This is a genomic window from Paenibacillus sp. UNC499MF (assembly GCF_900107975.1).
Classification (GTDB): Bacteria; Bacillota; Bacilli; order Paenibacillales; family NBRC-103111; genus Paenibacillus_F.
The window spans coordinates 115,344-230,686 of sequence record NZ_FNVF01000006.1 but is presented as its reverse complement, the minus strand read 5'-3'; the positions used below and the strand labels follow the sequence as shown (position 1 = coordinate 230,686).

Here is a 115,343-nt window from a genome sequence, read left to right as displayed (position 1 = left end):
CACTTTGTCATCGAGCGATTCGATCTTTGGCAGCAGGGATGAAAGCCATTCCGCCGCGACGTATCCGATCAATCCCCCCGCCGTATTCATCATCAGATCGTCGACATCGAAGAGCCGGTACGGATAGTCGTAGATGCCGTAGAGCCCGGTTACCTGCGTGATCTCGAAGAACAGAGACAGCCCCAGCGAGAATAATAGGCATTTGACCCAGCTTGTACGAAAATAATACCGCAAAAAAATACCGAACGGCACGGTCAGCAGCACGTTAAAAACCACTTGAAGGAACGCCCGTTCCTTCAACAGATGCAGATAGGTGCGAGGCTGATCCGCCACCACGGCCGTTTCCTTCACGATGTCTTCCAGAAAGTGAAACGGAATCCACTGGGCATACGACTCCACCGCCGGAGGCGTATTATGGATGCTCGGAGGCAGCGGCAGAATGATCAGAAACAAGGCGTTCATCATGTACAGAAGAAACAAATAAAGCAGCAGCGCCCTGTAAAAATGAACATACCCGTACTTGCGGTACTGAACGATCAGAAACGGGAGCGTAAACAGCACCGCCGCGACGGGAAACGACAGAAACGCGTACGAAATCGGAAACAAATAGAAACTGAGCATTGTAAACACCTGCTGTAAGAGATTGGGTGAAACATTGATTTTAGCACAAGTAATGCCGCTATGCACATCATGCCAAGAGCAGCGGTTTCGTATACGCATATGTGCTCTTGCATACCGAAACCTCAGAAGCATCACTAAAAGGCCGGGCATCGCCGAAGCCGGAATAAAAAAAGGACTATACTTTTAACGAACGGGCCTTTAAAAAGGTTCTGCGTTCCAAACGCGAGTCATGTCGAACGGAGTCAAAATTATTCGGAAACCCTTCGCCGGACAGAAGGGATATCCCTTTTCAAAACGATCCAAAAATGACGAAAAAACCTGATTTAACGCCATTTTGTGTGATTTTTGTGACGCTTGGAGGAACTTGAAAATAACTGTTAACTTTACGAGTACCTTTGTCGATATAGGTCATACAACCTACAACGAAGAGGTGCGCGAATCTTGGAGAAATCTTCTATCATTGGTATCATTCTGGCTATCATCGCCGTAGGCGTCGGCATGGTTTTGAAAGGGGCAAGTTTGACCGCTCTGTTCAACCCGGCCGCTCTGCTTATTATTTTCGTCGGAACGGCAGCCACGCTTTTTATCGGATTTTCGGGCGAAGAACTTAAAAATTTCCCTAAACTGCTGAAAATCGTTTTCACCGAGCAAAAACTTATGCCAAAAAAAGACCTCATTAACATGGTCGCGGACTGGACGGCTCTTACCCGCCGCGAAGGTCTGCTTTCTCTCGAAGAAAAAGTGAACGAAATCGACGATCCTTTCCTTAAAAGCGGAATGCGGATGATTATCGACGCCAACGATCAGGACTTCGTGCGCGAAGTGTTAATGGAAGATATTGCGGCTATGGAAGAGCGTCACCGGAACGGCGCTCAAATTTTTACACAAGCGGGAACGTATGCCCCTACTCTGGGGGTATTGGGAGCGGTTGTCGGCCTCATCGCGGCGCTGAGCAACCTGAACGAAATCGAGAAGCTCGGCCACTTGATTTCCGCGGCGTTCGTCGCGACTCTTCTCGGTATTTTTTCCGGTTACGTTCTGTGGCACCCCATCGCCAATAAATTGAAGCAGAAATCCAAAAAAGAAGTCACCCTGAAACTGATGATGGTGGAAGGCCTTCTGTCGATTCAAGCCGGCATTTCCTCTTCCGCCGTCAAACAAAAGCTGCTTGTTTTCGTACCGAGCTCCCAGCGCGAAGACGAGGGCGCTTCGAAACAAGCGGGTACGGACAATGAGTAAAAAGCACAGGAAGGAACATCATGAGGAGCATGTGGACGAGTCTTGGCTCATCCCCTATGCCGACCTTCTGACGCTGCTGCTGGCCTTGTTCATCATTTTGTTCGCTTCCAGTCAGGTGGACTCGAAAAAATACGACAGCATCATGAGAGCTTTGAACTCGGCTTTTACCGGGGGAACCGGAACTTTTGAAACCTCGGCCAAAATCCCCCTGAACCGGGATACCAGTACGGCACTCAAGCAGCATGACAACCCGAATCCGTCGGAAAGCGAAGCGCTGCAAAAGCAGTACGAGGCCGAGCAGGCCGACCTGGAGCAGCTTAAGCAAAAGCTGGATCAGTACATCACGGACAACAAGCTGGGCTCCGAGCTGACAACGACCTTGACCGACGACCAGCTAATGATCACGATCCAGGATAAGGCCTTGTTCGCCTCCGGGTCAGCCGTCATTAAACCGGAATCGCGCCGTCTGGCCCAAGCCATGACCGATATGCTGAGCCAATATCCGAAATACCGGATCGAAGTGGCCGGGCACGCGGACAATGTGCCGATCAACAACAAGGAATTTGATTCGAACTGGGATTTAAGCTCCAGACGGGCCCTGAATTTCATGAAGATCTTGCTTGAAAATAACGGAATCGACCCGAGCCGATTCCGCTCGATCGGATATGGCGAGTACCGGCCGGTGGATTCAAACGATACGGCCGATGGCCGGGCCAAAAACCGCCGCGTCGAGGTAAGCATTATGCGCGGCGTCAAAGCGTCGGATGTGAAGAAAAGTGCCGACGCGGGTGAATAACTTTATTAAAAAACAGGTTCCCGTAGAATACGGGAACCTGTTTTTTTCTGCTGCCGGGGCAATGCGCGGGATACGGCTGACCATGCAGGGACGGATCGTCCCCCGGGATTTACCCTGTCGGAACAATTTCGGATTTGCGCGGTTTCCTTGGGCATGCGTGGGAACCTTATCGGACTGCCGCCGTCGTTTTTCAAGCCCCGGGTTTCGCGTCCACTCCATTACAGACGAAAAGTTTTTTCCTATCAAGGTGACTCAGCCAAAGCCACTCCGTAGGATTGCATGGCCGCCGGCACACCTTTGAACCTCAACCGCCCGCCGCTAATTAACGTCCACAACCGGTATTCGATAAATTCAACCATAACGGCGTTCTCCCAGCACTCCAATGCCTCCATTATCACCCGGCTGGCGGGGATGAATTTCTGTTCGCCGCCCGTTTCGCCGAGCTGCATTTTTGCTATGAGCGTCATAAGAGCTTCGTCATAGCTGTCTTCGTCAGCCTGCACTATTTTGCCGTCCGAATAAATATGAAGCTTCGCTTTCGTTGCCGACAGCTCCTCCCATTCCCGGATGTAAGCTTGCCGCGCCTGCATGGACAAAGGCTGTTTCCGCTCTTCATGCAGACGAACGATTTCCTCAATCGCTTCCAAGGTAAGAAAACCGAATGCGTAGGAATGCGGTACCGGATCGAAACGGCCGGCTATCCCCTCATACAGCTCGGAAATATGGCCGATATAGACATGATTCGGTGCATCCTGGAGAACAGCCAGGGCAAGACGCATCCCGATCTGCTCATGGGCATGCCAGCCCGTCCAGATCGTAATCTCCTTCTCGGCAGATATGGCGCGTATAGTCTCCAGCACGGTATCCAAACCATGCCGGATTCCCGTATATTGGGCGTGCATATAGCCCCTAAAACGTTCGGACATCCATTCCAACCGGTACTTTCGCCCTTCGTCCGTCTCCAGCTTCGAGACAGGTCCTCCGGAAAAGCAGTCGCTGAATGCAAATATCTCGCTCTCTTTCCTACGGCCTAGAGTGTTTAGCGCGCATTTTAAAGCTCCCGCATCGGACAATCCCATCACAATGTGAACATGGCCTCGCTTTTCTTCGGTTTCCGCCCGTTTTCTGGCCAAGTGTCCGTTCCATATCTCTAAAATTTGTTTTTGGAGCGTATGCTCTTTCTCCAGCAATTCGTCGTAACGCTCCGCTTGCTCCAGCATTTGCAGAAGCAGACCTTTAGCCTCATTGGGATGAAGGGCGTAAAGTTCATCGAGCAAATCCGTTCTTTTCAAGTGATGCACCTCATTTATAAGGATTGCGTTATGTTAAATAATGGTATCCGCTAGTTTCAGCATAGCATTCTTCCGCAAATCCGGCTATAACACAGGTTTCGCCTGCCTGTATACTGCCGGCTTTTGGCTAAAAGGGAGGCCCTCCTCCTAAGCAGACACAAAAAAAGACTGCCTTAGCGGCAGTCTTTTTAACACGTTGGAATTAAACGGTCGAGGCGTCGAGCTTTTCGTTGGCAGCGGAACCCGATGCGTCTTTACTTTCCGGAGTGCGGCCCATAAACCACAGCGTGGACCAGATCAGAAGGAAGCCGACCAGCTGCCCGATTGTCAGAGCCTGATCGAATACGAGCCAGTTGATCAGGACACCTACGGCCGGGAACGACAGCTCCGCGATTGTGGCGAGAAACGCCTTTGTCGAGGACAAACCTTTATAGTACAGCAGCATACTGATCAGTCCCGGGAAAAACGCCTGGAACAGCATGTTCACAATAATAAGCGCCCATTCGCCCGTTCCTTTATGAAGCTGCCAGGCATCTCCGCTCGCCATCAGAACGATGAAGAGGAGCGGTATCGCCAGTAAAAACCGGAGCGAAGTTACGATCGGGAAATCGAGATTTTTTTGCAGCAAATATTTGCCCATGACCGTTGATCCGCCCCAGAGGATCGCTGCCAGAATCGACAGCAGACAGCTCATGGTGCCCAGATCTTTCAGGCCCAGCGACGGGGATTGAAACCCGAATGTCAGCAAATAGGTGCCTGCGAGAGCGAAAACGATATATTTAAAAAAGCGGGCCGGCAGCGCTTCTTTCAGCAGCACGCGTGCCAAGGTAATCGCGAATAAGGGCTGAAGCTTTTGTAAAAGCAGCACGGCATTCGCACTTCCATGGGCAAACGCCGACGTGAACAAAATCGTGGCGATTGCCGAACCGCCCCAGGAAATGAACAGCAGCGCGCCGATGACAGCGAGCGTCAGCTTCCCGGTCAGCTGTTCGCGGTACCGGATCAGGACCGGAAGCGCGTAGCAGGCGAGCAGCAGATGTTCGATGAACACGATCTGCGCCGAGGTTAAGCTTTTCAGCAGCAGGATGCGGAAAAGCGGATCGAGCCCCCACAGCGTGGCGCCAAGCGCGACATACCAGATGCCGTTGATCCCTTTTCCCTTCGTTAAAACGGACTTTCCGTTAAGACCTAAAGCATTCTCCAATTCAAAAACCCCCTGTGGAATGTTTTGAATTGAACCTTCTGAAAAGAGACGATGCCCCCGCTGGAATTTCAACGGGGGCATCGACAAACAGACTTCATTAAAATGTAAATTTTAATGAAGCTGCTTTTCACCTTCTCCCATCCGGACTTTACCGTCGGCCTTGGAGTTGCACCAAGTCAGTCCCGGCCATAACAGCCGGGAGTCGCGGGCTTAAGGTACTTGCGTACCCATCACCGCCGGTTGGGACTTTCACCCTACCCCGAAGGTTCAATATTCAATTTCGTATGTCCTTTTGGTAACCTTTGGCAGTCGTTTCGTTGCTGAACCCTGCCAAATTTTTACGGTTAGGACACTTAACTGTAATTGAAATATTAACACTCTAAAATAAAAAAAGCAAGGGGTTTATACCCTGCTTTCTTTGCTTTTTAAGCAATTGGAAAGCGCATTTCCCGATATTTTTCCTACATTCATTCGAACTTATATAGTGCCACATCGTAATCAATGAAAACTTCCTCAATAATTTGTTCTACAATATCCCAATCCCCACCGGCTAATCCGCATCCAATATTATATGGCAGAGCAATCGACTGTTCTGACTTCATCGCCAAAGACTTTAATTCATTTAATGCACCACGCAATGCAATATAGTCTGTATGTCTTTTTTGAACTCCGTATCCGTATTGTCCAAACAAATTAGCAATGCATTTTCTATTCTTTGTTGAAACGATCTGACAGCGACCTAATAACTCTCCTTTGTTACTGCATGCTAGTTTATATTGCTTAAAAGCCTCTGGATAGTCACGCTTAATTAATTTAGCCAGTCCCGCTCCCATAACCCCCGTACAATTTACCTGATGGCCAATAATATCTTCAGTAGCCTCCATTAAATTTCCCTGTACAATCTTTACACTCATATCCTTACTCCTCTCATAGTTACCTCGGCAAAATCAAAAAATCATAGCCCAGTTTCAATCCTGATTTTGTTTTGGATTTCTAACTCCATTTCTTCAGCAGAGTTGGTAAGAGTTGTAACGTGTATGTGTGCGATCAATAAACATTTCATCGATACTAACCAAATCGCTGTATTGCTGAAGTAGGTTTGATGCTTGATATTTGCATTGAAACTCTTATGTATGTCTACATGTGAGGCTGAATAACGATTATTCAGGGACACTTTCTTACCGCATCGAAAAGTATAATAGTGGGTTTCTTCTTAGAAGATATATTGCTCTTCTTTTATATACGAACATCCGTTTGTATTATTCATTATACACCAAACACACGTTCTTTAATCAAGTGGTAATTCGTTCCTTAAAAATATTTTTTTATCAACTTTTTTATTATGAAAGTGAGGCTACAAATGGCTCACATTAAATGCTGCTTGATTAATTAGTTTTCATATTTGTTTCTTTTTATCAAGTAAAATACAGGTTTTTATATAGCTATTATTAATTAATGTAAAATATAGTTCTATTATTGGAATCTCTTCAACAATCTACCTTAGTTTCACCAAGTGTACTGAACAAGGGAACTTATGTATTGAATTTGTATACCGGGACAAGTTCACTTATCGATGCTTATGGTGATTATTACACGTCTTTGATTAATGTATATAATTAAAATTTGTTTGAAGTTTAAACACAGTGCATATTAATATCATTCCGACCGTCGTTAACTAACAATCTTTTAAAGCTACTACTCAGGTGATACACTTACTCCAGTGCGTCAACATAATCAGTTTTGGTTCCAGAGTAACTCCGAACTCATTCTGAATGGCAACCCAAACTGCATAGTCTTCAAGATTATTGTTTTTTTAAAACCATATGCTTTCATCTCTGGTTTCCCCATCAAATCAGTTATTTTGAATCAATAAAGGCTGGACCCCCTAGCCGTTAACCGTCGGTTCTTCTCCAGCTCCAACCCCTCGAGACCTTTACTACTGCTCAGAAGGACAATCCCGTCTTCTAAGTCCTATAGCAATCCGTCTTCCAGTTGCTCAAGCACGCGGCTCCACCAATGGTCTTCGTCTGCCAGACTGGCCGCATCCTTCTCTTCAAACATAGCGCGCATCCGTGTCAACTCCGCCTTACGGTCGAAGATCGGCCGGTTCGGACGCTGCGAGACGATCTCGCCGCGTTGGAAGGCAGCCAGCCGTTCGCGCATTTCCTCCGCGGTCCATATCGTCGGTTGATCATCTTCGGAGTGACTTGCTATAAAAGATCGGACGCAGGATAAGAACAACAGAAACAGATGGATATCTGAGTTAACGAATCCTGTTTGCCCGGAGGCTGAATGGAACGAACGTAGATGTCCCGAACCTTGAGCCAGCACCAATATTGAGGCTCCATTCGTATCCAATGGGCAATAGCTTGCCTTCGCCATCGTACACAAGCCCCATATCCGCGAACGATTGGAACCTAATGCCCAAGACGGCATCCGTGGGCTCGATAAGAGGCAGCCCTTCCTTAATCAAGAATGCCTCTAACTTCTCGGGCAAATTGGCGGATCTAACGAGATCCGGATCGTAGAAGACAGCATTATTCAAAGCTCCATTACCTCTCCTTTACTATGAAATCCGTGTTTTATTTTACTTCTTTATTGAGCCACTTTTGAAACGTACTAATTGGTGCATCTCTCAAAAAATCGTCATATTGCGTCAAATAGTGGACTCTTGAATTTTTAACTGAAATAACTCGTAACTCCGTATCGAATGCGTCTTTAAAGATTCCGCCTTCGCTAACAATCCAATCTATAAGAGTCATCTCCTCTTTACTGCTGTGTAATATACTTAACATCTTTTGCAAACATTCTTAGTAATCTTTTTAAATCATCGTTATCTTTGGGCGGCATGTCAATCATTAGTAAATTCATCAACTTTCTCCTCGATCTGCCGATTCTTTATCGTTTCTTTCTCTCTAAGCAATTCATCTATGTGATATTCAATCTGTGACATTGTTTTCATTTAGTCATACCTTTCTATTTGAATGAAGTCCGCGTTTTAACCATCATTAGCCAATACCTAAAATATCCATGAACTTTTTAGCATGTTCAGCTAAACTCGTTCCATCACCGGCAATAGTATTTATGTAAGAAAGCTTTTCAGAAGTAGCTTTTAAAATACCTCTTTTGGGTTTTTGGGATTCAATCTGATCGGTAGCTGTTTCTACTAGATCAATCGCTTCTTCTTTTTCTTCTTCTGGTAAGTTCGATTCTTTTAGTAGCCTCACGAGTTCTTGAGACAACCGCATAAGATCCATTTCGCTATTATTGTCTTGCACTGCATTTACTACTCCGCCTGTCTGTGCAAAATTAAGCTGCCCAACATTTCCCTCAATTTTAATTCCTGAATTACTGTTTTGGTCATATTCCATATCTATAGCAATCCCTCCAAGGTAATCGGCAATACTCGTGTAAAGTCTCTTTGTTACCATACTATTGAACTTTAATACCGAACTACTATATGTGTCAGAATAACCATCGCACAGGCCTCTATAATCTCTATTATTCTGCGCGACGTATTTCAACAACTGATATATATAAGATATCTCTTCGCTTTTATCTAAAGGTAGTTGAAATATTTCCATGTAAGGACGCTGATTAATAACTGTTTTCATATCGTATGTAACAACCTCATTTTTCAAAATGAAATCTTTGATCAGGGGTTGATTATCTATATAGTTTAGGAAAATTTTTAATAAACGAAGCGCTTCATCTATATCTTGAGAATTAAGTAGATCGGAGGAGACTCTTCTAAAATCAGCATTGATTTTTTTGAATTCTTTTTTGCCTATTAATATTTTCAACTATAACACCCCGCAAAATGGACAATATACTAAGGAGCTATTAACAGCTACAATATCAAGTTTCACAGACTTATCACAGCAAAGCATTTTATATTGCTGCAATTCTTCATTATTTTCAGCTAAAATTCTCGGCTCTTTGTTTGTTAAAGATTTGCCTTTTGTAAACTTGATGTTTTTATTACCCTTGAACATTTTTTCCATATCCTTTACGAGATCTTTCATTATATTGTTCATTTCATTTTCGGCAATCGTTTTTGCATGCTCTACAATATCTTGTGGAACAAATGCTTCTTTAGGACTCACAAGACCACAATAAGGGCAATAGATTTCAACTATATCCTCTTCAATATCTTCAAGCATTAACTTAAATTGTTCTCCACAATGACCGCACTCCAATGTGCTAAATCCATTGTCATCATTTGGTTTTGATATGATCACATGCTTAATGCTCAAGCCTATCAACTCCTTTACATATGAAATCAGACTTTTATTTGCTCAGCCAACTCTTTAAATTTCAACAATAATTCTCTTGAATGCTTTAATTGTTCTTCTAAAGCACCATTGTAGTTATCGTTTTTAAAATGTACACCATTAATAATCCAATCTACCGACACTCCATAAATAGAAGCAAGCTTAGATATCGTCAATAAATCGGGTTCACTGACATTGTTTTCATAACCGCTTATAGTTTTGTTGTTTATACCTGAGAGCTTGGAAACCTCTCTTTGAGACAACCCTTTAAGTTCTCTAGATTTTTTAAGTCTAAAGTGATATTTCCTCTTTTTTAGGTGCCACTATTTGTTCTTCTTTTAATTGACGGCCGAACAAAAAATCTAGCGTAACATTGTAGAAGTCAGCTATTTTAATTATAAAGTGAAAATCAGGTTCTCTAATATCGTTTTCGTATCCTGAATATGTAGTACGAGCAATATTCAAAGTTTTTGCAAGATCGCCCTGTGATAAACCTATTGATTCTCTTAAGTATCGAAGTCTTTCGCCAATTGACATGTCTTCACCTAATCTTAAGATTGTTTTTTGCTTTTTATATGTTCAATTTAAGGAATAAAACTGCTATGCTCGATTCTGCTTTTACTCCCATAAAAGTAACATTTTATTGTATGAGTGCATTCAAAACAACACTATAAAACAGGACACATCATAGGTCGGAAATATATGGTATTATTATCTTGAATCTATTTAATCAAAGGAGTGAGTAAAATAGCTACTACAACATTTAAGGCATCAGCACACTTGCAAGAAGGTGTTGTTGTAAAAGTAAGTTCAAGAAGTTTTGAGTTTACCATTGACGAACCCAAAAGTCTGGGAGGAACGGATACTGGAATGAATCCAGTTGAAGCGCTTCTAGGTTCGTTAGGTGCATGTCAGTCAATAGTAGCCCGAGTGTATGCGAAAAAGTTTGATATCAATCTTGATGACTTTCGAGTTGAGGTCGAAGGGGATCTGGATTTGGATGGATTCTTTAAAAAATCCGATGTGCGTCCAGGTTATTCTGACATTCGTTATACTTTTTATATCAAAACAGACGCACCCAGAGAACGAGTTGAAGAATTTATTCAATTTTTAGAAGAAACTTGCCCTGTTGGTGATTCAATTGCTAATTTGGTCAATCTCAAATTAAACGGTATTGTAATCGAAAATTAATCTGAAGATAGATTTACTTAGCACCCTGTTTGGGTGTTTTTGTTTCTAGTCAATTCTATAAAATTAAAATTGTATAGGCTATTACGGAATATAACGTCTGAGTACTACTTCACAATTGATTGATGATACTTTCCTTTTATCATTCACTGTTTCATAACCATAATTCCACCTTTTCCCCTTCCGCTCGGAGCGCCATCAATAGCCTTCTTCTTTCCAAAATTCATTCAACATCTTCATTTTTCCATTTGTTTTTATAAACAACTCCCATGAAATCAAACTTTTATCGTCCATTCTCATTTTATTATTCATATCCACATGTATATACAAAGCACTCTGGACAGTTTCACCATCACACAATTGAGATCTGACTTTATCCACGCTTCAGCTTCTGACATCTCGTTACATTTAGACAACGTGAATGACTTTTCATTCTAAGCACCAGCTTCAGCTTTGCAATAACGAAGGCTTAAGACATTTTACAACATCAAAATATTATTTTCTTTTATATTATAAGAATTTCGACAATGGTTAACTTAACTTTTGTTGCTTTTTGTTAGCTGCCATTTACTCGTAAAAATTTTAAGCACTAACCATTCGAATAATTAAGTTGAACTCATTATTCTGCATTGAAGGCGGCAGTTTTTCACGTATTATCACGTTATAATGAAATAAATAAGCAATCCTTCTTGTGGATGGAGTAGTGAAAAGATCAGTTTCTCTAAACACGAAGAAGTCTTTGATACAAACAATAATGTTTTCGAGTTTTTAGCGAACATAAAAGTGGACAGTGATAATGTTATCATGCTTCAACAATTACTGGAGGGCACATGAACACTAAATTTGTAATTATCCTTATTTCACTTTTATTTTTTTCAGCATGCGGCAGTAAAACGTTTTTAGCCACGGATTTAATCAAAGATGAGATATATCGTATTGACATTCGAGATGGTGGCAACGGTGTACTTTACTCAACATCTGATAAAAAAAATAATTAATGAATTATGGTCACAATTAAGCAGTGTTTCCTATGTTTCTGGCAGTTCTGCAGATACTTCAGGCGGATCAACGCTTCGCATCTTTGATAAAAACAATCAAGAGATCGGCAACCTGATACACTATGAAACGGTTTATATAAGGGTAAATGAGAAGGAATATAAAGCCATAAAATCTGTAGACCTAAAAAATGTTTATGAAGCTATTATTACTGAACAGAATAAAGTAAATGAGTGATTTGAATAAATTATTCTGAGGGATTTCCCTCCTTTTTTATTGATTATTTATTATAATTTCTCGAAATCAATTCAGTACCCTGTCGGCTTTTTATCATAAAAGATCCGTTTAGAGTATCTTTACAATGTATATATAAGCCGCTTCTTTCCGGGCATTCAGCATCTTATTTTCTATTGTGAATACCTATCCTCCGATCATATAAAAGACGTTATTTCACCCTATTTCAACAATAAATTTACGGCTAAATGAGACTATCCCCGCTCTATTGGAGTGGGGATTCTCTATTTATGTTACTTGAAAGAGTTCTACTTATGTTACTAATTATGATAGATGAAAAAACATCAGATCTGCCCCTCATTCCTAGGGCATTCTCCAATTCATGGCGTACTCCCCACACCCACCTTCACCACATACTGAACGCCTCCATCCTTCCAATCGGCATCAACGCTGTAAACATAGACCCCTTCCTTATCGGGAAGTACTACTTCATAGGGCGATTTCATTTCCACACTCTTATTCTCCCCGTCACTGATTACCTGACGAATTTGAGGAATACTTTTGGGTTCTTTTTCAAATGAAAAAGTAAGTATGGAGTGTTTAGGCACGATGACCGCTTCTTTATCTTGGACTGTAACCCAAGGCGATCCGTACCCTTCTTTTCCTAATCCCCAATAATAAGATACCGTCCTTACAGGCACTTCGATACCTGTATCTTTTATAAATGCTTTCGGAGGTGAAGGCATGGGTTCTCTATCGAAAAATTTGAAAAAAGCTGCGGCATAGACGGCTGCCCCAAGCAACAAAATCACGACAACTGGTTTCTTCCTCAAGGGGTTCACCTCCCCTATTTTTTTCCATTATATCCCACGCTAGACTCATAAAGAAACACCGCCTACTATTTTTCCGATGATCTCTATTCAATGTCGTTTCTGCTGATACCTTTTAACTGAAGGCATGGGCAGTTTTTCGTTTTAAGGTGAATTGTAAATAAAGTACATTTTTAAACTCACCTATTAAAAGAAGTACACCGAAGTCATGCAACTTTTCCCAGTTCTATATAGTCTAATTATGTATGCACATACAAATAAGGGGTGTTTAGCTTTGAAAAAGTTCTTGTTAGGTTTGGCATGCGGAGCCGCTTTAACCGCTACCACGGCGGTTTATGCGTCGGAAAGTATCCAGGCGTATCTTTTTCCGGTGAAGTTTGTTATTAACGGTGAAAATAAAACACCAAACGGCCCTGTAGAAACGCTGAATTACAACGGAAGCGCTTATGTTCCGATTCGTTATCTCGCGGAAAGCATGGATTCTGCCGTTATTTACGACCATCCGTCCAAAACCATTACCATCGATAGCCGCTTTACGATTGTGGACGTCAACAACCCTTATTCGAAGGCCGGTTTTTTATCGGTATCTAAAGAAGGTGACCATGCCAAGATAAAAGGCAAGCTTTATATCGGTCACGGCTCTTGGAATCACAAATTCATTGACGCTATGAAATCCATGAATCCGACTGTCGATTACTCTAAAACTCAAGGAAGCGGAAATCTTGTTTTCTGGAATGCCAAAGGGGAAGTTCTGGAGAAAGTGCCTTACCAGATCTCTGATATTTTGAACCAGTCCGAACAGATCGTTAATTTTGAAACGACCAGCCAAAAAGACATCACCGGCTATGCCGCGGTTACCTTGGAGCAAACGAACCCGAGTCCCCGTCCTAATTTTAATTACAAAGAAGAAACGACGTTCCGGGATCATGAAGGCAAGGTCACTTTAGGGATTTTAAATATGGTTAAATCCGGAGAGTATACGGTCGTAAGAGCGGGACTTCAATCAAAAAATGCCGACGTTACCCCACAGTCCGTTATTACCGTTACTTTTTTCGATGAGAATGGCAGCAGCCTGGGGTCCGCGAAGACGACGCTTGGCGAAAAACCGGATGTGATGTATGCGATTTTGCTGGGAAAAGGTGATTTCACGGCCTATAAAACCGCCAAAGTCGAAGTCAGCGGTTAATTCCGTGCCACTAAAACGATCAAAGCTAACCCCTTTATAAAAAGGGATTAGCTTTTTTGAATTCATCCGGCCCGATATTTAAAATCAGAGGTGTCTTTCTATGAAAAAGATGGTGACTATTGCGGGTTTATTGATCGTTTTAATAGCCGGTTATTTATACGCTAACCGAACTTACTCTTTTAAAATGTCGGAAGAAGGATTCCCCCTGCCGGCAAGCGCCGTTTTTAAAAACAAAATAATCCGCTCCGAAGGAAACATCTACCTGTACACATGGCCGGGACTTCATCAAACGGACGGACTGCCCGGCAGCTATAGAAGACATCTCGAAAAACAGGGCTGGAACTACTTGCGCGATCAGAGCGAAGGAGCCTCTTTCATATTCGCAAAATCCGATGGTACCGTCTTAAACGTTTCGGTATACGAGGAAGAATTGTCGATTTTTCAAAGCCGCTTATAAGGCGCCCATCGAAATAAAAGAAATCTTCGCGCTCCCGCCTCACTCGATCTCCCCCGACCTCCTTTCCTCAACCCCGCCGCCGCTTGCAGTGTGTTCCTGGTGCATAAATCCCCAGCCGCACATATCCGAAAGTACGGTGCCCAGCGTACGCCCGTGTTCTGTCATCGAGTACTCCACTTTCGGCGGAATCTCCTGATAGATCTTGCGGATGATCAGCCCGTCGCGTTCGAGCTCGCGCAGATGATTGGTCAGCATCCCCTGGGTAACGGACGGGAGAAGCTTGCGAAGTTCTCCGAAGCGTTTGGTGCCCTGATGAAGCAGAATAAACAAAATCAGGGGCTTCCACTTACCGCCGATCACCTCCAGCGTCGTCATAATTCCGTCGGTCGTCCCCGGCAGCCGGTCATTTAGCGGCATCCTATTCCCCTCCGATGTCTCTTTTGTACTCTTTTCCTTTTTCTGCTACTTTACCAAATCACTCCGATGAATAAAAGTACTTCTCTTTTTCGTACTAAGTCTTATTTTTCGTACCAAGCGCCACTGCAGGAAAGTATGATTTGACAAACTAAGTCCCGTTAAAAATCCTACTTCCCAAAAATAAGATTCTAAACAATAATGGGAGAGCAATCATTTTCTCCTGAATTTACCAATTTATTTTGAAAGGATGCTCAATCATGAAAATAATGGTGATTACGGCTCATCCCGACTTGACGGCTTCCAGAGTTAACCGCGCTTTTGCCCGCAAAGCTTCTGAAGTTCCCGGCGTCTATGTGCGCGACCTTTACCGGGAATATCCCGAGTGGTCGATTGATGTGGAGAAAGAGCAGCATCTTCTCACTCAGCATGACCGGATTGTTTATCAGTTCCCTCTATACTGGTACAGCTCGCCTCCCCTGCTGAAAAAATGGTTTGACGACGTGTTTACTTACGGCTGGGCATTCGGAACGAACGGCGTCCACTTGGCGGAAAAAGAATTTATGGTCGCCACAACAGTGGGCGGAACCGAGAATCAATACCGCTCGGGTGGTTCCAACTGGCACACGTTAAGCGAATTTATGAAGCCTATTCAGAGCACGGTTCTGAAATGCAGCGGTGTTTTTCTCCCGATTTTTGGAGCTTTCCATTTGTCGGATGCGTCCGAGGAAGAACTTCAGGCGGAAGCAGATCGTTATGTGAAGCACATCGTCAGCCCCAGAGATGTCCTGGCCGATTAACCGGGCCAAAGAAAAGAGAACCAGTTCATACGAACTGGTTCTCTTTTCTTTGGGTTGAACAGCCACAGCTGCATTCGCGGCTGGTTCCGGCGGAACGGTTGTCTCGCAACCTCGCGCCCGGTTATGCACTGCAATGCGCTGCACGGTATTCGATCACCGGAATCAGGAACCGGACGGTTTTTACGGTACAGTACCGGCGAGTATTCGGCACGTTAAGCCAGATCTTGCACTCTCAAGCCGCGCTGCAAATCCCTTCGTAAGAAAAGCCGTCCCCTTGCCTTTCGAGCATCCCGTCAACCTGCCGAACTTGTTGCCCCTTTACTGGTATAAAGTGACAAGTTCGGGGAAATCTACAGACAAGTTTGCGAGAAAGGAGTGAGGCATGTCCGTGAAGCTGTTCAACTATTTGTTCCGCAAAAACAAAACAGCCGCTCCTGCGCCCGTTCAAACCGAATCCGAGCCGGTCACCATCAAGTCCTCCCTTGCCGAAAACGCAAGGTATCTTGACCAGACGCTTTTTCATACCGATGATCTCGTAAAGCTCTCGCTTACGTACCAAAACCAGGCGCTGCTGCTTTGTTATCTCGATCCGATGTGCGATGAGGTAAAAATCAGCCGCTTCATTCTCACCCCTCTTGCGGAGTCCGAGGAACAAAATCTGGCGGATGTGCTGACCGCTCCCAGGGTATACGCGCAAACTTCGCTGGATGAAGCCGCCGATACGCTGCTGCGGGGGCAGGCCGTTCTTTTCAAGGAAGGCAGCACGGAGTGCTATTCGATTACGGTCAATGCGGAAGTCAAGCGGACCACGGAAGAGCCCCAGAACGAAAAAACGGTCCGCGGCCCCCATGAAGGCTTTGTCGAAAATATGACGGTTAATCTGCATCTGATCCGCAAACTGATCAAAAACCGCCATCTCGTTATCCGCCGTTATACGCTTGGAAAAGAAAGCCGTACCGAAGTCGCCGTCGCCTATCTGAGTCACGTCGCCAAGCCCGAGCTGATACAGGAAATCGACCGGCGTCTTCGGACAATTGCAGGGGCCAATATCTTATCGACCGATCTCATGGAAGAATATATCGAGGACAAGACGATCTCTCCATTCCCCCAGCTTCTGACGACCGAACGCCCGGACAGGGCCGCGGCCAATCTGCTTGAAGGAAGAGCGGTCCTGCTGTCAAGCGGTTCTCCCAGCGCGTTCGTTATGCCGGTGACCTTCTTTACTTTCTACCAGTCTCCGGACGATTACTACAGCCGTACCCTTAGCGGTTCGTTCATCCGGTTCATCCGGCTGCTGAGCTTCGTCATTGCGATTACGCTGCCCGCTTTTTACATCGCGGTCATTACGTATCATTATGAGGTTATTCCCGCCGAGCTGCTGTTTCAAATTAAAGGCAGCGTGGAAATGGTGCCTTATCCTCCGCTTCTGGAAGCCATGTTCATGGAGCTGACGCTGGAGCTGCTGCGGGAGGCGGGAATTCGCCTGCCGGGTCCGATCGGACAGACGATCGGCATCGTCGGAGGTCTTGTGATCGGGGACGCGGTCGTACGGGTGGGGCTCGTGTCCTACCCGATGATTATCGTCGTCGCTCTCACCGCTATTTCCTCCTTCGTAGTCCCTTCGCATGAAATGAGTGCTTCCGTACGTCTGCTCCGGTTCGCCGTCATGATTCCGGCGGCTCTGCTCGGCTTTATCGGAATCATGTTCAGCCTGATTTTCATACTGATTCATCTGTGCAAGCTGGAATCGTTCGGCACGCCTTACCTGACACCGGCGGCCCCTTTTCGGCTGAAAGGCTGGAAAGATACTTTATTCCGGTTCCCTATGTGGAAAATAGACAAACTCGTCTACACGGCTAAGCCTAACGCGAAAAAGAATACCGGAGACTCGAGGGAGCTGCAGGAGAATGACACCCAATTCGAATAAAATCAGTCCGAAGCAGATGCTCTTCCTCATTCTCCAGACTCAGATCGGCGTCCAGGTGCTGTACCTGCCCTCCCGGGTACAAGCGATCGCCAAGGGCGACGCGTGGATGTCGATCCTGCTCGCCGGACTAATCAGCCAGCTGCTCATTCTGATCATGTGGGGCTTGAACAAACGTTTTCCGTCGGCCACTTTGTATGATTTTATGCCTCATCTGACGGGCAAAGCCGTGGCCGTGTTCATCCAGGTGCTGTATATCGTTTATTTTACGGCCCAGAGCAGTCTCATTCTGATGTTCTTCTACGAGGTAATCCGCGATTGGGTTTTTCCCGAAACGCCGAAATGGCTTATCACCGGGCTCATGGTGTTCGTCTGTGTTTATTTGACGCAGGAAAATCTGAAAATCATGGCCCGTTTTTTTCTGCTGGTCAGCAGCGTGTTTCTCATCATGATCTTTATATCCGCGTATGCCTATACGCATTCCAATCTGCTTTACATTTTCCCGATCGGGCAGGCCGGGCTTCTTCCGGTCGTGCGGGCGGCGCATGAAGCGATGAATACGCTGAGCGGCTATGAATGGATTCTTTTTTGCTATCCGTTCGTGGAAGGAACACCCCGGCAAAAACTGGCTGCGGTATCCGCCGCTAACGCTTTTTCCACCCTGCTGTATACGTTTCTCGTCTTTACGAGTCTCGTCGTATTCAGTCCTGCCGAGCTTCCCCTGCTGCCCCACCCGGTTCTGTATATGGTAAAGGCGCTGACGTTCGCTATCATTGAACGCCCCGATCTTTATTTTCTCTCGGCCTGGATCGTCGTTGTCGCCACTTCCATTATGGCTTATTTGTACTTGGCTTCGACGGGCATCGCCCAATTGTTCGGCAGAAGCAGCCACCGCAAGCCCGTATTGTATACGGCCATGTCGCTTATGGCGGCCGCGCTGCTGATCCGGGACCAGAACGTGATGAGGATATTAGGGAAAATCGTCTCGCTGTCGAGCTACGCTTTCCTTGCGGCCATCCCTCTGTTGTTGCTGCTGATCTCACTTGTTTTCCACATTCGCGAAGGCGGAAGGCGGCTGACTAAATGAAGCGCATATACCTAACAGCGGCAAGCCTGCTGATCCTTCTTCTGCTCTGCGGATGCTGGGATCAGCAGCTTCTCAAAAACTCACGTATCATCCATATCGGGGGATTCGACAAGGGAGAAGACGGCAAGCTCAAATCCACCGTCGCGTTTCCCGACGTATCCAGCGTGGAAGGGGGCCGCAACGAAACCAACGAAGTCCACACGGTCACAAGCAATACGACCCAGCACGCCCGTGCCATGCTTGATCGCGAAATATCGGGGGATTACTCCCCGTCCAAGCTGCTTGTTCTGCTGCTCGGCGAAGAATGGGCCCGCGCCCAGGATATCATGCCATACATGGATGTTTATTACCGTGATCCGAAAAGCCCCCTGAACGCACGGCTTGCGGTCGTCAAAGGGAGGGCGGAAGACTTAATCAACCTGAAAATGGTCGGGACCAAGCTGATCGGACGCTTTCTGGACCATCTGCTCGAAAATATGGAAGACAGCACCAATGCCCCGAGGGTGAATTTCCAGTCGATCGGGCCTGTCAAACCCGGACAGGATTTTGCCCTTCCCTACGTTTCCCTTCATAACAAAATACCCGTCGTTCAAGGCACGGCGCTGTTTCATCATAACAGGATGACGGCTTCCCTTTCTCCGGAGGAATCTCTTCTCTATCTGCTGCTCGGGGGACATAAAGGGGAAACGGCACGCCTCACCCTTCCCGTCGACATAGACCAGGAGCGGGAACGTCAAGTGAGAGCGGAACGTTTTATAACAGTCGATCTCCATAAGGCTTCGCGAAAAATGGACGTACAGCCGACGGAGAGCGGCCCGGTTAAGGTTAAGATCCGGCTGAAGATCAACGCGGCTGTCATTGAATACCCTATGGACCGGCTGAACAAAAGAGAGACGGTTCAGAAACTGAACACGGCTCTTTCCAAACTGCTGACTGAGCGGGCCAAAGCCGTTACGCGTAAAATACAGGAAGCGAATCACGACGGATTTGGTATCGCGCTTAGATTGATGGCTTTTCATCCGCAAGCATGGAAGAAGATGGACTGGGAAGAAGACTACAAGGAAGTCCAGTTCGAGCCGTATGTCCGGGTGAAAATCGAACGGAAGGGGATTAGTTTCTAGGGACTGGTTCTTCACGATTGAATCTCATAAAAAACCAGGAAACTCATGAAAGAGTCCCTGGTTTTTATCTTTTATGCCGTTTCTAACGCTCCTGCATCAAGCCCCGCCGCTATACGATCCCGGCCATGGATGCCCGTTGAAAATCGGCCAGGCTCACGCTTTTGCCGCCGTGCAGCCGCGATTCTTCCGCGCCGAACGCCATCAGATGGCTCTGCAGCGAAGCGGAGGCGGACGTCCGGCTTGCGGCAGGGGCGGTGCCGTATTCGCGGACATCCTTCAGGAAGGAGGCGACCATGCGCTCGTCTCCTCCTCCATGCCCGTCGCCCGCGATGTTGCAGCGGACCTCGACCGCTTCTCCGGTAGCGAAGCGGTGCAGGGTGTACGAGCCCGTGTCCATGTCGCCCAGGATTTCGCCGCGGGTCCCCATGATCTGGACCCGTCTGCCGCCGCCCTGGGTAAACCCGGACATCGTGAAGGCCGCGGTCGCTCCGCCGGCAAATTCCAGGTTCACGACCTGGTGATCCACGACATCGTTATCGCAGCGGTACACGCAGCGTCCGAACGGTCCTTCCTTCAGCGCCTTTACGATGCCTTCCTGGGACAGGTCGTGTGTCATGTAACGCGCCCATGGATGATCCGGCGGCTGAATGTAGAGCTTCAGCGCGGAGAACGGGCATTCCTTCTCGACCTCGCAGCCTTCGATACATCTGTCGGTCGATCCCGCGGGAGCGTTCTCCTTTTTGAAATGAAACAAGGAGCCGAATGAACTGACGCTCTTGCACTCCCCGCCCATCAGCCAAGAAATAATGTCCAGATCGTGGCACGATTTGGCCAAAATCATGGGACTTGTTTCTTCCGCACGGCGCCAGTTTCCCCGTACATAGCTGTGGGTCATATGGGCGTAGCCCACATTTTCGGTCAGCTGGACGGACGCGATATCGCCGAGCTCTCCGGCATCCAGGTGCTGTTTGATTCCCGACCAGAAAAGAGAATACCGCAGCACGTGGCTGACGACGAGAAGCCGGTTATGGTATTTGGCCGCCTCCACGAGCTGAACGCATTCCTCCAGCTTGGGCGACATCGGTTTTTCCAGCAGAACGTGGTAACCGAGCTCCAGCGCCTTCATAGCCGGCACGAAATGCATCCGGTCCAGCGTGCTGATAATCATAATATCGGCGATTTTCCCCCGCTCGAATGCCTGCTCCCACGAAGAATACACATATTCGGGCTTGATTCCGTGTATCCTCGATATGAGCTTCCGCCTGCCTTCATCGGGCTCCGCTACGGATACGATGTTGAGTTCGTGGGGGTATTTCTCCGCATACGGGCCGTAAATGTAACGTCCCCTGCTTCCGGCACCGAGCAGTACCGCTGTTAATGCTGCCACATTACTTCCTCCTCTTGCTTCGGCTTATGTTCCGATTGTACAAGAGAGAGGCACCGGTCTAAAGAGACTGTTGGTTACTTTCATATACTTCTGTTGACCTGCGCTCCTGCGTTTCCGTAAGCCCGCTCGAATCCTTTCCAATACGAGAAGCGGCAAGGGTATTCCCGCGCTCTGCCGCGCTTCCCTTGGCTGCCGCACTGCTCCCGATCAGCCGTTGTCGCCGCTCGCCCTCCGGCTCCGGTATTCCTGCGGAGTGGATTCGTTCTGCTTTTTGAAAAACCGGATAAAAGCCAGGGCCGAATTGTAGCCCAGCAAAGCGGCGATTTCTCCTACCCGCATCGGACTGCCCAACAGCAGCTCCTTGGCTTTCAAATTCCGGTAATCGTTAATATAATCGGACAGTCCGATTCCCGTCATCTGTTTATAAAGCCGGGACAAGTACGACGGATTAAGGCCGACGTGGTCGGCAATGGCGTTCAGCGAAATATCCTTCGCGAGATTATCTTCTATATATGTGTGAACCCGATGGACAAGCTCGTCCGGAAAATGGGCCGCCTGCTCTCCGTTCCAGTCAAAGATAAGCTCCGCCGTCTGCAAAAAGTACGCTTTAAGCTCGGCGACCGACAAATCTGCCTCACAATGGAACAAGATCGACAAGTCGTGGCTGCTGTTCAGGTGCGCCCTCAGTTCGTCATTTTTGTTCACATACGCCAGGAAAACGGCTGAAAGAGAGTGATACACTTCTTTTTTCCGCTCAAACGGCCAGTCCTCGCTTTCCCACAGATCGCTGATCTCCTTGTATACGTTAAAAAATTCGCAGCGGTGACCGTTCTCCAGGCATTTTCCGAGCAGCTGCACGCGGGCAGCCGTAAAAAACTCGCTTCTTTTCTGCACCTGGCCGGTTTCTCCGTGATTTTCGGGAACGGGTTCCGTCAGAATGATTTCATTTCCGAGGCCGGCTCCGAACAAAAAGTTATATTTCAGCTCATGAAATTTGTCGGCAGCGTCCGCCCACGAAACCGGATTTTTGCCTACCACAAAAGAAACCGGCAGCTTCAGCAGATTTTTGCAGGCCCGCTGGATCGTTTCAAGGGCATTTCCCGTGAAGTGCCGCGTCTTTTCCCAGTCGGTACGGGAAATATCCGTCCCAGAGCACGATGATCCGCCCGGCTGGATAAACCAGGCGATTTTCACCTGGTCGTATACGTACGTGTAGACGCGTGCGCCCGGCGACAAAATTTCTTCGGCGATATTTTGTACGGCATATACGAAAAGCGCTTTATCCGGCGGCGTCACCATTTCTCTCCACACGTCCACTCTGCCGAGAAGCAGCAAAACCGGCTCTTTCCCCCCAAGGGGGATACCGATCTCCCGGAAATGGCGGTCAAGCTGCTCCGCGTCGGGCCTTTTTCCCTGAAGCAGACTGCTTACATATTCTTTCTGCAGGGAAGGCAGCGCCCTCTTCATGCTCTCCTCGGCGCGTTCGAACATTTCTTCGCGCGCTTTTTCTTCGTCGAGCTTGCCGATTGCCCGCGTTACGGCGGCGATGATTTTCTCGTCGCTTTCTATTTTCAGGAGATAATCGAAGCCTCCGTATTTGACCGCATTCTGCACATATTGGAAATCATTGTAGCCGGTCAGAAAAATCACTTTGCACCCAGGCCAGTTAGTCTTGATTTCCCGGAGCAGACCGATGCCCTCCAGCCCCGGCATTTTAATATCCGAGATGACGAGATCGATCCGCTTGTTCTTCAGCAGCTCCAACGCCTCTTCCCCGGAATATGCGGTGTGAATTTCCAGGGAAAGCTGCGGGGTTTCCTCGAAAAGCTCCTTCAGTCCCTCCACGATAATCGGGATATCGTCTACAATCAGCAGCCGGTACATTCTGTTCCCTCCTCTAGCTGTTTCCGATGTGAATGCCTGCCTTCAGACCGCCCAGCTCCGACCTGTCCACGGTAATTCCGTATCCGGCCCCATAGCGGAGCTGTATTCTCCGGTGCACGTTGACGAGACCTGTCGTCTCTTCAAGCTCACGGCCTCCGTCCGCCAGACGCCTGCGGAGTTTGCCAAGCCCTTCGTCCGTCAAGGTTGTGCCGTTATCTTCCACATAGATGGCGATTCCCTTCGCGTCTCTGCGGCTCCAGATCCGGAGCAGACCGGCGCCGGGCGTGCTTCCGAGCGCATGTTTGTAAGCGTTCTCTATAATGGGCTGAAGGATCAGTCGGGGAACGCGCGTGTCAAACTCCTCCACTTCGAACACCGCTCCAATGCGGTCACCATAGCATACCTTCTGCATATCCACGTAAGTACGCGAATGATTGATCTCAAGCGAAAGCGGGATCTCGTCCTCATCGTTACGGGTAATAAAATGAAAATAATCCCCGATATACAAACAGAATTGGTAAGCTTTCTCCTTATGCTCCGACTTAATCAGACGGCACAGGACAAAAAAGCAGTTGTACAAAAAGTGCGGATTAATCTGGGATTGCAGCCGTTTCAGTTCCGAGCGCTGGCTGCGGATTTGCTGCTCGTAATTTTGCTCGATCAGTTCCCTCAGCGAATGGATCGTCTGATTGAACGCATGGTACAAATACCCGAATTCGTCGTTACCCCGGTCGACCGGAATCAGCTCCAGCCGGTTCTGCTGGACACGTCTGAACGACTGTACGAGCTTGAACAGCGGCCGGTATATAAGCCGGAACAGGAAGAACGAGAAGAACAAGACGACCGCCACCGCCAGAACGCACGCCCATCTGAACCATACCCGGTAAGTCTGGATAGGTCCGAGCAGGGTATTCTCGGGAATGCAGCTGACCGAATACGAGTTCCACAAGGTCGAGTAATTGTAGACCGCCAAATACCGGTCACTGCCGACCGTAATCGTCTCGAACCCCTGTTTCTTTCCTTCCGCGCTTTTTTCCGTGATAAAAGCCTTCGCCGTCGCCAGCAGCCCCGGATCTTCACCGCTCTGAAAATTCCATCCGCGGTCCGTATTGATCAGCAGCGTTTCCCCGCCGAAGGAGCCGCTGATCTGCGCCAGCGACTGTCTGATTTTGGCCGTCGACAGCTCGACGCCGATTACGTACAGCGGCTCCCGGGCCGAGTTCGAGGGTACCTGCATGCTCAGGAACAGCCGGTCGTCCCAGAACACGAAGGGCTCGTCGGGCCGCTTGTTCCGCAGCTGAAGCGCTTCATATTCCTCCAAATCCACGAAGGTATCGTATTTCACGCTGAGCAGTGTCCGCTGGATGAGCGGCACATAGGCTTTCACTTCCTGAATGAACGCGCTCGAATCTTTGGTCAGGTTCAGGCGCTTCTGAATGCCCAAAATTTTTTGGGACCGGTCGTAGTCCGACAGTTCATTGCCCATCGCGGCGATTTCCTGAAGATCGCTGTCCGTTACGTAATTCGGCAGAAACCGGTTGATCCGGTCCGCCTCCTTGTCCAGCGAGTCCAGGTAATACCGCGTCGTGTTCAGGATGGACTGGGACCTTTCCTCGCGGATACTCTCCGACCCCTTTTCATTAATCAGCCAGGTGATGGCCATGATCGGAAGCAGGGCGGCCATAAATACCGCCATAATTTTTTTGAAAATGGAGGAGTCCTGCAGGCTGAGATTGAGTTTCATGAATACCGCTCCCCTTACGCTCGAATACCCGTCCCGTTATTCTTTGACACTCCCCATCACAATTCCTTTAATGAAGAAACGCTGAAGGAACGGATACACCAGAAGAACGGGAAAAGCGGCGACGAAAATCTGGGCGGCTTTGCTGGTGCGGTCCGACAATTTGACCAGCAGCTCGGCGTCCTGCGCTTTGATAAACCGGAAGTCCATGTTGATGATAATGGTCTGGAGGAACGTCTGCAGCGGATATTTATCGGGATGGTTCATGAGAATCATGCCGTCGAACCAGCTGTTCCAATGGCCGACCACCGTAAACAAGCCCGTCGTCGCCAGTGCGGGTAGAGAAAGCGGAGCGTAAATCTTCCACAAGGTCGCAAAATGGCCGGCTCCGTCGATACGGGCCGATTCTTCAAGCTCTTTCGGCAGACTCCGGTAAAAATTCAGCAGAAGTATCACGTTGAATACGGGCAGCGCTCCCGGAAGAACGAGCGCCCAGACCGTATCGATCAGGCCGAGCGTTTTGATCGTCATGTACCACGGAATAAGACCTCCGCTGAACAGGATCGTAAACACGAAAATCCACACGTAAAAGGTCCGCATGCGGAACACTCGGGGGTCCTTCGACAACGGATACGCCGTAAGGATCGTCAGAAACATGCTGATCGCCGTTCCCAGCACGACCCGCTGGACGGATATCCAGAAGGCCCGCAAGTATTCCGGCTTGCCGAATACGTTGTCGTAGGCGGCTGTCGTAAAATCGACGGGCCAGAGCAGCACCTTGCCGGCGGAAGCGGCCGCTCCCGAGCTGAGCGAGATGGCCAGGATGTGAATGATGGGCATGAGACACGCGAAAGAAATGAGGGCGAGAAACACGGCGTTTCCGATCAGAAACAGTCTCCTGCCCAGGGTCAAGTTGTGGCGCAAGGCAATCCCTCCTCAGAAAATCCGGTAATTGGCGAAGCGGTACGCAAGCAGATACGATATCGAAATCAGGAAGAACGAAACGACCGACTTCAGAAGTCCGACCGCCGTAGCGAAACCGAACTGCGATTGCTGCACCCCCATGCGGAAGACGAACGTGTCGATAATGTCCGCGCTTTCATAAACCTGAGGGCTGTACAGATTGAAAATCTGGTCGAACCCGGCATTAAGCACATTGCCGATATTCAGCGTAAGCATGAGCACGATAATCGGCATCATCCCCGGAAGGGTGATGTAGAGGGTCTGCTTCCAGCGTCCCGCCCCATCCATCTCCGCAGCCTCATAGAGCGACGGATTGATGCCCGTAAGAGCGGCCAGATACACGATGGTTCCGAAGCCGAATTCCTTCCATACGTCCGAAATGACCATTACGTAAGGAAACCAGGCGTTATCCCCCAGAAAAAAAACGGGCTGCATTCCGAAGACGCCGAGGAGCTGGTTGACGATCCCCGACGACGGTGAAAGCACGTCGATCAGAATGCCGCTGAGCAGCACCCAGGACATAAAATGCGGCAGATAGACGAGTGTCTGAAACGTCCGTTTGATCCACTGCCTGCTCAATTCGTTCAGCAGAATGGCAATCGTAATGGGTACGATTAATCCCGCCGCGATTTTCATCGTCGCTATAAACAGGGTGTTGAAAAATATTTGTCCGATATCCGGGTAGTCCATCAGGAAACGAAAATTTTTCAGCCCCACGAACGGTGAACCGAATAACCCTTTGGACGGGATATATTTCTGAAAAGCCATCATAATTCCCGCCATCGGGATATAGCTGAATATAAATACAATAATCAGACCCGGCACTACCATCAGATGGAGAGGCCATTCCCTCCTCAAAGTCCGAAACCGCGTATGCATACCCTCACCTGCCTTGTCAGCTTCATATAGATAGAAAAAGAGGGATCGTATCCTTTCCGATCCCCCTCCAAGGATTTTGACTGAATTCATCCGCATCGGGCGGCTTCCGCCCTATTTGTTTTTGCTGTACCAGTCGTTGACTTCTTTCGTGATTTCGTTGCCGCCCATGCTTTTCCAGTCCGCGACGAATTTGTCGAACTCATCGGCAGACACCTGGTTCATGATGATTTTAACGAACACTTCATCCCGCTTTTTGTTCAAGATCGCCCCTTTTTCCACCATGGTCGGCGTAGGCGCTCCGTAAAACTTGTTCTGTTCGAACTGATTGTTCTTCTTCATGTCCGGATACAGCGAGACGGCACCCTTAGGACCGGAAATCAAGTATTCCCACCACATGCTCGTATCCCCGTTGACATATTTCATCGCGCGCCCGTAACGGGTCTTCTGATCCTTCGTCTTCAGTTTGCTTTCGTCTTTATTGGCGATCGCATCGGGAAGCACTTCACCGTTGTCATTGGTCTGATTGTTGACGAATATCGGGTTCAGCAGCCAGTAGTTGCTCGATTTCTCTACTTTGTCCTTGCCGAACTCGTATACCTTGCTCTCTTCGCTCTGACTGTTGTTCACGACGATCCAGTGGTTTAGCAGCTTGATGACCGCCTCCGGATGCTTCGCCTTCTTCGACACGACATAGTACTTATCCACGCCCAGCCCGATTTGGGACTTGGCGGGTTTTCCGTCCGAGGACGGAAGCGGGAATACGCCCCACTCCTGCACGACTTTGCCGTCCTTGACCGCACCGCTGGCCAGCTGGGCCGGCATCCATTCCGCCCCGTACGCCATGCCGATGCTGTCGTTGTACAGCATCTCGGAAGCTTTCGTCGCATCCTTGACAGCGAATTCCGGATCTATCAGACCTTTCTTGTACAGATCTTGAAGTCCCTGCAGCGCTTCCTTCATCTGGGGCTGAATGTCCCCGAACTGAAGCTTGCCGGTGCCGTCATCCAGCCACTGATTCGTGTAAGCGTGATATCCGTTCAGGAAGCCGGTGACGCCGAGGGCTCCGTCGAACAGGTTTTTGTTGAATGCCAGACCGTAAGCTTTGCCTGTTCCTCCGGGGTCCTTCGTCTTAAAAGCTTCCGCGATTTTGGCGACATCCTCCATCGTTTTCGGCTCGGGCAGGTTCAATTTTTTCAGCCAATCCGTCCGCACCCACAAAAACTGGGCGTAATAAGGATTCGATGTCGAAGGAATGGCCATCAGCTTGCCGTCGAACGTGGCCGACTTCATCTGAAGACCTCCGTCCATCGTCATCATTTTTTTCGTGTTTTCGGTAGCAACCTTGTCGTATACGGACGTCAGATCCATAATCATGTCGGCTTCGATAAGCTGCTGAAGCTGAGCCGCATCGACGGGAAAGAAGTCCGGTATGTCGTTTGTGGCGATGGACATTTTCAGCTTTTCCGCGAACTGGCTTCCGTCCGCCACCCATTTGTTCGTGATTTTGACGCCGGTTTCTTTCTCGTACGCATCGTAGACCGCGTTTTTGTCGAAGGTTTCGCCCGGATCGAATTTCAAATACGGATCGCTGGCCCGTACCGTCGATACTTCCAGGACCCCGCCCGTATCCGGCGCCGCCGCTTCTTCGGGTGCCGTGCCGCTGCACGCCGTAACCGTTAACATGGCAGCGATGACGGCCGCCGGAAGCAGCCCTTTATGTCTGTTTTTTTTGCTCAATGCAATCCCCTCCTGGGTGTACTGTTCCTGATCGGGCCGCTGTGACCGGCCTTTCGTTCCTTGCGTAGCTTAAGTATAAGAAACGCGCTGACGGGCTGCCATATACTCCTATTTACATTCGTATACACCTCTTGACTGACCTTCGTTCAATAAAACGGCGGTCCCGAACGGCATTTCCGCAGCGAACGGGGCTCCCGTCTTCCCGCATCTTTGCTTCCCGCTCCTACGTTGTGTGAACTAACCCAGTTTTTGATATTGTAGAACCGGGGCGAATAACTTAGAATGATGAAGGAACTATACGTTCGAAGGGAATCAGAAAATGTCGATTAAACGATTATCCGCGCTCTTTTTAGCTGTTATTATGGCCATTCTGCTAATCAATGACAGCGTCTTTTATTATTCCACCAAAAAATCGCTGACGGCCAATATGGAAACGGAATTGTTTTCTCTTTCCCAGCAAATTCAGTTAAGCATTGACCACGTGGAATACTCGTCTCAGACCCGGGACAAGCTATTGTCCGATTCGTTAAGGCAAGTAGCCCTCGGCGTCAAAGCCGCTCTTCCTCCCCGTTACCAGGATATCGACAACAGCATGCTGGCGGAGCTCAGAGTCAAATATAACGTAAGCAATCTCACCTTGTTCGCCCAGATCGGAGACGAGATCGTCAGTGTCCGTTCCTCAGATCCCAAGGAAATTAATTTGAACGCAAAATATTGGGGCAATTACCGGATTGCGCTGGAACAATTATTCAGACTGGAACCGGTTACCGTATCCGAAGGCACGACCCTCGCGAGCTTCTGGGCCGGTAAAATATCGGGTTCCGCCTCCAATCCCGATTCCAAAAGAAACAAATTCGGCTTCTATTACGACGGGACGACCGACTACGTCATTAACCCGACGATGAACAGCACGCTCATCGAAAGGTTCGATCAGAACGACGGTTCGGAATTTATCGTCGCCGAGACGTTAAAAAATAACAAAAACCTGCTTGAAATAACGGGGTTCAATCCCCGCACCTTCTCCAAACCGGATGACGACCCCAGCTTTTACACGGTGACGAACGGCTCCAAAAACATCCGGTATTCCGAACGCAAAATTTTGTTCGGCCAGTACAATAACAAATCGCCGGAGGACGCAGACCTGATCGAACAGGCCGTCAAACTGGAGAAGCCGCTCTTCTTTCCTACGAAAATAAACGGTAAAAGCGTGCTGAAAATTTTTTATCCGGTTAAAAGCGAACGTGTCCAGTTCCCCTACGTGATCGGTCTCGTCAATGACATGGAGTATATACACAGCTCTTTGAACAAGCAGCTGCTTAACTTTTTCCTCGTCATCGTTTCGGTTTCGATTGCCAGCCTGATTATGGTCTATTTTATTTACAAAGGGGTTAACCGCACGAAGGATGCCGTTGCCCAGACGATTCAAGAAAATTATACGGACGAGATGAACAGTCTGATGGTCGCGATCAAAGGTCAAAATCATGATTTCACGAACCATCTGACGACTATCAGCTGCATGGTCCAGCTGAAAAAGTTCGAAGAAACCAAGAAATACATCCAAGAGCTCGTGGAAGAAACCAGACTCGTCAACAGCATTGTCCATGTCGGCCATCCCGCTCTCGCTTCCCTGATCAGCTCCAAAATTACACAGTCGCAGCTTAGAAAAATCCATTTCACTTACGAGCTGGACTTGGCGGACGATCTCACAAGCATTTCCGGACTGAAGTCCGTCGACCTCGTGAAAATTTTGGGCAATCTGATCGACAACGCTTTCGACGAAGTTAGCGGAATGGACGTGGAGCAGCGAAACGTCCACCTGCTCGGCTATACGGAAGAGAACACGCTCGTCTTCAAGCTTTCCAACCAGATCGGCAAAAGCTTGTCCGAGAAAGATCTTGAGGCCATGTTCACGAGCGGCTATTCCACGAAAAAAGACGGCGTTCACAAAGGCCTCGGTCTCGCCATCGTCAATCAGCTCGTACAGCGGTACAAAGGCACGGTTTCCGCTGAAATTTCCGGAACGGACATCATCCAATTTACCGTCATTCTTCCGATCTATTCCTGACTCCTCAAGGGGTAGGATAAGGAACAGATACTTGAGATTCCCGCGTTCCACCAAAAAAAGAAACTCGGCCCGCTTCCGGCAGGCCGAGTTTTTTCGCTTAACGGTTCAATTCGTGAAGGGCGGCTTCGTACTTGCGCATTCTTTCACGGTCTTTCGATGTCGGTTCCTTGATACGGGTCATGTCCATGTTATCGTGAACATCGGCCAGTTTGACTTCCCGGGCCAGAGAATTTTGCTTCGCTCTCCTGACAAAGTCCAGGTAGTCCTCGCCCGGCTCCCGGCTCAAAGCGGTTACCGCTTCCACGATGTCCCGCGCGAATCCTTCACGCAGCAAGTCTTCGGCGGTTACCTCCGAATCTTCCAAAACGTCATGAAGGACAGCCACGACGCGCGCATCGGCAGTCCGGACGCTCTGCATAACCCGGAGCGGGTGCAGAATGTACGGCTGGCCGGCTTTGTCCGTTTGGCCGGAATGGGCCCGGGCGGCTATAATAATCGCTTTTTCCAAGGTGCTCATGCTTTGCCTCCTCCCTGATCCTGCGCTTCATCCAAATTATACCATGTTCCGTCCCCTATTCACACGGCACCGCTTTCGATCGGAGGACGGTCCTCTTCACCCCCCTGCATTGCTTCACGGTGTGGCGCCTTTTTCACGCGTTTTACCTCTTCCATATCCTTCCTGTATACTGTGAATGAACCTTTTATTCATACCGATACAGGAGGAACCCGAATGATCAAGCATCACATCGAAAGATTGGAACAGCTGCTTCCTCTCAAAGTGGGAGAAGACCTTCAGGAAGAATATGAAACCTACCTCAAGCTTGAAGGCGCCGGAGAAGAGCAGTTTGCTGTCCTGGAAAGGAAATACGGCGTGACTCTGCCTGACGATTTCAAGGAATTTTACCGGCACAAAAACGGCTGCGGTTACCATTTCCATATTTTGTACCCTTCTTACGGTGAGGGGGCCATTTCCCCTTTTTATCTGCTTTCTCTGGAGAAAATCGACAAAGTGAAAGCTTATTTCTGCAGCGAGGACGTCCTGCTCAGCGAGCATTTCGAGGAAGACGAAATCGCTCGGCTTGATAAACGGATCCGGCCTTACTACAGCAGCCGTAAATGGCTTCCCGTTGCGCAGCTCGCCGGAGGCAGCCTGTATCTGATGCTGGATTTCGACCCTTCCGAGCAGGGCAGGGCGGGTCAAGTGATTGCATTTGTGCATGATCCCGACTTCATTTACTATGTGGCGGACAGCTTTACGGAGCTGTTGGATATTTCCAACAAAAACCTTGAAGACTGGGAAGAAATCGATTATTAAAATGCAAGAACGGGGCCGGACGGCTCTGCAATCGGCCTAAAATTAAAAGCGGAGTGCGGAGCCTGAGCCCCGGCACTCCGTTTCGTCTGTTTCAAGGCAGGGCTTGACCCGCTCCTACGCTGGCTTTAATCATTTGAATAAACCTCTTCGCCGGGGGCGAGAGAACCTCATCCGCGCGTGTACATACCGCAATGATATTTTTGAGCCGAATGTCCTTTACGTATACCCGGGCCAATTCGCCGCGCTTCACATGATCCCTTACGACCAGCGAGGAAATAAAATTCGTCCCGTACCCGGCCATCACCGCGCTTATCGTTTCATTCAAGCCGTTAAACTGCAGGGCAATCCGGGGCGGGCTCACGTTATGCACCCTGCATAAGGAAAAGAGCCATTCCCGAGTCGAGCTCCCCTCTTCCCTCATAATGAAGGGCTCCTTCACCATGTCGGCCAGCGAGATATGCCCGTTGGCATATTTATGACCGGCAGGCACGACGAACCACAGCTCGTCCTCAAAAAGCTCCTCCCAATGGATGCCGGGCTGCCTTTCACCCGCTCCCCCGTAAAAGGCAATCTCCGCTTCGTAATTGAGCAGGCTGTCGAAAGCGCTCCGCGAATTCGTCGTGGTGATGAAGAAATCAACTTCTTCATGGTCCCGCTTGAACTTGGCGACCCAGGCCGGAAGCAGAAAATTGGCCGGCAGGTAAGTCGACACGAGACGTATCGCTCCCTTTCTTCCCGCCGTATAGGCGCCGATGAAGGCTTCCATCTCCGCTTCCAGGGCAAACAGCTTTCTGGCGTAGTCCAACAGCTTCCGGCCGGCATCGGTTAAAGAAATTCCTCTTCCCCGGGCCATAAAGAGCCTCATCCCGATTTCGTTCTCGAACCGCTTGATCTGGGATGTGACAGCCGGTTGTGAAATGCGGAGCGCCTCAGCCGCTCCCGTTACACTCCCGTATTTGGCCGTTTCGTAAAAAATCCGTAAAGCGTGAAGATTCATGCCCGCGCCCCTTCCCATAACTTGAAATTATGATTTTATAATAATTATATATTTTATTTATAATTCAATCCAGCATACAGTAGAAGGAGATCCAATACGAAAGGAGTTTTACCTTATGACGCAATCAAACGAATTTCCCGAAGTCCGTGATGAACTTTCCGCAGCAAGCCTGTCCAGCAAATGGTCGGATGTGGATGCGTGCCTGAACGACTGGCTCGTCCCCGCCCATCCCGTCATGACGGAGGTTCTCGCTAACAACGCCAAAGCCGGCCTCCCTCCCATTGACGTGGCGCCCAACCAGGGCAAGCTGCTCCACCTGCTCGCCCGATCTAGCGGAGCCCGCTCCATCCTGGAAATCGGCACGCTGGGCGGGTACAGCACGATCTGGCTCGCCCGCGCACTGCCCGAAGACGGCCGAATCGTCACGCTGGAGTACGACCCTCACCACGCGGAAACGGCCCGCCAAAATCTGAGGGGGGCAGGCGTAAGCCATCTCGCGGAGCTGCGGGTGGGCGAAGCGCTCGGATCGCTGGAGCAGCTTGACGCGGAAGGAGCAGGGCCGTTCGATCTCATCTTCATCGATGCCGATAAACCGAACAACCCCGATTACTTCCGCTGGGCGCTTAAGCTTTCCCGCCCGGGCACTCTCATTATCGGGGACAATGTCATCCGCGACGGGGAAGTGGCCAATCCGCACAGCACCGATCCGCGCGTTCAAGGGGTCCGCACCTTCCTGGAGCTGATCGCGGCCGAACCGCGGGTAACCGCGACGGCCCTGCAAACCGTCGGCAGCAAAGGCTACGACGGGTTTGTCCTGGCGCTGGTCACCGCCTGATTCACGCGGGAGCCGTTGCGCGCTGCTGCACGATACATGCGGCAGCATTACGTCGGCACACCGTAAGTGACTTCCGCGCAACATCCCAGGTCCGCCCCGCCGGTTAGGAATGCCCGGCCGGGATGGGCCTTCTTTTTCCGTGTCATCCGTCTAGGCGTGACCGTAATATTTTTGATAGCGCAGCATTTTCCGGTAGATGTTTTTATTCTTCAATGTTTTGAATCCGGAAATTTTGGGACGGGGATTCGCTTCCAGAATCCAGGGGTGCAGGTTAGGGTCCAGTCCGACGTCCAGCCCCACTTCTTTAATCCGTGGAAACGTCTTATTGAGATGCCGGGCCGCCCCGAGTCCTAACTTCAGCAGAGAAGCCTTGTACCGATTTCTGTCCGCCACATGACCTTTCAGAAGAACCTCAACCGGTTTGGAAGAACCTCCCCTGCATAGATTTGTTACGATTTTCCGGGGATGCCCGGTACGGCCGATCATACCCGTCGTTTCCCAGGTTCCTCCCGGATTTTTCTGGATCATGATTCTCAAATCGAAGAGCCGCCCGTTGTGGCGCAGAAGATGAATCCCCTGCTGGATCACGTACGGGATTTTTTTGGTGCGGGCCCGAAGAGCCTTTTCCATGCTTTCAAAATCCCGAAACCGCCTCACAGCGGTATGAAGCTGAAAGTTATAACCTTCCTTTCTTCTCTCCACCCGGATAACGCCGTTGCCCCCCGTGCCGCTGTTCGGCTTTACATACACCATTTTGTACGTACTCAGCATCGCTTTTAATGTGCTTTTCCTATAAAACCGGGTTTCCGGAACGTTCCTTCTGATTTTCCCGTGCTTCAGCAAACAATCGGAAACGTTCTTTTTGGTCGCATAGCCTCCCAAATCCATTCATCCTCTCTTTAAGTATGGCACTAGTCTATGAATATGTGATGTTTGCGCCCTTGCTTGTGCGCATACCAAATCGGGCTTTTCCTGCTCTTCCGACTTCCTTTAGAAATGAGCTGATTTCCCGCTCCCGCAAGCTATAATCCGCTGATTAACGGCAGTAAAAAAAGTGTAATCCAACATAGATCGATACTCGGTTCCAGTACATTTCGGAACCCTGCCTTATAGCGGAAGGGACAGCGCCGAAGAAACCTTACATTGTCCTGTAAAAATGAGGTATACTGATCTGGCAATACTTAGCCTGAGGAGACTGTTGGCATGAAACCCTTTGACGATAAATGGTTGTTTGAAAAAGCTTACGAGAATGCGCCGTTTGCTATGGGCGTTTATTCGCTTACGGAAGACCGCTGGCTGCGGGTTAATCCTTCCTTTTGCCGCATGCTCGGATATACGGAGGACGAGCTGGTAGAACTCTCCGACAGGCAGATCACTTATCCGGAAGATATCGTGCTATCTCCTGCGCCTCTTCCTTCCCTTTCTTCCATCGAAAAAAGATATGTCACCAAAACCGGCGGGATCGTCTGGGCTGCCATAGGCCTCTCCCCGCTGACTCCGGACTCCGGAGAACCTGCCGTTCTTCTGGTACAGGCCGTCGATCTGACGGCGCAAAAAATGCGGGAAGAACGGCTTCTCGACAGCGCACGGCAATACCGCCTCATCACGGAAGCTTCGCTGGACTGGATTTCCAGACATGAACCGGACGGGCAGGCGACCATGACCTACTCGTCTCCCAGCTGCAAAGCCATTTTCGGCTATGAACCGGAAGAAATGGTCGGACAGGGAGCAATTCCGCTCGTTCATCCCGATGATCTGGAAAGGGTTCTTCATTTTCTGGAACAGAACCGTCATACGGGGGGCGACAAAGTAACGTTCCGGTTCCGCTGCAAAAACGGCGATTATGTCTGGCTGGAATCGACCACCCGTTACACGTACGATAAAGACGGGAATGTGAATGAGATCATCTCCATCTCCCGCGATATTACCGAACGCAAAAAAGCGGACCAGCAGCTTCAGGAAAGCGAACAGCGCTACAAATCGTTGTTCGATCATAACCCGGCCGCGGTTTATTCGATGAATTTGGACGGCGATTACAAGACCGCCAACAAGAACTTGCAGCAAATTACCGGTTATACGCTGGAAGAGCTGATCGGGATGTATTGGGGACCGATCGTCGCACCCAAAGACCTGCCCAAAACGCTTCACCACTTCGAGCTCGCCAAGCAGGGTTTTCCCCAAAGCTATGACTTGACTATCATCCACAAAGACGGGCACCCCGTCGAAATCAATTCGACCAACATTCCGATCATCGTTGATAACGAAGTCGTCGGCGTCTACGGGATTACGATCGATATTACGGAACGTCAGAGATATCTCGCCCAGATCGAAAAACTTAGCAGCGAGTATACGCTTATCCTCAACTCCGTGACGGAAGGCATTTTCGGCGTAGACTCCTCCGGCAACGCGATGTTCATTAATCCGGCCGGCGCGGACATGCTGGGGTTTGTCCCCGAGGAACTTATCGGCAAGCCGTATCTCGGGATGCTGCAAAATGCGTTCGGCAGTCCCGCCCAGCAGTCCGAGGACGAACAGATCATTTACCGTGCGATCCGGGAGGGGCACGCGTACCATAACAAGGAAGCCGTGTTCTGGCGCAAGGACGGCTCCAGCTTCCTCGCCGATTATCACGTGACGCCTTTAATCGATAACGGGGAGCTCCGTGGCGCCGTTGTCGTATTCAAAGATATTACGGGCGAGAAAGAAATCATACGGGCCAAGGAATTCGCGGAAAAAGCCGATCAGGCCAAGTCCGAGTTTCTGGCCATCATGAGCCATGAGATCCGGACGCCGATGAACGGCATTATCGGAATGGCGGATCTGCTGGCGGAAACGGAGCTGACCGAGGAACAGCGGAGCTATGCCGACATCATTTTGCAGAGCAGTTACGCCCTGCTGCGGATCTTGAACGAGATCCTGGATTTCAGCAAAATCGAAGCCGGCAAAATGGTCGTTAATCACGAGCCTTTCGATGTCCGCTTGGTTATGGAGCATGTCGTTGAGCTGTTTCAGCCGAAAGCCGCGGAACGCGGTATCCGTTTGACGTACGAGCTGGACGGCAGCATTCCTCCGACACTTATCGGGGACGAAGGCATTCTGCGCCAGATCATCGTCAATCTGGTCGGGAACGCGATCAAGTTTACGGAGAAGGACGGTCATGTTTCCCTTACGGCCAAGCTCGATCAAATACCCGGACGCAGGGATGCCGTGTTGCAATTTCTGGTCCGGGATACGGGCATCGGAATTCCTGCCGACAAGCAGAGCCAGCTGTTCCAGTCGTTCTCCCAGCTTCACCCGACGATTAACCGCAAATACGGCGGTACGGGTCTCGGGCTTGCCATCTGCAAGAAGCTGGTCGAGCTGCTGGGTGGAGCGATCGGCGTCGACAGCCAGGTTAACGTTGGCTCCACGTTCCATTTCGTGCTGCCCTTCGAACTGCCCGGCGAAACGCCTTCAGCGGATGCCCTCGCGGAACACGCGCAGCGCGGTACGCCTGCACCGGCTCTTGTGAGCGGCAGAGAAAGCGGCGGCTCGCCTTCGCCCAAGTTCGGTCCGATGAAGCTGCTTGTTACCGACGATAATTCCGTAAACCGCCTGCTGCTCCTTACTCTGCTCAGGAAGCTCGGATACGAAGCGGACTACGCGGAGAACGGCGCGGAAGCGCTGCAGGCGGTCCGGTCCACCACCTACGATATAGTGTTTATGGACCTCCAGATGCCGGAGCTCGACGGCTTCGAAACGACCGCGGCCATCCGCCGGTTAAAAGGAGACGCAGCTCGTCCGGCGATCGTGGCGGTGACCGCTTTTGCCCAGAAGGAAGATATGGAGATGTGCCTCGCTTCCGGGATGAACGATTTCATCAGTAAGCCGGTATTTGCTCCGGAAGTTGAACGCGTGCTGAAGAAATGGTCGCCGCATGAGTTTTATCAGCCCCACCAAGAGAAGGATTAAATCAGCTTGACAACAAGGATGAGCATCTTCGCCCCGGCGGAGATGTTTTTTATTTATAGGCACGCAGCCGGCTTGAATAGACTTCTCGCATCCGGGACAAATGGTCGTGTTGACAAGTGAACGTCCGGCGCATATACTAAAAGCATAACGATTAAGTTAACTTAACAATTAAGGTGATGACATGGACGAACGCTTATATCAGACCGTAAAGGAGATTAACGAGGCCGAATATACGGCCAACCTGCTCCTCTTACAAGAGTACAACGAACTCCTGCAGGCAGATCTGACCTCCAAGCAAGCGGTCGTTCTGGAACACATTCACAAACACAAGCGTTTGACGGTCAAAGAATTGGCGGATTTAATGCTTATCACTTCCAGCGCGGTCAGTCAGCTCATCGGCAAACTCGACAAGGAAGGATACGTTAAGAGAGAAATTAACCCGAATAATCGCCGGGAAATCCTCGTTGAGCTCGATCAAGCCGGATGGGATTATTTCGAACGCCAGGATAAGGTCGAGAAGAGCATCGCGGAACGCTTTTATTCCAAACTGGAACCCGAGGAATTAAGCGCCCTGCGCAAAATCACGTTCAAGCTTCTGAAAATTATCGAAGCTGAAATAAGGTGACGTCCCGCGTCCCTTTCCGCCTAATATGTTAGACTGCTTAATTGTTGCGTTATCTTAATTCTTTTATAAATAGGATAATTGGAGGGATTACCATGCAAAACAAACAAAAAGAGTTTCAAGAACTGTTTTCCGTCATGTCGGAGAAAGGAATTTTCAACGGAGCGTTTTTGGCGGCGGAAAATGGAGAAATCGTCTTTGAAGGCGCGTATGGGCTCGCGGATAGAGAGAGCGGCCGCCCCGTCACCGTTCATTCCGTTTTCGAACTCGCTTCCGTTTCCAAAACCTTTACGGCCATGGGTACTCTTATACTCGCCGAACAGGGTAAACTTTCACTTAATGATTCCGTGGAGCGCTGGCTTCCGGACTTCCGTTATAAGGGGATCACAGTGAGGGACCTTCTGCGGCACACCTCCGGCCTGCCCGACTATACACCTCTTTTCATCAAAGACTGGGACCGTTCTAAAATCGCCACGAATTGGGACGTTCTGGAGTATTTCAATGTCCATCAGCCTCCGCTGCAATTTCAGCCCGGTGAGAACTGGGAATACACCAATACCGGGTATGTTTTACTGGCCCTGCTGATCGAAAAGATTTCGGGTCTCTCCTTTGCCGAATATATGAGTGAAACGCTGTTCAAACCTCTCGGCATGCATTCCACACGGATTCATAACCGGCGTCGTTCCGGAACTGTGCCGGAGGGTTTTGCTTTCGGATACGTATATTCTTTCGAAACGCGCAGCTATCACCTCCCCGACGAACAGCCTGCGACCGATTTTGTCGTATACCTGGACGGAATCCAGGGAGACGGGACCGTAAATTCCACGCTGCACGATCTATTGATTTGGGACCAAGCGCTGTATACGGAGAAACTTGTCAGCAAAAAGACACTGGACGAAGCTTTCACTTCCGGAAAATTACCCGACAAGAAGCCTTATTCGTACGGATACGGCTGGATCGTGGAGCAGAGGGAGCATTTCGGAAAAATTGTTTCCCACAGCGGCGGCTGGCCCGGCTACAGCACGAATCTGGCCCGTTACACGGATCACGGAAGAACGACGATTTATTTGGCCAACACGGATCGTCAGCTGGACATTCAGCAGAAGATTCTGAACGAGGCGGAAAACATCCTTTTCGGCCTCCCCCACTCCATCCCTGATGTCCCGGCCGAACTTAAACCCGTGAAGATCGACAAAGCCGTCTATCCCTTGTACCGGGGTGTTTACAAGATGGATATGGGACTCGATCTCAGCGTGACGTCCTGTCCCGAGCAGGATCAGTTATTCATCCAGCTAAGCGGGCAGCCTCAATACGAGATTTTACCGCTGTCCGAAACGCGTTTCTTTGTCCGGGAGCTTCAAATCGAAATTGAGTTTGCGGCCGAAAAAGCGGGCAAACCCGCCGACGGGCTTACGCTGTTTCAATACGGCGAACACCGGGGCGTACGGGCCAAGTAACGGATGTACGCTGTCAAGCGGGTTTTCCGTATCACGTGAAGCTCTCGGCGCGCGATACTCGGCTTCACTTGACGGCGGTCAACCAAACGTACGCCGCTGTATGCGGTGCGTCGAGCGGACGCCGCAAAGACGCCAAAAGGATTCCCCTGCACGTATGGTGCGGAGGAATCCTTTTTTATGGGGGACGGGCGTTCTATCGTGCCGCCTTACTACGGATATACCGCTTCATACGGTTCCGTATGCATGCCTTCTATGCGGAATCTTGCGATACTCAGCGGTTCTTTTAGCTGAAGCTCATTCACGTTCATATGTTTATACTCCGACAAAACGAGCTGGAACAGACGGGCAATCAAATGGCAGTCGCCGAGCGCGTCATGTCTTTTATAACCGGAGGCATCGATTCCGTAATAGCTTATCAGCCTATCCGTTGAAACAATCCCTTCCCATTCGGGATGAATGACTTTAACCAGCACCTTGAGGTCCAGCACTCTATTTTCGGGGTAAGGCAATCTGTTTTCTTGGCACAGCCGCCGCAATAACGGGACATCGTATTCATAACCGGCCTGTGTAACGAGGATCCGGTTTTGTATAAAATCCAGAAATAGCGGATAAATGACGCTAAACGCGGGGGCTTCCGCAAGATCTTCGTTCCTTATACCCGTCAGTTTTTCGACAAAAGGAGGAACCGGCTTCGGGGTGTATACCGGTCTGCAGAATGAGTCGCCCGCCGCTCCTTCTTGATCTACATGCACCGCCGCCAGTTGGGTCACATAATCATCCGCCGTATGAATACCTGTTCCCTCTAAGTCAAAAACACAAAAAGGCTGACTGTGCAGATCGGGAACAAATAGATCGGAAATCAGATAGTGATCTTCTCTCATCCTTATGTTCATCATACTCCCCCTTCATCCATGGAATTTTCGGAATAAACGGTCACGCTTATCATCCCTCTCCTCATAACGTGAAGCCCGTCTGCCCGCCGGAAACCGTTTATTTTAGAGGGACACAAACGTTCCGTTCAGCGGAATCACCTGCATAACCGGTTTCAACGGAATGGTTACCTGCACCTTGAGGCCGCGCTTGTCCGACACGCACTGAATTTCTCCTTGAAGGCTCCGGACTCTCTGCTGTATTCCGTAAATCCCCATGCTTCCGAAGCCGTTGTCCGCCTGTTCCATGGTTTTTGTGCCCATCCCGTTATCCCTGTAGGACAGAAGCAGATTCTGTTTGCCTCCCGTCAAAGTAACATGGACCTCCTGGGCCTTCGAATGCTTCATCGCATTGGACATAAGCTCCTGCGTAATCCGGTACACCGCAATCCGCTGTTCATCGTTCAAATAATCCTTGAAATGCTCCGCTTCGAAATAGATCGTAAAGTCCGCATGCAGCTGAATGTGGTCAAACAGGGCTTCCAGAGCCTGTACAAGCCCCCACTCTTTAAGAAAAGGAGGCCTGAGTTCGTTGCAGGTCAGGCGGATCTGGTACATCACGTCGAGAAGGCCGTCTCCGATTTGAGCGAGACCTTCTTTAAGCTCGTCAGGGCCGAGGCCCGAGGTCCGCAGCTGCTCCAGCTTCCGGTACCAGATAATTTGCTCCTGGAGAGCCGCATCGTGCAAATCCTGGGACAGCCGCTTCCGTTCATGCTCGGACAAACTGAAGAACAGGCGCAGCAGCCAGGGAGGAGTCTCCTGTTCCTCCATCGTCCGCTTCAGCTCTGCCGATAAGTCTTCGATGACGGTGAGATTTTCATACACGACGTTAACGTAGCGGATCAGAGTTTTCAGCCAAATTCTTTTGACGGGAAGACGCGTACTGTCCGTCAACTCTCCGAATATGAGCCAGAACGTTCTGCCTTTGAATTCCCCTATTTTCAGAAAAGATCCTTCTTCGTATTCGAAAACTTCGCCGATCGAAAGCTGCTGGCTCTGATGCTGCCTTATTTTGTTCAAAACGGCCTTAGGCACCTCACCCGTACCCGCTCTTACCGAGCAGGACGAATGACCCGCCTGAGATTCAATCAGGGAAATGCAGTCGATTTGAAAAATCAGCTTCACTTCGGCCAGCAGCCGTGCCTCCAGCTCCGCGATTTTCATAATGCCGAAAAGATCATGCGAAAAATTGTCGAGACTTCCCTGAAGCGCGGAATATCTCTCGTCACTGCGGCGCAGCTGCTCCCTGCTGATATGGAGCTCCTCATTAATCAAATTCAACTCGGCCGCGTAATAGCGGGCTCTATCGTAAAAGCCGCCCAGAAAATAAGCGATGACGGTACAAACAACGGCACCCGCCGCCTGCATCTCCCAGGCATCCCCGATAACGAAATAGTAATAAAGAAAAAACACGATTCCCACAACGGTCGTAAATCCGGCACCCGCAAGGCGCCCAGTCCTTTTCATCCGCAACGTTCAACTCTCCTTCAAAACTTCTTGGTACATGTCCATCTTCGTCAATATATCATCCCGGGAATGAACCGATCACGCAAATTTGTTGCGTGCACACGCAAAAATTCCTGATCCGGTAGAATCCGAATTGTGTCCAATGCTATGATTCTAGTTAACCCAAGCCCCTTGACACAGGAGAAGCGATACCAATGGAAATTCCAACTAAAAAGGGTCAAGAAGAGCTTCCCGTTCACCGGACCCTATTTACAGCCTCGATCGAACATGCGCCTGTCGGCATCTGTATGGTGGACAACGGCGCTTTAATATACGCGAACGACTCTTACGCCAAGCTTGTCGGCTATGAGGCAGAAGAAATACGCCGGTCGAAGACCGGTTTTCTTGAACTTGTTCACCCGGATGACCGTCTTTTGGCGGTCCCGCTTATTTCCGAACCTGAAGGCGGCCGCCAGGTCCCGGTCCGTATCCGCAAGCTTCATAAAAACGGACAATCGATTTATACGGAAATTCATCCGTCGACTGTACTTGTGAACGGAAAGAAGATTCAATACTGTACCGTGATTGATATTTCGGAGCAGATGAAGATACAGCTGCAGCTGCAGGAAACCCGTGAAGAAATGAATGCGCTGCTGACCAACAGTTCGGACGCCGTCTTTTCCCTGGACGAGCATGGCCGATTTACAACCGTTAATCCCCAATATGAATCGTTGACAGGGTATACGAAGGACGAGCTGATCCAAATGGCGTTCGTCACTCTCATTGATCCCGGTGACCTGCAATCCGCTTTGGACCGTTTCGACGACGCAAAACGCGGAATTTCGGGAAGCGCAGACCTGCGGATCATTCGTAAAGACGGGGATAAAATTTCCGTAAATGTGGCACATTTTCCGGTAAAGATGAACGGATTGCTCATCGGCACCTACGGAATCGCCCGGGATACGAGCGTTCAGACTGCAGCAGTCCCGCAGTTGGAGGAGTTCGCCTATGCCGATCCGGTTACCGGCCTGCTGAGCCGCAAGCTGTTTGAAGACCGGCTGGAGCAGACGATCCGTTTCTCCAGAGACGGACGTCTTCCTTTTGCCGTCCTCTCCATGAACTTGAACCAGTTCCGGAGAATTAACGATTCGTACGGTCACCAGCTGGGAGACGATCTGCTCGTTCTTGTCGCCGCCCGCATCCGCGGGCATCTGCGGCTGACAGATACATTGAGCCGTTTTGCGGGAGACGAATTTACCCTCATTCTGCCCGAGACGCCGCAGGAGGAGGCCCTGCGCCTCATCCGCTTTATCCTCGACGGGATGCGGGAACCTTTTGTAGTGAATGGGCATTCCGTAGCCTTAACGGCCAGCATAGGAGTCGCATTCAGCGGGGGCGGCGGGGAAAATGCTCAAGATATGATCCGGCACGCAAACACGGCGATGGACCACTCCAAGAAGCTTCGTACGGACGCTTATACCGTCTACACGGAAGAAATGGATCTCAGAACCTCCTACAAGCTCCAAATTCAGCGGGATTTGGAAACGGCGGCGGCCAAAAACGAGCTGGAGCTTTTTTATCAGCCTATCATGTCCTTGAAAACCGGCAAGCTGACTGCGATGGAAGCCCTGATCCGCTGGAAACACCCCCGGCTCGGGTACGTTCCGCCCGCCGATTTTATTCCGGTGGCCGAGGAATGCGGCCTTATTTTGCCCATCGGCATCTGGGTTCTGCAAACGGCCTGCAGGCAGGCCAAAAAGTGGCAGGCTTCCGGAGCGGATCTCTTCAAAGTGGCGGTTAACGTATCGACCAAGCAGCTTCAGCAGCCTTATTTTGCCGAACATGTTCTTTCGGTTATGAAGGAGGCGGAGCTTGAACCTGCCCGGATCGAACTTGAAATTACGGAGAGCGTTCTGCTGGACGATGTCCATGCGATCAAGGAAAGTTTGCTGAAACTTAAAGAGGCGGGGATTTGCATTTCTATCGACGATTTCGGGACAGGATACACCTCCCTGAACTATTTGCGTGAATATCCTTTCGATAAAGTAAAAATAGACCGGGCGTTCATTGAAGACATTAACCGGGATTTGAACGGGAAACGGATCGCGTCCGCCATCATCTCGCTGGCACACAGCCTCCACATGGACGTGGTCGCCGAAGGCATCGAAAACGAGCTTCAATATAAGTACCTGCTCGGCGAAAACTGTAACGAAGGGCAGGGCTATTATTTCAGCCGCCCTCTTCCCGCAGATTCCCTGACAGGTCTGCTAAACCGCCCATGAAAACAAAAAACGTGCGCAAAGGGCTGACGCTGCGCCTTATTTTGAGTCTTCTCGTTGTTGCCACCGCTTTTCTGACGGCTGCCGTAAGCGGATATGCCGCCTATCAGGCCAACTTGAAGTCCCTGTCCACAAGCTATCTGGAAAACAATTCCCATTATGCCCAGAAGCTTTCTTCCAACACGGGCAACCTGCTCAATCTGATGCAGACGAGTATGGGCTCAATCGCGCAATTAGCGGGAAAACAGTCGTTTACCCAAAAGGACCTCGACATGTGGTTCACGTTTAACCGGCAGTACTTTAATTCCGTTTTTGTCGCGGATGATGAGCGGGACATAGAAGTGGCACTGCCTGCCGATGCCGGTGCCGTCGTAGGCACGCGGCTGCTGTCCGAAGCGTCCAAACGTGCGGTTGAGTTTAAAAAGCCGTTTATTTCCGAGCCTTATGTCGGTACGACCGGTCGCCTCATCGTGCTCGTCTCTTCGCCCATTTTTAAGGGAGATGGCTCTTACGGCGGCTTTGTCGGCGGAACGATTTATCTGGAGGAAGAAAACGCCCTGAGCAAGCTGCTCAAAGAGCACTTCTACGGGAACGGCTCCTACGTCTATGTTGTCGATAAAGAGTCCCGGCTTATTTTTCATCCCAACAAAGAACGGATTTATCAGGTTGTTTCCAGTAACGAAGTCATTCAAAAAGCGCTGGCGGGCAAAAACGGCTCCCAAAAAATCGTAAATTCGGAAGGACTCGAATTTTTTGCCGGCTACGCTTTTGAACCGATAAGCGGTTGGGGAATTATTTCCCAGACGCCTACCCGTGTGCTGGAGGAACCGCTTGAACAGATGATTTCGCACCTGCTGATGCAGGCGCTTCCCCTGCTCGGCGTAGTGCTGACCGTAGCCTGGTGGCTGGCAAGCTGGATCACGAGACCTCTTTATACGCTGGCCCGGTATTCGGAGGAATCGGCCGTCCAGGGTAACCTGACGGTGCCCGCTTCCCCCAGCATTCATTCCGGGCTGTACGAGGTCAGGCAGCTGTACCAGAGCATCAATTCCAATCTCAACCGGCTGAAAGCGGAATCGCTTACCGACGGTTTGACGGGACTAGCCAACCGCAAAGCTTTCGACCTTCTCATTGCCGAATGGGCCGAGCGGAAAATTCCATTCACCCTAATTCTGATGGACGTCGATCATTTCAAAAAAATCAACGATCTCCACGGGCACCTCATCGGGGATGAAGTGCTGAAATATTTAGCCTCGACGCTTTACGCTTTTTCAAGAGAAGAAGATTTGTGCTTCCGTTACGGCGGCGAGGAATTCGGAATTTTGCTGAAGGGCTGCGATCTCGGCCGGGCCACCCGTATTTCAGAGCGGCTGCGTGAAAAAGTGGAGAGAAGCAAAAGTCCGGTCGCTCAGCCCTTGACGGTATCCATCGGCGTCTCTTTCTCCTACAGCCGGGATACCGACGTCAAAACGATCATTGAAATGGCGGATAATGCCCTCTATCAATCCAAAAAAGACGGAAGAAACCGGATTACGATCTACTCGTGACGGATTGCCAAATGAAAACGGCGGAAAAGCCTGAGACTGCATACGCAGCTCCGGTCTTTTCCGCCGTTTGATGTTTAACGGGCCTGCCCGATGTTCACCGCGCGGCGTCAGTCCAGCTCCAGCCAGGACGCCATGTCCGCGTCCAGCCGCGCCTGCAGCTCTTCCCGCTCGAGCCACCGCGCTTCCAGCAGCTGAGTATCGCCACAGCCGCCCAGCTGCTGCAGCTCCACGTCCGCCGAGGCCAGCTGTGCTTCCAGCGCGGCGATCTGGGCTTCCAGCTGCTGCCGCTTCCGCTCGGCTGCCCGTGTCCCGGCCGCTGCTGCTTTTGCTGCGGCGTGGGCCGCGGCAGTTGCGCCCGCTGGCGGAAGCACGCTTGCACGCTGTGCGGCGGTCGCGTCCGCCGGCGGCTGCTCGCTCGCGCGCTGTGCGGCGATCGTGCCCGCTGGCGGAGGCACGCTCGTGCGCTGTGCGGCGGTCGCGCCCGCCGGCGGCTGCTCGCCCGCGCGATGTGCGGCGGCCGTGCCCGCTGGCGGGAGCTCGCCCGTGCGATGTGCGGCGGCCGCTTCCGCTGGCGGCTGCTCGCTCGCGCGCTGTGCGGCGCGGGCTGTGTCCGCCGGCCGGCGTGCGCTCGCTCGAACGGCAGCAGCCTGCTCCAGCTCGCGTTTCTTCGCCCGGTATTCGTCAAACTGGCCGATATAGCTCGTTATTTTTCCGCCATGAAGCTCCCAGATCCGCTGCGCAAGGCGATTAATGAAATACCGGTCATGAGATATGGCAAGCAGAGTTCCCGGATATTCTTCCAATGCTTCTTCAAGAGCTTCCCGGGAAGCGATATCGAGATGATTGGTCGGCTCATCGAGCAGCAGAAGATTCGGTTTTTGCCTGACGAGCAAGGAGAGCCGGAGGCGGGACCACTCCCCTCCAGACAGCATACTCACCGGTTTAAACACATCCGTCCCATAAAAAAGATACTTCGCAAGGATCCCTCTTGCTTCGCCTTCTTCAACCCGCGCTTCGATCCGGAAGTAGTCGAGGACCGACTTTTTAGGGTCCCTGGCCTCCTCTTGCTGTGCCATATAGCCGATCTCCACACGCGAGCCAAGCTCCAGCTCTCCGCGATCCGGAACTTCCATACCGAGCAGCAGCTTAAACAAAGTTGTTTTTCCCGTTCCGTTATCACCGACCAGCACAATTTTCTCGCCATATTGAAGGCTCCCTTCTGCTCCAGTCAATACCGGGCGTTCTCCATACGATTTATACACGCCCGTGAACTCCGCTACCCGTTTCCCTGAGCGATCCTGGAGGTTCAAGACGAAATCGGCGCTTTTCTGGTCCAGTGTCGGCCGCTTCATTACCTGCATTCGGTCCAATGCCTTGCGCATGGAGGCCGCCCTCTTGAAAAACTTCTCGTTGTCCCCCGTCCGTCCCCACTCTTCCAGCTTCCGGATCGTCTCCTTCATTTTCTTGATAACTTTCTGTTGTTCGTGGTACTGTGCAAACTGCTGCAGCAGCCGTTCTTCCTTTTCTCTCACATATCCGCTGTAGTTTGTTAGGTACGTAAATGCCTCTCCGTCATCCAATTCGATTATTTTGGAGGCGGTGCGGTCAAGAAAATAACGGTCATGCGAAACGAGAATACAAGCTCCGGGATAACCTTGCAAAAACTGCTCCAGCCACTCGATTCCCCTTAAATCCAGATGATTCGTCGGTTCGTCAAGCAGCAAAAGGTCCGGCCGCATAATTAGTTGGGAAGCGAGCGCGACCCGTGTTTTTTCCCCGCCGGATAAAGTAGAAAACTGCCGGGCATATGTCTCTTTCAAGATCTGAAGCCCGGCTGCAATGGAGTCTATAGCAGCATCCATTTCATAGCCGCCGCCCCGCTCGAAGCGTTCCTGAACCGACGCGTACGCGTCCAGCAGTTTCTGCATGTGAATCGTGTCATCCGAAACATCCGGCTCTGCCATTTCTTGTTCCAGTGCCGTCATCTCCTGCTGAAAGACTGTTAAATGCCGGCAGCCGTAAGCGAGCACTTCACGTACCGTAAGTCCTTCAAACTCCGTCGGTATTTGCGGCAAATAACCGATTGTCAGCTCTTTTCTAAGGGTCAGCATCCCTTCGTCTATGACCTGATGGCGGGAAATAAGCTGAAGCAGCGTGGATTTTCCGCTTCCATTCCGACCGATCAGACCGATTTTTTCACCTTCGTGTACCTCAAATGTGACTTCACTCAGAACGAGATTAGCCGCGTGGTATTTCTTTATTTGTTGACCGTTAACAAGTATCATCAGGGGATCCTCCTAGGAATGAAGACCCTTTTCCATACGACAAAAAAGAGCCGCGGCAATAAGCCCGCGACCCTTCTTCGGATGTAAAACTATCCGTATCGGTTAAGGTAGGCGTCTTCTCGCGATTGGGTGTACCGTATTCGTGAAAATGGACAGACTTCTCCCGTTGATCGGAAAAGCATGAACGATGCCAGCCATAGCAATCGGCAGCTGGCTAATACGGTCGTTAACCTTCTCGAGATTCACCTACCTCACCTCCTCATCATTAAAGTTACGTTTACTTTAGCATGAAATTTACAATGTTTGCAAGTTTCTTTTTCCCAAATAATCTCATGCTCTTTTTGAGGCTTTAATACCCAGACTTTAGCATGAAGCCAAGATGCTGCGTTATCAATCCAGATAGCTGGCGATCCCTTTTTCCATGAGATAGTCCATTTCGGCATCCAGAATATTGTCCACCGTCAGTTCATCCAGCTTAATGTCAGGCCGACTTAACACATAATCGGCAATATCGTCGCTGTCGATATCGACCTCACCCTTAGCATTTTTGTGAGCCTTGTTAATAAAATCCTGCTCGTATTTCAGCACGGATTTTATTTTTTGGGGGTCCGCTTTCGTTTTCCCCGCTATGTAAGCTATGAGCTCCTGCTCGTTGATCTGCTCCGTCATCAATTTCCATCTCCTCGTCCATTCGGTGTCCAACTGCCATTGTACCACATTAGAGAGGAAAAAATTAAATCAATGGAGCTCCCGCCCGTAGCGGGAGCGGCGGATGTTGTACTGTAAAAAATGTTATGCAGACATCTTAAGACTGCCTGGTATGTGCGGCACCGCATTCTTACGGCGTCTGCCGCTGCGCAGAATGTGATTCTGGGCTAGACCGAGTGCAACTGCCGGCTCGACTTCATCACGTTGAGCAAGCTCGACAAGAAGGGCGATATCCCCCATTTCATAAGCGGCTGCCATCATTCGCAGATAAGCTTTCATTCCGTTCTCTGACGGAGCGTCATGCGTACTGGTTTCGATGTCTCTTCTCACGGCTTCCAGGGACTGGCGGGCACGGTGCAGGGCAGCTTTCACCGCTCCTTCCGTAGTTCCGAGTCTAACCGCAGTCTCAAGACTGGAGAACCCGAGCACATCCCGGAGCAGAAAAACTGTTCTTTGCAGCGGAGGCAAATGCTTAACTAAAGCGAGAAAGATTTCTTCAAGTTCTAGAAGCTTCAAAATTCCCTCATTCCGAGTTAATGCCTGCGCCTGTTCATTTTTCATAATTCGTGCCAAAACCTGCTTTCGCCGCGATTGATCGATCCACACGTTTTTTGCGATGCGAAGCAGTGTGGCTTCTACGTTACCGTGTCCCTTTCCTTGAGAAGAGATCGCTCTCAACCAGGTCTCCTGAGCCAGATCCTCCGCATCCCATGTCGACTTCGTCATGGACAGACAGTACCTTTTTAACGTCTGTTGCAGCTGATTGATCCGGCTGCTGTCCTTTTCTTTTCCTTTTAATAGGTAATCCGCCACCGCCATCCGTATCGCCCCCTTTTTTTCCTGCAGCCGTTCGAATGCATCGGCTCCCGGCCTGTAATGAACCTATTTATATTCTGAGTGTCATTTTCCGGTTTTATTAATCCTTTTGCAAAACGGCTCATTTTATAACGGCAATGCCGTTGTATTAAGTAAACGAACGAACATCCGAAAAGGATACGCCGGTTCACCAACTTTTGAAATTAATTTTGGATTTAAATTTATTTGCTCTCCTTCGTATCTTTTGGAGGAACACATTCGTTTACAAGGAGAAGTGCCATAACGAAACACACTGGAGGTTTTTAACGATGAGTAATTACGTCCCTTACGTCGTGGAGCAAACGAGTCGCGGTGAGAGATCCTATGATATTTATTCACGCCTGCTGAAAGACCGCATCGTGTTTCTGGGAGCGGCAATCGATGATCAGGTAGCTAACAGCATTATCGCCCAGCTTCTATTTCTCGAAGCCGAAGATCCGCAAAAGGAAATCAGCTTATACATTAACAGTCCCGGGGGTTCAACGTCGGCCGGATTTGCCATTTACGATGCAATGCAGCTCGTCAAGCCTCCTGTGCATACGATATGTACGGGGTTTGCCGCTTCTTTTGCCGCTATTCTTTTATTGGCCGGAGAGAAAGGCAAACGATTCGCGCTGCCAAACAGCGAGATCATGATTCATCAGCCTCACGGCGGTGTTCAAGGCCAGGCAAGCGATATCGCCATCAGCGCCAAAAGGATACTCGGCATACGGGAAAGATTGAACCGGATCACTTCGGAACGCACCGGACAGCCCGTCGATAAAGTCGACCGGGACATGGACAGGGACTATTTCATGTCAGCCGAAGAAGCGAAGGAATACGGGATTATCGATCAGGTTGTGACGACAATTTCTTAACGAAAATTTGTTTCTAAGCTCTGCTTCTATGTTGTCTTTAAGCACAGGTTCTGTATGAGATAAGAGCCTGTGCTCCCCTTATTCTGCATCTCACCTACAGGACCGGCATTTCGGCGGACACTATTTTTACATAGACTCCGTTTTCGGATTTCCTGCGTGCTTGTTCCCCCCATTTCTTCACATTCTCCGATATTTCGGATGCTTTCATTAACGTATTCCCCCATACTACGTCCGGGTCGATTAACCTGATTTTATTAACCATGTGCAAGTCGTAATCGTTCACGTCTTCTTTTACACGTACATTACGATGAAGATGATTCAGTAGCCGCTTTATATCCGGCTCATCGGCTGCATGCAGCAAATTCAGAACCTCCCCATCCGTCAGAAGCAGGCTGCTAAGGGTAATCACTTTTTGGGCCAACGCCGTTTTTAGCGTTTCCGTCAAAAAATGGCCGCTGTATGCGTTCAAAGGGTGCATAAAGAAATCGATCACTTCGCGATAGTAGGCTTTAACGAACCATTCGGCGGCCCCTACTCGGGTGAGCACCATTTTTCCGTCAACTGCAATTAAGCTATCCAAAAACAATTCTATTTCTTCCGTCGTAACCTTTTCCTCATGAAACTGATCCCGCAGCGTATAGTCGATCCGGTCTGCACACAACGCGGGGGCAGGCTGTTCAAGAAGCGTCCATTGCGATTCTTCCAGGAGCACGTTCCTGTACCTATAACCGTATTTCTTCAAAAGTTGAGGAATTTCGGATTCTTCGATCGTCTGCTTATATATTTTCTCGTGGTAGTTTTCTTCCCTATTTTCCAATACATAGTCGATCACGTGCGAAAATGCCGTATGGGACACATCGTGAAGCAGACCGGCAATCTGCTCTTCCAGTGAACCTCCAAGCCGCCGTATTAAAAGCATGACTCCAACAGAATGCTCGTACCTCGTCACATTCCATTTTTCGTTCACCAGATAGCTCGAACCGCCTTGATAAACACCTTTTAACCGTTGTACGGGATTACTGTGAATAAGTTCTTCCAGTAGCCCATCCACCACAAACTCTCCGTAAATAGGATCTGATATATGCAATCTGCACCTCCGGTAGAGCATACTCTTTACTATTATTTGAGCCTACCATAAGTCAGGTGACTTGTTAAAGGGTACAATTATGCATTGTTCCCGTGCATAAAAAACGACCTCCCGCTTTAACGCGAGAGACCGTTTTCCAACTAAAGACCGGCATAAGCCGCTGTTCTGTTATAGAAATTCTTTAGCAACCGCACCTTTACCGGCAAGGTCATCTTCCGTTTTTTCTTTGCCCGCAATTTCCGAAGGAATCTGGAATGTCCTAACCGCTTTTAACGCCAGCAGCAGAACTCCACATGCGACTATGACCAGGGCACTTATGAATAAAACACTTTCCAGCTCGAAACGCAAGGCAAGAATGCCCCCGATAAAAGCCCCAAGCGGTAATGCCGCGTTGGACAACGTATGAAGGAAAGCCATTACACGGCCCATCAACTCTGAAGGAGTGATAATCTGGATGAGCGAAGTCTGCAGCACGTTAATAATACCTGTAAATATGCCCATCAGAAGGATCGCGGAAAGCTTCATCCACAGCGCGGGAACGATCGCGAACAGATACAGCGAAGCCCCCATAAGCAGCCAGGATACAGCGATCATCAGTCCGTTTTTTCTAAGCACGTTAATCAAAGCGGACCCTACGAATATACCGACGAAGAAGGCAACATACAGCAGGCTGTAGTAAATCGGCGATCCGTATGAGACCGACATGGATGGAACGGTAATGATGAGAATCGACATGGAAAAGTTGGTTAGTGCAAAGAACGGCAGCATAATTCTGAGAAACGGGCTGCTCGCGACAAACCGGTAACCTTCTACAAGCTCGTTCGAGTACTCTCTGATCTTCAGCGGCCCCCTTGGTGCGCTTCCAGAGGTCTCCCCCGGCTCCATCTGCTTCTTAAGCTGCATATAGATAAGTCCCGAAAGAAAGAGCATTCCGCTAGCCAGATAAAATGTATTTTTCATGCCCAGAAGCAAAATTATAGAGGCTCCGACCAAGTATCCCGCCACGTTAATCAATTGATCCGTGGACGAGATCATAGCATTTGCTTTAACGATTCGGTCAGGTGACTTGATCAACTGTGGAAGCATCTTATTGTTGGCCGGATAGAATAACATGGAGAAGCAGGATGCAACGAACACAAGAACAAGTATCGCCAGCAAATTGGCGCCCCCGTCAGTGATTAGGAACGGCACCGCCAAAATTAACACGGCCTGAACAAATAAGGAGATGCTCGCCAGCAGCGACGGAGAATACCGGTCAACCAGCGGCCCCAGCAGAAAGCTAAAAATGGAAGCCGCCGAAATAGCGGTAAATGTAAAGCTGGTGAACGAAACGGAAGCCGTCGATTTCTGGACGAAATACAGCAAAACGATGGAATAAATGCTGTCCGCGATGTTGGCCGAGGTTCTGGACAAATAAAAGCGGACAAACAAACTGTTTTTAAATAAAGACATCATATTTCAACTCCTTACTGCTTGATGGTCTGGAAGGATGGAATCGCGGGCTCAAACATGCGGCTGATCGTTTCTTCGTCTTCCTCATAAGGCAGCAGGAGAGAAATATGCAAATGTTTGTCTGTATGCTGTACGGTAAAGTAAATGACAGGCCGAACTTCCGACGAAAAAATGTCCGGATCGTCCAACTCTTGGAGAAGCTCCCCTTCCTTACTTGTTTCCCCAAGATAATTCACGACGATCGGAAAATGTTGGAGACTATGCTGTAAATAATAGCCGGAAAGCGGGTACATCTCCGCCGTTTGCCGGTTATAAATCAAATTAAAAAAGTTCAGATTATGCGTCGAAGCCTTTTGGAGAAGATTTTGTACACCTTTCTCTTCTTCATCGAAAGTACCATCAAGCAGGATTGGAATTTGATCGATGAATTCGCCGACCGTGTCGTAATAATGGCTTCCCGCATAATTTCTGCCGTAATTCGTAAGCCAGACCGGCACTTCTTTTAAACCGAAATATCGAGAGAAAACCTGTTGCGCAAGGTCTAGAGCCGTTTGCCACATGAGCACAGATAGTTCCGCTTCCACGGCCTGTCCTTCAAAGTTCATCTCGTGCATAAACTTTGTCGCTTTGGAACGGTTTTTTCCCTGTAAGGCTTCACCGATCACCGACGTTTGCTTATGAAAAGCTTCAAGCCGGAACTGTTCGCTAATCGCGCTATCTCCGATATCAGCCGGACCATTCCGGACTTGACGAACATAACTGCGGTACGATTGCTTTGTCTTGTTTTGATCGGACTCTGAGCGTAGTTCATTATCCGCATTGTAAAACGCCAGCACGTCAGATCTCAGAATTTCGCTGCTCATGCCGTCAAAAATGATGTGCGAGCACGGCAGCAGCAGATAATGCTCCCGCAAGTTGAGCGAAATTAGAGCAAACCGGTATAGTGAGGCGCCGCTTTCCAGTTCATATGGGCTGTAATAAAGCTCCTTCATCAAACCTGACAAGATTTGCTGCTGCTCAGAAGGCGTGTATGCCGACAAATCAACAACGGGAAGAACGAATCCCTTAGTCTTTTCTTTCAGCTCCCACTCCCACGTTTTTCCTGCCGATACGAGCTGGCTTCTCAACAGATCATGCTTGCCGATCACACGATCCAGGGCTGCATTTAACTTCTGCATATCGAGTAATTCGTTAAAAGAAAGGAGTGTTCCCGATGCTTCGGGATAAGCCAAGTGATACTCCTGGATCGGCGCTAGTGGATACCGCTCTACAGTCGGCAGCTGTCTTAAGGCGGTTTCCCAAGCTTCATTGGCGGATAATATCCTTTTCAGAAGTTGTACCCGTTTATCTTGAAGGTCCGCTTCCGTAAAAGTATTCGCTTCTGGTGACAGTCTTTGTCCTGCCTCTCCTTTGTCCTTCGTTGCATTCTCATCCCCTTCCGCATGTTCAGGAGCATGTTCAGGAGCGTCCTCTGATACGATGAAATGAGGATGAAGATCCGTATGGAAGCCACGGCGGATAAATTCCTTAATCTCGGGAAGCCGTTTCTCATAATCATTGGCAAGCTCCAGTACCACCAACTGTTTGTCCTCGATCTTGTCAGTTTTTAACTTGAATCGGGAACCGAATTTTTCGTGTAGAAGCGTCTCTGCCTCCTCGATAGTCTTAACGCCGGTATTGTCCCCGGAATGGACTGAGTATTTATCGGAAAATTCCGGGCTCGCATCTTCAATCTCCTTTAAGGCAGGAAGAAGCTCCGAAAGGCCGCGAATCGTCTGGACCTGAAACAACTGGTGCATCCCTATTTCCAGACCCAGCTCCTGAGCTTTTGATATAAGCTGGATAGCTTTAAGGGAATGTCCACCGAGTTCAAAGAAATTATCGTCGAGTCCGACTCTTTCCACACCGAGCACGCTTTCCCATACACCTGTCAATAGCTTCTCCTTCGTATTTCTTGGAGGAGCATACGGCGATGAGGAAAGACTGTCCTGCTCCGGCTCCGGAAGTGCACGGCGGTCTATTTTGCCGTTTTTCGTAAGCGGCAGAGCCTGCAGGAACACATAGTTGGAAGGAAGCATATAATCGGGGATACGTCCGCTCAAGTACGCCTTCAACTCGGCTGGCGTGAGGTATTCGCTAGTTCCGATATATGCGCAAAGGTACTTCTGACCCTCTGCGGATTCCTTAACGGTGACGAACGCCTCTTGCACCGATTCGTGCCCAAGCAGGCAGGTCTCGATTTCACCCGGCTCGATCCGGTAGCCCCGGATTTTCACCTGCTGATCCATCCGACCTAAATATTCGATGCTGCCGTCCGGCAGCCAGCGTCCCAAATCCCCGGTCCTGTACATTGTTTCACCGGTCCGGAAAGGATTCGGAACGAATTTTTCTCGGGTCAGATCCTCGCGATTCAGATAGCCCCTGGCCAGACCGTCACCGCCGACGCAAATTTCTCCCTGAAGACCGACTGGCAGCAGCCTGTCCGACGCATCCACCACATAGACGGTTGAATTCGCGATTGGCCGGCCGATCGGAATGTTTGAGTATTCCCGGTCAATGGGGAAGCAGCAGGAGAACGTCGTATTTTCCGTCGGACCGTAGCCGTTTATTATCGTAAGCTGTGGACAAGCATCTCTCACGGTACCGATCATGGTCGGCGACAGCACATCCCCGCCTACGAGCAGATAACGAAGCGTTGCAAACAAAGCCGGATTCGTTAAAGCCAACTGGTTGAAAAGTGGCGAAGTCAACCACATCGTCGTAATTCTATACGTCCGCAAAGCTTCCTCCAGCTTTCCGGCATGAAGGAACACGGATTCCGGCACAATGCACAGCTGAAGCCCGTTAAGCAAAGCGCCCCAGATTTCAAACGTGCAGGCATCGAACACAAGCGCTCCCGTGAGCAGTATCCGGTCCGACGGTCCGAACGTGACAAAGTTGGTGTTTTTGACAAGGCGGACAACGCTTCGATGCTCAATCATCACCCCTTTGGGCTGCCCGGTCGAACCCGAAGTGTACATGACATAAGCGAGAGAATCCGCGTCCGCTGTTCCCGGTATATTGTTTTCTGAGCCGGTATACACGAAAGGGTCCCCTAAGCCTAACACGGTCCCTTTGAAGCCGCCCATAATGCTTTGGGCAGATTCCCGATCACCCGCAAGCATTATATTCGCCGCACTGTCTTCCAGCATGTATGCGATCCGGTCTTCCGGATACGAAGGATCGATAGGCAGGAAGGCACCGCCCGCTTTGAGAATGGCAAGTATCCCCACAATCATTTCGGGTGACCGTTCGGCCATAATTCCGACCAGCGTGTCCCGGCCGACACCGTTTTCCTTCAGCCTCCAGGCAAGCCTGTTGGCTTTCCGGTTAAGCTCGGCATAGGTGATCTCCTGATCTTCAAAAAGAACAGCCGCTTCATCGGGCCTCAGCGCTGCCTGTTCTTCAAACAATTCGTGTACGGCAGCGTTCCTCGGATACTCAGTCTTCGTCGCATTGAATTGTTCAAGAATCAAGCTCCGCTCACGGGCGGTTAATAAATCGATGTCCGACAGTTTCACCTCGGGACTCTTGGAAATTTGCTTCAATAGCTGTATGAAATGATCGGCAAATTTGCGTACCGTGTCTTCTTTATACAGTTTTGTCGCGTATTCCAAGCTGAAAGACAGACGAGGACCTTCCGGACTTCCCGTTTCCTGTGCGGTTAGAGTCAGATCGAACTTGGAAATTCCGCTGTGATGCTCAACCGGAGCAAAAGCGACGTCTCGTGTTTCCATTTCACGGGATTCCGTATTTTGCAAAACAAAAACGGTATCGAACAATGGGTTACGGCTGACATCCCGGCGCAGCTGAAGCTTCAAAATCAGGTCCTCCAGCGGTACCAGTTGATTTTCAAACGCCTGCAGGGCGTTCTGCTTCACCTCATCGAGGAAAGCCGCGAACGTTTTCGAACCTACCGGATAGTTACGCAGAGGAAGAGTGTTCACGAACATGCCCAGCACATCTTCCAAATCCGCATGAGGCCTTCCGGCAACGGGAGTTCCGATAATCAGATCATCCTGTCCGGAATACCGGGCAAGCAGCACGTTATAAGAGGCAAGCAGGATCATGAAAAGAGTCGCTCCATGACGCGAAACGATTTGATGCAGCTGCCATGTAAGCTCGTGATCCGCCTCGAAAGTGTAAACGGCTCCTTCAAAGCTCTGGAGCTGGGGACGCGCATAATCCAACGGCATGTTCAGAACGGGAATTTCACCGCTAAACGTATTGAGCCAAAAATTTTCCTGTCGGGCCACGGTGCCGTCCACCGATAACTGATTCTGCCACATCGTGTAATCTTTGTACTGGACGGAAAGCTCCCCTAGTTCCTCTCCTCGGTAGAGCCGTATAAACTCCTCTGTCATTTGTTCAAGAGAAGCTCCGTCTGTTATAAGATGATGCATATCGATCAAGAGCAAGTGACGCTCAGTTTCTGTCTTTACAAGACCCACACGCAGAAGAGGAGCCGATCCCAAGTCGAACGGACGGATAAAACCGTCTGCAATTGTCTCTATATACATTTCTCGTTGGTCGTCCGTCCAATCTGCGGACAATTCGGCAAGCTGCGTAACGTCTAACTGAAATGCGATTTGTGACGGATCATGAATGACCTGCACATATTCCTCGTGAATTCGGGTAAAAGAAGTGCGAAGCGCTTCGTGCCTGCCAATTAGTTTACGGAAAGCTTCATTGACCCGCTCCAGATTAAGCGATCCTTTTACCTCAAGAATCAAAGGAACATTGTAGGCTGTTGCGGCTCCCGAGATTTCCTGTACGACGAGCAGTCTGCGCTGGGCCGGGGATACCGGATACCAAGGTTTGTCGGGTGCCCTCTGGATCGGTTTAAATGCCGCCTCCGTTCCGGCACTTGCGTTGATTGCCGCTGCTTGTGCTTGAAGCGTTTGGGCTTCGAATATTTTTCGCAGAGAAAGCTCCACACCGAATTCCTTCGAGATTTTCGCGAGAAGAAGTGCCGCTTTCAGGGAATGCCCGCCCCGTTCGAAAAAATTATCGTGAAGGCTTACACGATCCGCGTTAAGCACCTCCTCCCACAGAGCAGCCAGACGCACTTCCGTCTCGGTTTGCGGTGCGGTATATTCATCGGAAGCACTGGATGCCGGATCGGGCGCTTGAAGCGCTTTTCTGTCGATCTTGCCGTTAGGCGTCAAGGGAAACTCCTTAAGCGGGATAAAATGCGCCGGCACCATGTAAGAGGGCAGACCCGACGCCATATGTTCGCGGAGCTCCGAGGCTGCCGGAGATTCCCCTTCGAAAGTGTAATAGGCGCACAACGTTTTTTCCGACGAGATTTCGTGAACGAGCACAATCGTCTCCCGGACACGGCCGTGCAGCAGCAAGCGTGTTTCGATTTCACCCAACTCGATCCGGTAGCCCCGGATTTTGACCTGATGATCGATACGGCCTAAATATTCCAAATTGCCGTCAGGCAGCCATCTGGCAAGATCTCCCGTACGGTACATTTTTCGTCCGGGTGCGAAAGGATTCGGTACGAATTTTTCCCCGGTGAGAGTTTCACGATGCAAATAGCCGCGCGATAAAGCTTCTCCGCCGATGCAAAGCTCCCCGGCCGTTCCTTGAGGCACAAGCTGCAAATCCGCATTTACAAGATAAATCTGCGTATTGTACAACGGCTTGCCGATCGGAATCGTCCGATGACTTTCCACGGCCGTCCCCCGCTTAGCTTCCCATACAGTCGCGCAAATCGTCGCTTCCGTAGGACCGTAAGCATTAAAATAATCCACATGCGGGCTCCATCTACGGACAAGCTCAGGTGAAGATTCGGAACCGCCCGTAATCAGTATCCGCAAGGACGGCAAACGTACCGGATCCAGATAAACAGCAAAAGTGGGCGGGAGCATGGCAAGCGTTATTCCGTTCTCCCGGACAAACGCTTCAAATAAATCCAGTTGAACCAGCTTCTCTTTCGAGGCCATGTACAGTCCACCGCCCATGAAGAGCGCCATATACATTTCCCAGACGGAAGCGTCGAACGAAAAACTGGCGAACTGCACTATGCGATCCTCGGGACTCAGTCCCAGTGTATCCTCGTAAAACAGCTTCATGTTGGCCATACCCCGGTGCTCAATCATGACGCCTTTAGGCTTGCCTGTCGTTCCCGATGTGTAGATCAAATAAGCGAGGTGATCTGATGTAACCGGCACACACGGATTTGTCTCATTTCCCGTATACCACTTCTCATCCTCCATAAAGACCGTATGCCCGGTAAATTCCGTACTGCCCATAAGATGCCGGTGCGTAAGCAAAATCCGGGTTCCGCTGTCCTCGAGCATATACGAAATTCTTTCCTGCGGGTATTCGGGATCAACCGGTAAATAGGCTCCACCCGCTTTTAGGATGGCAAGAATTCCGATCACCATTTCGGGAGAGCGTTCGGGCATAATGGCGACTACGGTATCCGGTCCCACACCCAGCTCCTGCAGAGCGGCGGCAAGCCGGTTGGAACGTGCATTCAGCTCGCTGTAAGTATACCGCCTGTCTTCAAATGAAACGGCGATATGGCCGGGATGTTTCTCCACCTGCTCCTCAAACAAGCCGTGTATCGTAGCCTGCCGGTCGTATGGTGCGGCCGTGTCGTTCAGTTCTTCGAGAAGCAGCCTTCTCTCTTCTGCGGACAACATACCGATTTGGGATAGCTGTAAGTCCTTATCTCCGGCAATTTCCCGGAGAATCTGCAAATAATGGCCGGCTAACCGCTCGACGGTCTGCTTTGCATACAACTTGGTCGCATACTCGAAAGTGAACGTCAGCTCCTCGCCCTCCTCCGCCAGAAGCGAAAGATCAAACTTAGATACCTTTGACTGCGCCTCATAAGGCTCCAGGAGCAGTCCGTCCATTTCCATAGACCGGGAAGCTTTATTCTGTAAAGTAAAAACCGTATCGAACAACGGATTACGGCTGACATCCCTGCGGAGACCAAGCTTTTCAAGCAGACTTTCGAGAGGATATTCCTCATGGTCAAAAGCCCCCAGAGTTCCTTCCTTAACTTCGTTCAAGAAAGAAAGGAACGTTTTGGATCCGGCAGGTGACTGGCGGATAGCCAGCGTATTCACAAACATTCCGATAAGCGGCTGAAGCTGAGTGTGAGTCCTGCCCCCGACCGGAGTTCCGATGATGATGTCTTCCTGGTCCGTATATTTATGAAGCAGAACGTAATAAGCCGCAAGCAGTACCATATAGAGCGTGGAACCCGATTCCGAGGCCAGACGGCGAAGCTTTTCCGCAAGCCCCCGCTCCGTTTGGAACTCGCAGCGTTCCCCTTCGAAGCTCTGCAACTGCGGTCTCGGATAATCGGCGGGCATGTTCAGGACGGGAATTTCGTCTTTAAACACGTTCAGCCAGTACTGCTCCTGTTTGAGGAACACGCCGTCACGAATCCTCTCCTGCTGCCAATTGGCGTATTCCTTGTAATGAACAGCCAGTTCAGGCAGACTTTCTCCACGATAAATCCGGTTAAATTCTTCTGCTAAAATTTGCAGCGACAGGCCGTCCGAGACAGCGTGATGCATATCCGTCATCAAAAGATGGCGCTCCGGAGCCAATCGGATCAAGGCCGCTCTGAACAGCGGTGCCCGGCTCACATCAAACGGCCGGACAAAAGAGGAAACGCATCTGTCGATGACGTTTCTCTCTTCTTCCACGTTTAAAACCGTTTCTTCGGAATAGTCCAGCTTAAAGACGATCTTGTCCGGTTCATGGATGATTTGTTCGTATTCTCCGTCCGTCTTCCGGAAAGAGGTTCGCAGCGTCTCATGCCTGGAAATCAGCGCCTGAAACGCTTTTTGAATCTTTTCGGCTTGTACCGATCCTGAAACAAGCAGGACGAAAGGCATATTGTAGGCGGCCGCCGTATCTCCGATTTCTTGGATCAGGAGCAATCTTTTCTGGCTGGCCGATACGGGATAAGCGTCCTTTTTTTCCAGAGGCCGCAGCCCGGCCGACGAGCCTGTCCCGACTCCCGCGGGACGGGACGCGGACAATCCTTCCTGAGCGAGCCTTGCTTCCAGAAGTTTGCGTTTTTCCGGCGATAGACTCGCTATTCGCTTTGATAAATCCACTTGGCGCACTCCCTCTCCTGGTCTTTACCGTCTGCACCGTTCACACCTGCTCCAGCGCTTCGATTTCCCGTAAGATTTCTTCCAGCCTGCGTAATTCTTCCAGCTCCAGCCGGATATGCTCCGCAATCTCCGCGATAGTCGGTTGCCGGAACAACTGACGCAGCTCCAGCTCGATTCCCCATTGTTCACGTACCCGGGCAACGAATAGAGACGCTTTGAGCGAGTGTCCGCCCAATTCGAAGAAATTATCGTTTACTCCCACTCGTTCAGCACCAAGAATATCGGCCCACATGACAGCTAGCTGCTCTTCGATCTCGTCTGACGGAGCAGCATAAACGGCTGCGGAAGTTTGCACGGCATCCAGGCCCAGCAGCGCTTTTCGGTCCGTTTTCCCGTTCGGCGTCAAAGGAAACTTCTCAAGCTGGGCGAATGCGGCCGGAATCATGTAATCCGGCAGACTTTGTCCGAGGAAGGTACGAATTTCCGCTGCCGGAATCTCCGTTTTTACAACAAGGTACCCCGTCAACGTATGTCCGCCTGCAGCGTCCTCCTTGGCCAGGACGACCGCTTCTTCGACAGCTTCATGACGAACGAGAGCACTCTCGATCTCGCCCAGTTCAATACGATATCCTCTGACCTTGACCTGGTGATCCAAACGTCCAAGGAACTCAAGACTGCCGTCCGGAAGCCACCGGGCAAGATCGCCTGTCTTGTACATCCGTCCTCCACCCTTGCCGAACGGGCAGGGAACAAATTTCTCGGCCGTCAGATCAGGCCTGTTCCAGTACCCGCGCGCCAGTCCTTCGCCTGCTATGCAGAGCTCGCCCGGGACTCCTGCAGGCTGCAGCCCGCCTCCGGCGTCGACGATGTAAATCTGCGTGTTTGCGATAGGTCTGCCGATATTGATGGAGTCGGCGTTTGTCAAATTCTGCACGGCAGACCACACTGTTGTTTCCGTCGGTCCGTACATGTTGAAAATGTTCAATTCCGGGAATTCCTGAAGCGAACGCAGAAGCGCAGCCGGCATAGCCTCGCCGCCGACGAGAATAGTACGGACATGCCGGAGGCTGGAAGCACCTTCCGGACTGCCAAGCAGCATTTGAAGGCGCGAAGGCGTGATTTGCAGCGTATCGATGCCCTGTCCGGCAATTAGGCCGCTGAGCGCTGCCGGTTCCGTCTGATGCAGCGTTTCCGCCAGTACGACGCTCATCCCGCAGGACAGCGGAAGCAGCGTTTCCAACACGAAGATATCGAAAGACACCGTCGTTAAAGCCAAAATTTTACGTCCTGGGACAAAATCGATTTTCTCCCGCATTCCGGTAAAAAAGTTGGAAACGGAACGGTGCTGGAGCATAACCCCCTTCGGATTTCCGGTCGAGCCCGACGTGTAAATGACGTAAGCAAGATGGCAAGGTTCACTGGTGATCCCCAGGTTGCCGCTCTCGCTTCCGTAAACTTCTTCCCTGTCAAGAGAGATAACGGTGTCCACATAACCCTGCAGATCTTTGGCCAGTGTGCCCTCGGTGAGAAGAACACGGGCTTGACTGTCTTCCAGCATGTAGGCAACACGAGCCGCCGGATAATCCGGGTCAATCGGCACATAGGCACCGCCCGCTTTCAATACGGCCAAAAGGCCGATCATCATGGACGGAGAGCGATCCGTTAGTAGCCCGACGAGCCGGTCGGGTCCGATCCCGTGGCTTTGTAACGTGCGCGCCAGCGAGTTTGCCTTTTCGTTCAGTTCCCGGTAACTGAATACCTGATCGCCGTACAACAAGGCGGGGGCGTCCGGAGTGAGGGCTGCCTGCTCTTCAAACTGTTGGTGGATCGTTTTGTCGTCGGCGAATGCTGCGGCCGTATTGTTAAAAGTCTCCACCAGCATGCGGTGTTCCCGTTCTTCCAGCATATCTATCTCGGACAGTTTGATGTCAGGATTGCGGACGGCCGCTTCCAATATGCGGAGATAATGGCCCGCAAGCCGCCGGATCGTTTCTTTTCTGAACAAGCTCGTTGCAAACTCTATCTGAAAATCGATGCCGCCGTTCTCGTTTTCTTCCGCTTGAAGGGTGAGATCCAGCTTGGATACGTCATGTCCGAAATCATAAGCCTGGAACAGTTCCCCCTGCTGGCCGATCTCTTCGATACCGAGATTTTGAAAAATAAGCATCGTGTCAAATAAGGGATTGCGGCTTAAATCACGTTTGAGTGACAACTTGTCCAAAATCGACTCAAGAGGTATCTCCTGGTTCTGAAACCCTCCAAGCGCCGTTTGCTTGACCTCTTCAAGCAGCCGGCTGAACGTTTTGTCCCCGGCAGGAAAGCTTCTCATCGGAAGGGTATTGACGAACATCCCGATAAGGGGCTGCAGATCCGCGTGCGTCCTGCCTGCGACTGGAGTTCCGACTATAACATCCTCTTGTCCCGTGTAGCGATGCAGCAGCGTATTGAATGAAGCGAGCAAAATCATATACAACGTCGCACCGGCACGGGATGCCGTTTGCTTAAGCGCCTCGACTTCGCCTGATCCGAGTGTGAAAATATATCGGTCTCCCTCGAAGCTCTGAAGCGGAGGCCGTGTAAAATCGTTCGGAAAGTTCAGGACAGGCAGCTCGCCGCTCAGCTTATCCGCCCAATAAGCTTCCTGGGCGTCCAAAACGCCACTTGCGTTTCGTTTTTGCTGCCAAACAGCGTAATCCTTGTATTGGATTTTGAGAGGGGGCAGCTCTTCTCCCGCATAAAGCCGGTTAAATTCATTCGCAATGACCGCCATGGAAACACCGTCGGCTATAATATGATGCATGTCGATTAAAAGTGCGGTGCCCCCGCAGGCTAAATCGGCCGCTCCCACCCGAATGAGCGGAACCTCCGCAAGGTTAAAGGGACGAATAAAGCCTTCGATAACCCGGTCTAGCGCCTCTTTCTCGGTCGGTGTAAGAAGGTCCTGCACGATAGCCGGTTCCTCAGGTTGGCTGCCGGTTCCGTACACACCCGCCTTATGAATCGTCGTCATTTCTACAGCGGATTTCAAAATATCCGCTAACCCTGACCCCGCCGGGAGTTCCCCGATTCCGCCTTTCTCCTCGGTCTGCGTGCTTTCGTCAAGATCGCTTAAAGATTCTTGGCCCACTACCGACAAAGTAATTTCTTCTATCTTGAAAGCAGCTTTCGGATGAATCCGTTGAACAACATCGGCTTCAATTCGTTCAAAGGAAGTACGGAGAGATTCGTGACGGGCGCTCATGTTCTCAAAAACGCTCTGCAGTCGTCCGCGTTCCAATGGAACCCGGCTGATAAGCACATGCGGGATATGGTAAGCGGTGCTCTCTTGTTCCAGCTGATCCAGAACCATTAATCTCTTTTGTGCCGATGTGACCGGATACACGGTTTGCGGTTCGGCAGGCTCGATAGCTTGGTGAGCCGAGAAGGCTTCTTTACGGATCGCTTCGGCCATCGAACGGATCGTAGGCGACTCGAACACTTGACGCAGCGGTAAATCGATTTGCAGCCGCTGATGTATTTTGGATACAAGCAAAGCCGCTTTCAGAGAGTGCCCGCCCCGGTCAAAAAACGAATCGCCGGCTCCGATGCGCTCCACTCCAAGCACATCCTGCCAGATGGCGGCAAGCACTTCCTCGGTCTCTCCTTCGGGCGCAATATATCCGTTTTCATCCCAAGCCTTGTCGGGCTCGGGAAGCGCCCTGCGATTCACTTTGCCATTGGATGTAAGAGGCATTTCCGGCAGGAATACGAAATAAGAAGGAATCATATACCCCGGAAGTTTTGCTGCAAGCGCCTCCCGCAGAAGATCCGTTTCCGGGGCAGGATCAGGGCCGCATACGAGATAGGCGCACAGCACCTTCTGTCCCTGGCTGTCGGTCCGGTCCATAACGAGCGCTTCTTTGACCATCGGATGCCCGAGCAAAGCCGCTTCGATCTCGCCAAGCTCAATCCGGTAGCCGCGGATTTTGACCTGGTGATCCAGACGTCCGAGATATTCGATATTGCCGTCCGGCAGCCAGCGTGCCAGATCACCCGTTTTGTAGATGCGTCCGGATGGGTCGAAATCAACTGACGCAAATTTTTCAGCCGTCAGCTCGGGCCGGTTCAAATATCCTCTGGCCAGACCCGTACCTGCGATACAAAGCTCACCCGCAACTCCCACAGGCTGAAGGCGGCCCGCATCATCCGTAATGTAGAGCCGGATGTTATCGATCGGTTTGCCGATCGGAACGCGGTCCAGCGCATTTTCTCCGAAGGAGCAGTCAAAATAGGAAACATCGATGGTCGCTTCCGTCGGTCCGTACAAATTGATCAGCCGTGAGCCGTTGGTCCGGTAAAAAAGCGAATTAAACCGGTTGGCCTGCTGAGGATTGAGCGCTTCGCCGCTGGCGAACACATAACGCAAGCTGGACAATGCACCCGGCTCTATCCGGCTCTCCGCATGATCGAGAAAAACGGACAACATGGAAGGCACAAAATGCATGGTCGTTACTTTGTACTTATCAATGGCTTTGGCAATCTGCGCCGGGTCTTTCTCCGCGCCCGGTTCCAGAAATACCACCTTCGCCCCGTAAGCTCCCCACCAGAACAGCTCCCAAACGGATACGTCAAAGCTGTACGGCGTTTTCTGTAAAATAACGTCTTTTTCGTCCAACGGATAACGTTTCTGCATCCAGTGAAGGCGGTTGATTAGGGCGTGGTGCTCGATCATGACCCCCTTCGGATTTCCGGTCGTGCCGGACGTATAGATAACATAAGCAAGCTGTTCCGGTCCCGATCCGCGAGACAGATTGCTTCCGTCGCCCGTCAGAAGGTTTTCCGCATCGAGCTTGACAGTCTCTATACCAGCCGGTGAGCGATCCGTCAGATGCTGCTGCGCAAGCACCAGAACAGCCCCGCTGTCGGCAAGCATATAATCGATTCTATCCTGCGGATGCGCGGGATCGATCGGCAGATAAGCCCCGCCAGCTTTTAAAATGGCCAGCAGCCCGATCATCATCTCGATAGACCGCTCACAAAGGATACCGACTACCTTATCCGGCTCTACACCCTTTAAGCGCAGCTGCCGGGCAAGACGATTGGCGCGCACGTTGAGTTCACGGTACGTAAGACGCTTCTCGCCGAAGATGACGGCGATTTTTTCCGGTGTCATGGCCGCCTGGAGTTCGAACCAGCCGTGCATCGTTTTTTCGGCGGGATAGGATGCGTCAGTGTCGTTAAAAGCGCGCAGCAGGCCGCGTTCTTCATCCGTGAGCAGCTCTATTGCCCCCAGCGTCATCTCAGGCGTTTCCGTGATCTGCCCCAGCACCTCGTAGAGATGCCCGGCAATCGCGCGGATTCCCGCCTGTTCAACACTCTCCGCATTGAAGCTGAATTTGATTTCGAGCTCGCGGCCCGGTATCACCGTCAGCGTAAGCTCGTAGTTCGTTTGTTCGAAGCCGTCCACTTCCGTGATCCGGAGGCTTTTTTGGCCTCGTTCTCCATCCGGACGCCGGCTTTCTCCGGCTTCATCCCCGTTTCCGATAAGTTCTTCGGATATGGGATAATTTTCGAACACAACAAGGTGCCGGATCAGATTATGTTTTAACGGAGACTGCGTCTGGATGTCCGCGAGCGAAAGATAAGAATACGCATTGGACTCCATCCAGCCGCTCTGCACACGGCTCAATAATGCGGCGAAACTTTCGTTCTTCTCTCCGCTGACCCGGAAAGGAATCGTATTGATGAACAGTCCTACCATGTTCTCAATACCTTTAATCTCTTCGGGCCTGCCCGAGACGACAGTGCCGAATACGACATCCGTGCTGTTGTTATAGGCTTGAAGAAGCACGCCCCAAACGGTCTGGAAAACGGTGCTTACTGTAACCTGGTGACGTTTTGCGATCAGTTCCATCTTTTGCGTAAGTGCGGCGTCGAGCTTCAATGAATGATGTTCGAGCCGGAAAGCGGATCTCCCGTTAGTCCGGCTGAATCCCGGAACCGCCGTTTCGTTTTCCAGTCCGTCCAGATACTTGTTCCAGTAAGCCGAGGCTTCTTCCCGGTTCTGATTTTCCAGCCATTGAATGAAGCTGCTGAACGGGTACACCGGTTCCAGATTGGCGCGGGTTCCGTCCCTAAGCGACGTGTAGAGACCGAAAAAGTCGTTGGCCACGATGCCGAGGCACCAGCCGTCCATTACGATATGCGGAAAACTCCATACCAGTTTGCATGTGTTTTCGCTCCATTTGAACAAAGCCAGACGAAGGGGCACATCCTTTTCCAGATCAAAAACGTTCGTCCTGTCAGTTCCGGTAAACTTTTCAAGCGCATCCGTCTTAAGAGCCTCGCTCAGGCCGGAAACGTCCTCCGTGTAGACCGCAGGCGCCTCCCTTTCCTGAAGCACGACTTGAAGGGGCCGCTCCGTTTCTTTATATACGAACACCGTGCGGAAAATATCGTATCTCTCTATAAGCAGCTGCAGGCTGCGCTGAACCAGCTCACGATCCAATACTTCTCCGACGGTAATGATATTTTGCTGAAAATAAGCTTGTGAATCCCGATCCAGCATGGAATGATACAGCATGCCTTCCTGCATCGGGGACAGCGGATAAATATCCTTAATCTTCACTTGAGACACAATTTCACTCTCCTTAAAACTTCCGGCCGTCCCGCAGGACAGCCCGGAAGCATATGTCCGCCTTAAGCGGTGAAACAGGGAGGACCAAACGTTTTTATAGTTTAAGCTTGCCGGCCAGTTGGGCCGCCATATTCTCGAACTGTCCGATGGACAGGTTCTGGTAAGTGAAGTCGGTCGGACTCTGCTCGGCGGTCTCTTTCCCGCAGCAGTGGCGAATCAGTTCCAGAAGGTGGCTCTTGAATCCGTCGGCCAGCTTTTCGACCGTTTCGGCCCGGTACTGATGACGGTTATAGTTAAAGGTTAGACGTAGGACTCCGTCCGAGACCTGCCCGTTGATATCAAACGCGAACGTTCTCTCGCTGCCGCCGCTGATTTCGTTGCCCGACGGGAAGGTAGACTGATCGAATCGTGCTCCGCCGTCATTGTCTCCGTCAAATTGCCCCAAATAATTGAAACTGATCTGAGGTTCTTCAAAAGCGAAAGGAAGCTCTCCGTGATCGATCTCTTCGGTCAAATAGCGGAGGATGCCGTAGCCGATTCCTTTGTTCGGAACACGGCGCAGCCCGTCTTTTACCAGCTTAATTTGATGCCCCATATCATCGGGACTGCTCACATCAAGCACGAACGGATACATGACGGTAAACCAGCCGACGGTACGGGATACATCCACATCCTTTAGAATTTCTTCGCGCCCGTGACCCTCGATGCTGACGGCAATTCGGGATAGTCCGCTCCATTCGCGGAAGGACAGCCCCAAAGCCGTAAGAAGCAGATCGTTGATTTCGGTGTTGTAAGCTTGCTGCGCGTGTTTCAGCAGCTTTTCCGTGTTGTCGCGGTCTAGTTCGATCTCAATGTCCCTGCCGTCTTCGACTTTATCCGATACTGCCTCATAATCGGATGGGAGCGAATCGGGCATTTGAGAACGAATAGCCGACCAATAGCTTAGTTCCGTTTGAGCGCGGCTGCTGTTCGCATATTCCGTCAGCCGAGAAGCCCATTCTCGGTAGGAATCGGTTTTGGCCGGAAGAGAAACGGTACGGCCATCCAATGCTATTGCGTACGCATCCTCCAGATCTTCCATCAGGATTCTCCAGGAAACTCCGTCCACAACCAAATGATGGATCACAATCAGCAAATGATCGTTTTCCGCGGTGCGGAACAGAGCAAGCTTCATAAGCGGACCGTGGTCCAGCGCGAATCCGCTTTGCAGGCTGTCTGCAATCGGACCGATTTCCAGAGCAGGTTCCGGCGCGAGAGTCAGATCATAGGCGTGCAGCTCGTACACCTCTCCCTCTTTCCAGTCCCGCGTTTCAGCTGTAACGCCGCCATCCTGCGACTGGCGAAATACGGTGCGGAGCGCATCGTGATGCAGCGTCAATTTATCCAAAACTCGGCGGAGCAGGTCTTCTTTCAAACGCTCTTTGCTTTTCAGCATAACGGCCTGGTTGTAGTGATGGAGGTCCGTTTGGTGACGTTCGAAAAATCTCCGCTGAATAGGAGCAAGCTCCGTCTTTCCTTGGACTATTCCTTGGTGAATGGTCCGCTGTACAGCCTGGATATAAGGAACCACCTGCTCGATCTGCGGGTGACGGAACAAATCCCGCAGCTCCATTTTGAGCCCTCTGGCGTTCAATCGCGCGGCAATCTGCAAGGCTTTGATCGAATCGCCGCCCAGCTCGAAGAAGTTGTCGCGTATGCCGATTTTTTTGATTCCAAGCACGTCCTGCCATATCTCGGCCAGCGTATGTTCCATTTCCGTTTCCGGCTGAACGTAATCGGCCGTCATCCTTACCGAACCGTCCGGTTCAGGGAGGGCTCTGCGGTTGATTTTGCCGTTGCTTGTGAGCGGCATCGCATCCAGGAAAACGAATTGGGCGGGAATCATATAATCCGGTAGTCTTTCGGCAAGCCCGACGCGAAGCTCGGAAACCGTCAGTTCCGCACCGTCCGTGCATACCAGATACGCGCACAAATATTTCTGTCCGTTTGCGTCTGTCCGGTCCAATACAATCGTTTCTTTAATTTCATCCCTGTTCAAAAGTCTTGCTTCGATTTCTCCCAACTCAATCCGGTAGCCGCGGATTTTGACCTGATGATCGATCCGGCCGATATATTCCACACTGCCGTCAGGCAGCCAGCGGGCCAGATCGCCCGTTTTGTACATCTTCGCCTCAGGACGGTGCGGAATCGGCACGAACTTCTCCGCCGTCAGCTCGGGACGGTTCAAGTAGCCCCTTGCCAACCCCGTACCGGCGAGACAAAGTTCACCCGGTACGCCCACAGGCTGGATTCGGTGTTTGGCGTCAACAATGAACAGCTCCGTGTTGTCGATAGGTTTGCCGATCGGCACCTGCTCCAGCAGCTGACCCGGCGGGCAGTCGAAATACGTCACATCGATGGTCGCTTCGGTTGGACCGTACAAATTGGCCAATATGACTCCGCCAGGTGTGCCGATCAGCCGGTCGAAACGGTTGGCGTGCTGGGCCTGAAGCGCCTCCCCGCTGGCAAAAACATAACGGAGCGAGTCTAAATCTTCCTCCTGCCCGTTTTGCTCGATATGATCCAGGAAGACGGACAGCATGGAAGGGACGAAATGCAGGGTAGTCACACGGCTTCGTTTGATTTCTTCCACAATAAGACGAGGTTCCTTCTCACCGCCGGGAGCCAGGAATACGACACGCGCGCCCTGGGTTCCCCACCAGAACAGCTCCCATACGGATACGTCAAAGCTGTACGGCGTTTTTTGCAAAATAACATCGTCACGGCCGATCGGATATCTTTTCTGCATCCAGTGAATGCGGTTCACCAGCGCCCGGTGCTCGATCATGACGCCTTTCGGATTACCCGTCGTACCCGAGGTGTAAATGACATAAGCCAGATTTCCGGGTCCTGCCGCCCCTTCGGGAGACAGCGCACTGAAATCTTCGTGATAAGACTTTTCCTCATCCAGCAGGATGCATTCATACCCGGCGGGCAGCTGCCCGGCCCATTTCGATGCGGTCAGCACGGTACGCGCTCCGCTGTCTTCCAGCATAAAGCCGACCCGGTCACGTGGATGTGCGGGATCGATCGGGAGATACGCGCTGCCGGCTTTAAGAATGGCAAGAAGACCAATCATCATTTCGGCCGATCTCTCGGTCAAAATGGCAATGACCCCGTCCGGGCGCGCACCTTTGGCGCGCAGAGTGCGGGCGAGCCGGTTCGCACGCTCGTCCAGTTCCCCGTACGTGAGCCGGTTGTCGCCGAAAACGACGGCAATCCGGTCCGGATCCTCCGCGGCCTGCTCTTCGATCCAACCATGGATCGTTTTGTTCTCCGGGAACGCCGCCTTCGTATCGTTAAACTGACTGATAATGGTATGCCTTTCCTCTTCGGTCAGCAGCTCGATATCCGCCAGATTCACGTCCGGATTGCGGACGACAGCTTCAAGAATGTTAAGGAAATGACGGCTCAGCTTTTCAATCGTATCCCTTTTAAAAAGCTTGATTGCATATTCAAACGACAAGCCGAGCCTGTCGGGGAATTCCTCGACACTTAATGTCAGATCGAATTTCGCGATTCCCATCTCGAACTCGACCGGCCGGAACGTAACCTCGTTGAACCGGAACTGGTTCATACCGGTGTTCTGGAGCACGAACATCACATCGAACAGCGGGTTGCGGCTCACATCACGGCGAAGCTGCAGACGCTCGACAACTTCCTCAAACGGGATATCCTGATTTTCGTAAGCATGCAGCGCTCCGTCTTTGACTTCCTTCAGAAAGTTGCTAAAAGACTTATCTGCGGAGGGAAAATTCCGCATCGGCAGCGTATTGACGAACATTCCCATCATCGTTTCCAAATCGGGGTGCGGACGGCCCGCCACCGGTGACCCCACGACTATGTCTTCCTGCCCGGTATATCTGTGAAGAAGAGTGTTGAAGGCAGCAAGGAGCACCATATATAAGGTCGTCCCTGTCCGGGCGCACATACGATGCAGCTCTGCGGTCAGTTCACTGCCGATTTCATAAGTCAGACTGTCGCCTTCAAAGCTCTTGATTGCCGGACGGATATAATCTGCCGGCATATCCAGAACCGGCACGTCTTCACCGCCGCCGAAAAGGTCTTTCCAGTACCCGGCTTGTTTTTCCGCCGCTCCTCCGGTGATTTGCCCGTTCTGCCACGAAGCAAAATCTTTATACTGGATGCGGAGCGGAGGGAGCGTTTCACCCGCGTATAGACGGCTGAACTCCTCGACGAACACCTCGATCGAAATACCGTCGGTAATGATGTGGTGCATGTCGGCCAGAAGCAAATGCCTTCCTTCTTCCAGCTTGATCAGCTCCGCACGAAGAAGAGGTGCTTCTTCCAGATTGAACGGGCGGATAAAAGGACGGATAAGGGATTCCAGCACGGAATCCGGCTGATTTGCCCCGTCTTGCGATCCGTCCGTGACGGCATCGGCTTCTGCCATATGGCTGCCCGCCGAGGCCGTGGCGGCTTCAGCTCGGGCTTCATGATGCCCGTTCGAGTCCAGCTCGCGGTACGAGACCCGGAAATCCAGCGCTTCCGGTTGATGGATGCGCTGCACGGGCTCCCCGTCGATCACGGCAAAAGACGTGCGGAGAGATTCGTGACGAACGACCATGGTCCGGAACGCCTCTTCCAGCCGCTCTCTGTCCAGCGGTCCTGTCATTTCCAGCGCGGCACACATGTTATAAGCGCTCTCGGCGTCTCCCAGACGGTCGATGATGAGGAGCCTTTTCTGGGCGGGCGATACAGGATGACAATCCTTCTCGCCGACGGGTTCTATGTCCGCATAGGCGCTTTCCTCCGCCCCGGCGATAAGCGGAGCCAGTCCGCGTACGGTCGGATGGGCGAAAACTTCCCGCAGCGGCACCTCGACGCTGAACTGCTTCGCTATGCGGCCGATGAGCAGCACCGCCTTGAGGGAGTGCCCGCCAAGCTCAAAAAACGAGTCGTCGATGCCGACGGTTTTGACGCCGAGCACTTCCTGCCACAGCTCCGCGAGCTGCGCTTCCGTTAGAGTGCGCGGTGCCGCATAAGCCGACACGGGTGCCGGATCGCCGCTTGGCGCAGGCAAAGCCTTGCGGTCAATCTTGCCGTTAGGCGTAAGCGGAAGACTGTCCAGCCGCACGATGTGGGCCGGGACCATGTAGCCCGGCAGTTCGGCGGCGAGCTTCTTCCGCAGCCATGCCTCATCGGCATCGCCGGCAACATACGCGCACAAATATTTGTGCCCGCTGGAATCCGTGCGGTCGGTGACAACGGCCTGCACGACTCCTTCGAGCTTCAGCAGGGCCGATTCTATTTCGCCGGGTTCGATCCGGTATCCCCGGATTTTGACCTGGTAGTCGATCCTTCCGATAAAATCCACACTTCCGTTCTGCATCCAGCGGGCCAAATCTCCCGTCCGGTACAACCTTCCGCCTCCCGCAAACGGGCTGGGGACAAACTTCTCCGCCGTCAGCTCAGGCCGGTTGAGATAGCCGCGCGCCACGGAATCTCCGCCGATGCAGAGCTCGCCCGCCACACCCGCCGGGACAGGCCGAAGCGCGGAATCCACGATGTAGAAGCGGTGATTGCCTAGCGGTCTGCCGATAGGAACGTTGCCGGATTCCGGCAGCTTGTCCGCAGCTTCCTCGTAAAAACTGGAATCGATGGCCGCTTCCGTCACACCGTAGCTGTTCATGATCCGCGTGCTTCCCGCAAAACGCTCCAACAGCGTCCCGTAATCGTGCACGCTGCAGCTGTCCGAGCTCGTAATCAGCAGCTTCAAGGCGCTGATATCCGTCCCCTGCTCATGCACGTGCTCCATAAGCGGCAAAATAAGGGCCGGGGTAGATTCAAACACCGTAATCCGATGATTTTCCAGATAGCCTGCCAGCGCGGAAGGATCGATCCGCACCTCCTGGGGACAAATAACCATCGTCCCCCCGTTCACGAATGTCCGTGCGAGATCGCCCGCAAATACGTCGAATGAAAAACTCGCGATTTGCAGAAGTTTCACATCGAATTCGCGCAGCCGGTACCCGTACCGGTATCCGAACGCAGTATTCACATAATGCCGGTGCTCAATCATCACGCCTTTGGCATTGCCCGTCGTTCCCGACGTGTAGATCACATAAGCAAGGTCATCCGGTTTATTGACCGTCTCAAGATTGCTTACCGCTTCCTCCGGGTTCAGTCCGGAAAACCAGTTCGTCCCCTCGCCTGAACCCGTAAATTCTCCCGCGCCGGGCTTCAATGCTTTTATGAAGCCATTCTTTTCCGCAGCTTCCAGAAGACTCTGTATATCGAGAACTCTTCCGGGATAATCCGCTCCGTGGAGCAGACCGGTCAGCGCTGCCTGAGTAAGCAGAACACGCGCACCACTGTCGCGGAGCATGTAGGCGATACGCTCTTCCGGATAAGTCGGATCGATCGGAATATAAGCCCCGCCCGCTTTTTGAATGGCGAGTACCGCCGTAACCATATCCGCCGAACGCTCCAGCAGAACGGCCGCCAAGCTGTCCGGCTTCACGCCCTGCCTTCTGAGAACGTGTGCGAGCACGTTAGCGCGCTCGTTTAATTCCCGGTAGGTGAGCGATGTCTCTTCGTATACGACTGCCGTTTTGTCTGGTGTCTGTGCCGCCTGCGCCTCGAAAAGCTCATGAAACGTACCTACCGGATAAGAGGCGGAGAAACCGCTCCAAACTTCCGTAAGCTCTTGGCGCTCCGGCTCCGATAAAAGAGTGAATTCGGACACGCGTTTTTCCGACTGGCTGGAAGCTTGGCCCAGAACCGTTTCCAAATGTCCTTGAATCCTCAAAATTTCCACTTCGCCGTATGTGTATCCGTTATAAGAAAGCGTGACGTTTAAAACATCTCCGTCTTCTACCTCGATATTGAAGTCATAAGGAGTCTGCTCGGCCAAATCCGCTTCCGTAATGGCGAATCCGAGCCGTTTTTCCAAATCTCCCTGCCCGATCAGCTCCTGAAGCGGATAATTTTCAAACACGACGATATGTCCGATAAGTTCCTGCTTCAAGGCCGATTGAGCCTGGATTTCCGCCAGTGAGTAATAGTCGTAACCGCGTGACTGCACCGTCTGCCGCTGAACTTCTTTCACCAACCCGGTAAACGTGCTGTCCGGCAGCAGCGGAATCCGCACGGGGACCGTATTAATGAACAAGCCCACCATCCGCTCGATGCCTTCAATCTCCGGCGGTCTTCCCGATACGACAGTGCCGAAAACGACATCTTCGCTCCGGTTATAGCGTCCGAGAATCAGCGACCACGCAGCCAGAAACAAGCTGCTGACCGTCGCCCCGCTGCTTTCCGCAATGCTGCGGAGCTGGCGGGCCGTATCCGCTCCGACGGTAAACTTCCGCTCCGAGAGCAGATAGCCTCTGCCGGCCGGTGTCACGGAATTACCAGGCAATCCGGACGGTTCTTCCAAGCCTTCCAGAAGCCCTCTCCAGTAATCCGACGCGGCCGCCTGATCCTGTTTTTGCAGCCATTGCACATAGCTGCTGTAGGGCCGGACCTCGGAAAGAGTTGCCTCCCTGCCGTTTCTTTCGGCTTCGTAGTAATTCAGAAGCTCTTCGAGCACGATGCCAATGCACCAGCCGTCCATAATAATATGGTGAAACGTGAAAAGCAGCGTGTATTCCTGCGAGCCGGTCCGAAGGACGGTTAACCGCACCAGCAGTTCTTTGCTTATGTCAAAAGGACGGTTTTTATCGGCTTGGATAAACGATTCAAGCTTCGCGTCCCGCTCACCATCCCGTAACCCGGCCAAATCCTCGAATACGACGGAAGCTTCCCGGTCTTTGAATACGATTTGCCGGGGTTTCGCGACATTTTTGTGATACATATTCGAACGGAGCGGTTCATGCCGCTTTACAAGAAGGCCAAAACTCCTTTCCAGCGCCTGCACATCCAGATCCCCGCGTATGGACAGCCGCACCTGCTCCAGGTAGGCATGCGACTCGGGATTCATCAGCGCATGAAACAGCATACCTTCCTGTAAAGGTGTCAAATGGGACATTTTCTCAATTTCCAGCCCTTTACTCATCCGTAATTCCCCCTCTGCAACCCTTATACGCTCTCGTAAAACTGTTTGATGTCCTCGAATTCGTCGAGATCGAGATCGTTTGCCCCGACATCGGCAGGAGTCAACTCCCGCTCGGTTTTGGACTGGCAGTGACGGAGCACTTCATACAAATTTTCTTCCAGGCGATGAAGCAGGTCCGATGCAGTCTGTTCCGTGTACGCATGACCGTTATAATCAAGACGAAGGGTGAGGGCACCCGATTCGAGCGTGCTTATCAGATACCAGCCGTACTCACGTGCCGCACGTAAATCACCTGTAATTCCTTCACCCGCGTTTAGCGGATCAAAATAAGGAGATACGGGAACGGAAGGCTCGCGGTGAACGAAACCGATCGGCGGATGTTTCCGGGCCGCGGTTCCTTCTTCCTGCTGCCGTGAGGACGCAAGATCGTACAAGGCCCCATATCCGATGCCTCCGTCCGGCACCTGACGCACTGATTCTTTAACCTGCTTAAGATAGCCAGCCAGATCGTCGGTAAACGAGTTGTCGAGCACCAGCGGATACTGCGTATCGAACCAGCCCACTGTCCTCGAGAAATCCAGCTTTTTGTCTGCGCAAAGCTTTCTGCCGTCTTCGGTCAATTCGATGAGGAAGCGATTGAGGCCGGCCCAGTTCCCAAATGTCTTGCCCAGAGCGGATAAGATCGCTTCACGGGCATCCATCGAATAAATATCTTTCACCCCGGTAAGCAGCTCGCTCGTCTTATCCGCCGGTATAACTGCACAGACCGAGTTTCGCAGCGGGGGAAGTCCCGCCTCGTGTTCTCTATCAACCGGAACGGCCCATTCGCCGGAGGCGGCAGCCGAAGCCCAATATTCGCGCTGAGTCTGCACCTGTTTATTCTCCGCATATTTTCTCAAATGCTCTGCCCAAGTCAGGAAAGCATCGGTTTTAAGAGGCAGCGAGACGTTTTCTCCTTTAACTAACTGTCCGTACACGGTATCCAAATCTTCCAAAATTACAGCAAAAGAAGTGTCATCGGTAATAAGGCGGTGAATCGCAATCAAGAGATAATCACCTTCGCCGGTCTGGAAAAGCACGCCTCTCACTAGCGGGCCTTCTTTTAGAGAGAGACCCGATTCGATCTCTCTGCTTTGCCGCTCAACGGACGCTCGGACATCAGACTTGTCCCCGCTTAGACGAATGACACTCAGTCCCGCAGGTTCTTCCGTCAGAGAGCGGTGCTCCAGCTTCAACTCCCCTTCTTTCAAAACGGCACGCAGACGAAGGGCGTCATGCTGCTCCAGCACTCTGTCCCATGCCGAACGGACATGGTCTTCCTCCAGACCCGCTGCCGAGAACAGCAGCGCCGAAAGCGACGAGTCGGATTCGTAACCGCCCTGTTCGAAAAACCGGTTCTGTACAGGTGTCAGCGCCACTTCTCCCCCGACGTGTCCTTGCGCGATTTCACGGACGGACGACGTCACGTACGCGCCGAGGTCCCCGATGGACGGATGCTCGAATAGCTGCTTGATGTCCAGGGCATATCCTTCCGCCCTCATGCGGGCCACGACCTGAATGCCTTTGATCGAATCTCCGCCAAGGAGGAAGAAATTGTCGTGTATCCCGATGCCGGTCCGGCCCAGCACATCCTGCCACACGCCGGCCAGCGCTTCCTCCACTTCGTTGCGGGGAGGAGCGTACTCCACATCCGGACGGAACAGATCATCCGGCTCGGGAAGCGACTTCCGGTCGGTTTTGCCGTTAGGCGTAAGCGGAAGCTTGTCCAGGAATATAAAGTGCGAAGGGACCGAGTAGTAAGGCAGCTGCCTCGCTAACTGCTCCCTGACCTCCCCCGCGCTTAGAACGGAATCCGGCTTCGGCACGACGTATCCGCACAAAACGGCCTCGTGTCCGCCGCTTGCATGGACCTTAACGGCCGCCTCCTGGACGGAAGGGAGCTTGATCAGAGCATTTTCTATCTCCCCGAGCTCGATACGGAAGCCTCTTACCTTCACCTGATGATCGATCCGGCCCAGAAACTCCAGGTTCCCGTCCGGCTTCCAGCGGGCAAGATCCCCCGTTTTATACATCTTTGTTCCCGGGTCAAAAGGATTGGGCACAAATTTCTCCGCCGTGAGATTTTCACGCTTCCAATACCCCCGCGCGAGTCCTTCTCCGGCTATGCACAATTCGCCCGGCACACCGACAGGCTGCAGGTTCGAATTTGCATCGACGATATATACCTGCGTATTGGCAATCGGCCGCCCGATATCGATCCTGGCTGCCCCGGTCAGCTCCCTGACTGCGGACCATACGGTCGTTTCGGTCGGTCCGTACATGTTGTAGATCTTCAGCCCGTCAAGTGATTGCAGCTGCTCCAGCAGCGCATGCGGCAGGGCTTCGCCGCCGACCATAATGTCCTTTACGCCGGCCAGCGCCTTCTTGCCTTCTTCGCTGGCTAGCAGCATCTGCAGACGGGAAGGCGTCATTTGCAGCATATCGATTTCTTGAGAGCGGATGAGCTCACCCAGAGCTTCTGCTTCAAGCTGATGCTGGCGGTCCCCGATGACGACGGTCATTCCCGTCAAGAGCGGTACGAGGGATTCCAGCACGAATATGTCAAACGAGATGGTCGTTAGCGATAAGATCTTTTTGTCCGGACGGAAGTCAATCACTTCTCTCATCCCGGTTACGAAGTTCATGACGGAACGATGCGGCAGCATGACGCCTTTCGGATTTCCCGTCGATCCCGACGTATAGATGACGTAAGCGAGATGCTTGGACTCTATGCCTACAGCATCCAGATCGGCACCCTCGTTCTGGTAGATGTCGTCCTCATCAAGGAACAGGACGCTGCCATCGTAGTCCAGGCCTTCGATCAGACTGCGGCTGGTCAGCAGAACTCCTGCTTCACTGTCCTGGAGCATGTAGAGTACACGCGCCGGGGGATAGTCCGGATCGATCGGCACATAGGCTCCCCCCGCCTTCAGCACCGCCAGCTGCCCGATGATCATTTCGGCCGACCGGGGCATCATGAGGCCGACAAGCTTGTCCGGCCCTATACCAAGCTCCCGCAGCTTCCGGGCAGCGGCGTCGGCGCGTTCGTTCAGTTCCCTGTACGTCAAGCTCCGGTCTCCGAAAACAACGGCCGCAGCTTCCGGCGCTTTCGCAGCCTGCTCCTCAAATGCCTTGTGGACCGGTACATTCATAGGGAACTCCGCTGCCGTGTCGTTAAACCCGGTGATCAAATCCTCCTTCTCCGGAGCCGTGAGCATTTGGATTTCGCCAAGCGGAATATCCGCCGAATAGGCAATCGTCTCCAGGATGGCCGAATAATGCCGGGCCAGACGCTCCACCGTTTCACGCGCGAACAGATCCGTGGCATACTCCCACGTAAACAGCAGCCCGTCTTTTTGCTCCGTAACGTGCAAAGAGAAATCAACTTTGGAGATGCCGGTGTTAAACTCTCCCGGCTTGAAGGAAAGCCCGCCGGTTTTTACAACGTCCGTACCTACATTTTGCAGGCTGAAAATGGTATCAAAGAGAGGGTTGCGGCTTAAATCCCGCACCAACTGAAGCTTCTCGACAATTTCCTCAAACGGATATTCCTGGTTCTCGAACGCCGCGAGAGACCCGCGCTTCACCTCTTGCAAAAATTGTCCGAAAGCCAAGGAAGGCTCGGGCTTGCTGCGGATCGCCAGCGTATTTACGAACATCCCCGCCATACTCTCCGTATCGGCGTGTCTTCTTCCGGCGGCCGGCGTTCCGACAATGATGTCCTCCTGACCCGAGTATTTGGCCAGCAGCACGTTATAAGCGGCCAGCAGCACCATGTACAGCGTCGTTTCCTTATCCTTCGCCAGACTATACAGCGCCTCCGTCAATTTCCTGTCCGGAAGCTGAACGAAGCTGTTCCCTTTAAAGCTTTGGGAAGCCGGGCGCGGATAATCCGTCGGCATCTGAAGGACGGGCAGCTCGCCTGCCAGCGTCTGGAGCCAAAAAGCTTCCTGACTGCCGAATTTCCCTTGCGCCAGCTGACCGTTCTGCCATACCGCAAAATCTTTGTAATGCACATTCCGTGGAGGCAGGAGCCTGCCTTGATAAATCTGGATGAACTCGTCCAGCAGCACGGCCATGGAATATCCATCCGCTACGGCATGATGAACATCAATCAGCAGAACACTGCCGCCCGTTTCCAGCTCGAACAGATGAGCACGGAATAAAGGAGCTTGTCCGAGATCAAACGGCCGGACGAATTGCCGCTGCAGCTCCTCCATCTCTTCCGCCCGTACTGTCGATACGGGAACATCCAGCTCCGCTTCCTCGGCGATTTTTTGCACCACTTCACCGTTTTCCAGCCCAAAATAGGTCCGAAACGATTCATGCCGAGCTGACGCCTGCCGAAGGGCCCGGATTAGCCGCTCCCTGTCGACTTCCCCTTCTATAAAAAGTCGTCCCGGTACGTTATAAGCCGTTCCTCCGCCGCCCAACTGATCAAGGACGTACATCCTTTTTTGAGCGGAGGAAACCGGATAAGACTTTTCCTGCGGAACCGGCTGAATGGACTCGAAATCTTGTCCGGAACCGCCCGTGATGTACTGCTCCAGCTCCCCGACCGTTTGCAGGGCAAAAAGCTCGCTCAGCGGGATATGAACACCGAATTCTTTGTTTATCCGTGAAAGAATAACTGTCGCTTTTAACGAATCTCCGCCCAGCTGGAAAAAATTATCCCCGGTATTTATATGAGCGGCACCGAGCACGTCTTTCCAGATCGCAATAAGCTTATCCGTCGCGCTGCCCTGTAAGTTTTGTTTGCCGGGTATCGGCAAATTGCCGCCGGAAGGCGCAGGCAAGGCCGTAAAATCAATCTCTCCATCCGGCAGCAGAGGCAGCTCCGCCATCGGAATCAGGTACCGTGGAATGGCATAATCCGGCAAGGTTTCATGCAGCAGCGAAAACTTTTCTATTTCTTTCCATATTTTTGAAGGGTTAGCAACAACGTAGGCCGTCATATAGTCGACTGTTTCATTTTCAGGGTGGAAATGAGCCGTTACGGCGCATGCTTCAAGACGAAGCGTATGCAGCAAATGCTCTTCGATCTGATCCAAATAAACTCGGTGACCGCGAACAAGAACAGAGCGCGATGTTTTCCCTAGCCGTTTGATCGCCCCGCTGGCGTAACTGTAGGCCCATTTCCCGGTACTCGTGAAACGGTTGGACGGGGATTCCACCTTCCTGCCCGAAACCGCGTAGACTTCGCCGATCGTTCCGGGTGGAGCCGGATACTTGTAGGCGTCCAGAATACACTCGTAGTTCCCGTTCTCATCAGCGTGAAGAGCCCATCTGGCCCACACCCTCTCGCTTTCCTCCGCACTGAGAAGGGACAGCTCGGGCAGGCGCTTATCGCTCCCATCGGCGATCGATTCAAGCAATCGAATGAAATAGCGGGACCAGGTTTCAACCGTTTCTGGCTGGAAGAGGTCCGCATTGTAATCGAAATCGAGTCTCAGCTCTTTTGAAATTTCCGTCACGTTCAGGAAAAGCTCGTACTTGCAGTAAGCCGGATCATGGACGAGCAGCTCCGTATCGAGCCCGTGAAAATCGAGCTTGGGCAGCGGACGATCCATATTGAATACGGCCGTAAGGACAGGCAGATTGCGAAGCCCACGCTCAGCCAGCGCCGCAAAGCTGTATGCCTGATAGGCGTCCAGCTCGTTCATTCTCTGTTTGACAGACCCCGCATAAGAGGCAAAGCTCTGTTCAGAGGATGCCCTGCTAAGAACAGGAAGCAGATTGACGCAGTTCCCCATCAGAAAAGGAGCTTCCATCTGCGCCTGTCCGGCCGTCGGAACCCCGACGGTAATATCGTTTTGCCCCGTTAACCGGTGCAGAAAAAGATGAAATCCCGAAAGCAGCGTCACAAAAAGACTGCTTCCGAGCTTTATGCTGGTTTTTTTCAGTTCTTGGACGAGCGTGGCCGGCAGTACGGCCGTATGCCTTCCGCCCTTTGAAGTCGGAAGAATCGTTCCCCGGACGGGGGAAGGAAGCTCGACTACAGGCATCTGCTTCTCAAAAAGTCCGTTCCAGTAAGCGGCCGCTTGAGCGCTTTGCGGTTTTTCCAGCTGCTCGGACTGCCAGGCGGCATATGTTCTGAATGGTGCCGGTTCCGGCAGGCGGTAAGCCTCCTGACGGACAAGAGCGGAATAAATCCGCTCCAGCTCCTGTACGAACAATGCCATAGACCATCCGTCGGCAATCAGGTGATGGAAAGTGAACACGGCCGTATGAGACTCAGCCGATGTACGGAGAAGGCGAACCCGGAACAACGGTGTCTCCCGCTCCAAATCGAATGGCGTCTGGCTCTCGCGATGAAGCCAGGCCCCTATTTGACGCTCCTGTTCCGTTGAATTTAAACCCGCCAGGTCTACGACCGGGACTTTCACATCCAAAGAATCCCGTACGATCTGGGTTTCGCCGTCCAAGCTGATGACGAGACGAAGAGCTTCATGTCTGCCGGCGATGAGCCGGACTGCCTGCTCGAACGCATCGGCCCGCAGCGCTCCGCGAAACCGCAGAAGAGCGGTTTCGTGGAGCGACGGGGAATCTTTGCGGTTGGAGACGGAGGCGAACCAAAGCTGCTTCTGGTCGGGAGTCAGCGGAAACGCTTCTCCTTGACCGCTTTCAGTCAGCCGGCCCGAAGGAAGCTTGCGGCCGGAAGGATTGTCATCGTCCGGAGACGGGTCCCGGTCGGGTAGAAATCCGCCTTTCCGCAGTTCGCCGACGCTTTCTTTAACGGCCTGCACAATGCGTGCGATATCTTCTTCCGAGTGGGCGGTCGATAAGAAGCAGTTGCGCCCCTCCCAGATGTAAATGCCTTTATCGAGCATGTGATAGTAAAACAGCTCCAAGTCGCCTTTGAGCACGAAGCGGAACAGCGAACCGAAGTGTACCACTTTGATCGGCACGCCTTCCCCGCCGAAATATGTGTTCAGCTCTTCAGCGAACCGTGCCGTGCGCGCATTCAAGTCCGCCTGGATTTGACCTGCCGAGGCTTCCAGGTGATTCAACACGGCAAGGGAAGCGGCCATGGCCAGCGGATGGTGGCAGAACGTGCCCGCCACGAACGTTCTCCGGTGTTCGTTCTGCGGGAAAGAATCGTCGCCGAATTTCCAGGTTCCGCCGTCTATGCCGTCCATGTATGCCGAAGAACCTGCCACGATACCGATCGGCATGCCTCCGCCGATGACTTTGCCGTACGTGACGAGGTCCGCTTTAATGCCGAACCATGCCTGGGCGCCGCCCGGATGCAGACGGAAACCGGTAATCACTTCGTCGAAGATGAAGGCGGTGCGGGACTCGTTCGTGATACGGCGGATTTCTTCCAGGAAAGCTTTCGGCTGAAAATCCGGCCGGCGGCTTTGCACCGGCTCGACCACTACGGCGGCGAGCTCATGAGCGTGCGAACGGATGTATTCGAGCGAGTCCTCGCTTCCGTAATTGAGCACGACTATGTCGTCGACCATATTTTGCAGAATGCCCGGAGCCAGCGGAGTCGAATGCTCCTTGTTCGTTCCGGCGCTTCCCAGTGCAAGCACTCCGTCGAACGTACCGTGATAGGAACCGGCGAAAATTACGACTTTGTCGCGGCCTGTTGCCGCACGGGCAAGCCTCAAGGCAACCATGACGGCTTCCGTGCCGGAATTGTACAGCGCGATGCGTTCTACACCGGTCATTCTGCAGATGGATTCGGCAACCTGGCCAGCCAGATTGGACATCGGTCCCACGCACATGCCGTTCGCAAGCTCTCTTTCGATCTTTTCGCGAACGAACGAAGGATTATGCCCGAACAGATTCACGCCGAATCCCATCGTCAGATCGACATACTCGTTGCCGTCGAGATCCCACAGCTTGGAGCCTTCCGCGCGTTCCGAAATAATCTGGTATACCATTTCCTTCAGAAGCGGACGGAATCCGGCGACGTTGCGGTTATTCGCGTACACGTCACGGTACTGCTGGGTGTAAGCTTTCGTGCGTCCCGTCCGTGCCGTGTACCGCTCAATCAGCTCGCGAACATGCTTTTCCTGTCTCTGCGACAGCGATTCGCGGGCTTTCAGATCCAGCGCTTTATAAGGGACGTAAGGCTTCGGCTCTTCGCCGTTTCCCTGTAGAGCCGCGGGTCTCGTTTCGACGGCTGCGGCGACTTCCCGCGTCGTTCCGGCATGCGGCCGGGCAACAGGCTGTGCAGACGGCGCCGCTGCGACTCTTGCGTCAGGAGACGGGCCGGGCACGGCTGCGGGCTGTACGGGCAGCGGCGCTTGTACAGCCGGACGGCTGCCAAGCACTTGCAGCTGCTGTGACATCAGCTGAAGCTGCTGCTCCAGGATGCGTTCGACCGCGGAAGATGCCGGGCTTCCGGCAATACTTGCGACCGGACCTGGCGCTGCTGCTGCCACTATCTGTCCTTGTGCACCCGCAGCGGCGTATTGTTCGCTGTAGCCGTACGGCTCCGGAAGAGCAGTCCGCTGGGAAACGGCGGCCGCTGCCTCTGCGGTTGGCGCCTGCACGGCGGCTTCGGACCGGACAACGGATACGGGTTCGGTCTGCGGTACCCGTTCGACGATATAAGCCGTGAGCAGGTCCAGGTTCGTGAGGGACTCAAAGAAATCGCTCATGGGAACATCCAGTCCGAACGCGTCTTTAATGCTGTGGCGGACTTGGGATAAATTGATGGAGTCGAGTCCCAGCTCCAGGAAATGCGTTTGAGGCTGAAGCTCTTCCCTGCTGAGCTGCGATACGTTGCCGATCATCTGGATCAGCGTTTGACGGACGGAATCGGCGTGACGGGCGGAAACGGTTTCCGCCTGAAGCTGTTCGTTCACCACACTCACCTGCTCCTTTGCGGATAAATAGAGTTCCGGCTGAGCCGTCGGCGCTGTATGCGGAGGTTGCGCCGCAGATGCTGCCTGTCCGGCCTTGACGGGAACGTCGATCCAGCATCTTTTGCGCTGGAACGGATATGTCGGAAGGGATACTTTTCGGAATGAGCTTTGGGCATACAGGGCCTTCCAGTCTATGGAAGCTCCCTGGACATACTGCCGGGCGAGTTCCTGCACAGCTTCCGGCACAAGATCGGCGAGATTCCCCGGCTGCGTGTATTGGTGCGTCTGAGTGCTGTCCGTTTTGCCGATATAAACGCCGTCCGAACCTTTGCCTTCCCTGTGAAGGCGCTGCAGTTTCTGCATTAATTCGGCTCCGTCCGCCGCCGTCACCGCCAACCGGTAGGTCAGATGGCTGCGGCCCGTGCTCGCCGTGTAACATACGGCCGGCATGTCAAGCTCGTCCGTTCCGGCAAAAAGCTTGTCGTAGTCCCGGATAAGCTCCTGCAACCCCTCTTCTGTCTTGGCCGACAGGGTGAGCAGCAGCGGAACGCCGCTTTCGGAACCTCCGTTATCCGCAGAAGCCGCCGGCGTGACTTCCGGAGCTCCGTTGTACTCTTCCAGCACGACGTGGCAGTTGGTTCCGCTGAAGCCGAACGAACTGATTCCGCATCTTCTCGGAACGCCGTCGGTCACCCATTCTTTTAAACGGTTGTTCACGTAAACCGGTGATTCCTCGAAGCTGATTTTCCGGTTCGGCACCCGGTAATGAACGGACGGGGCAATCTGCTTATGCTGAAGGGAAAGCACGGTTTTGATCAATCCCGCGATACCGGCCGCTTCATACAAATGTCCGATATTGGATTTTACCGTGCTGATGGCACAGAATTGTTTGCGCTTCGTCCTTCTGCGGAAAGCTTTCCCGATTCCGTCGATTTCGACCGGATCGCCGAGTTTGGTGCCGGTTCCGTGCGCTTCGATATATGTCACCGTCTCGGGATCGATCCGCGCATTGCGCCACGCCTGGGAAATGACATCCGCCTGGGAGGACGCGTTCGGAGCCGATATGCCCACGGTGCTTCCGTCTTGGTTAATCGCGCTTCCCTTGATCACCGCAAGGATGTTGTCCTTGTCTTTGATCGCTTTGCCGAGAGGTTTCAGGAAAACGACGCCCACGCCCTCACCCCAGCCGGTGCCGTCCGAACTGTCGTCGAAAGCTCTGGCACGGTCGTCGGAGGACTCCATGCCGATACCCGCCTTAAGCGGCAGCAGAATGGTTTTTACGCCGCCCGCCAGCGCCATGTCGCAGTCTCCGCTCAGAATCGCTTTGCAGGCCAGATGAACGGCGACCAGCGAGGACGAGCATGCAGTGTCCACCGTAACGGCAGGTCCTTTAAGATCAAGCAGATACGAAATCCGGCTGGAAATGATCGAAGACAAATTTCCGATCGCGAAATTCGGCAGAGAAGCCGGAGACACTTCGGACAGCAGCCGCTCGTATTCGAAGCTGGTTTTCGAAAATCCGACGTAAACGCCTACTCGCCGGCCGGAAAGATTGGAGCCGCCGTAGCCGGCATCCTCGATTGCGCTCCATACGGTTTGCAGGAAAAGCCGCTGGTTCGGGTCCATCAGAGAGGCTTCCCTAGGCGTCAGCTTAAAGAACGAATAGTCGAACGTATCGATTTCGTCCAGATAGCCGCCTTCCGCCATCGACAAATCGCGGCCTTCCGTATTCAAATGAGAAATGAACGCTTCGGCATCCTTTCTCCTTTTCTCGCCATACGGGGCGATACAGTCGCGTCCCTCGGAGATGTTCGTCCAGAACTGCTGAAGATTATCCGCCTGCGGAAACTTTCCGGACATTCCGATAATCGCGATATCCCCGTCGGTTTCCGGAGCTGAAGCGCCCGGGCTCTGGCCCTGCTCAAAGTCTTCGGCCGTTTCCCCCTGCGCAATAAAAGCGGCAAGTTTTGAAATCGTCGGATAAGAGAAAAAGTCCGTCACGGAAACTTGAACGCCAAGCTGCGTTTCAAGCTCTTCCACGATTTGAACGAGCTGGAGGGAACTGGCCCCGATATCGAAGTAACTCTCGTCCGTATCGACTTCCTGGACCTGTAAAATTTGCTTGACGATGGCCAGGAGCTTTTGCTCCGCTACGCTGCGCGGAATGACGGACGCCCGCGCACGCTGCTTTTCCTGCTCCCAAATTTCCTGGAGCCCCGCAAGCGTCTCGTCGAATTTACCGGCCGTATAGTCTTGGGCAAGCTTGTAGCGCTGCACTTTTCCGCTGGTCGTTTTCGGAATGCGCCGGATGGGGAGAACCGCTTGAATGTCCCACCCTCCCCGAAAATTCAAGTGACCTTTGAGCCGTTTGGCCAGAGGGGCGAAATCTTCGAGTTTTTTCGTGTGCATCACAAAAACGATAATCCGGTCCTGGCGGGCCGCCGGGTCGTAAGCGCCGCAAACGGCTACTTTGCCGAGCTCCACGCCTTCCACTTCTTCCGCAACGCGTTCGATGTCGTGAGGATACACATTTTGCCCGTTCGCAAAAATGATATCTTTGGCCCGGCCCGTAATCACAAGCCGTCCTTCGCGCATAAAGCCGAGGTCGCCGGTGATGAGCCATCCGTCCGGAGTCATAACCTTGGCGGTCGCCTCAGGGTTGTTGTAATAGCCGGCCGTCACGTTCATTCCGCGGATTTGTATATTGCCGATCACATAATCGTCCAGCGGCCGGTTCTCGTCGTCGCAAATCCGGATGTAACTGCTCCGCAGCGGATAACCGACGTCCACAAACGTCAAGCAGCGGTTGTCCGAAGCATCGATCTGGACCACCTTTTCGCCGATGTTCAGGTGCTCCCGGTCCAAATGAAGACGCCGGAAATTTTCTTCCAGTGGCGGGAGAGACATTCCTACGCTTGCCTCAGCCATGCCGTAAACGGTGAACATGGCCGTACTTCTCAGGCCGTGTTTGCTCATCGTCTCCATAAACACGTCGCAAAGCTCGCTGGATATCGGCTCTGCCCCGTTATAAATCAAACGCAGCCGGGACAAGTCCCAGTCCGCCGCATTTTCCGGTTTGTACTGCGCCAGGAAAAATTTGTACCCGAAGTTAGGCGAGCAGGTTTGGGTAACCTTATGCTCCGACGCTTTCTTCATCCACAGAGACGGACGCCGGATGAACAGAGCGGTCGGCATAATCAGCTGCCTGGAGTTAGCCATGACGCAGGTCAGATGAAAAGCGATCAATCCCATATCATGCGTAAGCGGCATCCAGCCGAGATAGGCATCCTTTTCTCCCATCTCCGTTTCAACGGCCATATCCCGCGTGTTGTAAATCAGATTTTCGTGGGTCAGCATGACCCCTTTCGGATCGCCCGTCGAACCTGACGAAAACTGGATAAACGCCAGATCGGATGCTTTAGACTCGTGAATAACCCCCTTATCCCCAGTGGAATAATGTACTTTATCGCTAAAAAGTGACGCTTCCCTGACTTTTTCGAACACATCCTCTTTACCATTTTGAAGAGCGTATTTTTCCAGATGCTCCAACGCTTTTCCTTCGGTAATCAAGTAAGGATTGTTCAGCGTATCCCATATCTTAAACAGCTTCATCTTGTGCTCGTCATTATTGCCGACCGTTACCGGTACCGGGATAATTCCCCCCAGCAGGCATCCCCAGAACACATTCAGAAAAGACCTGTTATCGTCGATTTGCATAAGAAGCTCGTCGCCTGCCTTCATGCCCGAGCTTTGGAGATGGTGAAGGACGCCAAGCGCGTCTTCAAGCAGTTCCCCGTAAGTAATATTTTCTTCGTTCTGGTCGCCGTTAATAAAGGTAATGCCTCTGGAGTTTTTGTCTCCCCTGTCCCGGATAACGTCAATCAGTGTCTGAAATTGTTCCACCTTCATCCCTCCGCAGTTATCCCTGTGTTACAAGTTTTTTTGTAAAAGAGCTGGTTAACAACCGGCGAATCGTTTCGTTTTGTTCCTTGTCGGATACCTTCTTTGTCCGAAGCACCCGGTGTACACATTCAAGTACATCCTGCCTTAACCCGTAGGCATCCCGGACGGAACCGCCGCTTTCCGTGTAAGCATTCAGCATCTCACGCACGCGTCTGACCGGTTCCAGTACTCCCTGTGCGTACTCTTCCTCGTTCCAGTTCGCATTGGGCGCCGAAACCGCGGCGGAGTAGCCTTCCTCGATAAACAGCCGGACCGGATACAGCTCCGCCAATTGCTCCGCATCCGCCTCGCGTTCGTAAGCGTAGGGCCGGATCTGCTCCGAGCTGTCCCGGGTCAAGTTTTTCAGAACCGTTCGCGGACCTAATTCAACAGCTAATTCAATGCCTTCTTCCGCTAAAAATTGTACTGTTTGCAGCCACTTAACCGGTGTCGTCATCTGATCGACAAGACCTCTGCGGATAGCTTGCGCATCCGGGTACGGAAGGCCCGTCGTATTGGAAATGACCGGCCAGCGGCCATCCCTGAATGTGACGTTGTTCAGCGCTTCTTCCAGACTTTCCGCTGCCGGCTGCATGAGCACGCTGTGAAACGGTCCGCTCACCGCGAGCCGGGTCACTTCGACGCCCAGGCGCTCCAGCTCTTCCGCCGCGCTCGCCACGGCGTTCCGGTGACCGGAGACGACCAGCTGGCTGCCGGAATTGTACCCGGCAATGGCCGCCGGCTGCCCGGCCGCAGAATATCTGCGGCACAGCTCCTCCAGCATGAGCTGATCGTTCGTGCGGACGGCGATCATGGAGCCGATGCCGGCTTCCGCCGCTTCCTCCATGAACTTGCCCCGCTGAATGACCAGCCCCAGCGCCTCCGCAAACGAGAGGACGCCGCTGCTCACCAGCGCGGAGTATTCGCCGAGGCTGTGCCCGGCCGAGTATCGGGGTTCGAGCCCGATCTCGTACAGGTAAACCCGGCTTGCCAGAACGCTTGCCGTCAGCAGCGCGGGCTGCGTGAAGGACGTTCTGGAGAGCCGGGCGGCGCTTCCTTCGAAGCACAAAGCCTTCATATCGTAACCGGCGACATCACTTGCTTCTTCAAACAATGCTTTTGCCCCGTCAAAACGGGCATACCAGGCGGACCCCATGCCGACATACTGAGAGCCCTGCCCGGGAAATAACCAGGCGGTATTAACCATGCCCCGCTCCTTTCTTACGCATAAAAAGATGAGGTACGGATTCCCAGGGAAGCATGAAGAATATCCACGATTTCTTTCTGGAAATCATTGATGAAAAAATGCCCTCCGTCAAACGAATGAGCCGTAAAAGCGCCCGTCGTATGACGCTTCCAGTCGAGCACATCCGTTTCTTCCACCTTATCCCGCTTGCCCGCCAAAACCGTCATGGCGCAGTCCAGCTTCGCTTTCTCGGTATAAGCGTATGTTTCGACAAGCCGGAAATCCGCCCGGAGAAGCGGTAAAAACAAATTCATTAGTTCAGAATTTTCAAACAATTGCGGAGGGGTTCCCCCCAACTCCGCAATCTTTGTTTTAAACAGTTCCGGCTCCAACCCGTGCAGAGGAGGCTCTGTCCGCTGTATATGCGGAGCCATCCTGGCCGCCGCGAAAAAATGAAGCGGGCTTTGTCCGTACTTTTCCCTAATGCGGTGGATAAGTTCAAAAGCGATCAGGCTGCCCATGCTGTAACCGAAAAAAGCGGTCTGATCCTTGTCGAGATAAGGTTCCACAACCGGCAGAAGATCATTTACGGCCGCGTCCACGTTCTCGTAATAAGACTCGTTAATGCGCCTTCCCCGGCCAGCCAATTCAAGCGGGACCAGTTCAATGCCCGGACCCAGCAGTGGCTTCCACCTTGTGTAAATTACCGACGATCCGCCCGCATAGGGCAGACAAAACAAGAAAATCTTTTTCATGCTGTCACCTGCCCTATTTCGTATCCGTTTTGTAAAGTGCTGCGGAAGGCGGCTAATCGTCAAACCGGCTCAAGCGTCGCTTCCTTGTGCGCGGACTGTCCGGTCTGCTCGAAATAAGCGGCAAGCGCTTCTTTGACGATCGCGCAGCCCTGCTCCAGCAGCTCGAAATCAATCGTCAACGCGGGCATCAGCTTCACCACAGTGTCGTTTCTTCCGGACCGCTCGATGATGAGGCCCCGGTCATAGCAGCGGGAAGCCACGAATTTAGCTGCCTGCTCGCCGCCTTCCAGTCCGCCCAGATCGATTCCCCAGATCAGGCCGAGTCCGCGGACCGTGATGGCCGGGTGCAGGGGAACGATTTCTTTTTGCAGAAAGTCGCTGACCCATGCTTCCTTCTCCTTCACGGCTTCCTCCAGGTTCGAAGAAATTCTGAACTCCAGTGCTGCCGTAGCGCCGACGAAAGCAAGCTGGTTTCCGCGGAACGTCCCGTTGTGCTCGCCCGGTTGCCATACGTCCAGCTCCGGCTTCAGGAGAAGAAGCGACATCGGAAGCCCGTACCCGCTTATCGATTTCGACAGTACGACAAGATCCGGCTGAATTCCCGCCCGTTCGAACGAGAAGAACGATCCCGTGCGTCCGCAGCCGACCTGGATATCGTCAACGATGAGAAGAATGTCATGCGCTTTGCACAAAGCGCTCAGACGCTTCAGCCACTCTACCGGAGCCACGATTACGCCGCCTTCGGCCTGGACCGTTTCGAGAATGACCGCAGCCGGCTTCTCGATCCCGCTGTTGGCGTCCGTAAGCACGTTTTCCATGTAACCGATCGTGTCGAAAGACTCATTGAACCCGTACGGATACGGCATAAACGTGACGTTGTTCAGCGGAGCGCCTGCACCCCCGCGGTTGTACAAATTCCCCGTAGCGGCAAGGCTGCCGTAAGACATTCCGTGAAAACCGCCGCTGAACGAGAAGATACCCGTCCGCTTCTTCGCTTTTCTTGCCAGCTTCAGCGCTGCCTCTACCGCATTTGTGCCTGTAGGCCCGCAGAACATCAGTTTGTAGTCCAGTCCTTTCGGCGCCAGAATCAGTTCGTTGAACGTTTCGATAAATGTCCGTTTGGCCGTCGTATACATATCCAGACCGTGCACTACCGCATCGGACCCGATATATTCCAGCAGTTTCCCTTTGATAAAATCGGGATTATGCCCGTAATTCAAAGCTCCTGCCCCAGCGAAAAAATCGAGAAAACATTTGCCTTCTTCCGTAAACATCATGGAATTTTTAGCCGTACGGAACACATCCCCAAACACCCTGCTGTAAGATCTTACATTTGACTCCAAAAGTTCGAACGAGTTCATCATTTCATCCTCCATCTGTTTTTTTTTGCAGGACAAATAACCGCTGATAAGGCAGCATTTTAAAAAAATGCTCGAGGTCAGCTTCAATCCGAAAAGCTATTCAGGCAGTTCATGATGAGAGCAGAGCTTGTTCCAGTAATGCGGGTTGGGTTCTTGTGGTGTCCTTAGTCCATACGCCCGACTAAACGTAAGACTAACGAATCATGGTGGGGAGTTCTTGGAGGTCTAAAGTAGCAAAAGAAAGTCGAATTTACCAATTCTTTCATAAATTATGATAGAGTAGGTTTACAAATGTTGTCAATGCATTTTCAAATATTAAAAATTTGAAGTTATTGTTACTTATTTTGTCTTTTAATAGTTCAATTTTAAATTATTATTTTTTGGTAAATAAGGTTTTTTGATATAGACATTTCCAATTTCTGTGTGTATACTCTATCTTGATATCTGGTTTATTTGTTAATATTTGTTAGATATGAGGTGGATGACATCCTACTTTCAATCAGCAATATCGGTAAGCAGTACCAGGAAGATGTATGGGGACTCCGCCATGTCGATTTACAGATACAGCCCGGCATTCTAGGACTTCTTGGTCCGAACGGAGCCGGAAAATCTACTTTGATGCGGCTTCTGGCCACGATCTCGGAGCCTTCCGAGGGCACCATTATGTGGAACGGAGTCGGTATTCGTGAAAACCCCGAAGAGATTCGGCGTATTCTCGGCTATCTACCGCAAGATTTCGGAGTTTATCCGCATCTCAGCGCTCATGAATTTTTGACCTATATGGCGGCGGTAAAAGGGATTAGCGGCAAGGCGGCAGGCAAACGCATCGACGAGCTCCTCGGACTGCTGCATCTGTACGACGTGCGCAAAAGAAGAATCGGCAGCTTCTCGGGCGGCATGAAACAGCGGATCGGAATCGCCCAGGCTCTGCTTAACGATCCCAAGCTGCTTATCATCGATGAACCTACAATCGGACTGGATCCCGCCGAGCGCTTGTCGTTCCGCAACCTGCTGACAGACCTGTCCGGTGAGCGGCTCATTATTTTCTCCACTCATATCGTATCGGACATCGAGGCGACGGCGGACCGGATCGCCATCCTTTCCAAAGGACGGCTGATCAGCGATTCCAACCCAGGGGAGCTTCTGCGGCATGTGCAGGGAAAAGTGTGGAATGTGGTCATTCCCGAAAGCCAGCTTCAGGAAGCCCGCGCCAAGTGGCTTATCAGTGCAACCGTCCGGCGTGAAGACGGGCTGCTGCTCCGTGTGGTGTCCGAAACTCCGCCAAACGAGCAGGCGGCTGCTGTTCATGCGGGAATTGAAGACGCCTACCTCTTTTTGAGCGCAGGATAAGGAGGGGTAACGCGCGATGAACGCATGGAAGATTACATACCAGGTGGCCTTGGCGGATTTTCTGGAAAGAACGCGGCGGTTCAGTTTTCTCATTACGCTCGGCCTGACGATTCTTGCAGCCTATATGTTCGTCCCTCCGGCCGATGCCGGATATGTCACGCTGTATTTCGAAGAATTCCGGGGCATCTATAATTCAGCCTGGGTAGGCGGAACAACCGCGGTTTCTACCTCGCTGTTTTTATCCTTTTTCGGCTTCTTTCTGGTCCGGAATGGCATCGAGCGCGATAAAAGAACACGAGTGGGCCAGATCATCGAAGGCTCGTCGCTGAAAAAATCCCATTACCTGCTCGGAAAAGCGCTCAGCAATTTTCTGGTTTTGGCCGTAATTGCCGCTGTTGTCATTCCCGTCGCGATCTGTATGCAGTGGGTCCGCGGTGAAGACTACTCCCTTCATCTGGGTGCGTACCTGGCCCCGTATCTGTTCGTTGTAATCCCCGCCCTGGCGATTGTTTCCGCCATGGCCGTCCTGTTCGAAACAAGGCCGGTGCTCAGGAGCCCGTTCGGCATTGTGCTTTATATGCTTTTGTTTACCGGCGTTACGATGTCCACGCTCTATTCAGGCATGGGCAACGACGTCATCACCAAGGCGATGCGTGAAAAGCTGCTGCTCACCCACGCCGATTATGAAGGTACATACGGGCAAGGAATTCTGTTCCTGGAAAGCCCGCTGAAGCTTTTCGTCTGGGACGGCATAAGCTGGACCTGGGACGTTGTGATCAAACAAGCCGCTCTTCTGCTTGTCGCGGTCCTGGTCTGCCTGCTCGCCTCCCGCCTTTTCCGGGGCTTCAAGGAAAGTCCGGTCGTCGTTCAAGGGCCCCGTACCGGTGCCGGCACCGGTACAGCTGCCGGCGAAGCCGTTCCAGCCCGCTCCCGCGGCGGCAAAGCGACTGCCCCGGAACGGACGCGGAAAGCTCCGGCCGAACCCGCGGCGGCGCAAAGCCCGGCTCTAACATCGGCGGCCGACCTGACGCCTGTCCGGGTGAACAAGCGGTTCCTGCCTCTCGTCGGCGCGGAATTCCGGCTTCAGTTCGCCAGTTCTCCTCCCGGCTGGTACGTTGTCGCCGTTATTCTCGCCATTCTGTGCCTCTTCCTGCCCTACACGGCGGCACTGAGATGGATCTGGCCGCTTGCCTGGATCTGGCCGATTTCGCTCTGGTCTTCGATGGGCAACCGTGAACACCAATACGGAACCGTATCCGTACTCGCTTCGTCACCCGGCTATGTCGGAAGACAGCTGCCCGCGGTATGGTTGTCCGGTTTCCTGGCGGTGCTTCTTACGGGAAGCGGGATGCTCATCCGATTCATCGTGACGGGAGATGTAGTTCATCTGATTTACGCCGTCGCGGCCTCGTTATTCGTACCCAGCTTTGCCCTGGCTTTGGGCATATGGACGGAATCCAGGCGTCCCTTTGAACTTATCTACATGCTGCTTTGGTTCCTGGGCCCTTTCAACCAGCTGTTTTATGCGGATTTTATGGGAACCGCAGCCGAATCCGGCCCCGTCCGCAACCTTACTTCCGCTTCCCTGGTCATTATCGCCGTTCTCTTGGCGGCATCGGTTCTGCTTGTTTTGGCGGCCTATTCAAAACGGAAATTAAAGGTTAAATAAAATTGTTAACCTCACCCATATTTTGAAGGGGTATCCTTTTGAGGGTCGTCTAAGGGTTAAGTAAGTAAAAAGAGGCAAGTGAAGGAGGCGTTTGACAATGGCCGCATATATTTTCCGGTTTTTAAAGCCGTTTGTTCTGCTGGGGGTCATTCTTGGGGTCATCGTATTTATTCTGAACGTGCTGGGTCTGGAAATTCCGATGGTCGTCGGCAATACGACCTACCGAGGTACAGAGGCTGCCATCATGGAACTGATCGGAATTCCGGTCGCCCTCGTTTTGCTGGGTACTATCATCGGGTCAATCGCTTATATGTCCAACAACAGTCAAAAATACTAAAATGCCCGCCGCTCCAGAATTGGAGCAAACAAAAAAAGCCTGTTTGCAGGCTTTTTTTGTTTGTTTATTGTAAAGCTGCCGCATTGCCGTTGATCCATGCCGCAATATCTGCGATAACCGTGTCCGGTACATTCGCGGGAACCTTGTAATTTTGGATGCCGTTCTCCAATGTGCCTTCCGTAAACAAATGTGTAAGCTTGGGATACGATTTGTAAGTGACGGCCGCATTCCCCGCATAGACTTCCTTCCAGCCGTTCAGGCTAGCCAGCGGCACCTGAAAATCTTCTTCCCCCTGCAGCACCAGCATGGCCGCGCTGCGGACTTTAGCTTCATCCGCCGGTGAATAACCGCGGATATCGTGCCACCAGTAGGGATTCGGGGGAAGCTCGAATGCCGCGGGAGGCGCCTTCGGATCGAAGGAATCGGCCTTCACCAGCTCCAGCTGCTTGCGGTAATAGGCCAGCTGCTCCTTCGGAATCATACCGCCGAGTTCTTCGTGCTCGTAAGAATCGATTTCCGTATAGCGGGGATCGGCTCCCGCCAGCACGACCGCTCCTTTGATAAGGCCCGCAGAATCCTTCGCGAGCAGGCGGGGAATCATCCAGCCGCCGCGGCTGTGACCCGCCGCATATATCCGGCCGGGATCGATAGCGGGCTCTAACCGGGCCGCCCGGACCGCCGCTAGTGCAGGCTCCACAAACTCGTCCCCGATCGTGTAATGCCCGTTAAGCTGCGCGAAATGTTCCCGGGTCGTCTTATCCATCCGCAGAGTCGCAACCTGGTGATTGGCCAGACCGACGGCAAGATCCCGGAACGGTTTCTGGGCGAATACCGTGCTGTCCCGGTCCAGTTCCCCATCGCCCTGCACGAGTATCATCAGAGGAAACGGCCCCAGTCCCGCAGGAACGGTCAAGGTGCCTTCCACGGCATGATCGCCGGTTCCGATGACCAGCTTGCGTTCCTCATAGGCACCCGGTTTGTCGTACGAAGGCGGCCGGTACCCTTCAAAAGCCATTCCGGCATAAAAATCGTCCACGTAGCCGTCTTTGTCAAACCGGACTTCCAGATCGAAATTCATCTGAGGGCTTTCGCAAGTGAGGATAACCGTCCGGTGGACACCAGTGCTTTCGATCCGCTCTTTGACGATCGGAAGCCGGGCAAGCTGTTTAACCAGTTCAAGGGTTCCCGCCGGCAGGCCGGCTTCCTTGAATGCCCCGCTCGCCAGGGCGTATGCGCCTGCACGGTTGTCTTTTTGAAGCTGCGTCACAAAAGCGCGGGCTCTTGCGCCGAGATCCCGCGACGGGATTTCCAGCTTACCGCCGTACCAGGCCGCTTCAATGCCGAACGCTTTGGCGGCTGTTTCCCGCTTAATATACGCGGTGCTGTCCAGCAGAATCACTTCATCCCGGGTCAAAGATATGCCCTCAAGATCGGCCGCGGGCACGCCGGACTCCGCAAGAACGATGCGTAGCACACGCTTGTCTTTGGCGGCCGTTACGGTCCGCACCGCTCCGTCCCAATCAATGGGAATGCCCACCCATTCGCAAAGCGCGCGAAGCGGTATGTAGTCTTCTCCGGCGGCCGGAGCCTGTAATGCGAAAGCCTGCGGGATTTCCCCGTCATGAGCTGCCTTGGCAGCCGCAGGCATACAGCTGCCGATAACGGCGGCTGACAAAAAAATAGAAAGCGTACGAGTTGGTTGTGTTTTTATCGGTGATTTTATTTTCATCGTGATTGTACCCCTTTACTGCTATCGTCTGCTTCAAGCATAACGGACTCCCGGAAAAGCTCCCATCGATTTCCATGACAAAATCCAAAGGACCAGCTTACAAAACTGTAAGCTTCCCACGTTGGCCGCCGGGCAGGCAAAAAGCCTGCCGGATATAGCCGGCAGGCTCATGAACGTTTTACCGGACGTTTTTATACAAGCGGTAATAGCCCGGCACAGGCACATAACCGAGCTTCCGGTTAATGGCCAGCATCGGCCCGTTCTGGGAATCGTTGTTCGTACGGATATAACTGTAGCCCCGCTCCTTGGCCAAAAAGATAGATGTCCGTTTGAGTGCGAGAGCGATGCCTCTTCCTCTGTACTCCCCGTCCACACATGTATAGAGATTGTAGACGCTGTTGGTTTCCGTCATTTCATACAGCTCGGCGGCTCCGACAGGCTTATCACCGTCCAAAGCAACCAAAAACAGCGAAGGATCGAAGCTTTCCCGTTCCACCGTCTCTTTCCGCCACTGGCTGTACCACTTAAATTCTCCCTCTGAGCCGGGGATGTCGGAATAGGTTTTCCGGTAGAGCTCATAGACCTGTTTCTCCATCTCCTCCCCCGGAACCTGTGCCAGCGTGGTCAAGATGATCCCTTCCGGCGCGTCTGCCGTTCCGCCAGCTCCCTCGGGTGAAAACCCGTCCAGTTCGATGAGAGACTCAAACTGGTGACGGTCCCTGACAAAACCGCGTCCGGCGGCGTAAGCTTGCGAATCCGGATCGTCGTCGCGTACCATGCCTACGATTTTATCCGCACCGTTTGCATCCGCATAGGCAGCCAGCTTCGCGTAAATTTCGCGTCCTATGCCGTTTTTCCGTTCTTCGGGATCGACGAGAACCTTCTGGTACAGCGTACCCGGAGCCGTCCAGGGAGCCCGCCAGGAGCAGCCGTAGCCGATAATTTTACCCGACTCGTTTACGGCAACAAGACGCTGGCGGTCATGGCCGGTCAGTCTTCCGTTCTCGTCGCGTGACAAAGCGCCTTTCACTGGAATCGCAGCATCCTCTTCACGCATGTGCTCTGCCGTTATCGGCTCGGAATAAAAGGTACTTAGCAAAGCGGCCGTCCCTTCATAGTCTTCGGGAACATGCATATTCCGGATCGTAATAACCATTCCACATCTCCTTAATGACCGTTTTCCCAAATCATACCACGGTCACCGGCAATAAAACGGATGAAATAGAATTTACATAAAGTTTATTTCGGATGAATAATTTCAATAAAACGGTTCAAAAACGCATGACGCAATGTTTATGTGAGTTTTGTAAAAGAAATACGGGTAGTTTCATTTTCTGCATGTCCGGTTTTGCGATAATAAAACAACACGGAACCGGCAGCCCGTCTGCTTTTCTACGTGTCTTTTAGACTTCAACCTGAAAAAGTCTCTCTTCCTGTTGAAGAGAGACTTTATTTTATGCAGGGAAAAGTTTTTTATTTAAACGATGCGTATCCTTGATCGACCATGACTACACTGCCGTTGATGGCGTCCGCTTCTTCGAGCGAAAGCAGGTAGACGGAGTTTGCGACAGTTTCCGGCTTTGTCAGCTCGCCGCCCATCACTTTAGCTTTCATGCTTTCAAGCATGCCGTTGTCTTTAAAACCTTGAATAATCGGTGTATCCACCGCACCCGGTGCAACCGCAATGACGCGGATGCCGTGAGGAGCAAGCTCAAGTGCCGCCGATTTGGACATCATGATCACGGCCCCTTTGGTTGCGTGGTATGCGAAGGTTCCGGGAGAAGCGAGGAATCCGAACACCGAAGCGGTGTTGATGATGACCCCTTTAATGCCGAGCTCTTTCATTTTGCTGCCTGCGGCCATGATACCGTAAGCGACTCCGTGCTGGTTGACGGCGATCGTTTTGTGATACAAGTCCATGTTCTGAGTCAAAACGGGTCCGGCACCGCCGATTCCGGCATTGTTAAACATCACGTCGATCCGTCCGTACTTGGCAACCGCTTCATCTACGAGAGCCTGTACGCTTTCCTGACTGGAAACGTCGACTTTGAAGAATACCGCCTCTCCGCCTTCTTTTTTAATGAGCTCCACGGTTTCAATTCCGCTCTCTTCATTGAAATCCGCTACGACGACCCGGTCGCCTTTGCGGGCGAATTTTAAACAAGCTTGACGGCCGATTCCGCTTGCTCCGCCTGTGATTACTGCTACACGTTGTGTGGTTGTCATATAAGTTCCGCCTCCAAAAATGTCTCATCTGGATTGATCTGTGAGTGGTGTGCGCTTTGTCACACATTGACCTTGATTAGATCGTATCATATACTCAAGATTAATTATATTTCAGATTAATTAACTAACCTTAACTTAAAGTTAATACCAAGGAGTCGACATAATGAACCTGGAACAGCTCGAATTCATCGTGGAAGTAGCCCGGGCGGGAACGTTGACCCAGGCTGCGCAAAATAAGCATATGACGGTTGCGGGAATCAGCCGCTCGATATCTTTCCTGGAAAAGGAGCTCGGCGTGCGCATTTTCAACCGGTCGCGTACGGGAGCGGCTCCGACAGCGGAAGGACAACTGATTCTCGGTAAAGCGTCGGCCATTCTAAGCCAGGTCCATCAGCTGCAAGCGGAAGCGAACAGCTACGGAAAGCTGCAAAACGCGCGGCTTCGCGTGGCTACGATTCCGGGCCCCGTCTCTCTGCTCGTCGATACGCTGACGGAACTCAAAAAAGATTTTCCCGGTATCCGGCTGGAAATGATCGAGAAGGGCACCAAAGAAATTATCGAAGACGTACGCCATAACCGGGTCGATATCGGATTTATTTTGTTCCCGGATACGATTCTGGAAAAAAACGCCTGCCTGCATGCCGAACCGCTTGTCGAAGGACGCATGGTCGTCGGCGTAAGCAGGCATTCCGCCCTGGCCTCGGCTAAATCGATCCCGCTGGACCGGTTGGCCGCTCATCAGCTTGTGCTTTACCATGACGAGTATATTGCCCGCTTTATCGCCACGCTCGGCGATTCCGTGAACGTTCTGTTCACGAGCAACAATATCGACGCGATCCTGAAAGCCGTCCGGGAGGGAATCGCCGTTACGCTCGGAACGGATTATACGTTTTACGGAAACCCCGACTACGAAAACGGCGATATCGTGATGGTGAACGCGGAACTTCCCGGCGAGCGGCCCTCCTACCTATGGTGCGTTCATCCCAAGGAGCAGCCCTATTCGCAAGCCGCTCATCTTTTCGTTAACCGGCTCAAAATGCGGCTTAACAGGCGGCGGTAAACTTTCGGGGATAGAAATTGAGAAGGAGCGAAGAGAACCGGGAGCTTCCTTCTTTAGTCAGTATGACCCTTCATCATGAGAATGACTCTCTCGTAAGAGTGCACCCGCAAATCCGGCTAAAAAAACCTATGTCCCATGGACATAGGTTTTCCCGTTTAAAGCGGCGGCGCTATCGTCTTCGCAATACGCGTCCGAATACGAGCAGGATGGGCAGCAGCAGCACCGCCGCGGTCGTCAGCGACGCCCGGACGGACAGCCGGCTGCCGATCCAGCCGACGAACGGACCGCCTGCGGTCTGGCCGAGCGCATCGGATTGGCTCATCATGGAAAGCACCGTCGCCCTCGACCGGCTCTCGATGTTGAGATTGAGCCAAGTCTCGAAGAGCGGGGCGCTCAGCGTTCCGATGACTCCTACGGCGAGCAGGGAGACCAGAGCCCAGCCGAAATTCGGCGAGAAGGCGAACGAGAGAACGGCCGCGATCCGCAGCGCCGTCAGCACGAACATGCTTTTGAATACGACACGTTCATCGGTCGTATTCAGCCGCTTCTCGGCGATCCACATCGCGAGCATACTCAGCAGGATCGTCAGAACGGAGATAAGTCCGAACCAGAGTGCGGCGGACAAAGGCAGTTCGGCCGGAAACGTAATCTCCTTCAAGAGATGTGCTTCCCAAAGCCGGTCATAGCCTTCGGATGCCGCCCCGCTGAATACGGTCACCGCCAGAATCATCAGCAGGATGGGCCGGGAGGAAATTTCCCGTGCACCGGCAAGCCAGGTAGACTTGAGTTCGGTCCAAAGTCCCGTTCCCGGCGCCCTCTCTTGACGGACGAACTTGGTCTCCTTCATATCCAGCAGAAGGTAGACACCCAAGACCGCATACAAGAGGCCGCCAGCCAGAAACGGCAGGTTCGTGGCCAGCGTAGATAGTCCCACGCTGATTCCGATTCCCAATAGCGCCGCAGTCAGCGTCCATCTTTTCGCACGCATAAAGACAGGCCCCGCATGTTCTTCGCCGATCTCATCCACAAACCATGCGGTATCCGCGCCGCTGAGGAACGTTTCCCCGAATCCGCGGATCGCTTCGGAAATAAGCACCCAGACAAACAACGAGATAACGGGCACGGCCGCGCCGGCTCCTACCACGCTGCCCTCTAAAAAGAAGCTGCCGCTCATCACGAACATCCCGAGGATGACTGATTTTCTGCGGCCGTACGTATCCGCCACGACACCTGTAATACCTTCGAACAGGAGCACAGTCAGCTCCAATACGGTTCCGACAAGCAGAAGTTCCAGCGGTGTCAGACCCAGCGTCTGGATAAAATACACCGCATAGGTGGTAAACATGACACTGTTGGCCAGTGCCAATCCGAATTTTAATCTTAAATAAACTTGTGACGCGTGTGCATTCATGAATCGGTCCGCCTTTCAGGCAGACGGCACGTCACGTTTTGTATCTGCTTATCCGCTCACCGGCAAGCTTTCCGTACGTGCCGTCTTCCCCACTTTTTTGGTTAGTTGTTCTTTTCTTCGCGGGGTTTTCATTTGAGTTTGTTGCATGAACGACACCTCCTGATTTGATTGCTTTAATTATATACGGCCGCCGCCAAAAAGAAAGGGTAAGGTTAACTATAATTAAAAAGCCCGCCGGGATTCCGGCGGGCTTTTTCCATAGCTTATGTGATAGGGATCTTGGCTTGTCCGATGATCTGACTTACGATTAGTCGCGGTCACGCTGGCGGGCTCTTGCTTCGCCGCCTTTGCGTCCGGCTTCTTCACGGCTCATTTTGCCGTCGCCGCCGCTGTTGCCGCCATTCCCGCTGTTTCCATTGTTTCCGCGGGCTTCTCCGCCTTTTTGACCGATTTCCTGATAAAATTCTTTATCGTGGTTCTTGGAAGTTGCTTCTCCGCCTTTTTCACCAATTTCCTGATAAAAGTCTTTATCATGGTTCTTGGAGGTTGCTTCTCCACCCATACGTCCTGCTTCTTCACGGCTCATTTTGTTGTCATCATTACGTGCCATTTTGAATCACTCCTTATAGGTATTGAATTATTTTTTGGCGTTGTGGCGTTGCCTATGTCTTATTTACCCTTGGCCAATTTTTTGAAACAAGGTTTCTTTTTTTGATCGCCCGGTAATTTCCCCGGAACATTTTCATAGTGAGTAGGGGCGTACAAAGAAAAGAGTGGAAGCCAGTCCGGCGGCTTTCTCCGGAAAACAAAAAGCAGGGCCGCAGCCCCGCCTGCTGTACTTGCTTCCCGCTTCATAGGCGGAAGCGGTAGCCCGCTCCCCAAACGGTTTCGATATACTCCGAGTTCGAGGAGTCGAGCTCGATTTTTTCCCGCAGTTTTCGGATATGGACCGTAACCGTCTGAGAATCGCCGAGTGAATTCATACCCCACAATTTTTCGAAAAGATGATCTTTGCTGAACACCCGGTTAGGGTTGCGCGCGAGAAACGAGAGAAGATCGAACTCCTTCGTAGTGAGCGTAATTTCACGGCCGCGCAGAAAAACCCTGCGGGAATCAGAATGGATCACAAGCTCCCGGATGGAAACCTCCTCTTTCTTTCTCGAGGGGCCGATCAGCCGCTCGTAACGGGCCAGATGCGCTTTCACCCTGGCGACGAGCTCCGCGGGCTTGAAGGGCTTCGTGATGTAATCGTCCGCACCGAGTCCCAGCCCCCGGATAATGTCGATGTCTTCTTTTTTGGCTGTAACCATCAGGATCGGAATGTCTCTTTCTTCCCGGATTTTCCTGCACACCTCAAATCCGCCGATGCGGGGAATCATCAGATCCAGGAGGATCAAATCGTACTCTCCGGTTAAAGCTAGACGCAGCCCCTTCTCCCCGTCCTCGGCGATTTCGACCCGGAATCCGTGAACCTCCAGGTAATCTCTCTGCAGCTCGGCTATAAGCCGCTCATCTTCCACGATCAATATGGATTTCATAAGGCATCACTCTCTTTATTCGTCCGGATCGGAAGCATGATCGTAATGCGGCTGCCCTCGTCAGGCAGACTGCTTGCCCCGATTGAGCCCCCGTGGCCGTCGATAATCTGCTTGGAAATGGCTAACCCTAAGCCGCTGCCCCCGGTATCGCTGTTGCGCGACGGGTCGGCCCGGTAAAACCGTTCGAAAATATGCGGAAGAGATTCGGCATCAATGCCCCGGCCGTTGTCGGTCAGTTCGATAAGGACTTCCTGCCCGGCTCCCAGAACCTTCAGCCCGATCCGTTTATCGGGTTTATTCATGTATTTGACGCTGTTGTCGACAATGTTTACGAAAACACGCTTGATTTTATCCCGGTCAATTGTCAGCTCCGTGTGGGGTTTCAGCCTGATATCGGCCGTATACCGGATGTCTTGCTTGCCGAGCTCGAACTCCAGCTCCGAAGATAAATCTTCAATAAACGCATACAGATCGACTCTTTCGAAATTGAACGGCACCCGGTTTAAATCGAGTTTCGAGTAGAGAAACAGCTCGTCGATCAGGTGATCCATCTCCTCCGCTTTGGAGGTAATGATGCCGATGTATTTCTCCCGTTTCTCCTCGGTATCCGCAATCCCGTCCCCCAGCCCTTCCACGTACCCCCGTATCGCCGTCAACGGAGTCCGGATATCGTGGGAAATATTCGAGATAAGCTCTTTGCGGTTTTCTTCATATTGAAGCTGCGTCTGGATAGAATCTTTAAGCTTCACTCTCATCTGCTCAAAGGCTGCGCTGAGCTCGCCGATTTCATCTCTGCCCGTCGGCACGACCCGGGAATCCAGATCTCCGGCCTCTATCCGCTTCATGGCGGCTTTCAGCGTGTTCAGCGGTTTAATGATACTCCGGGACACGAAATAGGTAAGCAGCGTATGCGTGAGAATGAGGATGACGATTAAAGCGATAAACAATATCGGGAAAAACTTCCGGGCGAACGTGACGAACGGACTTACGGCCGTCACAACGAAGAGGCTGCCTTTCTGCCCGTCTTCAAATTTAAAATCCGCATGAAAAACTTCGACAAGCTGTTTGTCCATCCGTTCGGGCCTGGACATCTTCACGTGCCCCGGCCTTTCATATGCCGGCAGGTTCTTAAGAAGCTGCGGATATGGAAAAGAGGCTGCCGCATAAACAATTTCCTCGCCTTTGCGTAGGATCAGATTGGATTGGTTCTGCTGCAGCTCCCCGTCGATTTCCGCCAGATAAGACGTGTCTGTCCAAGCGGCGGGGTCAACTTCCGTGGTGCGCTTTATTTCTTTGAGCAGCCGCTCGACGCTGCGGTTCTCGAAGCGGCCCTCACCCTCACCGTACTGGTCTTTAAGCGACTGCAAATCTCCGCGGAACACCACGACGAGAAGCATCGCCGTTATGAGCATCATAACGAGCGGAATAACGAGCATCGCGGCATACGAAAGCAGCAGCTTGAAACGGATAGACATAGGCTTTTTCCCCGTTCACACTTCTTTTCGATCAAATTTATAATAACCGAGGGCAAAAAACAAGAGGCTGCTTGAAAGCAGAAACAATGAAGCCGTCATCTTTCTTCCCGCCGGAACCCCGTCATTCAGCCAAAGCAGATGCCAATCCGTGTAAGACACCGGCGAGAACGCGGGAAACGACTGGAGCAGGAACGGTGCCAGCTTGGCCGCCGCATACAAAGCGACAGCGAAAACGACGAATCCGCTGGCGCTTTTGAAAAACTGTGCGGCAAAAACAAATACGGCCGATAGGGCGGTCATCGCGGCAAACGCGGCGGCATATGCTTTGGCGGCTGCCAGGACCTCGCCTAAGCCAAGCGGCGTTCCCGCGAACATCGCGCAAAGCAGCGTGACCGCAAAGAGCAGAATCAGCAGCAGCGCCACGGCCGTTCCCTGGGCGGCCGCCTTCGCGGTAAATACGTGAAAGCGCGTGCTGGGACGCAGAAAAGCGAGTTTAAGCGTCTTTGAAGCGGATTCGTGAGGAAACTGGTCGCCCGTAAGCGTCACAATAAAGAGCGGAATCCACAACGCCGTGTAGAAACTCAGCATCCCGACCGGAAAAGAGCCGCCGAGCGCCAGCGATCCCAGTAAAGGTTCGAGCGCCTGTAACGAGACGGCAAACAGAATGGGAAGCAGAACGGAGACCGCCCCGAAAATGCCGGTTTTTTTCCGGTACAGCAGCAAATAAAGCTCGTTCACATAACCCGCTTTCCATCTATGCACCTTGAAGCTCGCCTCCCCTATCCCGGATTTCCGTCATGTAAAAGTCTTCGAGCGTCCCGCCTTCCGGCACCAGGCCGCAAACATCTCCTTCTCTCTTCAGGCTGCCGCCGGCCATAATTCCCGCCCGGCTGCAAAGCTGCTCAAGCTCGTGGATCATATGGCTGGAAATAAGGAACGAGGTTCCTTCTTCCGCCGACATCCTGCGGATGAGACTGCGGAACATCACGATCCCCTCGATATCCAGACCGTTCGTCGGCTCATCCAGCAGGACAAGCTTGGGTCCCGGCATGACCGCGGCGGCCAAGGCCAGCTTTTGTTTCATGCCTGCCGAGAAGCCCTTGATTTTCTCGTGCCGGACGTGAAGCAGCCCGACAGTATCCAGCACCTCCTCCATCCGCTGTCCCGTCAACTCCGGATAAAAGCGTGCGGACTGCCGGAGATACTGCCAGGCCGTCAGAAAATCGGGAACGTCGGCCGATTCGATCATGCAGCCGACATTCTCCATCGCCCGCTCGTGATGCAGGCTCCTGTCGACGCCGAACAGCGTAACCGTGCCGCCGTCGGCCCGGATCAGCCCCGTGACCAGCTTGAGGAACGTTGTCTTTCCGGCTCCGTTAGGACCAAGCAGTCCGTAGACATCGCCGGCTTCCAGCCGCAGGCTGACATCTCTGATTCCGCGTCCGCTCCCGCGGTAAAGCTTCGTTAAGCCGCTGACTTCCAGAATCGGTTGCATCGTATCGTCACTTCCTTTCTCGTCCGGCAGCCGGCAGGACGTCCGGTTGCCCGCGTCCTTCGGCTGCGGACGAAGCTATATGGAGCTGGTTCAGCCGTTATTCCCCTGCCGCTTGTTCCGGTGCTCGGACTGTATCGGCTGAACGTTTTTGCCGGTCAGATCCACCGTATCCGGTGTAGTGCTGTCATAACCGGACAGATCCGCCTGCAGATGCACGACAACCTGATGAGCCTGACCCCCGGCGTCTTTGCCGGATATAGTCAGCTCCGCTTCCTGATGCCGGATATAGTTCGACGGGCTGATCGTCGCGTTAACGGCCACCTTCTCCAGGCGTATATCGCCGGTCAGCTCGGGAGCGGCATCCTTCAGAAACCCTTTGCCCAGCGGGGTGTCCGCCGTGTCGGTTTTCTTCTCCGGCTCTCCGTGCTCCCTGGATGCCTGCTTTATGACGATCGGCGCAATCGCCTGAACGACTGCGGGCAGCTGAGCACCGTCCAGCTCCGCCGACACGCGCTTGCTTCCGTCCTCTTTCACATCGACGGCGACATAATCTTTCAGATTGCCGACCAGCGCGTCGACCACGGTTTCCACATGCTGCGGCATTTCTTTTTCACCGCTGCCCTTAAAGCGCTTATGCGCTTCGGTCCCCGTATCTTTGACATAATACACATCTGCGCTTCCCGGTTTAAAGATGGCCTGCTCGCCCTGCTTGTAAAATTGAAGCGTTTGTTTCTCACCGCCTGCTGAAATTTCACCCGTACCGCTTGCCGAACCTCCTTCGCGGCTCATTTTAAACGTCCCGTTCGCACTCAGAGCCACATTCCCGTTGTCCCGCAAAGATGCCGCCGCCTGAACAGTCACGCTTTTGACTGTCTTGGAATTTTTCAGCGCGGACTTGTAAGCGTCATATCCCGAGGTTCCCGCCATAGCGCTGATTCCCGTCGTGACCATCATAAGACTGCTAATTCCGATTACACTGCCCAGCACCAGCCATTTTTTGTTCATTTTCTTCCTCCTGAATCATTCGTATTTAACCGCCACTGTCATCATAGGCAAAAAAAATAAACCCCTTATGAAGCAGCTATTAAAACTTTCTTAAATCATTTCCGAGTTATCCGAATTCGCTTTCCCGGCATAAAAAAAAGCCCCTTTACAGGGGCTGAATTGTTTCTTTTACGGTCAGTCGGCTCTATGGGGTGATTATCAGGCCCTCTTAGAGCCTCGCGAACGTGATGTAATCGATTTGGGCAGGCTCTGCCGATTCGATCCGAAGTGCCCGGTTGATCTGTCCCCGGTGATACTGCCCATGTAAGAGGACCTGCAGCAGGATGTCCCGGACGGACGTTCGGAACGGATCCCCGCTCTGGTTCGTGTAGTCGATCATCTCGTCCAGCTCGGATTCCTCAAGCCCTTCGATATAGACGCGATATTGCTCGGCGTTTGCTTCGAACATCGTCCGGATGACCGTCAGGTCTTCCGCTTCCTCCCACAATGAATATGGCGCGCTTCCCTTGCCCTGCAAGCGGGACAGCCAGACTTCTTCCGCGACCGCGACGTGCCGGACCAGCTTCAGAAGGTCCTTGTTCTTCGTCTCACTTTCCTCAAGCGCGTCCAAAATGCGTCCGTCCGCCCAGTACAAGTGGTCCATCATACACCTGATCGTCTTCATTCCGGTTTCCCCCTCTTCGTCTCATCGATTACTTGACCCTGCTGTTATCCGTTAGTTTAATCACTTGAATGAACGAAAACAACCTTTTGGGGATAAATTCCTTATTGCTGCAACTTTTCTGAGGAAAAACGTGCATTTTCAAAGGTGTCCGTTGCTTTATCTTTCTTAAAAGGCACATAGCAGGATAGTCCGGTTATTGCATATGGGTCATATAAAACAGGACGCCCAAGGAACCGACAGGAAGAAGAACTGCCTATTTTTTATGTACTTTATCGGGATATAACCCTTCCGCCAGCGTCTGCAGGGCGATCGGGGCACGGACTCCTTCGGAAGCGGCCGACAGAGGAAGAACGAGCAGGCGCTTGTTCTTAATGGCCGGAATATCGGCCAGCTCCCTTTTACCCAGAAGAAGCTCTTTCTTCTTCTCTAGCGGCGTATCGCCGTAATCCATTATAACAATCACGTCCGGGTTGCGGCTGACCACCTCTTCCCAGCTGACTTCGACCCAGCTTTTCTGAATATCGTCGAAAATATTTTTGCCGCCGATCATGTTGATCAGGCTCGTAATGTAAGTGTTGGCCGCCGTAAAAGCTTTATCTTCGCCGTTGTCGTAAATGAACACCTTCTGTGGAGTTCCGACCGTGCCGATTTGCTCCTGAATGTCTTTTAATCGCTGCTTCATGCCGTCCACGAGCTCATTCGCCTTTGGTTCCACCCTGAATATGCGGCCGATGTTTAAAATATCCCCGTACACATCGTCCAAGGTCGGAGCGGCTTTATTGGAAGATTCCTGCACATAGGTCTGAACCCCCTCTTTGGCGAGTTCTTCCCGGGTGCCCAACGTTTTTTCCGTAAACGCGCTTTTCCAGCCCGCATAGGCAAAATCCGGAGCAGCCTCCGCGAAAACTTCCTTGGACGGATAGGTTTTGGCGAGAACGGGCACCCGTTTGTAAGCTTCCTGCAGCTCCGGAAGGATCTGATCGTCCAGATAAGCGGTGCCGGCCATGTTTTTCTCCAGACCGAGCGCAAGCATCACTTCGGTTGCATGCTGATTTAAAGTCACGGCCCGTTTGGGGGCTTCCGTAAAATGAAGCTTCTGTCCCATATTGTCCAGCTCTACGGCAGACGCCGGTGTTCCGACCGGCTCCGCAGCCCCTCTCGGTACGAGCTCTTTGGCAGAATCGGCAGCGGAGCAGGCGCTTACAGCAGCCATGCAAAGTAAAGCCAAGCATAAGAATAAAGAAAGTTTAAGAGATCGCATAAGATTCAAAAGAATTCCTCCGTCCGTTGTAGTCCGGCGTTATAAAAAGATTCCGGCAAGTATGTAATGACGAGTTTGCCCGTCAAGGCGTGCCGGTTTACCTCGGCGTGAACGCCGAAAATGTCCCGCAGAACTGAAGGGACCAGAAGCTCCTCCGGTGTTCCTGCCGCCGCTATTTTTCCCTCGCTGATGATGTATAGGCGGTCGCAATAGTAAGCCGCCATATTCAGGTCGTGAAGGGCGGCCAGCGTCGTGATCCCCAGAGAGCGGACAAGCTCCATAATCTGAAGCTGGTAGCGGATATCCAGATGGTTCGTCGGCTCGTCCAGAATGAGAAACTTCGCCTGCTGGGCCAGCGCGCGGGCGATAAGCACCCGCTGCTTCTCGCCTCCCGACAAGGTCGCGAAGCTGCGTTTCCCGAATTCACGGAGTCCGACCGTTTCCAAGGCCCCCCGGCATATTTCCAGGTCCGCTTCCGTATCGCTTTCGTACCATTTCTTGTGGGGATATCTCCCCATCATAACCATGTCCGCGACGCTGAAGTCGAACTCGACGGAAGATTCCTGACTGACGACGGCCATAAGTTCGGCCGCTTTTTTGTAGGGCAGGCTCAGCAGTTCCCGCTCATCCAGAAACACTTGTCCCGCATCCGGTTTCAGCTCGCGGTAGAGCGATTTGAGCAGGGTCGATTTTCCGCTCCCGTTCGGGCCGATCAGCCCGATAAACTCGCCTTCGCGGACGGCAAGAGTAACGGAATCGAGAATTTTTTTGGCCCCTATGCTCAGGGAAAGACGATTCGCTTCCAGGTTCATTTTGAAGTTCCTCCGAATGCGTATGAGCTTCTGCGGAGCAGCCAGATGAAGAACGGGCCGCCGCAAATCGCCGTAACGATGCCGATCGGCAGTTCTTCCGGTGCAAGCACGAGCCTGGCCAGAACGTCGGCCCATATGACGTAGACCGCCCCGAACAGGACGCTGACCGGAAGCACCTTGCGGTGGTCGGAGCCGAGCATCAGCCGGACGATATGGGGAATCATCAGGCCGACGAAACCGATCGAGCCGCTGACGGACACGATCGTTCCCGTAATCAGCGCGGTCACGATGACCAGACAGGTCCGGAACGCCGGCACGTTGACTCCCATCGTTCCCGCTGCCCCTTCGCCCACGAGAAGAGCGTTCAGGGAACGGTGCTGAAAGAGCAGGAACAGGATACCGGACACTACGATCAGAGCCGGTGCGGTAAGGTATTCCCATTTGGCGCCGGCCAAACTGCCCATCAGCCAGTAAACGACGGAGCGGATGCCCTGGGCGTTCGGCGCCATCGTGACGATGAAGCTCGTAAACGCCGACATCATGCTCGCGACGGCGGTTCCCGCAAGCAGCAGCCGGGTAGTCGAAATACGGCCTCCTACCTTCGCGAACGTAAACACAAGCGCCATGGCGACAAGGGAGCCGATAAAAGCCGAAACCGGCAGCGCATAAGCGCCCAGGAACGAGAATCCCCCGAACAGCAGAACAAGCGTAGCCGCAACCGACGAGCCGGATGACACTCCGAGTATGTATGGATCGCCGAGCGAATTGCGGATTAACGCCTGAATCGTTACCCCCACCGCGGATAGGCCGGCCCCAACGACAAGACCGAGCAGGACGCGCGGAAATCGGATGTTCCAGATAATATGCTCCTGCGCTTTCGTCCAATCCTGCTCGATCAGGCTTCCGAATCCCGGCATGTGCGAAAACGCGATTTTCCATACCGTGACCGGTTCGATCCGTACGGAGCCGAGCATGACGGCAGCCGTTACGGAAAGCAGCAGGAGAAGGATTAAACCGCCGAGCATAAACGGAAAAGCGGATTGCCGCCGGGCCGTTCCGTATTTACTTGGAGAAGCGGGAAGAACTCCTCCTCGCTCCCGATCCCCTTCCTTGTTGAAAACCGAATGCAAGTCCCTCACCTCGACCGTTCATTTTTTGGGGGCTGTCCATGCAAAAAAGCGCCTCCCCCTTCGTTTGCAGACAAAGGGAAAGACGCCCGTGATTTTTATGGCACGCATCTAACACCTCCCTATCTCCCGTAGGTTGCTCGTGTTACGGATACAGGCAGGTCTCCTGGCTATCAGCGTCATCATCGACAGCAGTCTTCCCGGTACGGATACCAGTGACATACGTTGCTGCGACTCTTCTGTTACAGTGGCGGGACCGCGCCGGTATTGCACCGGACTTCCCTATTAAGCTGTACCGCGTTAAAATTCAGCGGCAAGCACCTGTACCGAATTATTCAATTTATCGTCCGGCCTGTATTCTGCGCGAAATACGGAATACGAACCGGAAGCATCTTGTCTATCATAGCGGAAACGCCATAAATCGGCAACATTTGCCATCCCGCTTATTCCGGGAGAAGCCCCCGGATCTGTTCTCTGACAGCGGGATTATCCAGATCACGGCCGAGAACGGATACCATGCCCCGGTCATCGCGTGAGCGGATTAACCGCCCGATGCCCTGCCTGAGGCGGAGCAGCATGTACGGCATGTCCACGTCTTCGTACGGCTGAGCCGAATCCTTCCGCTTGGCCGAGAAGACGGGATCGTCCGGAGGAAACGGAAGCTCCCAGACGATTACATGGGACAGGGACGGTCCCGGTATGTCAAGCCCTTCCCACAGCGTTACCGCGCAGAGGACACTTTCCTCGTCGTTCTGAAAAGACGAGATGAGGTGGCTGATTTCGGCCGAGCCTTCGAACAAAAACCGGTAAGCGGCCGACTCGGGATACAGCGCCAAGCTCCCTCTGAAGGTTCCCAGCGCCTCGCGGGACGGGAACAGGATAAGCGCCCGTCCGTCGGATTCCTTGAGCAGTTCGAGAACCCGGCCGGTTTTGTCTTCTTCCGGCTTGTCGGGATAAAGGTCCGCTTTCATTTGAGCGCTGTAATCGTAAGGCGAAGGAACCGAGAACGAAAGGAAGCTTTCGATGCCCAGGCTGCCCGCCATATAGTCAAAAGAACAGTTGACGGACAAGGTCGCCGAAGAAAAGACGACCGGCATTTTTTTCGAAAACACGCGGTCTCTTAAAATTTCCTTGACCATCTTCGGCATGATGACCAGGGTGATTCCGTCGGAATCCTCCGTCACCCATGAAATCAGCTGCCCCGGCTTATCGAACAAGCTCAAAGCAAGCTGAATCATTTCCAGGTGCTCTTCGACGATTTTGAGCTGGTAATCATCCAGGGTGGACAGTCCGCTTTCAAACACAAGCTCTTCTTCGATCACGTCGATCAGCTGCCGGAACCGGCTTACTTCCCGTTTTAATTCTTCGCTCCAGGCGAATTCCTTCCGGTCCGAGGCCGGGACGGAATAGCTTCCCGTTTCCAGCACGCGGAACAGCGTTTCGCTCTGGACGATCGCTTCCTCGATAGCCAGCGCCAGCGTTTCTCTGACCTCGCCTTCCAGAAGCCGGATGACAATGCTTTCGAATACCGAATGCTTTAATTTGTAAGTGAGCGCGTTCTGCGCGGCCGTTTCAAGCAGATGCCCTTCGTCGAAAACGACGGAGCTGTGCTCCGGCAGAAGAGGCAGCTGGCCTTCCCGTTTTCTGGCCTCGTAGGTCCAGACATGCTCCATGTAGAAATCATGGGAACAAATTATCAGGTCGGCGGACTTGCGGTAATGCTCGCGCGACAGCGTCTGGCCGCAGCGATGGCGCTGGCTGCAGACGAGGCAGTCCTGGAACACGTCCCAGCCGATCCGGTCCCACTGCTCATCCGTCAGCTCGGGGTACTCTTTGCGGTTGCCGTACGGATAGAAGGACTGGAGCGTGTCCGGGTAGTGGACGAACGAGGGAAGGCCGTGATAAATGTCGCTGAAGACTTCCTCATCGCCGGAGCCGCCGCCCCGGGTATCGTCCAGCTTATTCAGGCAGATGTACTGGTGCTGCGACTTGCCCATCCGGGCGTCAATCGTCAGATCCAGATGCCTGGCAAGCTTGGCGATGTCCCCTTCGGGTTTGACCAGCTGCTCGATCAGCGATTCGTCCGCGCATGCGATAATCGCGGGCTTTCTCGTGTAGCGGGCATAAGTAAGAGCGTAGAGCAGATATACCAGCGTTTTCCCGGTTCCCACTCCCGCTTCCGCAAAGATGGTCTGTTTCTCCTGGTATGCCCTCTCCAGCTGAAACGCCATATAAATTTGTTCATCTCTCACTTCAAAACCGGCTTCCGGCAGAAGCTCGTAAAACACGTCGGCAATCCAGTCGCTTGCCTGCTGAACGAAAGGTTTTGTCGGATCAAATGCAAATGGATAGTTTCTCAATCTGGCCGTGCCTCCACATCATCGTTACGTACATCTGTCCATTATACCGCAAATGATCCCCTTGCGAATCCTCCTTTTCTTAGAAGCGCAAAATAAAATCCGCCCGGAGGCGGATTCTGTGATTGGAGCTTGCTGGCTTAATCATTGAAGTTTGAGGTAGTTCAGGCCCGAATCGATAATATAGGATTCTCCGGCCGCTTGCAGGTCTCCCGCCGGCAAATCACTCGTTTCGATTGTCCGGCCCTTTTTCGCCGCAATGTCATACGCGGTTATCGTCACGGTGTCTTTGACGTAGTCCGTTTCCGCCCAGAGCAGCCGCTTCGGGTCCGATGACGGAAGCAGCTCCACCGTCCGCTGCGGATTCGTCTCGTCGCCGACAATCGTGTAGAGGGCGCTCCCTGCGTCCACCAGCATCAGCGCGCCGGACTCTCCCAGGACGGGCTGCGGATTATGCAGCTCGGCAAGCTTCGCCTCGCTTAGCTTCGCCGGCTTCCCGGCTGCGGGCTGTACGAGATGATAGACCGAGTCCGTTTTCCTCGGCTCGCGGTCTTCCGCCCGCTCTACGTTGTAGCTGCGCAGCACAGCCGCGCCGAGGCTTCCGGCGCCGCTTCTCCCGGCGCTGCCCGTACTTGCGGTGCTTTCACCGCTGCCGCCGATCCAGCCGCGAAGCTCCAGCCGGTCCCCGTGCTTCAACTCGCGCGCATCGGTACTCCACGCCGGTTTCCCGTCCCGGCCGTAAAATTTGATCCCCTGCGGAGCAATCACCTTGTAATCTTCTCCGCCTATCACGTTCTCTTCGCTCTTCGTGAACGTATACTCGTAAGCGGCGTAGCGGCTGTCCGGGCTCCATTTGAACGCCGGGTTCGAATGAAGGCCCGTATCCGCCGGCAAATCTGCCAGCTTGGCGCCTTTGCCGTCATACAGCCGGTAGCCGTCCTTCTCATACCAGAAGCGCTCCCCGTCCGGCGATTTAAACAAGCGGGACACCGGCCAAATGTGGCTGAAAGTGCCGTCGAGCTCCCTGACTCCTCCGCGCGCAAGGTCCGCGATCCACAGCTTGCCCCCGCGGTGGCTGTTCAAGTACAGCTTGCTTCCGTCCGCGTTCAACCAGCCTGATGCCAGAAAATCCGGTGACAGATCAGGAGGGACGTTCGCCGCCAGCTCACGAAGCCGTCCGCTGCCGACGTCCAGCGAAACGATCCGGTAGCCGATTCCCGCTCCGCCCCCTTTCCGTGCAGGCTGGATCATGACGGCATGAGAATCGTCCGTGAAGCCGTATCCCATGGCCAGCGTATCGGTCGAATAGGTGTCGCTCATTTGCAGATCGGCAAACGGAAACACCTTGAACGTCTTCTTCGCAGGCTGCACGGCCACGAGATCGAGCCGATACCGCGTTCCTCCTTCGGCCGGGGACGTTCTCCGGACGAGGTGCAGAACGTTTTTTCCGTTATCGGGGGATACGAGAGACTGCATCACGGTTGACGTCGTGCTCTCCTCTTCGGCCAGTTTCAGCCGGAACCCGCTTTTTGTCTCTTCCAGGCTCACGTTCAGAGAGCTGGGAACTGCGGCAGTTCCCGAAGCTGTCACGCCGGGTTTCTGAGAAGAAGGCTGAGCGAGCAGCCCCGATTCCAGCGCGACGGGCAGTACGCGCAAGCCGCTTTCAGGAGCTTCGATCTCCGACAAGCTCAGCAGCTTGCCGCCGGTCGCGTCGATGTAATAGACTTCCTTATTTCCGTATTCGAATTTCGCTTCCACCTGCCAAATTTTCCGATTCTCCGTGCGTCCCGCAGAGGATTCGTTTTGCCCGGCTTCCTCTCCGGACATCTCGGAAGCATGCTTCGTCAAACCGACCTTCCATTCCGCCTTCCGGTCCGGCACTTGGCTCTGGGCAATAGATAAAGCCTGCTTGGCGCTTATTCCCGAAGCCGATTCCGGCACGGAAGTGGAGATCGTGTTTACCGCAAGAAG

General features: G+C 52.3%; 74 protein-coding genes and 2 riboswitches (2 of these 76 cut by a window edge). Of the genes, 22 read left to right on the top strand and 52 right to left on the bottom strand.

What is annotated here, in order from left to right; genetic code table 11:
- On the bottom strand, positions 1-621 hold the 5' portion of the coding sequence (locus C4S74_RS15180) for a VanZ family protein (protein WP_103996134.1). Its footprint begins 462 nt before the window's first position; only the first 621 of its 1,083 coding nucleotides appear in the window; it begins with the start codon at positions 619-621; the stop codon falls past the left edge of the window.
- 441 nt (positions 622-1,062) lie between these two features.
- Between C4S74_RS15180 and motA the strand changes: the two genes are divergently transcribed.
- Positions 1,063-1,860, top strand: coding sequence for a flagellar motor stator protein MotA (gene motA, locus C4S74_RS15175; RefSeq protein ID WP_103996133.1), 798 nt, complete (start codon positions 1,063-1,065; stop codon positions 1,858-1,860).
- The gene (gene motB / locus C4S74_RS15170; protein ID WP_103996132.1) at positions 1,853-2,656 is read left to right on the top strand and encodes a flagellar motor protein MotB; all 804 of its coding nucleotides are present in this window, start codon (positions 1,853-1,855) and stop codon (positions 2,654-2,656) included. The genes motA and motB overlap by 8 nt, the downstream gene beginning before the upstream one ends.
- A gap of 242 nt (positions 2,657-2,898) precedes the next feature.
- On the opposite strand, the gene C4S74_RS15165 is transcribed toward motB, so the two are convergent.
- The 8 genes from C4S74_RS15165 to C4S74_RS27030 form a co-directional block, all read right to left on the bottom strand.
- Positions 2,899-3,948, bottom strand: coding sequence for a DUF1835 domain-containing protein (locus C4S74_RS15165; RefSeq protein WP_103996131.1), 1,050 nt, complete (start codon positions 3,946-3,948; stop codon positions 2,899-2,901).
- Between the two features lie 202 nt (positions 3,949-4,150).
- Positions 4,151-5,152 (bottom strand): DMT family transporter, encoded by a 1,002-nt coding sequence (locus C4S74_RS15160; RefSeq protein WP_103996130.1) that lies wholly within the window; start codon positions 5,150-5,152, stop codon positions 4,151-4,153.
- Between the two features lie 125 nt (positions 5,153-5,277).
- Positions 5,278-5,423, bottom strand: a riboswitch (FMN riboswitch).
- A 196-nt stretch (positions 5,424-5,619) separates the two neighbouring features.
- Positions 5,620-6,066 carry a macro domain-containing protein gene (locus tag C4S74_RS15155; protein ID WP_103996129.1) on the bottom strand — a complete coding sequence of 149 codons (447 nt, stop codon included), beginning with the start codon at positions 6,064-6,066 and terminating at the stop codon, positions 5,620-5,622.
- A 1,057-nt stretch (positions 6,067-7,123) separates the two neighbouring features.
- Positions 7,124-7,534, bottom strand: a complete 411-nt coding sequence (locus C4S74_RS15150; RefSeq protein ID WP_181024433.1) for an SUKH-4 family immunity protein — start codon at positions 7,532-7,534, stop codon at positions 7,124-7,126.
- 626 nt (positions 7,535-8,160) lie between these two features.
- Positions 8,161-8,955: a hypothetical protein gene (locus tag C4S74_RS15140; protein ID WP_103996127.1), complete on the bottom strand. Its 795-nt coding sequence runs from the start codon at positions 8,953-8,955 to the stop codon at positions 8,161-8,163.
- Positions 8,956-9,408 carry a hypothetical protein gene (locus C4S74_RS15135; protein ID WP_103996126.1) on the bottom strand — a complete coding sequence of 151 codons (453 nt, stop codon included), beginning with the start codon at positions 9,406-9,408 and terminating at the stop codon, positions 8,956-8,958.
- A 26-nt stretch (positions 9,409-9,434) separates the two neighbouring features.
- The gene (locus C4S74_RS27035) at positions 9,435-9,689 is read right to left on the bottom strand and encodes a helix-turn-helix domain-containing protein (RefSeq protein ID WP_258042496.1); all 255 of its coding nucleotides are present in this window, start codon (positions 9,687-9,689) and stop codon (positions 9,435-9,437) included.
- Between the two features lie 28 nt (positions 9,690-9,717).
- Positions 9,718-9,963 carry a helix-turn-helix domain-containing protein gene (locus C4S74_RS27030; protein ID WP_258042495.1) on the bottom strand — a complete coding sequence of 82 codons (246 nt, stop codon included), beginning with the start codon at positions 9,961-9,963 and terminating at the stop codon, positions 9,718-9,720.
- A 210-nt stretch (positions 9,964-10,173) separates the two neighbouring features.
- On the opposite strand from C4S74_RS27030, the gene C4S74_RS15125 reads away from it, so the two are divergent.
- Positions 10,174-10,617, top strand: a complete 444-nt coding sequence (locus C4S74_RS15125; protein ID WP_103996256.1) for an OsmC family protein — start codon at positions 10,174-10,176, stop codon at positions 10,615-10,617.
- A gap of 195 nt (positions 10,618-10,812) precedes the next feature.
- Here C4S74_RS15125 and C4S74_RS15120 read toward each other — a convergent pair whose 3' ends face one another.
- On the bottom strand, positions 10,813-10,995 hold the full coding sequence (locus C4S74_RS15120; RefSeq protein WP_103996125.1) for a hypothetical protein: 183 nt from the start codon (positions 10,993-10,995) through the stop codon (positions 10,813-10,815).
- A 540-nt stretch (positions 10,996-11,535) separates the two neighbouring features.
- Between C4S74_RS15120 and C4S74_RS15115 the strand changes: the two genes are divergently transcribed.
- The gene (locus C4S74_RS15115) at positions 11,536-11,847 is read left to right on the top strand and encodes a hypothetical protein (RefSeq protein ID WP_103996124.1); all 312 of its coding nucleotides are present in this window, start codon (positions 11,536-11,538) and stop codon (positions 11,845-11,847) included.
- Positions 11,848-12,224: 377 nt separating this feature from the next.
- Here the strand turns inward: C4S74_RS15115 and C4S74_RS15110 are convergent, their stop codons facing one another.
- Positions 12,225-12,677 carry a hypothetical protein gene (locus C4S74_RS15110; RefSeq protein WP_103996123.1) on the bottom strand — a complete coding sequence of 151 codons (453 nt, stop codon included), beginning with the start codon at positions 12,675-12,677 and terminating at the stop codon, positions 12,225-12,227.
- Positions 12,678-12,948: 271 nt separating this feature from the next.
- Here C4S74_RS15110 and C4S74_RS15105 point away from each other — a divergent pair, with 271 nt between their 5' ends.
- On the top strand, positions 12,949-13,860 hold the full coding sequence (locus C4S74_RS15105; RefSeq protein ID WP_103996122.1) for a stalk domain-containing protein: 912 nt from the start codon (positions 12,949-12,951) through the stop codon (positions 13,858-13,860).
- Between the two features lie 496 nt (positions 13,861-14,356).
- Here C4S74_RS15105 and C4S74_RS15095 read toward each other — a convergent pair whose 3' ends face one another.
- Positions 14,357-14,734, bottom strand: a complete 378-nt coding sequence (locus C4S74_RS15095; protein ID WP_103996120.1) for a helix-turn-helix domain-containing protein — start codon at positions 14,732-14,734, stop codon at positions 14,357-14,359.
- Positions 14,735-14,991: 257 nt separating this feature from the next.
- On the opposite strand from C4S74_RS15095, the gene C4S74_RS15090 reads away from it, so the two are divergent.
- The 4 genes from C4S74_RS15090 to C4S74_RS15075 all read left to right on the top strand — a co-directional run bounded on the left by C4S74_RS15090 (position 14,992) and on the right by C4S74_RS15075 (position 19,663).
- Positions 14,992-15,531 (top strand): NAD(P)H-dependent oxidoreductase, encoded by a 540-nt coding sequence (locus tag C4S74_RS15090; protein WP_103996119.1) that lies wholly within the window; start codon positions 14,992-14,994, stop codon positions 15,529-15,531.
- A gap of 382 nt (positions 15,532-15,913) precedes the next feature.
- Positions 15,914-17,458 carry a spore germination protein gene (locus C4S74_RS15085; RefSeq protein ID WP_258042494.1) on the top strand — a complete coding sequence of 515 codons (1,545 nt, stop codon included), beginning with the start codon at positions 15,914-15,916 and terminating at the stop codon, positions 17,456-17,458.
- The gene (locus tag C4S74_RS15080) at positions 17,439-18,542 is read left to right on the top strand and encodes a GerAB/ArcD/ProY family transporter (protein WP_103996118.1); all 1,104 of its coding nucleotides are present in this window, start codon (positions 17,439-17,441) and stop codon (positions 18,540-18,542) included. The genes C4S74_RS15085 and C4S74_RS15080 overlap by 20 nt, the downstream gene beginning before the upstream one ends.
- Positions 18,539-19,663, top strand: coding sequence for a Ger(x)C family spore germination protein (locus tag C4S74_RS15075; protein WP_103996117.1), 1,125 nt, complete (start codon positions 18,539-18,541; stop codon positions 19,661-19,663). Before C4S74_RS15080 ends, C4S74_RS15075 begins: the two co-directional genes overlap by 4 nt.
- 109 nt (positions 19,664-19,772) lie before the next feature.
- Here the strand turns inward: C4S74_RS15075 and C4S74_RS15070 are convergent, their stop codons facing one another.
- From C4S74_RS15070 to C4S74_RS15045, 6 genes are all read right to left on the bottom strand, one after another.
- Positions 19,773-21,050 carry a Gfo/Idh/MocA family protein gene (locus tag C4S74_RS15070; protein WP_103996116.1) on the bottom strand — a complete coding sequence of 426 codons (1,278 nt, stop codon included), beginning with the start codon at positions 21,048-21,050 and terminating at the stop codon, positions 19,773-19,775.
- A 207-nt stretch (positions 21,051-21,257) separates the two neighbouring features.
- Entirely contained in the window at positions 21,258-22,934 is a 1,677-nt protein-coding gene (locus C4S74_RS15065; RefSeq protein WP_103996115.1) for a response regulator, read from the bottom strand.
- A 13-nt stretch (positions 22,935-22,947) separates the two neighbouring features.
- Positions 22,948-24,678, bottom strand: coding sequence for a sensor histidine kinase (locus tag C4S74_RS15060; RefSeq protein WP_103996114.1), 1,731 nt, complete (start codon positions 24,676-24,678; stop codon positions 22,948-22,950).
- A gap of 36 nt (positions 24,679-24,714) precedes the next feature.
- Positions 24,715-25,599: a carbohydrate ABC transporter permease gene (locus C4S74_RS15055; RefSeq protein ID WP_103996113.1), complete on the bottom strand. Its 885-nt coding sequence runs from the start codon at positions 25,597-25,599 to the stop codon at positions 24,715-24,717.
- A gap of 12 nt (positions 25,600-25,611) precedes the next feature.
- Positions 25,612-26,517 (bottom strand): sugar ABC transporter permease, encoded by a 906-nt coding sequence (locus C4S74_RS15050; protein ID WP_181024432.1) that lies wholly within the window; start codon positions 26,515-26,517, stop codon positions 25,612-25,614.
- Between the two features lie 111 nt (positions 26,518-26,628).
- Entirely contained in the window at positions 26,629-28,254 is a 1,626-nt protein-coding gene (locus C4S74_RS15045; RefSeq protein ID WP_103996112.1) for an extracellular solute-binding protein, read from the bottom strand.
- A gap of 319 nt (positions 28,255-28,573) precedes the next feature.
- Between C4S74_RS15045 and C4S74_RS15040 the strand changes: the two genes are divergently transcribed.
- Positions 28,574-30,319: a sensor histidine kinase gene (locus C4S74_RS15040; protein WP_103996111.1), complete on the top strand. Its 1,746-nt coding sequence runs from the start codon at positions 28,574-28,576 to the stop codon at positions 30,317-30,319.
- 97 nt (positions 30,320-30,416) lie between these two features.
- Here the strand turns inward: C4S74_RS15040 and C4S74_RS15035 are convergent, their stop codons facing one another.
- Positions 30,417-30,836, bottom strand: coding sequence for an HD domain-containing protein (locus C4S74_RS15035; RefSeq protein WP_103996110.1), 420 nt, complete (start codon positions 30,834-30,836; stop codon positions 30,417-30,419).
- A gap of 213 nt (positions 30,837-31,049) precedes the next feature.
- Between C4S74_RS15035 and C4S74_RS15030 the strand changes: the two genes are divergently transcribed.
- Complete coding sequence (locus C4S74_RS15030) at positions 31,050-31,634, top strand: SMI1/KNR4 family protein (RefSeq protein WP_103996109.1); 585 nt, start codon at positions 31,050-31,052, stop codon at positions 31,632-31,634.
- A 91-nt stretch (positions 31,635-31,725) separates the two neighbouring features.
- Here the strand turns inward: C4S74_RS15030 and C4S74_RS15025 are convergent, their stop codons facing one another.
- Complete coding sequence (locus tag C4S74_RS15025; protein ID WP_103996108.1) at positions 31,726-32,631, bottom strand: LysR family transcriptional regulator; 906 nt, start codon at positions 32,629-32,631, stop codon at positions 31,726-31,728.
- 115 nt (positions 32,632-32,746) lie between these two features.
- Here C4S74_RS15025 and C4S74_RS15020 point away from each other — a divergent pair, with 115 nt between their 5' ends.
- Positions 32,747-33,466 (top strand): O-methyltransferase, encoded by a 720-nt coding sequence (locus tag C4S74_RS15020; protein ID WP_103996107.1) that lies wholly within the window; start codon positions 32,747-32,749, stop codon positions 33,464-33,466.
- Positions 33,467-33,616: 150 nt separating this feature from the next.
- On the opposite strand, the gene C4S74_RS15015 is transcribed toward C4S74_RS15020, so the two are convergent.
- Positions 33,617-34,354 (bottom strand): YheC/YheD family protein, encoded by a 738-nt coding sequence (locus C4S74_RS15015; protein ID WP_103996106.1) that lies wholly within the window; start codon positions 34,352-34,354, stop codon positions 33,617-33,619.
- Positions 34,355-34,669: 315 nt separating this feature from the next.
- On the opposite strand from C4S74_RS15015, the gene C4S74_RS15010 reads away from it, so the two are divergent.
- The 3 genes from C4S74_RS15010 to C4S74_RS15000 all read left to right on the top strand — a co-directional run bounded on the left by C4S74_RS15010 (position 34,670) and on the right by C4S74_RS15000 (position 39,496).
- Entirely contained in the window at positions 34,670-37,417 is a 2,748-nt protein-coding gene (locus C4S74_RS15010; protein WP_103996105.1) for a PAS domain S-box protein, read from the top strand.
- A gap of 181 nt (positions 37,418-37,598) precedes the next feature.
- Entirely contained in the window at positions 37,599-38,042 is a 444-nt protein-coding gene (locus tag C4S74_RS15005) for a MarR family winged helix-turn-helix transcriptional regulator (protein ID WP_103996104.1), read from the top strand.
- Positions 38,043-38,134: 92 nt separating this feature from the next.
- On the top strand, positions 38,135-39,496 hold the full coding sequence (locus tag C4S74_RS15000) for a serine hydrolase (protein ID WP_103996103.1): 1,362 nt from the start codon (positions 38,135-38,137) through the stop codon (positions 39,494-39,496).
- 209 nt (positions 39,497-39,705) lie between these two features.
- On the opposite strand, the gene C4S74_RS14995 is transcribed toward C4S74_RS15000, so the two are convergent.
- Together C4S74_RS14995 and C4S74_RS14990 are read right to left on the bottom strand one after the other, a co-directional pair.
- Positions 39,706-40,389: a PolC-type DNA polymerase III gene (locus C4S74_RS14995; RefSeq protein ID WP_219819059.1), complete on the bottom strand. Its 684-nt coding sequence runs from the start codon at positions 40,387-40,389 to the stop codon at positions 39,706-39,708.
- Positions 40,390-40,491: 102 nt separating this feature from the next.
- The gene (locus C4S74_RS14990) at positions 40,492-41,892 is read right to left on the bottom strand and encodes a sensor histidine kinase (protein WP_258042493.1); all 1,401 of its coding nucleotides are present in this window, start codon (positions 41,890-41,892) and stop codon (positions 40,492-40,494) included.
- A 194-nt stretch (positions 41,893-42,086) separates the two neighbouring features.
- Here C4S74_RS14990 and C4S74_RS14985 point away from each other — a divergent pair, with 194 nt between their 5' ends.
- Both C4S74_RS14985 and C4S74_RS14980 read left to right on the top strand, forming a co-directional pair.
- The gene (locus C4S74_RS14985) at positions 42,087-44,153 is read left to right on the top strand and encodes an EAL domain-containing protein (RefSeq protein ID WP_103996100.1); all 2,067 of its coding nucleotides are present in this window, start codon (positions 42,087-42,089) and stop codon (positions 44,151-44,153) included.
- Complete coding sequence (locus C4S74_RS14980; protein ID WP_103996099.1) at positions 44,150-45,697, top strand: sensor domain-containing diguanylate cyclase; 1,548 nt, start codon at positions 44,150-44,152, stop codon at positions 45,695-45,697. Before C4S74_RS14985 ends, C4S74_RS14980 begins: the two co-directional genes overlap by 4 nt.
- A gap of 107 nt (positions 45,698-45,804) precedes the next feature.
- Here the strand turns inward: C4S74_RS14980 and abc-f are convergent, their stop codons facing one another.
- The 4 genes from abc-f to C4S74_RS14965 form a co-directional block, all read right to left on the bottom strand.
- On the bottom strand, positions 45,805-47,982 hold the full coding sequence (gene abc-f, locus C4S74_RS14975) for a ribosomal protection-like ABC-F family protein (RefSeq protein WP_103996098.1): 2,178 nt from the start codon (positions 47,980-47,982) through the stop codon (positions 45,805-45,807).
- A gap of 102 nt (positions 47,983-48,084) precedes the next feature.
- Positions 48,085-48,228, bottom strand: a complete 144-nt coding sequence (locus C4S74_RS27200; protein ID WP_308458022.1) for an RAxF-45 family protein — start codon at positions 48,226-48,228, stop codon at positions 48,085-48,087.
- Positions 48,229-48,372: 144 nt separating this feature from the next.
- Complete coding sequence (locus C4S74_RS14970; protein ID WP_103996097.1) at positions 48,373-48,651, bottom strand: hypothetical protein; 279 nt, start codon at positions 48,649-48,651, stop codon at positions 48,373-48,375.
- A gap of 123 nt (positions 48,652-48,774) precedes the next feature.
- Positions 48,775-49,509, bottom strand: coding sequence for an RNA polymerase sigma factor (locus tag C4S74_RS14965; RefSeq protein WP_103996096.1), 735 nt, complete (start codon positions 49,507-49,509; stop codon positions 48,775-48,777).
- Between the two features lie 305 nt (positions 49,510-49,814).
- Between C4S74_RS14965 and clpP the strand changes: the two genes are divergently transcribed.
- Entirely contained in the window at positions 49,815-50,402 is a 588-nt protein-coding gene (clpP, locus tag C4S74_RS14960) for an ATP-dependent Clp endopeptidase proteolytic subunit ClpP (RefSeq protein ID WP_103996095.1), read from the top strand.
- Between the two features lie 94 nt (positions 50,403-50,496).
- On the opposite strand, the gene C4S74_RS14955 is transcribed toward clpP, so the two are convergent.
- From C4S74_RS14955 to ectB, 9 genes are all read right to left on the bottom strand, one after another.
- Positions 50,497-51,489 carry an HD domain-containing protein gene (locus C4S74_RS14955; RefSeq protein WP_103996094.1) on the bottom strand — a complete coding sequence of 331 codons (993 nt, stop codon included), beginning with the start codon at positions 51,487-51,489 and terminating at the stop codon, positions 50,497-50,499.
- 168 nt (positions 51,490-51,657) lie between these two features.
- Complete coding sequence (locus tag C4S74_RS14950) at positions 51,658-52,941, bottom strand: MFS transporter (RefSeq protein ID WP_103996253.1); 1,284 nt, start codon at positions 52,939-52,941, stop codon at positions 51,658-51,660.
- 14 nt (positions 52,942-52,955) lie between these two features.
- The gene (locus C4S74_RS14945) at positions 52,956-61,076 is read right to left on the bottom strand and encodes a non-ribosomal peptide synthetase (RefSeq protein WP_258042492.1); all 8,121 of its coding nucleotides are present in this window, start codon (positions 61,074-61,076) and stop codon (positions 52,956-52,958) included.
- Positions 61,077-61,116: 40 nt separating this feature from the next.
- Positions 61,117-67,692: a non-ribosomal peptide synthetase gene (locus tag C4S74_RS14940; RefSeq protein WP_103996092.1), complete on the bottom strand. Its 6,576-nt coding sequence runs from the start codon at positions 67,690-67,692 to the stop codon at positions 61,117-61,119.
- A 94-nt stretch (positions 67,693-67,786) separates the two neighbouring features.
- Complete coding sequence (locus C4S74_RS14935) at positions 67,787-75,751, bottom strand: non-ribosomal peptide synthetase (protein ID WP_103996091.1); 7,965 nt, start codon at positions 75,749-75,751, stop codon at positions 67,787-67,789.
- Positions 75,752-75,774: 23 nt separating this feature from the next.
- Entirely contained in the window at positions 75,775-88,521 is a 12,747-nt protein-coding gene (locus C4S74_RS14930; RefSeq protein ID WP_258042491.1) for a non-ribosomal peptide synthetase, read from the bottom strand.
- Between the two features lie 10 nt (positions 88,522-88,531).
- Positions 88,532-89,761, bottom strand: a complete 1,230-nt coding sequence (gene fabD, locus C4S74_RS14925) for an ACP S-malonyltransferase (protein WP_103996089.1) — start codon at positions 89,759-89,761, stop codon at positions 88,532-88,534.
- 14 nt (positions 89,762-89,775) lie between these two features.
- Entirely contained in the window at positions 89,776-90,495 is a 720-nt protein-coding gene (locus tag C4S74_RS14920) for a thioesterase II family protein (RefSeq protein WP_103996088.1), read from the bottom strand.
- A 59-nt stretch (positions 90,496-90,554) separates the two neighbouring features.
- On the bottom strand, positions 90,555-91,856 hold the full coding sequence (gene ectB, locus C4S74_RS14915) for a diaminobutyrate--2-oxoglutarate transaminase (protein WP_103996087.1): 1,302 nt from the start codon (positions 91,854-91,856) through the stop codon (positions 90,555-90,557).
- A 486-nt stretch (positions 91,857-92,342) separates the two neighbouring features.
- Here ectB and C4S74_RS14910 point away from each other — a divergent pair, with 486 nt between their 5' ends.
- The 3 genes from C4S74_RS14910 to C4S74_RS14900 all read left to right on the top strand — a co-directional run bounded on the left by C4S74_RS14910 (position 92,343) and on the right by C4S74_RS14900 (position 95,212).
- Positions 92,343-93,206: an ABC transporter ATP-binding protein gene (locus C4S74_RS14910; protein WP_103996252.1), complete on the top strand. Its 864-nt coding sequence runs from the start codon at positions 92,343-92,345 to the stop codon at positions 93,204-93,206.
- Positions 93,207-93,222: 16 nt separating this feature from the next.
- Entirely contained in the window at positions 93,223-94,875 is a 1,653-nt protein-coding gene (locus C4S74_RS14905; RefSeq protein WP_103996086.1) for a Tat pathway signal protein, read from the top strand.
- 97 nt (positions 94,876-94,972) lie between these two features.
- Positions 94,973-95,212 (top strand): hypothetical protein, encoded by a 240-nt coding sequence (locus tag C4S74_RS14900; RefSeq protein WP_009672440.1) that lies wholly within the window; start codon positions 94,973-94,975, stop codon positions 95,210-95,212.
- Between the two features lie 64 nt (positions 95,213-95,276).
- Here C4S74_RS14900 and C4S74_RS14895 read toward each other — a convergent pair whose 3' ends face one another.
- From C4S74_RS14895 to C4S74_RS14885, 3 genes are all read right to left on the bottom strand, one after another.
- Positions 95,277-96,941 carry a stalk domain-containing protein gene (locus tag C4S74_RS14895; protein WP_258042490.1) on the bottom strand — a complete coding sequence of 555 codons (1,665 nt, stop codon included), beginning with the start codon at positions 96,939-96,941 and terminating at the stop codon, positions 95,277-95,279.
- A 178-nt stretch (positions 96,942-97,119) separates the two neighbouring features.
- Positions 97,120-98,097, bottom strand: coding sequence for a GNAT family N-acetyltransferase (locus C4S74_RS14890; RefSeq protein ID WP_103996085.1), 978 nt, complete (start codon positions 98,095-98,097; stop codon positions 97,120-97,122).
- A gap of 317 nt (positions 98,098-98,414) precedes the next feature.
- The gene (locus C4S74_RS14885) at positions 98,415-99,167 is read right to left on the bottom strand and encodes an SDR family NAD(P)-dependent oxidoreductase (protein ID WP_103996084.1); all 753 of its coding nucleotides are present in this window, start codon (positions 99,165-99,167) and stop codon (positions 98,415-98,417) included.
- Positions 99,168-99,330: 163 nt separating this feature from the next.
- On the opposite strand from C4S74_RS14885, the gene C4S74_RS14880 reads away from it, so the two are divergent.
- The gene (locus C4S74_RS14880; protein WP_103996083.1) at positions 99,331-100,227 is read left to right on the top strand and encodes a LysR family transcriptional regulator; all 897 of its coding nucleotides are present in this window, start codon (positions 99,331-99,333) and stop codon (positions 100,225-100,227) included.
- 169 nt (positions 100,228-100,396) lie between these two features.
- On the opposite strand, the gene C4S74_RS14875 is transcribed toward C4S74_RS14880, so the two are convergent.
- The 13 genes from C4S74_RS14875 to C4S74_RS14815 form a co-directional block, all read right to left on the bottom strand.
- Positions 100,397-101,638, bottom strand: a complete 1,242-nt coding sequence (locus C4S74_RS14875) for an MFS transporter (protein WP_103996082.1) — start codon at positions 101,636-101,638, stop codon at positions 100,397-100,399.
- 307 nt (positions 101,639-101,945) lie between these two features.
- Positions 101,946-102,248: a KGG domain-containing protein gene (locus C4S74_RS14870; RefSeq protein WP_103996081.1), complete on the bottom strand. Its 303-nt coding sequence runs from the start codon at positions 102,246-102,248 to the stop codon at positions 101,946-101,948.
- A 241-nt stretch (positions 102,249-102,489) separates the two neighbouring features.
- A complete protein-coding gene (locus C4S74_RS14865; RefSeq protein WP_103996080.1) occupies positions 102,490-103,176 on the bottom strand; it encodes a response regulator transcription factor in 687 nt (228 codons plus the stop codon).
- Entirely contained in the window at positions 103,173-104,651 is a 1,479-nt protein-coding gene (locus C4S74_RS14860; protein WP_103996079.1) for a HAMP domain-containing sensor histidine kinase, read from the bottom strand. The genes C4S74_RS14865 and C4S74_RS14860 overlap by 4 nt, the downstream gene beginning before the upstream one ends.
- A gap of 15 nt (positions 104,652-104,666) precedes the next feature.
- Entirely contained in the window at positions 104,667-105,413 is a 747-nt protein-coding gene (locus tag C4S74_RS14855) for an ABC transporter permease subunit (RefSeq protein WP_103996078.1), read from the bottom strand.
- Entirely contained in the window at positions 105,406-106,146 is a 741-nt protein-coding gene (locus C4S74_RS14850; protein ID WP_103996077.1) for an ABC transporter ATP-binding protein, read from the bottom strand. The genes C4S74_RS14855 and C4S74_RS14850 overlap by 8 nt, the downstream gene beginning before the upstream one ends.
- 90 nt (positions 106,147-106,236) lie before the next feature.
- Positions 106,237-107,151: a hypothetical protein gene (locus C4S74_RS14845; RefSeq protein ID WP_103996076.1), complete on the bottom strand. Its 915-nt coding sequence runs from the start codon at positions 107,149-107,151 to the stop codon at positions 106,237-106,239.
- Between the two features lie 208 nt (positions 107,152-107,359).
- Positions 107,360-107,815 (bottom strand): DinB family protein, encoded by a 456-nt coding sequence (locus tag C4S74_RS14840; protein ID WP_103996075.1) that lies wholly within the window; start codon positions 107,813-107,815, stop codon positions 107,360-107,362.
- 253 nt (positions 107,816-108,068) lie between these two features.
- Positions 108,069-109,028, bottom strand: coding sequence for an ABC transporter substrate-binding protein (locus C4S74_RS14835; RefSeq protein ID WP_103996250.1), 960 nt, complete (start codon positions 109,026-109,028; stop codon positions 108,069-108,071).
- A gap of 53 nt (positions 109,029-109,081) precedes the next feature.
- Entirely contained in the window at positions 109,082-109,888 is an 807-nt protein-coding gene (locus C4S74_RS14830; RefSeq protein ID WP_103996074.1) for an ABC transporter ATP-binding protein, read from the bottom strand.
- The gene (locus C4S74_RS14825) at positions 109,885-110,913 is read right to left on the bottom strand and encodes an iron ABC transporter permease (protein WP_103996249.1); all 1,029 of its coding nucleotides are present in this window, start codon (positions 110,911-110,913) and stop codon (positions 109,885-109,887) included. The genes C4S74_RS14830 and C4S74_RS14825 overlap by 4 nt, the downstream gene beginning before the upstream one ends.
- Positions 110,914-111,153: 240 nt before the next feature.
- Positions 111,154-111,355, bottom strand: a riboswitch (cobalamin riboswitch).
- Between the two features lie 103 nt (positions 111,356-111,458).
- Positions 111,459-113,375, bottom strand: coding sequence for an ATP-dependent DNA helicase (locus C4S74_RS14820; RefSeq protein ID WP_103996073.1), 1,917 nt, complete (start codon positions 113,373-113,375; stop codon positions 111,459-111,461).
- A gap of 141 nt (positions 113,376-113,516) precedes the next feature.
- Positions 113,517-115,343 carry the 3' portion of a hypothetical protein gene (locus C4S74_RS14815; RefSeq protein ID WP_103996072.1) on the bottom strand. Its footprint extends 27 nt past the window's final position, so the window shows 1,827 of its 1,854 coding nt (coding positions 28-1,854); its start codon lies beyond the right edge, outside the window — the gene reads right to left on this strand; its stop codon occupies positions 113,517-113,519.

Coding starts and splice junctions, on each gene's coding strand:
- C4S74_RS14935 (WP_103996091.1), bottom strand. CDS start 75,751: ATGAGTAAAGGGCTGGAAATTGAGAAAATGTCCCATTTGACACCTTTA.
- C4S74_RS14970 (WP_103996097.1), bottom strand. CDS start 48,651: ATGACGGAGCAGATCAACGAGCAGGAGCTCATAGCTTACATAGCGGGG.
- C4S74_RS15035 (WP_103996110.1), bottom strand. CDS start 30,836: ATGAGCACCTTGGAAAAAGCGATTATTATAGCCGCCCGGGCCCATTCC.
- C4S74_RS15050 (WP_181024432.1), bottom strand. CDS start 26,517: ATGCATACGCGGTTTCGGACTTTGAGGAGGGAATGGCCTCTCCATCTG.
- C4S74_RS15025 (WP_103996108.1), bottom strand. CDS start 32,631: ATGAATCTTCACGCTTTACGGATTTTTTACGAAACGGCCAAATACGGG.
- C4S74_RS15075 (WP_103996117.1), top strand. CDS start 18,539: ATGAAGCGCATATACCTAACAGCGGCAAGCCTGCTGATCCTTCTTCTG.
- C4S74_RS14850 (WP_103996077.1), bottom strand. CDS start 106,146: ATGCAACCGATTCTGGAAGTCAGCGGCTTAACGAAGCTTTACCGCGGG.
- C4S74_RS14965 (WP_103996096.1), bottom strand. CDS start 49,509: ATGGCGGTGGCGGATTACCTATTAAAAGGAAAAGAAAAGGACAGCAGC.
- C4S74_RS14950 (WP_103996253.1), bottom strand. CDS start 52,941: ATGTCTTTATTTAAAAACAGTTTGTTTGTCCGCTTTTATTTGTCCAGA.
- C4S74_RS15155 (WP_103996129.1), bottom strand. CDS start 6,066: ATGAGTGTAAAGATTGTACAGGGAAATTTAATGGAGGCTACTGAAGAT.
- ectB (WP_103996087.1), bottom strand. CDS start 91,856: ATGAACTCGTTCGAACTTTTGGAGTCAAATGTAAGATCTTACAGCAGG.
- C4S74_RS15005 (WP_103996104.1), top strand. CDS start 37,599: ATGGACGAACGCTTATATCAGACCGTAAAGGAGATTAACGAGGCCGAA.
- C4S74_RS14845 (WP_103996076.1), bottom strand. CDS start 107,151: ATGAACAAAAAATGGCTGGTGCTGGGCAGTGTAATCGGAATTAGCAGT.
- motB (WP_103996132.1), top strand. CDS start 1,853: ATGAGTAAAAAGCACAGGAAGGAACATCATGAGGAGCATGTGGACGAG.
- abc-f (WP_103996098.1), bottom strand. CDS start 47,982: ATGATACTTGTTAACGGTCAACAAATAAAGAAATACCACGCGGCTAAT.
- C4S74_RS15010 (WP_103996105.1), top strand. CDS start 34,670: ATGAAACCCTTTGACGATAAATGGTTGTTTGAAAAAGCTTACGAGAAT.
- C4S74_RS14825 (WP_103996249.1), bottom strand. CDS start 110,913: ATGCTCGGCGGTTTAATCCTTCTCCTGCTGCTTTCCGTAACGGCTGCC.
- C4S74_RS14885 (WP_103996084.1), bottom strand. CDS start 99,167: ATGACAACCACACAACGTGTAGCAGTAATCACAGGCGGAGCAAGCGGA.
- C4S74_RS15080 (WP_103996118.1), top strand. CDS start 17,439: ATGACACCCAATTCGAATAAAATCAGTCCGAAGCAGATGCTCTTCCTC.
- C4S74_RS14930 (WP_258042491.1), bottom strand. CDS start 88,521: ATGAAGGTGGAACAATTTCAGACACTGATTGACGTTATCCGGGACAGG.
- C4S74_RS15030 (WP_103996109.1), top strand. CDS start 31,050: ATGATCAAGCATCACATCGAAAGATTGGAACAGCTGCTTCCTCTCAAA.
- C4S74_RS15115 (WP_103996124.1), top strand. CDS start 11,536: ATGAGATATATCGTATTGACATTCGAGATGGTGGCAACGGTGTACTTT.
- C4S74_RS15020 (WP_103996107.1), top strand. CDS start 32,747: ATGACGCAATCAAACGAATTTCCCGAAGTCCGTGATGAACTTTCCGCA.
- C4S74_RS14870 (WP_103996081.1), bottom strand. CDS start 102,248: ATGGCACGTAATGATGACAACAAAATGAGCCGTGAAGAAGCAGGACGT.
- C4S74_RS15015 (WP_103996106.1), bottom strand. CDS start 34,354: ATGGATTTGGGAGGCTATGCGACCAAAAAGAACGTTTCCGATTGTTTG.
- C4S74_RS15040 (WP_103996111.1), top strand. CDS start 28,574: ATGTCGATTAAACGATTATCCGCGCTCTTTTTAGCTGTTATTATGGCC.
- C4S74_RS15150 (WP_181024433.1), bottom strand. CDS start 7,534: ATGGCGAAGGCAAGCTATTGCCCATTGGATACGAATGGAGCCTCAATA.
- C4S74_RS14860 (WP_103996079.1), bottom strand. CDS start 104,651: ATGTCTATCCGTTTCAAGCTGCTGCTTTCGTATGCCGCGATGCTCGTT.
- C4S74_RS14875 (WP_103996082.1), bottom strand. CDS start 101,638: ATGAATGCACACGCGTCACAAGTTTATTTAAGATTAAAATTCGGATTG.
- C4S74_RS14900 (WP_009672440.1), top strand. CDS start 94,973: ATGGCCGCATATATTTTCCGGTTTTTAAAGCCGTTTGTTCTGCTGGGG.
- C4S74_RS14990 (WP_258042493.1), bottom strand. CDS start 41,892: ATGAAAAGGACTGGGCGCCTTGCGGGTGCCGGATTTACGACCGTTGTG.
- clpP (WP_103996095.1), top strand. CDS start 49,815: ATGAGTAATTACGTCCCTTACGTCGTGGAGCAAACGAGTCGCGGTGAG.
- C4S74_RS15085 (WP_258042494.1), top strand. CDS start 15,914: ATGTCCGTGAAGCTGTTCAACTATTTGTTCCGCAAAAACAAAACAGCC.
- C4S74_RS14905 (WP_103996086.1), top strand. CDS start 93,223: ATGAACGCATGGAAGATTACATACCAGGTGGCCTTGGCGGATTTTCTG.
- C4S74_RS14920 (WP_103996088.1), bottom strand. CDS start 90,495: ATGAAAAAGATTTTCTTGTTTTGTCTGCCCTATGCGGGCGGATCGTCG.
- C4S74_RS15095 (WP_103996120.1), bottom strand. CDS start 14,734: ATGCCGCTAAATGACCGGCTGCCGGGGACGACCGACGGAATTATGACG.
- fabD (WP_103996089.1), bottom strand. CDS start 89,761: ATGGTTAATACCGCCTGGTTATTTCCCGGGCAGGGCTCTCAGTATGTC.
- C4S74_RS15090 (WP_103996119.1), top strand. CDS start 14,992: ATGAAAATAATGGTGATTACGGCTCATCCCGACTTGACGGCTTCCAGA.
- C4S74_RS14895 (WP_258042490.1), bottom strand. CDS start 96,941: ATGAAAATAAAATCACCGATAAAAACACAACCAACTCGTACGCTTTCT.
- C4S74_RS14890 (WP_103996085.1), bottom strand. CDS start 98,097: ATGGTTATTACGATCCGGAATATGCATGTTCCCGAAGACTATGAAGGG.
- C4S74_RS14980 (WP_103996099.1), top strand. CDS start 44,150: ATGAAAACAAAAAACGTGCGCAAAGGGCTGACGCTGCGCCTTATTTTG.
- C4S74_RS14865 (WP_103996080.1), bottom strand. CDS start 103,176: ATGAAATCCATATTGATCGTGGAAGATGAGCGGCTTATAGCCGAGCTG.
- C4S74_RS14830 (WP_103996074.1), bottom strand. CDS start 109,888: ATGAACCTGGAAGCGAATCGTCTTTCCCTGAGCATAGGGGCCAAAAAA.
- C4S74_RS15000 (WP_103996103.1), top strand. CDS start 38,135: ATGCAAAACAAACAAAAAGAGTTTCAAGAACTGTTTTCCGTCATGTCG.
- C4S74_RS15065 (WP_103996115.1), bottom strand. CDS start 22,934: ATGTACCGGCTGCTGATTGTAGACGATATCCCGATTATCGTGGAGGGA.
- C4S74_RS14995 (WP_219819059.1), bottom strand. CDS start 40,389: ATGAACATAAGGATGAGAGAAGATCACTATCTGATTTCCGATCTATTT.
- C4S74_RS14835 (WP_103996250.1), bottom strand. CDS start 109,028: ATGGCTGCTGTAAGCGCCTGCTCCGCTGCCGATTCTGCCAAAGAGCTC.
- C4S74_RS14880 (WP_103996083.1), top strand. CDS start 99,331: ATGAACCTGGAACAGCTCGAATTCATCGTGGAAGTAGCCCGGGCGGGA.
- C4S74_RS27030 (WP_258042495.1), bottom strand. CDS start 9,963: ATGTCAATTGGCGAAAGACTTCGATACTTAAGAGAATCAATAGGTTTA.
- C4S74_RS14840 (WP_103996075.1), bottom strand. CDS start 107,815: ATGAAGACGATCAGGTGTATGATGGACCACTTGTACTGGGCGGACGGA.
- C4S74_RS15060 (WP_103996114.1), bottom strand. CDS start 24,678: ATGAAACTCAATCTCAGCCTGCAGGACTCCTCCATTTTCAAAAAAATT.
- C4S74_RS14985 (WP_103996100.1), top strand. CDS start 42,087: ATGGAAATTCCAACTAAAAAGGGTCAAGAAGAGCTTCCCGTTCACCGG.